A 114,835-nucleotide genomic window follows, 5' to 3' on the forward strand; every position below is an offset into this window, starting at 1 on the left:
CCCGACAGCCCCAATGCCACCAGATCAAAACAGGGAGGAAAACTTGATGAGGAAGAGTTCACTTGCCATCGCAGCTATGCTGCTGCTCGGCACCGCACATGCAGCGTTCAGCCAGGGAGGCGTATCCTGGTGGTATGAACAGGCCACGCCGGAGCAACAGAAACTTATCCAGGAGAACATCATAGCGCCCTTTAACGCCGCGCATCCGGACAGCGCTCTGGGCGTCGACTATCGCGGCAGTGAGCTCGACAAGCAGTTGCGCGTCGCCATGCTCTCCGGCAACGGTCCCGATGTCGTCTACACCGCAGGCCCGAGCTATGTCGCGCCCATGGCCCAGTCCGGCCAACTCATGGCACTCGACGACTATGCCGCCAAGTTCAAATGGCAAGACCGCATTCTCCCGGTCTTCCTGAAGATGGGCCAGTATAACGGCAAGATCTATGCGCTGCCGAAGACGTACGAAACAGTCGGCCTATTCTACAACAAGACTCTGTTCGAGAAAAACGGCTGGCAGGCACCCAAGACGCTCGATGAACTGGAGACGCTGGCCGACGCCATGCTCAAGGCAGGTGTAACGCCCTTTGCAGCCGGCAATGCCGACTGGCGCGGCGCCAACGAATGGTTCGTGACGCTTGCTCTCAATGCGGTCGCCGGCCCGGAGAACATGAACAAGGCGCTGCGCGGCGAGCTGCCCTGGACGTCCGAACCCTTCGTCAAGGCCATCGACCGGCTCGACGGCTGGTGGCAGAAGGGCTATTTCGGCAAGAACTACTTCTCGCTGACAAGCAGCGAGCAGGCGGCCGACATGATGGCGTCCGGTCGCGCCGGCATGATGCCGACCGGCACCTGGCAATTCCAGAATGTCGCGAGCTACGGCAAGAAGGCAGGAACGGAGGCCGGCTTCGTGGGCTTCCCGAGTGCCAGCGGCGATCCCGTCTTCCCCCTCGGCATCGGCTCCACTTTCTCCATCGCAACGCGGGCAAAAAACCCGGACGGCGCTGCAGCGGTGATCAACTACGTGTTTTCACCCGAGGTCTACGGGACCATGAACTCCGCCTGGCAGGGTGAATGGAACATTCCCTTGAAAGACATCTCCACCGTGAAGATGGCGAGCGAGGTCACCCCGCTCTTCACTGAAACGATGAAGACCCTGACTGCCGCCGTCAACGACGGTGACTACGGCTACACGACCTGGACCTTTCTGCCGCCAGCGACGGACAGCTACCTGATCAACGGCATCGAGGAGGTGTGGCTGAAGAAGAGCACGACGCGGGACTTCCTCACCAAGCTGGACGCGTCCTTCCAGAAGGAAAAGAAAGCCGGAAAGGTGCCCGCCGTCCCGGCACGCTGATCCTCGTCATCCCGAACCGCCGCACGCCGACCACGGTGCGCGCGAACCGGCTCCCCCATCACGCAGTGGGAGCCGGCGGACTGGTCGGTTTCGAAAGGTACAACCTCATGCACCGTCTCTATGTCTTGCCGACGTTGATCATCAATATCGTCATCATCGCCATACCCGCGCTGATGACGGTCTTGCTCGCCTTTTTCGAGTGGGACGGCATCAGCGATCCGATCTTCGTCGGCCTCGACAATTTCCGCACACTCTGGGACGATAGCGTCTTCTGGACCGCGCTGACCAACAACGTGGTCTGGACGATCATATTTCTCGTTGTTCCCATCACGATGGGGCTCCTCGCCGCAACCATGATGCTCGTTGCGAGGCGGACCGCAAATTTCTTTCAGGTCATATATTTTCTCCCCGTCATTATCGCGACGGCGATCACGGGCCGCGTGTGGCAAGGCATGATCTACTCCCCCGTCACGGGCATTACGGGCCTCCTCCAACGCTACGGCATGGATGTCGTGAACCCACTGACGGAAACCTCCAGCGCGCTTTACGGCATCGCCGTTGTCGATCTATGGCATTGGTGGGGGTTTCTATGCGTCATCTTTTTTGCGGCGCTCCGGCAAGTCCCCTCCGAACAGATCGAGGCCGCACGGGTTGAAGGCGCCACATTTTTCCAGACGATCCGTTACGTGCTTCTGCCCGGCATCATGCCGACGATCACCCTGATGATGATCATGACCGTGATCTGGTCCTTCCTCGTGTTCGACTTCGTCTACATCCTGACGCAGGGAGGTCCCGCCTATTCCTCCGAAGTGCTGTCCACCTTCGCCTACCGGTCAGCGTTTTACGACCTCGCCGTCGGCAAGGCTGCTGCAATTTCCGTCGTCATCAGCCTGTTCGGCCTTGCAGCCACTGTCGTCTATATCCGCGTCCAGGCCAGGGAGTTCGATCAATGAACATGACCGAAAGCCGACTTACGCAGTGGATGGTCCACATCACGCTGGCTGTGTTGCTGATCATCACGCTCTTCCCAATAGCCCTGATGGTGCTCAACGCCGTCAAACCTTCGGCGGAGATCGTCCAGAACCCGCTAGCCTGGCCTACGCACCTGCGATGGGACAATTTCACGCGAGCCTGGAGCGACGCGAATTTCGGTCGCACACTCTTCAATTCGGCCGTTCTCACGGCCATGACCATCGTCCTTGTCTGTGCGACCGGTTCGCTGACGGCATACGTTCTTGCCCGACGCAAGATCAAGACGTGGAAGATCCTGACCTTCTACCTGCTGGCCAGTACGACGGCGCCGATCCAGCTGTTCTTGTTCCCGCTCTATTTCGGCTTTGCCCGCTTCGGCCTGATCAACAATCCCATTGCCGTCGCCTTCATCTACACGGCGGTCTACTCCCCCTTCGCGATCATGCTGTTGCGAACCTATTTCCTCGCGGTGCCGAAGGAGCTGGAGGAAGCCGCGCTGATCGATGGCGCAACCCACTGGCAGGTCTTTACCAGGGTCTTTCTGCCAATCGTCTCGCCCGGCATCCTTACCGTCGCGCTCATCATCGGCCTCTATTCGTGGAACGAGTTTCTGATCGCGACCACCTTCCTGCAGGGACAGGATCAGCTGACGGCTGTCGTCTCGTTCTTTCTTCTCTCCGGCCAGTACGCGTCCGACTGGGGCGTCATCATGGCCGCCGCCCTCATTATCGTCCTTCCCATTGTCGTCCTCTTCGTCCTGCTGCAGCGCCGTTTCATCGACGGCATGGCTGGCGGCTCGGTGAAAGGCTAACAGGAGCATAACATGTCCATTCCCACCGACTACACCAACCGCGTATACGCGGGCGTCCTCGGCAAGCTCATCGGCGTCTATCTCGGCCGTCCCTTCGAGAACTGGCGCTACAAGGACATCCTCGAGAAGCTCGGCCCGATCACCTATTACGTCCACGAGCGGCTCGGCGACCCACTGGTGGTGACCGACGACGATATCGCCGGCACGTTCACCTTCCCCAGAGCGCTCGACGACTATGGCATCTCGCCGGATCTCTCCGCGGAAGATATCGGCAAGGCCTGGTTGAATTACATCATCGAGGAGCGCTCGATCCTCTGGTGGGGCGGCGCTGGAAATTCGACCGAACACACGGCCTGGCTCAATTTGGCGCGCGGCATACCCGCACCGGCCTCAGGCTCGATCGAGACCAACGGCGCCACTGTGGCAGAACAGATCGGTGCGCAGATTTTCATTGACGGCTGGGCACTGGTCTCGCCGGGAAACCCGGCCCAGGCCGCGAAACTGGCTCGTGCCGCCGGCTCGGTCAGCCATGACGGAGAATCTGTCAATGCGGCCGTCCTCTGGGCAGCCATGGAGGCGGAGGCCTTTCTCAGCAAGGATGTCGATCATCTCCTCGATACGGGTCTGTCCTACATTCCAAAGGACAGCCTGATCGCCAAGCTTGTCGCCGACATCCGCGCCTGGACATCGGGCAACGAGGACTGGGAAGCCACGCGACAGAAGATCGAGGATACGTACGGCTACGACAAATACCCGGGCAACTGCCATGTGGTGCCGAACCATGCATTGATGATCATGGCGCTGCTCCACGCGCCGCACGACTTCCAGCGCGGGCAGATGATCGTCAACACATCCGGCTGGGACACAGACTGCAACGCTGGCAACCTTGGTTGCCTTCACGGCATCATGCTTGGACTTGAAGGGCTCGAGGCCGGTCCCGACTGGCGGGGACCCGTTGCCGACCGCCTGTATATCTCCTCGGCAGATGGCGGCCGTTCGATCACTGATGCGGTCGATATCTCGCTCTGGCTTGCCAATCTCGGCCGCAAACTTGCAGGCATCCCGGCCCAACCGGCACCCAAGGACGGCGCGAAGTTTCATTTCTCGCTTCCCGGTTCCGTTCAGGGTTTCCGTCCGCAGCCGAGCCAGATTGCGGTGGACGATCTGAGGGTGAGCGGTAACGATACGGCGCTTGCGATCGACTTCAAGGCGCTCGCTCCGGGCCGCGAGGCAGCAACCACGACGCCGGTCTTCATACCCCACGACGTCCTCAAGATGCGAACCTACGACCTTATGGCGAGCCCGCGCCTTCACGCCGGGCAGATACTTCGCGCCCATGTCCACGCCGATAAGGCGAACAGAGGGACGGTCGAAGCGAAGCTTCGTATCCGGCACTACACGAGCGACGACACTCTGGCGGACATTGACATGCCGATGGGCAAGCTACTGTCGGCGGGAGAAACGGTTACGCTCGAATGGGTCGTGCCGGAAACGGGCTACCAGCCGATCGCCGAGGTTGGCGTGGTGCTTGTCTCGCGCGATGGACGCGCCGACGGGCGTATTCTTCTCTCCGCACTGACCTGGGACGGATGCCCGGATGTCACATTCCGCCGGCCGCAGGGTGCGGGCGATTTCTGGCGGCGGGCTTGGGTTTCCAACGTCCATTTCTTCTCGAAGCACTTTCCGCAGGATATCCGGATCAGCCAGAACCGTGGTTCCGGCATCATCCTGCAGGGAACACGCGACTGGACGGACTATGCCGTCGAGGCGGACCTGATGCTGCACCTGGGCGACTACGGTGGCCTTGTCCTGCGGGCGGAAGGACAACGGCGCTATTACGCGGCACGTGTCACGCGCCAGGGCGAGCTTCAAGTCGTCCGACGTCGCGATGCCGACGAGACCATCCTTGCGTCCGTGCCGCTTGAAACGGCCTTCGAGACAGCGTTCACCATGGTTGCTACAGCCAAGGGCGATCGCCTGAGCGTTACCGTCGGCGAAGTCACGCTCGAGGCGCAGGATGACGCCTTTGCCGGCGGCGCAGCCGGCATGGAGATCTACGAGGGCGCCTTGTCGTCGACCCGTATCCGTATCCGGGCAGCCTAGGAGAACGCATCATGGGGAACGTCACGATCAGCAAGGTCGTCAAGACCTACGGCAGCCTGGAAGTGGTTCACGGGATCGACGCGGAGATCGCCGACGGCGAATTCGTGGTCCTGGTGGGGCCGTCGGGCTGTGGCAAGTCCACGCTCCTGCGCATGATCGCAGGCCTAGAAGACATCTCCGGCGGTACGATCTCGATCGGCAACCGGGTCGTCAACGACCTGCCGCCAAAGAGCCGCGACATCTCGATGGTCTTTCAGAACTACGCCCTCTATCCCCATATGACGGTGGAAGAGAACATGGCCTTCTCCATGACCCTTGCCGGTGCCAGCAAGGAAGAGAAGTCGAGGCGGGTACGGGAGGCGGCCGAAATCCTCGGCCTCGTACCTCTTTTGGAACGCAAGCCGAAGGCCCTCTCGGGTGGCCAGCGGCAACGCGTCGCCATGGGCCGCTCGATCGTGCGCGATCCACAGGTCTTCCTGTTTGACGAGCCCTTGTCCAACCTGGATGCCAAGCTACGGGTGCATATGAGGGGCGAGATCAAGTCGCTTCATCGTCGGCTTCGCACGACAATGGTCTACGTCACCCACGATCAGATCGAGGCCATGACCATGGCCGACAGGATCGTGGTGATGCAGAGCGGGCGGATCGAACAGGTCGGCACCCCGCTTGAACTTTACGATCGGCCCGCCAATGCTTTCGTCGCGCAGTTTATCGGTTCGCCGGCCATGAACCTGTTCCCGGCTGTCGTCGCCGATGGCGGCCTCGTCCTTGCAGGCCGCCGCCCTACGGGCATCCGAGCCCCGGCAGACGCCCGGCCCGGTCAGAAGATCCTCGTCGGCAAGCGCCCGGAGGAAATCGATATCGGCGCCGAGACCGGTCTGGAAGCCACGGTGACAAACATCGAGCCGACCGGATCTGAGACATTCCTGGAGATGCTGATGGACGGAGATTCAATCTCCGTCGTTCTTCGCAACCGGCCTCAATTCGACGTCGGCAGCCGTCAGAAGCTGTCCCTCTCACGGGGCGCAATCCATCTCTTTGATGAGGAATCAGGAAGGCGTATTGGTTAGGACGAGTTGATGGTCAACAGCTCTCGCCTTACAATGACCGTGTGCGGCTTTAAGATGCATCTGGAACTTTCATGCGCTGACGTCATGACCGCGGCACGGGTATCTCAGGCCATGGAAATGATCACGGTCGCCCTGCCTGATCTCGCCATCCTCGACTTCAACCTTGGGCAGGAAACGTCTGAAGCCGTTGCAGACGAACTCATCCGGCGGGGCATCCCGTTTAAGTTCGCAACGGGCTATAGCGACGGCGCCGACGTTCCTCTGCGGTTTTCAGATGTGCCGGTCGTCAACAAGCCGATGTCGATTGATAGCTTGTCCCACGCTCTGTCATTGACGCTCGGGGTCAAAGAGCCTGCCTGAAGTCGACATCGGGTGCGTTGGACTAGATTATGTTCGTGAAAGCCGTGAACACATCGTCCATGCGGTACGGCTTCATCAGGAAGCGCCCATTAACGTTGCCCGATCCGTAGATGTCGGCTGTAGATTGCATTGTCGGATGGCCGAATGTCGGTATTTGGTCGTGCCTCGTGGAATAGGGCGATGGAAAACAGTTACGACGCGTCTGACTCGGTCGACGTTCACAAGACGAATGGAACAATACGGCGGTAAGAGGCTTTCGTCTCAGGCCCCCAGGTCTCGGAGCCGATGACTCGTCGCGAAGCTGCGATCATATTCAACGTTACGTACCACAATCCAAGGAAAACCATGTCCATTCAATGGAGCAAGGCCGTTTCGGTTCGAATCGGAACGGGTATTTCTGATGCCATTAGAGGCCCTGGGAAGGATTCGAAGCTCTCAACAATCGTTGGCCAGCCGAGCATGGCCCGCGTTACGACGAAGCAAAACGACTATGCAGTATGGCGGTTGGCGGCAAACTATCCGCCGGATTGCCAGAGACGCATTTATCGGTGCTGCGCTGGAAGCGTTCGTTTTGGCATAGGTTTTAGCAGTATCCTCGGCCGCCGCCCTCAATTGGGTAAGAGAACACAGCGATGGTTGCGGTGGCCCACTATCGACGGCATCTATCGCAGCGAGTGAGCCATCTGGTCATCGAAGGTTTCATAGACACGAGCCGTGACATGGTTTTCACATCACAAGTAGGACACCACTTCACGTCACCGAAATACTTGAAAAGGCGCAGTGCGTCCGTGAAAATGTCGGCGACCGAGAGGGACGGCCATGTTTTTAACCAGCTAGCCGGAGACGCATCGCCGTAAGCTCAGCAGAGAGGGCTGGGTCCACTGTAAGATCGGATTTTATCAACCCGTGGCTCCACCGGTCTCGTGAGCGCGGGGCGTGCCACGGTGGAAGGTCAACGATCGGGTACCACCAAATGCCAACGACTTCGACACCTCGAAAGCGAGCAATCTCAACCTGATCGACAACATGTTGCAGCCAACTGCCTTTATTGAACCCCGGGTGTCGAGAATGGTGGTCGGGGTGAAAATCGTGCCAACTGGTCTCCGATACCATGATTGGCTTACCGTACCGACGCCATGTCTTCATCAACACTTTTGACAAGACCGTCCGCGCCGTGTGCGGATAATAGTTTATGCCGACGACGTCTACATCGACGGCAGACACGATCCCGTCGGTCGATTGGAACTGGCGTTCGCCAACCCCAGCGATGGGATCATTGGTCAAAATTCCGACGTTAGGATGATAGTCGCGCGCGACACGAGTCATCTCAACCGCCATCTCCACAGCCTCGTGGCGGGGCATCCCAGTAAGCGCTGGATAAAGCGAAGGTTCGTTGACTGGACATAGCCACAGGTGCGTGTCCGGCGACAGCGACAAGGCAGCTTCCGCGACCAACGTCGCCCATGAAGCTGGATCAGGGTTTCGATGATAGTGAGACAGGTCCCAAATGCTCTCAGTCTCAGCCGCCTGGGCTGCCCGTAGACGCTCGACAATGCGATGGCCTGGCACAAGACCGTCGCGGATCGTCGCCATCCCATGCTCTCGCACTATCCGATAATGCTGCCGCATAGATTTTGATGGCGTGTGCCGCGTTGTCATAAGCAAATCGTGTCGACCGCAGTTGACCAGTCCGCACTCAAAACCCGCGATCATTTGACTTTTGAAAAGAGGCTTAGGAGCAAGAAGACTAAGTTGCGATTGCAGCATGCACCCTTTTTTGCCAGTATCATCCTGGCGTTGTGTAGGAATAAGTGTAACGCAGAACTCCCATCCAGAAGTTAGTAGATTTCCAGAATTGAGAACATGAGGTGGTACCATCGGTGCCCGTCATGTCATTGCCCACCTCTGGACCCCAATTGTGACGCTTTCGGGAGTGGAGCCGAGCAGCAATCCAACTCCGAATAGGGAGAACCGTCCAGGCGCTTATGAATGTGTCGAAGTAAACCGCGCAACGGCTGAAAGCGGCAGAAACTTTGATCATGCAATGACGTCTCTAGTCATGACGTCTAGCACGAGAACTGCGGCATCAGTATGCCTTTGAAAGAGACCCAGTCTCAGGCTAACGGCTACGCTCTTCTTCGACGACTTGAAAGGACTTGAACAGCCGTTCGCCTAGATAATGACTTTGGTGGTGTTCATTGGAGTGGTAGCGAATTATTTCTGCAATGACAGTGAGTACCGAGTATGCCGACGTTCACCCGTACGGGTCAGTGCACCGATCTCCACGAGTTGCTGAAGGTCGCGTGTTGCTGTAGCGCGGGATGTATCTGTGATCGAGATATAGTTTTCGGCACTTAGACCTCCCTTGAAGCCAGCCGTGCCTTCCTTGAAGATGCGCGCGACTACCTTTTCTTGCCGCTCGTTCAGCTTGTCCCGAAAACGATCATAGAACTTTGCTTTCTGGATGAAGAAATCTACGCGCTCAAGCGTCGCCTGTTGAGCATCCAGGATAGTTTCTGAAAAGAAAATGACCCAGTCGGTGATATCAAGCGTGCGCTGGTGCCGCTCAAGCTCTGAGTAATAGGCCTTCCGGCGCTTCTCGATTGTGAAGGCGAGTGAAATGAGGCTTGGCTGCCCTATGTTTTGCGCTAGGGATTTCTCGGCGAGCGCGCGTCCAATTCGGCCGTTGCCATCCTCAAATGGATGTATGCTTTCAAAGTAAAGGTGTCCTACTGCGGCGCGCGTCAAAGCTTGAAGCGACGTTTGACCATCTGGCCCGGATTGATTGAACCATGTGCTGAAGGTCTCCATCTCAGCGGCAACCTGGCGAGATGGGGGAGCCTCGAAGTGGATAGTGGGTTTGTCCAATCGACCCGATACAATCTGCATGGCGTCTTCATGCGTGCGGTAAGCACCAACCGTTTCAATATATCGGTTTCCGGCCATCAGCATTGAATGCCAGTGGAACAGTCCCTCATGACACAGCGGCCTATGCCAACTTCGATAGACATCCGCCATCATCTCGGCGATCCCCCGCTCTTGGGGGCGGATCTGTCTATCATCAGTGTTTAGCCCGAACTGCCGGCGGAGTGATGACTGGACACTCACGCGGTCCAGAAATTCCCCCTCAATCTCTGAGGTCTTGACCGCTTCGTCGCTCAGCAACTCAATACGAAGTTGGTTGCTGTCGTCATCGTTGAAATGTCGAACAGCACCGATAACCTCGCCGGCGGACTGCAAGAATTTCTGCTCCAACGATATCAGGCTTGCGGTGTCGTATCTGAAGTTTGGCCAGTCAGTGTTTTGCCAGTTCCATTTCATGAGTTATAGAATCCCTCTCTATAGCTCATAATTATCGCTGGAAATGAGCTATTGCAAGCCCGTCTATTGCTCAGCACCACAATCTGCATCTCTCCATTCAAGAAGCAGCGATCGACAGCTAACCTCTTGCCCTAAACATATTTTGTTAATGGGCGCCCCCTATTTCCGCTCGCCCTCGGCACTGGTGCCGAGCGAAAAGGAATGAGCATGACCAAACACGACCTTTCATCACGACATTTTCAGCGAAAAATTTCGGAATTCTGCGAGCTTCGTATCGCTCCAGTCGCATCCAGGCGGGTGTTCGAAAATATACGGCCCTATCTGGCCAGTTTGATCATCTACCGCAAATCGCCCCCGCTTCTGAATGGCCATATCGACTGGAAGATGATCGGTCAGGCCTGTGGGATCGAAGCCGAGTTAACGGCAGAACTCAAAAAGCAGGTCCGGCCAGGCTTGGATGCAATCATCCGCTGGCTCGGCGCACCACCAGCTACCGAAGAACGACGACCACCAAAGCCGACAGTTAGCACGGGTAGAATGACGCCCGCCAAGACGGCAGCTTCCGCACGCTCAGCCCGACAGCCACAACGCGCGGCGATCGCTGGCACCTTTGTCCGGTCTGCGTCAACATCGCCCGGCCCAGCACCAAAACCGATAAGCCCTTTCCCAGAAGCACTATTTTAAGCGACAGAAGATCCCGCGAGCTTTCAGGACGCATTAGTCTACCATATGCGTCGGTTCGGCGACACCTATTGGCAGCTTTACCGCGCCGTTGTTCATCTGAATGAGACTTTCAACAACAAGACGCTGCTATCCTGGATCCACGGAGAGCGCGTGCCCCGATCTCTTGCCAGTTTCAACATCCTCCGCCGCATCGAGCGACGCTATCGACTTTCAGAGGGATATTTCAAAGAGAAACTGCCGCATCAGGCACGCTCGCTGTATGGTCACGATCTCGGTGACATCAGCCCAGCTGAGCGTCGACGGATTTCACTGCACCTGCCCGAAGACTTCAACAGCCTGCCCTTTACCAAGCGCGAGGAGATCCTCGATTGGGTGCGCCGGGTGATCATTTCCGGCTCTACGGAATATCGCCGCTATCAGGCGGCGGCCAGCAAGCAGCGATATGCCATCCGATTTCCCGGCGTCACCTATGGCAGCAGTTTTCTTTCCTCTCGGTCATTGGCATCGGCGGCCGGCACCAATCAAAACGTTGCCGCAGAACTTGATGACCCTGATCTGCTCTCCGGCATTGTCGACGCACCGCCGAGACTTGCCACGGAAATGGATGATCGCATCCGCTTCAAGACTTCGACGCTGACGGCGATTGGGTTCCAACGGAACGGCGTCTGGGGTGAAGAAACGGCCTCCCAGAAGATTGAGCACCTCGGCTTGATGTTTGGTGCGCTTGCTGCCTCGCCAAACGGTGTCGTGAAGGGTTTCGGTGTGCCAGTCAGCCAGTTAAGCTTCGGCCTTCTCGTCTTCCCTGGCGTTTGGGACTGGTATCTGCAGTGGCGGGAACAGAGACGTGGCTTCTACACCAAGTGGGAAGAAGACATGCTGATGGTCGCCCAAGCCCTATCTCGCGCGGAAGTCGGTTGGATCCGGCAGCATCCGGAGCTGCTTCGGAATGTCAGGCCCATTGCGGGCTTGATTGAGCAGGAAGAAATCGATTTCGCGGCTCGCGATTGGCATGGCGCCTGTGATGCGTTTCACCGACATGCCGCTAACCGTTCCAAGGAGATCCAGTGAGTGATGCGCGTGCATCGCGATCCATTTGAACCGATCATGTGTGTACTTGAAGCGGACAGCCCGCTGGCGGAATATCGTAAGACCACGGACGAGATCGTGAGACACATGCCGGATGAGAAGAGATATCCACGACCGGCCGCCGAAGCCGTTAGATCATTCCTATTGCTTCGGCTGGGCCTACACCTTGGGCTCAGACTGACCTGAGACCCTAAACTTCCACCAGATTTTGGTAGAGTCCGTCACAACGAGGAGACGGACGAATGAAGCGTTCACGGTTCACGGAAGAACAGATCATCGGGATATTGAAGGAGCAGGAGGCGGGTGCGAAGACAGTTGACGTCTGCCGCAAGCACGGCATCTCGGACGCAACCTTCTACAAATACAAGGCGAAGTATGGCGGCATGGACGTGTCCGATGCCCGCAAGCTGAAGGCGCTCGAGGACGAGAACGCCAAGCTGAAGAAGCTCTTGGCCGAGGCCATGCTGGACAATGCGATCCTGAAGGATGTCGCGTCAAAAAATGTATGGTCCGCCCCGTCCGTGCAAGGGTTCGCGACATCGCAAATGACGATTCCAGTTGCATAAATGTATCCGGCCTCTCGCGAGTGGGCTGCGGTTGCAGCCAGGCCATGATGAGATCCGCACACGCCGTTCCCAATAAATGGTTCGGGCACGAAGCCCGCTTTTTTGCACAGGACTTACGGCATGTTGATCCACTGTTTCGTCATCACTATTCCCGAGCCTTGCAATCGAGCTTGGAGCTTCAGGTGAAGGCAGGGTCTCTGCGTTCGTAGAGTGCTCCAGGCTTGGTCAGGACGACCCAGACAATCCGGGCCATTTTTGCGGCAAGTGCGACGACAGCTTTGTTTGGGTGCATCCGGGCTTGAAGGCCATCCAGCCAGTTCCCCAGTCGATCCCGTGTTCGGTCGAGATGCCGAAAGCATGATCGTGCGCCATGCACGAGAAGTTTGCGAACATAGCGGTTTCCTCGCTTGCTGATGCCGAGAAGCTTTTGCTTTCCGCCGGTCGAGTATTCTCGCGGCACGAGGCCAAGCCACGCAGCCAGATCGCGGGCTTTTTGGAATTGCCGACCGTTGCCAATCGCAGCAAGAAGTGCAGTCGCCCCCAATGCTCCGATGCCGGGGATCGTCATGAGCCGTCGAGCCACATCCTCTCGACTGGCTATGGCTTCGATCTCGCGTGTGACGTCACCGATACGTTGTTCCAATTGGCGTAGATCGGCAAACAGATCTGCGAGCAGCTTACGCATCGCCGACGAAAGGTCGTTCGATTTGTCTTCGAGAACCTGTGGCAGGTCGAGCTTGAACAGACCTGCGCCCTGACGCAGCGCGATCCCGTATTCGAGGCAAAAGGCTCGCATCTGATTGATCAGCCGGGTGCGCGTTCCGATCATCTGGTCTCGTACCCTGTGCAAAGCCTGAAGATCGGCTTGTTCCTCGCTCTTGAGTGCTGCAAACCGCATCGTTGGTCGCGTAGCTGCCTCAGCGATCGCCTCCGCATCGATGATGTCGGTCTTGTTCGATTTTACGTAGGGCTTCACAAATTGCGCCGGGATCAAGCGCACCTTATGTCCCAGAGCCTTTATCTTCCTGGCAATCCATTGAGAGCCAGCGCAAGATTCCATTCCCACGATCGCCGGCGCTGCGCGCTCGAAGAACTGTAGCAGCGTATCGCGTCGGAAACGAACCTTCTGAACTGGCACGCCATCGCTTCCGAGACCGACGACGTGGAAGATGTTCTTACCGATATCAATTCCGTAGACAGCCGCTGAACGCGGCACATTGAGTTGTGGCATTGCAACCTCCTTCGGTTTGACAGCCTCATAATGCTACGGGAGGACGAGGCGGACCATCCCATTAATGGTGACGCCCGATGTGAAGCGGGATGTGGTGGCTCATGTCTGTGCGCAGCATGGGGTGAGCCAGCGTCGGGCGTGCGAGGTTCTGTCGTGAGATCGGTCGAGCATGCGATACCGCAGCGTGCGGCCTGACGATGCGACTATTCGGGAGGCAATGAAGAAAGTGGCGTCGGAGCGCCGACGCTTCGGTTATCGCCGCATCCACGTGATGCTCGACCGTCAGGGGATCGTCATGAACCTGAAGAAGCTTCGACGTCTCTATCGGGAGGAGAAGCTGACGGTGCGCAAGCGCGGCGGCCGAAAGCGGGCCTTGGGGACAAGACGCCCCCTGGCTCTGCCGTCACGCCCCAACGAGCGCTGGAGTTTGGACTTCATCAGCGATGCCTTCACCGACGGTCGCCGCTTCCGGGTGCTGGCGGTTGTCGACGATTTCACCCGCGAATGCCTGTGCCTGGTCGCCGACACATCTCTGTCGGGCGCTCGGCTTGCCCCCGAGTTGGACACCCTTATCGTCAGACGGGGGAAGCCGAAGACGATTGTCTCGGACAACGGCACGGAGATGACCAGCATGGCCATCCTCAAATGGTGCCAGGAGACAAAGGTCGAATGGCACTACATCGCCCCCGGCAAGCCGATGCAAAACGGCTTCGTCGAAAGCTTGAGTGCCTCAACGAGACCCTGTTCTCGTCACTCACCCAGGCCCGCGCCGCCATCACCGCATGGAAGGAGGATTACAACAGGAACAGACCCCACTCGTCGCTGGGCAACATCACACCCAGAGAGTTCGCAATGAAAATGGCTATGGAAAAACAGGCCGCATGAGGCCAGATCGAAAACCAAGACTCTCTCGAAAACTGGAGGGGAGTTGGGTCTCAGGTCAGGTGGTCATCGCGCCATCGTCGGGTGGCAAGACGGCGGAACTGACCATTCACGGTCGCCTCGCCGCGATTCTGGCCGCCCAGGAAGCCTGGCGTGAGGTCTCCTGTGACCTGCGGCACCAACAATCTTCGGAGTTCGCCCGCATACGTTCTGCTGGAGAGTTCAAGTCACTTGCCGACAAGACAAAATTCCTGCACCGCTGCGAAGCCTTGCTCGCCGAGCGTGAGGGGGAATGGTCGAATTTACACGTTTTGTTGGTTGCGGGGGCAGGCAACCACCGATACCGACATTCTTTGCAGGTTGCCGTGTGACCCGCATCGTCGAATTGTGTCGTTACACGCCTACATATATCCGCATTGGAGATGGTGTCGATCTACAAGACATCCGGGACGCGCTCGGGGGGCGCTTGCTCTCTCCCGAACAGAGAATCAGACATTAACCGAAGGTCGCCCACTTCCAAAGAGCGGCTGCGGATGCTCGACATTCGTGTTTCATTAGAGCGCTTATGCTGACGCCCCAACGAAATGTCTGTGGTTCAGGAGGAACATACACCTCGTGGCAACGCGAACCATGGCGGAGGAGGAGCGGCAGCAAGCCAGCATTTAGTGTGCTGCGTAGTGGCAATCTCGATGAGATTCCCTCCCTTCCAACCGAATTGCCTTGCCGCGATGGCCGCTGCCTTCGCGGCCACAGGCTGACGCCTGCCGCGGATGTGGCGGTTACCGGCGCCGAAGAGGAGAGCGTGCGGCGCGCGGCACAGGCCGCCGACGTGGTTGCCCTGACCTGGGAACAGGTTCCAACATGGATGCCGGTGACGCACTCCACGCCTGCGTGTTCGAGGCACGCCGCCCCGTCATCGTTATGCCTGCAGGTTGGCGACGTGGAAAGCGAACGCGATTTTCTCATATCGCCATCGGTCTCAGCGACAGTGAGCAGGCGCGTCATGCGATAGAGGGCGCATCTCCCGGGCTCGGATGGCGGACCGCGTAACCGCAATCCAGATTGGCGAGAATGACGATGTCGCCCTAGGTTTTGCCCGATTACTGGCTGAATCCGGCCCCGAACCGGATATGCGCTCCCTGTCGCGGAAGGACGGCATCGACCTCGGTACGCGGATCGTCGAAGAAGCAAATGCTGCTAGTGAGCGGCGCCTTCCGTCATTCCGAGTTCATTGAGTGGCTCCTCGGCAGCACCACCAGGCAGATGTTGCATGCCGCGAATCTGCCAATCCTGCTGGCGCACTAAGAGGGTAGCCTTGCCACTGCCCGAGCGAACTCATGTCGCAATTGCCTCCAGCCTGTTGGTTTGCACGCGGAACTGAGCCGGTTCGGTTCCGCGTGCGAACCAGCGCAGTCACCTTCGGTAGAGATCCGGATCGAAGCCGACAGCTGTATATCGAATACAACGCCATCGGTTCGAGATCCGGCTATGTCGCGCCCAATGTCATGCTGCAGTTCGGAGCCGTTCCACGGGAGAGCTAGCCAGCCTTCGAGAGATCGGTTGTGACAGGCCTCGTTGATCAGTTCGAGTTTCCCACAGCGACCCCGAGAGTGATCCATGCGAAGCGGACCTTCTGGGAAAAGGCAAGCGCAATCCACGTCTTGCGCCTCCAGGAACGGCTTCGCTGTGGGTTTTCGCGTCATTAGCTTGACATCGTACACCTCGACGATATTGGCCTGGCGAGATCACCAGAAAAAACTCTACGCCAAGGCCAACTGATACAGGCTTCGCCTGCGATGAATAAAGCGATCGGATGAAAGACGGCAGGGCACACCTATCTGATTCTATCGGATATGTTTCCTCGCGGCGAAAGCCGCGAGGAATACGTCAGTTGCCTTCTCGACTGCGGACAGGCGAGCCGCTCGATCCGGTACGCCGTCCAGACCCCATAGCTGACGCTCGACAAGACCTGCTTCGCAGAGAGCCTTGAAGTACAGGCTTGTGTCGCGGAGATCGGATCGTTTCAACTCGCCAGAATCCATCAAGCCGGCGATCGTCTCACTGATCGCGATCAGTACCTTTCGTGGACCGTTCTTATAGAAGATCCGGCTGAGCTGAGGCTGGCGGCCGGCTTCCCCCATGATCAGGCGATTGGCTTCGACCACGTCCGGGCGCGTCACCAAATCGAGATAAGCCATCCCAAGCTGGCGAAGGATCTGGACAGTATCCTGACCACCTTTTGCCGCCTCGATCTCCTCAATCCCGCCCACGCCGGCCTCATTGACGAACGCTTCGAAGAGAGCCTCCTTGCTGGGAAAATATCCATAGAGCGTGGCTTTGGATGCTGAAGCTTCGGCGGCCACAGCCTCCATCGTGACGGCGCCGAACCCCTTTTCGATAAACAATTTTCCGGCGGCTTTCACAAAGCCCAACCGCCGATCCTCGGTCTTCCGTCGCATCCTTGACCTTCTCATTAGCGCGACCGTGCCACTCGGCGGCCCTATAACTAAACGATATCGTACAGGAATATTGACAAAGGGCAAGGCGCGGCTCTATATCTAAACGGTATCGTTCAAGTATGAGATATTTCAATGGATGTCGGGTATCGACCGGTTGGAGATTTTGAATGTGCTGGCAACGTCGGCGGCACACCCTCATACGCGACAACTCGACCGACGATTTCTCCTCCAAACGCACCGGTGCATCGCCCCCTCACGTTCGCCATCCGCACGACGGTGGCTGCGCTTCTGGCGCTCACCTCCGCTCACCTTCTCGGCATCCACCATCCCTGGTGGGCAGCTATGACCGTCTGGCTCGTCGCGCAGCCGACACGCGGCCTTCTCATCGAGCGAAGCCTCGCGCGCCTGACTGGTACGATCTGGGGTGCCGTCGCCGGGGCGCTGATCCTGATATCATGGGCGCACGACCTGCCAATTGCCCTGACAGTCCTGGCATTCTGGCTTGCACTTTGCGCCGGGCTTGGAACCATCTTCCGGCACTTCCGCAATTATGGGTTTGTCCTGGCCGGCTATACGGCAGGGATCGTCGTCCTGTTCGGCCTCAGTGACGGGCATGCCGATGCTGTGTTGGCGCAGGACCGCGTCCTGTGCACGCTGATCGGCATTGCCTGCTCAACGCTCCTGTCTTTCCGGGCCCTGCCTTTGAAACATACGAACGCCGGGACGCACGCCAGAAGCCTTCTGGACCGTGTGCTGCGATTGGTTGAGAGCGAGCCTGCCGAGCAACGACTGAACACGGATCCCACACTCGTGGCCGAAATCGGCACATTCGATCGCGCTATCGATGACTACGCGGCCGGATCACTCCGTCGTCGGTTCGACGCGCTTCGCCTGCGCCATATCTCCGGTGTGTTGCTGGAACTTGTTGCGCTGGCCCGATCAGGCCAGGGCGGGGTCACCGCAGCCGACGAAAAACAGGACGATCCGCTTCAACGCGTGCGGTCGCTGGCTGGAAACGCCGTCCTGGGTGACCGGCCGGCATTGGCGAACGCCCTCGGAGATCTAGTACAGGCATTGGAGCCTGACCGGCAAACGGCATGGAGCCATTTCCGTTTTGACTTCAATCCCGTGGAGGCGGTTAGAGCTGCCGGGCGGCCTGTTCTCGCACTGGCGCTTGCCGCCATCATCTGGCTGGCGTCCGGCTGGCAGGCCGGTGCGATGATGGCAATGACGGCCGTGTTGTTCACCTCGCTTTTCTCCAGTCACGACCACGGCAATCACATGGTGATCCAGGTCATGATCGGCACGCTTGCCGGCGCGGCGGCCGGATTGCTGACACGACTGTTCCTGCTGCCGCAGGCCGATGGCCTTCTGCTACCGATGCTCGTCTGCATTACGCCTTTCCTGCTGGTCTCCGCCTGGCTGATGCGTCAGTCGGCGACCGGTAAGATGGCCATCGACATGGCCATGACGTTCCTGCTGACAGCCCAGCCGGGTTCAGCGCCCGTGACGGCCGAGATTGCGTTGCCGGAGGCGGTGGCAATCGTGTCAGGTGTCTTCATCGCCGTGACGATGTTCTGGCTGGTCCTTCCGTCGACGCCGGCGGTGCGCTGCGGGCTGATGGCTCGCCGGATCGTCCACCTGACGGCTCTTATCGCCCGTAGCCCCGACCGGGCCTCCTCTCGGTCCCGTCACGAAGCGCTGCGCAGCACATTTGTGCGGCTTCTCGATGCCGCCGCCCCGGACGGCCCGTTGTTCACCGCGGCGCAGGCGTGTCTGGCATCGGCGGCCGATGCCAGAAGCCTCAATTCCCATTCCGCACGAGTGGCAGCTCTGGAAGCCAGCGTCGCGCTCGATGCCCTCATTACTTCGAACACAAGGAGGAAGTGCAATGCCTGATACCCAGAACCCGAGCCAGTTCGCAGGCCAGTATATCGCCGGCCAATGGCGATCTGGAAGCGCGCGAACGGCGCTTGCCGATACTAACCCGTACGACGGCCAGGTCTTGACCGAGATCGCCTGCGCCAATCGCTGCGATCTCGACGAGGCATTTCTTGCGGCGGAGGAGGCTCAACTTGATTGGGCGCGGCTCCTCCCGGGAGAACGGGCAACGGTCATGTATCGCGCCGTCGATGTCATCGACCGCCGTCATGCGGAGATCGTCAACTGGCTGATCGCCGAATCCGGTAGCACCCGGATCAAGGCCGAGATGGAATGGGCGGCAGTTCGTGCCTGCACACTCGCAGCTGCGACCATGCCTGCGCGCGTGGCGGGACGCATCCTGCCGATCGACATCCCCGGCAAGGAAAGCCGGGTCTATCGCCAGCCGCTGGGCGTCGTCGGCGTCATCAGCCCCTGGAACTTCCCGTTGCATCTGTCAAACCGCTCGATTGCGCCAGCGCTTGCCGTTGGCAACGGCGTCGTGGTCAAGCCTGCCGAGGACACGCCGGTCACCGGCGGTCTGCTGCTCGCCAGCATTTACGAGGAGGCCGGGTTGCCGCCGGGTCTGCTGAATGTCGTCATCGGCGATGTGAAGGAGATCGGCGATCCCTTCACCCTGCATCCTGTTCCAAAGTTCATTTCCTTCACCGGCTCCACCCGCGTCGGCAAGCGCATCGGCGAGCTGGCGATGACGGGACCGACCCTGAAGCGTGTCGGTCTTGAACTTGGCGGTAATGCCCCCTGCGTCGTGCTCGGCGATGCCGATCTCGACCAGGCCGTCTCGGGTGCCATTGTCGGCCGCTTCCTGCATCAGGGCCAGATCTGCATGAGCACCAATCGCATCATCATAGAAGCGGGTCTTTACAATCGTTTTGTCGAAGCCTTTGTCGAACGCGCGCGCGCCCTCAAGGTCGGCGATCCGAATGAGCGGGATACGGTCATCGGACCGCTGATCAACGAAAAACAGTTCAATGCCGCGCTCAACCATGTGGAAAAGGCCCGCGCCGCTGGCATCCGTCAGGTTCTGGGTGAGGAGCCATCGGGACAGGTTCTGCCGCCACAGGTCTTTGTCGATGTCGCCAACGAATCCGAGCTGGCACAGACGGAGCTGTTCAGTCCCATCGCTCCGCTGATCCGCGCGGCTGACGAGGCCGAGGCTCTGCGCATGGCCAACGCTGTCGAATTCGGTCTTTCCAGCGCCGTGTTCACACAGGACGCGGCACGCGGGCTGCGCTTCGCCAAGGGCGTCGAGGGGGGCATGACCCACATCAACGACATCTCTCCCAATGACGACCCGAACATGATGTTCGGTGGCGAGAAGAACAGCGGTCTCGGCCGCTTCAACAGCGACTGGATCATCCGAGAACTGACCACCGACCACTGGATCAGCGTGCAGGAAGAACCGCGCGCCTATCCGTTCTGATCCTCACCTCACCCCGCAACCGGATAAAGCAGAAGGAAAACACATCATGAGCATGACCTTCCCGGAAATTCCCGAGTTTACCGGCCTCTACAAGCCGAGCCGCGTCGAGACGCAGATCTTTGATCTTGAGATCGAGGGCACCATCCCGCCCGAGATCGCAGGCACGTTCTTCCAGGTATCGCCGGATTCCTATTATCCGCCAATGCTCGGCAAGGACATCTTCTTCAACGGCGATGGCCTCGTCTCCGCCTTTAAATTCGAGAACGGTCATGTCAGCCTGCGTCGCCGCTATGTCCATACGGATCGCCTGGAAGCGCAATGGCGCGAGCGACGGTCCCTGAACGGCGTCTATCGCAACGTCTATACCAACGACCCGCTTGCTGCCAAGAATAACACTACGGCGAACACGACCGTGCTCTACCACGGCGGTGTGCTGCTGGCGATGAAAGAGGACGCGCTTCCCTACGCCCTCGATCCCGAAACGCTGGAAACACTGGGCGTCTGGGACTTCGACGGCCAGATCAAGTCGGCAACCTTCACCGCCCATCCTAAAGTCGATCCCGACAATGGCGACCTTCTTTGCTTTGCCTATGAGGCGAAGGGCGATGGCACGCCGGACATTGCGTATTTCGAGATCGATGCTTCCGGCAAGCTTAAGAAGGAAATCTGGTTCCAGGGACCCTACGCGGCGATGATCCATGATTTTGCAATCACGGCCCGTCACGTCGTGTTCCCGCTTATCCCGCTCACCGTTGATGTCGAGCGTATGAAGGCCGGCGGGCAGCACTTCCAGTGGCAACCCGATCTTCCCCAACTGTTCGGCGTCCTGCCACGCGACGGCAGTGCCGAGGATGTCATGTGGTTCGAGGGACCGAAAGACGGTTTCCAGGGACACACCCTCAACTCCTATGAAGAAGACGGTTTCCTGCAAGTCGACATGCCGGTCACCACGGGCAACGTCTTCTACTTCTTCCCGCAGGCGGACGGCTCCGTACCGCTCCCTGAAACGCTGAGTTCGCAGCTCATGCGCTGGTCGTTCAATCTCAACGGGCCGGGGGATACAGGCGTTGGCGAAAATACGCTTCAGCCGCGCCCCATCACGTCGTTCCCCTGTGAGTTCCCACGTTGTGACGAGCGTTTTACCGGCAAGCCCTATGAGCACGGTTTTGTTCTTGCCTTCGATCCGACGCTGCCTTTCGACGAAAGCCTCGGTGAACGACCGTTCCAGTTCTTCAATCAACTCGCCCATGTCAACGTGAAGACTGGTGAAACCGACGCATGGTTTCCTGGCAGCGCTCAGTGCTTCCAGGAACCGATCTTCGTGCCGCGTTCGGAAGATGCACCGGAAGGCGACGGTTATGTCATCGCGCTGTTGAACCATCTCAACGGAGACAACACCGAACTTGTCGTTCTGGACTCGCTGAAGATGGCAGCCGGGCCTGTCGCTCGTATCAAGATCCCGTTCCGGCTGCGTATGTCGCTTCATGGCAACTGGACGCCTGCCGAGGCGCTCGAACAGGGTCGCGCATAAGCCCCGACCCACACGCTTCATACTCATGCGTCGGGATGCCCCCCGGCGCATGACATCAGATGCGACAAGAGAGGACCGGACGATTCCGGATACAGAAAATCACAAGGTCGTTGTCGTCGGGGCGGGTTTCGCCGGTCTGCAATGCGTTCACAGGCTGAAGCATCACGCCGTCTCGATCACACTCATCGACCGGCGCAATCACCATCTCTTCCAACCGCTGCTTTACCAGGTTGCGACAACGGTCTTGGCGACCTCCGAAATCGCTTGACCAATCCGGCACCTGTTCCGCGACAGGTCCGAAGTGGAGACCCTGCTTGGGGAGGTCGTCGACGTCGATCGTGACGCGCGCCACGTGGTTTTGGAAGACGACACGCTGGTTCTGGCGACAGGCTCCCGGCATGCCTATTTCGGCAAGGACCGGTGGGAGCCCTTTGCACCGGGCCTCAAGACCCTTGAGGATGCGACCACCATCCGCCGCCGGATGTTGCTTGCCTTCGAACGCGCAGAGCGGGAACCTGATCCGGAAGTGCGGAGGCGCTTCTGACATTCGCGATCGTCGGGGCCGGACCAACCGGCGTCGAACTGGCCGGAACCATAGCGGAACTCGCCCACCACACCCTGCCGCGGGAATTCCGTCACATCGACACCCGCGAGTCGAGCGTCCTGCTGGTGGAGGCCGGATCGCGTGTTCTCCCGGCCTTCAGCGAGGATTTGTCCGCCTACGCCCAAACCGTCCTCGAACGTCTCGGCGTCGAGGTACTTCTAGGCCAGCCGGTGAAGGGATGTGCCGCTGAAACGATCCGGATCGGCGAAATTGATACAGCTTGCCGCACCATTATCTGGGCCGCAGGCGTGCAGGCATCCCCTGCCGCGGAATGGCTGGGTGTCGATGCGGATCGCGTTGGGCGGGTCGCGGTCCGATCCGACCTTTCCTTGCCCGGCAACGAAGCCATCTTTGTCATCGGCGATACCTGACGCCCACTGTCACGGTTGAAGTTGTAGAACCGGCTGACTTTACGCTGACGTCTCGACTGCCGGGTCGAATTAAGGCGTCGACCGTAGCAGAGGTAAGGCCGCAGGTTGCGGGCATCATTCGCGAACGCCTGTTCCAGGAAGGGGCCCGGGTCAAGCAGGGCAGCCCCTTTACAAGATCGAAGACGAAACCTATGCGGCGACCCTGCGATCGGCGAGCGCCGCTGTAGCGGAAGCGCAGGCTAGCTACCACGTGGCAGTCATACAAGCGCGGCGGGCGGAAGAGTTGTTCGCTCGAAACTCCGGCTTGGCTTCCGATCGCGACGACAAGGTTGCTGAACGTAGCCGGTCCGATGCAGCCCTTCAGAAGGCAAAAGCTGATCTGGCGACCGCCCAGATCGATTTGGACAGAACGACAATCAGTGCTCCGATCAGCGGATTGATCGGCTTTTCCCAGACCACCACCGGGGCTCTGGTGGCTGCACAGCAGACTACGGCGCTGACCACCATCCGGACACTTGATCCGATTTACGTTGATGTCACACAATCCGCAACCGATCTTCTGCGGTGGAACGCGTCCGGCGGCGCATCCGCATTCGACGGTTCTGTAACGGCGTCCATGATACTTCCTGACGGCACAGTCTACGACCATAGGGGGCAACTGAACGCCGCAGAATCACAGGTGGAAGCAACGACCGGCACGGTTACGCTGCGCCTGACGTTTGCCAACCCGGATATGAAGCTCCTTCCCGGCCTTTACGTAGAGGTCGAATTGCCTCAGGTCACCGCGAAGGACGCCTTCCTTGTTTCAAGAAGCGCAGTCATGCGCAACACAAAGGGGGGCCTTCGTCTGGATAGTAGAGGACGGTAAGGTTGCCGTCCGACCGCTGACTATTGTGACCGATTCCAACAACAAGTGGGTGGTGACCGCGGGTCTGAAGACCGGTGATGCAGTCATCACATCCGGTTTTCAGAAAATATCACCTGGTACCGTCGTTGAAATAGCAACAGAGCCTGCAGATCAGCAGGCCTCGGCCACCGGAGGCAACTGAACGATGTCACGGTTTTTCATCGATAGACCCATATTTGCGTGGGTTATCGCCATCGTCATCATGGGCCTCGGCATCCTTTCGATCCTGAGGCTGCCAATCTCACAATATCCATCGATTGCCGGCCCATCTGTCGTCATCGGCGCCACCTACCCTGGCGCTTCCGCTGAAACCGTTGCCGACACGGTGGTTCAGATTATCGAAAAGGAAATGACCGGGCTTGATGGACTGCTCTACATCGACAGCTCTACGACTTCGACCGGTCGTGCAACCATCACCTTGACCTTCAATTTGGGCACGAACCCTGATATCGCCCAGGTGCAGGTGCAAAACAAACTCAGCCAGGCTGAGTCCAACGTCCCCGAAGAGGTTACACGGCAAGGGGTCACTGTGGAAAAGTCAACCACCGGTTTTCTGATGGTGATTGGCCTGATTTCGGACGACAGCACTCGAACCGCGATCGACCTCGCCGATTACCTCAATTCCTACATGGTTGATCCGGTTTCTCGCCTGGAAGGCGTTGGCAAAGTCGAAGTATTCGGATCCGAGTATGCAATGCGGATAAGGCTCGATCCGCAGAAGCTGAAATACTACGATCTTTCGCCTTCTACGGTTGTCGATGCAATTAGCGCACAAAATGCCCAGATTTCGGCGGGATCCTTTGGCGCCATGCCGGCTCCTACAGGACAGGAGCTGAACGCAACCGTCACGGCGCAGTCCCTCCTACGAACACCGGAAGACTTTGAACGTATCGTTCTGCGGACAGACACGGACGGCGGCATGGTCTTGCTCCGCGATGTGGCGCGCGCAGAGCTTGGCACGGAAAACTACGAGATCACAGGCTTCTACAATGGAAGCCATCGTCGGGGATGGCAATCGTCGACACGGGAAAGCACCGCTTCAGGCGTGGAGACAGTGTCTTGGCGGTCAACGCCAATCGGGGGCGCGGCTGCTTCGGCGGTGAGGTGAAGGCCGCGATGGAAGTGAGGTGAAGGCCGCGATGGAAGCCCGTGCCGAACGTCTCGTCGAGGAGGGACTGGCAAGCCACGACGACGAGGGCGTCACCTTCCGGCGCAACCTTCTCGTGACCTTGCGCCGGAGAGAGCTTGCGCGCGTTGCCGCAGACCTGTCGGCGGACACGGGCCTGTCATGGCAGAGACCAGAAGCGGGCGAGCACGTCTCGGGCATCTACCGGCAACGCGTGATGTCGAGGCCAAATGGCTGAAACGCCATTTGCCGAACCTGATCGTACTAGACTGCTCGGTCGAACGCATGGCCCGGGTCAATGGCCGCACCGGCTTTTTGCCCGGAGATGCGGTCTTTGCCCGAGGCCATATTCCCGGCGCCCGCTTTGCCGATCTTTTCGCCCGGTTTTCGGATCCCGCCGCGCCTTACGCCTTCACCTGCCCGACCAAGGCCGGCCTCGAAGCCGCAGCCCAAGACGTCGGCATCGACAATGACAGCATGGTCGTCACCTATGACCCGATGGGCGGTGCCTATGCCGCCCGCGTCTGGACCGTGCTGCGGGCCTTCGGCCACAGCAATATACGCGTGCTGAATGGCGGACTGGCAGCCTGGAAAAATGCCGGGGGCGCTATCGACATCGGTCCCGCATCCTGCTTCGAGCGGGGAAATTTCAAGGCGGCACACGGCCAACGAACATTTGTCGGCGCGGACGAGGTGCTCGACCTGATCGGGGGCGGAGTCTCCACCGAAACGCCCTTGATCTGCGGGCTGCGCGCCGAGCAGTTTACCGGTGCCGACAGCACGGATCCACGTCGGGGCCATATCCCGACCAGCGTCAACCTCCCATTTCCGGATCTTCTGGGACCGGATGATCGTCTTGAGGTTGCGCGCGTGTCGAATGCCCTGACCGCCCTGAGTCTCACCAAGGGCATAGCACCGGTGCTCTATTGCGGCGGCGGCATCAATGCCGCGGGTCTGGCGCTGGCTCTCGCGCTGGCAGGGGTCGACGATGTGAAGATCTACGACGACTCGATGAATGGCTGGCGCGACAACCCGGAACTGCCGGTCGAAGACGGAGACGGAAAGGCAGGACAGCATGACTGACATCAATCTCCTGTCCGCCGCCGAAATGACCGAAGGCTTCCGCTCCGGCAGCTTCACGCCGATCGAGGTTGCAGAGGCGGCCCTCGCCGCTGTCCGTGGACCTCTTGCAGATCTCAACGGCGTCGCGAGCGTCGATGCGGACATGACGCTTTCAGCCGCGGCCGAAAGCGCACACCGCTGGCGTGAAGCGCGTCCGCTCGGTCCGCTCGATGGCGTACCGATCAGCTTTAAGGACAGTTTCCACGTTGCCAGCATGCCGCGTTGGCACGGCACAGCCTGCCATCCGGGCACGCGCTCGCCGAAAGATGCCCTGCCGGTCACGAGGGCGCGCGCCGCCGGCATGGTGCCGACCTGCAAGACCTCGATGCCGGATTTCGCCATGGTCATGTCGGGCCTCAGTTCCCAGAACGGCATCATCCGCAATGCCTGGAACCCCGAGACCAGCCCCGGCGGCTCATCCTCCGGCGCCGGCCCTTCCGTCGTCGTCGGTGCGGCGACAGTGGCACTCGGCACCGACATGGTCGGCTCCGTCCGCCTGCCCGCCGCCCTCTCGGGCCTCGCCTCGATCAAGCCGACCCAGGGCCGCATCGCCTATGATCCGCCCGGCAGCTATCGCAGCGCTGGCCCGATGGCGCGCAGCGTCGACGAGGTTGAGTGGACGCTTGCCGCCCTCGGCCGCTTTTCCGACCGCGACTTTTTCTCGCTGGAAGGAGGCTTTGCGCCGACAACGCCTGCCTTCGAGCGGCTGGATGGCAAGGTGATCGCCGTCTGGCGTCAGGCCGGCGGGGGCGACAGGACCGATCCGGCCACGCTTCAGGCCGTCGAATTGCAGATCGCCCGCCTTGCCGATCTCGGCGCTGAGATCGTCGAGATCGATGACCTCGACGTCACGCCCGACGACTATCTCGCCATTCACTGGAACATGCTCTATGTCGGCGCGCCGGATTATTTCGGCCTTTCGGCCGACGAGCGTGGAAAGATCCATCCCGTCATCGGCGCCATGTATGAGGATCTGCTCGACCAGTCCGCGATCTTCGCAGCGGGCGTCGCAAGGCGCATCGGCGCAGCCGCAATCCATGTGGCAGCACAACTCGACCGTTTCGACTATATCCTGTCGCCCGCCCTGCCGGTAGGGTCCTTCCCCGCCGATCTCCCCTGCCCCGATCCAACGCTCGGCGCCATGAGCCATCAGGCCTTTGCCTGCTGGTTCAACCAGACCGGCTGGCCGGCGGCGACCGTGCCGGTCTTCGATCCGGGCGATGGCGTCTGCCCGGTCTCGGTACAGATCGCCGGCAAGCGCTTCGACGATGGCGGTGTGCTGCAGGTTGCCCGCCTGCTCGAAGCCCGGCGCGACTTTGCGCTCGCTCGGCCCGCCATCGCCAGTCAGGGAAGAACAGCATGAAGACGCTGGTGATCTTCGATGTCGACGGCACGCTGCTCGATTCCGCCGGTCTTCATCACGACCTGATCACTGCCGCACTGGCGCGCGATGGCCTCGACGTCACCTTCCAGCCGTGGAATGCCTATCGCCACTATACCGATCTCGGTGTTCTCTCCGAACTGTTCCGCCACGCCTATGGCCGCGCTATCGCAGCCGACGAACTGGCCCACTACGACCGGGCCTATGAGGCAGCACTCGTCGATCATCTTTCGACATCAAAGCTGGATGAGATTGCGGGAGCCAAATCGCTACTTGCCGCGCTTTCTGCGCGCGATGATGTGGCGATCGCCTTTGCAACCGGATCGTTGCGGCGGATGGCGAACGTCAAGCTCCGCCTGCTCGGCATAGAAGCAGATCGTGTGGCACTTGCCACCGGCGGCGAACAGCTGACTCGCGACGATATGGTGCGCGATGCAGCCTCGCTTGCCGGCGCGCGCGCGCGGGAACCGATCGACACCATCATCCTCGGCGACGGTCTCTGGGACCAGCGCGCCGCGGAGGCCCTCGGCATCCCTTTCATCGCCCTGCAGACCGGCGCCTACCTGTTCGGCGAATGGCCGGCGCTGACAATACCCGATTTCCGCAACATACAGGCCGACGATCTTTTGAAACTCGCCGGTCCCGTCGTCTTCTGAGACGCGGGCCGCAACGTGGAAACCAAGTAGTGCATGACCAGGACATCCATATCCACCGGCAGCAGATACGAGGAACTGATGGGCTATTCGCGCGCCATCATCGCCGATGGCGTCGCCTACGTGTCGGGCTGCTCCGGATTGCCGGCCGATATGGACGTGGTCGGCCCCGCCGACGCCGCAAGCCAGTTCGCCCATGCCGTGGCCAAGGTTTCGCGCATTCTCGAACAGGCCGGAAGCTCGCTGGAAAACGTGACGCGAACCCGCATCTATCTTACTGATGCCGACGACTGGGAGCCGTTGATCGAAGCGCATGGCCGCGCTTTTTCCGCCATCCGACCAGCCTGCACAATGGTTCAGGTCGCCCGCCTCATCGACCCGCGCATGCGCGTCGAACTGGAGGTGACCGCCATCGTTTAAGCAGGCCCGATCGTCAGGAACAGAAGCGCTAATCCAACAACAATAAAGGGTGAACAGCATGAAAGACATGTCGTGGAATGATGCAGCCGTCCGCAACGAACTTGCGCGGCTGAAAGAGATGAAACCGTTCTGCTATGGATTGACCAATTATGTCGCCGCCAACCTTTCGGCCAATGTCCTGCTTGCGGTCGGTGCAGGAACTGCGATCGGCACGGCGATGGACTGGCCGAGCGTCTTTGGCGGCCATGCGCATGCCGTTTGGATCAATGCTGCCAGCCTGATGAGCTGCGGCCCCGAGGAAATCAGGCTTGCTGCAAAATCTGCCCATGAGGGAGGCGTACCTTGGGTGCTCGATCCGGTTGCCGTCGGCGCGGGCGCGGCAGACTATGATGCCGTCGTTAAAAGCCTGCTCGAATTCAAGCCGACGGCGATCCGCGGCGACGCTTCCGAACTGATCGCGCTTGCCGGCGGCCATGGTGGCGGACAGGGTGTGGAAACGACGATGACCTCCGACCAGGCCGTGCCCTTCCTCGAAAAGGTAGCCGCCGAGATCGGCACGATCGCAGCCGTCAGCGGCGCGACCGATTATATCACCGATGGCAAGACGACCTATAGCGTCGGCGGCGGAGACATTCGCCTGACCCAGGTGACCGGTGCCGGTTGCTCGCTCGGTGCATTGATCGCAGCCATGCTCGCCAATGCAGAAGACAGGACCACCGCCGTCGTCGCCGCTCATGCAGTCTACGCCGAGGCGGCCAAGCGCGCTTCCGGCGCCCGCGGTACCGGCAGCTTCGCCACCGCCTTTCTCGACGAGCTTTCACTGATCGAACCCGCAGGCTGACTGCGAGAATTCTTTCACCGGGACATTTGACCTTGGCGGGACCTACCCGCCGGGCAGATCCAAACGCGCTCATTCTCCGGGCCCCCGGAGGGCGCGCAGGCCAGCGACGAGCGATGCGCTGCCGCCGCATCAATCCTTGTTGCTTTTCCGGCAACACGGCCCACCCCACTCTGGTCTACGGACCACAAATTAAACCTGATAATTTTTCGGCCAACAAAGATAAAGACAACTGGGAAGAGCGCATGAGCAGACTGATCATCGAAAACGGCATGATCCTCACCCTGGATGAGGTCGGCACCTATCACGAGCAGGGAACCGTGATTGTCGAGAATGACCGTATCCAGGCCATCGTGCCGAAAGGCGAAACCGTTGCGAGCCAGACGGGCGACACGCTAATCGATGCCTCCGACAAGATCATCATGCCGGGCCTGATCGACCTGCATTACCATACGGCGATCGGCAAGGGTTTCAACGATCACATGCCGCTCTGGGAATATCTCGACGAGTGCTGGTATCCGCTGATCCGCGCGCTCGATCCGGAAGCAGCCTATTGGGCGGCGCTGGCAAGCTACATGGAATCGATCAAGTCGGGCGCGACAACTGTCAACGACATGTATCGACAGCTGAATGCGCTGGCGAAGGCAGCCGAAGATATCGGCATCCGCGCCGTGCTCTCCAATGACGTCGCGTCTCCCGAACACGATCTGGACAGCCTGCAGGACAATTACGATGCCTACAAGGCCAATCACGGCAAGGCGAACGGCCGTATCCAGGTGCGCGTCGGCATCGAATGGCTGCCGCTTGCCGATCGCGGCCTGCTGCGCGACGCACGGGCCATGGCCGATGATCTCGGCTGCGGTGTGCATGTGCATCTCAACGAATCGAAGACCGAGGTCGACTTCTGCCTCGACAAATACGGCCGCCGGCCGACCGAGGTCGCCTATGAAACCGGCCTTCTCGGTAAAGACACGATCGCGGCCCACTGCGTACACCTGTCCGATGCCGAAATCGCAATGATCGCGGAGACCGGGACCCACGTCTCGCACAACCCGAATTCCAACGCCAAGCTCGGCAATGGTGTCGCCCGCATTCCCGAAATGCTAGCGGCCGGCATCAATATAGGCCTCGGCCACGACGCGGTGGAATGCAACAATTCCGCCGACATGTTCGAGGTGATGAAATGGGCGTCGCTCGTCCATCGCGCCCATCGCGCCGATGCAAGCCTGATGCAGGCGGGTGACGTGCTGCGCATGGCGACCAACAATGGCGCCAAGGCACTCGGTCACGAAACCGGCCAGCTTTCGGTCGGGCGCAAGGCCGACATCATTCTCGTCGAGACCAACAATGCGATCTTCACCCCGCTTCTGCGCGACACCGCTGTGCATATGACGAGCCATCTCGTCTTTGCCTGCAACCAGAGCGTCGTCGATACCACGATCGTCGATGGCGAAGTCGTCATGCTGGGCCGCAGGCTGACCAAAGTCGACGAGGACGAGATCGTCCGCGAGGCCAACGCGGCCTTCCGCCGCATCAAGGACAAGATGGTCGTCGTCAAGCGTGACAAGGCCTGAGACCGGCATGGCGCCGCAATCGGTAGCGGCGCCCTTCCCCCATCCGTTTCAACCTTTACCAGACAGAGATATTTCATGCAGATCGACTTCGAGTACGGCCTGTTCGGCAAGCTGCGCGCGACCTCCGGCCAGACCTGGACCAACTACGTCAGACACCCATTCGTCCGCAAGCTTGCCGCCGGCACCCTGCCGGAAGTCTGCTTCAAGCGCTTCCTGACGCAGGACTACCTCTTCCTCATCCATTATGCCCGCGCCTACGGCCTTCTCGCCTCCAAGGGCCGCACACTTTCCGAGATCCGGGCAGCTGCCTCCTCGCTCGGCGCCATCCTCGGCGAGCTTCCCGTCCATGTTGGCTATTGCAAGTCCTGGGGCCTGACCGAAGCGGACATGGAAAGCGCGCCGGAAGCCTCCGAGACGATGACCTATACCCGCTACGTTCTCGATATCGGCCAGTCGGGCGACATCCTGGAATTGACCGCAGCCCTGATGCCCTGTGTGGCAGGCTATGGCGAGATCGGCCAGATCATCCTGCAGGACGCGGCGACAGTAATGGAGGGTAATCCCTACGAGGCCTGGATCCGCAATTACGAGAGCGAGGAATATCTCGAAAGCGTCGATAAGGCGATCAAGTCCTTCGACGAGATCGGCAAGGCGCGCGGTGCCGAGGCGCGCATGGACGAGCTCGTATCGATCTTCAACACCGCGACCCGGCTGGAAGCCGACTTCTGGCAGATGGGCCTCAATGCCGCGAAGTCGCAAACACCGATGGCCGCAGAATGATGGCAATCCTTCGACATCATGAGGGGCACCGCAGATGAATGCCACTCCCCGCAATCTCTCGCACTCCGCCGCCACCGGTGCCAAGCAGGCACCTCCCGGCATCCGCATCGACGGACTGACTCTGCGCTACGGCGACCGGACCATTTTCGAGAATCTGACATTCGAGATCAAAAGCGGTGAATTCATCGCGCTTCTCGGATCGAGCGGCGTCGGCAAGAGCAGCCTCTTGAAGATCATCGCCGGCCTTGCCAGACCGACAAGCGGCACTGTCAAGGGCTCCGACGGTCAGCCGATCACCGGCCGCCTCGCCTATATGGGCCAGCAGGATCTGCTCTATCCCTGGCTCAATGTCATTGAGAATGTCACGCTTGGCGCCCGTCTTCGGCGGGAAAAGGTCGATCGCGACTATGCCGATCATCTGCTCGAACGCGTCGGCCTTGCCGGTCGGCAGAAGGCTCTGCCGATGGCGCTTTCCGGCGGCATGCGCCAGCGCGCCGCGATCGCCAGAACCCTCTATGAACGCCGCCCGATCGTGCTGATGGACGAGCCGTTTTCGGCGCTTGATGCCATCACCCGCGCAAGCGTGCAGGAACTGGCGGCAGAGCTTCTCGACGGTTGCACGGCACTGCTCATCACCCATGACCCGATGGAGGCTGCCCGTCTCGGCCATCACCTGATGGTGCTCTCCGGACACCCGGCGCGGCTTGGCGAGACGATCACCGTTGCCGGCCAGCCGCCGCGCGCACCGGACGATCCCAACCTGCAAAAGAGCCAGGGCGAACTGCTGCGCATGTTAATGGAGATCGAACGATGACCGGAAAAATCAACGCGCATCTTCTGGCCGGGGGTCGCGGGCTGACGGTCTTCCTTGGCCTTGTGCTGATCTGGTGGGCGATCGCCGTGATCTTCAAGCTGCCCTCCTTCATCCTGCCGACACCGCCGGTCGTCGTCGTCGCGCTGTGGAACGGTCGCGCCTATCTCTTCTTCCACACGCTGATCACGCTCTCGGAAATCTTCCTCGGCCTGTTTTTTGGTCTTCTGTTCGGTGCGCTTCTGGCGCTTGCGATGGTTTTTTCGAAAACGCTGCAGCGCTGGCTAATGCCCGTGCTGGTGGTCAGCCAGTCGATCCCGATCTTCGCACTGGCGCCGCTGCTCGTGGTCTGGCTCGGCTTCGGTCTGTCGTCCAAGGTCGTTGCCGCTGTGCTGGTGATCTTCTTCCCCGTCGCTGCCTCCTTCTATGATGGTCTTCGGCGCACCGATCTAGGCTATCTCGACCTCGCCAAGACGATGGGCGCCTCACCCTATGCTCAGCTGCGCCATGTCAGGCTGGTAGCGGCACTTCCGGCCTTCGGCTCGGGCCTTCGGGTTGCCGCAGCCGTCGCCCCGATCGGCGCAGTCATCGGCGAATGGGTCGGCTCTGCCGGGGGGCTTGGCTACGTCATGCTGAATGCCAATGCCCGCATGCAGACACCCGTCTGCTTTGCCGCGCTTTTCATTCTGTCGATCATCGCGGTCGCGCTCTGGCAGATCATCGATCTGCTGATCAAGCGCGTCCTCTACTGGGTGCCCGACAGTGAGCAGTCCACCTAACAAATCAGACGCATAAGACATCACAATCAAAAGAGAGGAACAGAATAATGCTGAAGAAACTGATCGCCGGCGCAGCGCTTGCCGTGCTGATGTCCGCCCAGGCCCATGCCGCCGACAAGCTGACGGTGCTTCTGGACTGGTACCTGAACCCCGACCATGCACCGCTGATCGTCGCCGAACAGATCGGCGCCTTCAAGGATGAAGGGTTGGAGGTGGAACTGGTGCCGCCGGCTGATCCCAGCATGCCGCCGCGCCTCGTCGCCAGCGGCCAGGCCGATATCGCCGTCAGCTACCAGCCGCAGCTCTATCTCTATGCCGACCAGGGCCTGCCCCTGATGCGGATCGGCACGCTGGTCAACACACCGCTCAACACCGTCCTGTCGCTGACGAAGAGCGGCATCAAGTCAATGGCCGACTTCAAGGGCAAGAAGATCGGCTATTCGGTAAGCGGCGTCGAAGAGGCAACGCTCACCAGCATGCTGGCAACCGGCGGCCTGAAGCTTGCCGATATCAACATGGTCAATGTCAACTTCCAGCTGGTCAGCGCGCTGATGGCCGGGCAGGTCGATGGCGTCATCGGCGGCTATCGCAATGTCGAGGCCAATGAACTGATCGAACACGGCGCCGAGCCGATGGTGATGAAGGTCGAGGATTACGGCGTGCCCGCCTATGACGAGCTGATCTACCTCGTCAACAAGGATCATGTCGCCGATCCCCGTTTCAAGAAGTTCCTCGCCGCCGTGAAGAAGGCCACCGACTATCTTGTCGCCCATCCGGACGACACCTGGACCGCCTTTGCCAAGAGCCATGCCGATCTCGACAACCCGCTCAACAAGACCATCTGGGCACAGACCATCTCGATGTTCGCCAAGGAGCCCGGTGCGCTGGATAAGGCCCGCTATCAGGCCTACGGCAAATTCCTCGCCGACAACAAGCTGATCACCAAGGAACTTCCGGTCGAGGATTACGCGACCGAGCTCAAGTAAAACGCGGCGGACCGCGGGGTGGTCGCTCCAGCGCCACCCCGCGCCTGCCTCATCCGCATTTTTGGAAAATCATATCTATGGATATTTCATCGCTTCTGGACCAGATCGACAGCCGCGAGGCCGAGCTGGTGGACCTTCTGTGCAAGTTGATCTCGTTCGAAACCCCTGCCCCGCCAGCGCGCAACACCGCCGAGGCACAGGCCTTTGTCGGTGACTATCTCTCAAAGCTCGGGTTCTCGATCGACACCTGGGACGTTTATCCCGGCGATCCAAATGTCGTCGGTCTGCGCAAGGGTAGCGGTTCTGAAGCTCACAAGAGCCTGATCCTCAACGGCCACATGGATGTCGCCGAAGTAGAGGAAGGCGAGGCCTGGGAAACCGGTCCGTTCCAGCCGATCGTCCGCGACGGCCTCGTCATCGGCCGCGGTGCAGCAGACATGAAAGGCGGCATTTCCGGTGTCCTCTTCGCGTTGAAGCTACTGATCGAAAACGGCATCGAACTGCCCGGCGATATCACCTTCCAGTCGGTCATCGGCGAAGAGGTTGGTGAGGCCGGCACGCTGCAATGCTGCGAACATGGCTATACCGCCGATCTCGCCGTCGTCGTCGATACGACCGACCTGCAATTGCAAGGCCAGGGCGGTGTCATCACCGGCTGGATCACGGTCAAGAGCCCGCAGACCTTTCACGACGGCACAAGGCGTCAGATGATCCATGCCGGCGGCGGCCTGATCGGCGCCAGCGCCATCGAGAAGATGATGAAGGTGATCGCCGGCCTGCAAGACCTGGAACGCCATTGGGCGGTGACGAAAACCTATCCGGGCTGCCCGCTAGGCTCCACCACGATCAATCCGGCCGTCATCGAAGGTGGACGACATGCGGCCTTCATCGCCGATGAATGCCGGCTCTGGGTCACGGTTCATTATTATCCGAACGAACACCACGACACGATCACGAGGGAGATCGAGGAGCATATCCTCGCCGTAGCCAAGGCGGATCCGTGGCTGCGCGACAACCCGCCGACATTCAAATGGGGCGGCACCTCGATGATCGTCGATCGCGGCGAGATCTTTCCGGCACTCGAAGTCGATCCTGACCACCCCGGCGTCAGGATGCTGATCGAAAACCACGGGGTAACGACCGGCGACAGGCTCGAACCACGCGTCTCGCCAAGCGTCAGCGATGGCGGCTGGTTCGGCGATGCCGGCATCCCCGCCTTCATTTACGGGCCCGGGCAACTGCGCCATGCCCATAGCGTCAACGAACAGGTATCGATCGAGCAGCTCAAGACCTTCACCAAGGTGATGCTGCGTTTCATCCATCAATGGTCGAGTACGGCGCGCTAACTCGAATGTGGAAGACGCAGCGGGCCGAAAGCGCCGCTGCGTCTTCACTCTTGGCTCAGACGAGGACGAGCTTGCGGCCTTCGACCGGATGATGCGGGTCGCTCGGCGCGAGTGTCGATGTTTTCCCCGGTGAGACGAGTTGATCGACGAAAGCCTCATCGGCTTCCGTATAGCTGTAGTCGAGCGCGTCGAGATAATCCTGCCACTGTTCCATCGTGCGCGGACCGACAATGGTCGAGGACACGAGGCTGTTGCGCATAACCCATTGCTGGGCGATATGGGCTGACTTCACGCCTTTGGCCTCCGCATGCCGGACGAGCCGCTCGGCGACGGCGAGCGATTCCGGTCGCCATTCGGCTTCCATCATGCGCACGTCGCCGCGGGCGGCACGGCTTCCCTGCTCCGGCGCTGCATCGGGCTTGTATTTGCCGGTCAGGATGCCGCGGGCAAGCGGGCTGTAGGTGACGACGCCGAGACCGTAGAATTGCGCTGCCGGCAGATGTTCCACCTCGGCTTCTCGATTGACGAGATTATAGAGCGGCTGGGTGGCGACGGGGCCTTGAATGCCCGCTTCCTTGGCCAGTGCCACGGTTTCCGCCATGCGCCAGGCCTTGAAATTGGAAATGCCGAAATAGTGGATCTTGCCCATCCGCACGAGATCGGCAAAGGCATGCACCATTTCCGACATCGGCGCCTCGAAATCGGCCTTATGGATATAGAGGAGGTCGATATAGTCCGTGCCGAGACGCTTCAGGCTCGCATCGACCGCTTGGATGATCCACTTGCGCGACATGCCCTTTTCGTTCGGACCAGAGCCCATCGGATTGCCGACCTTGGTGGCGAGCACCCAATGGTCGCGATCGGAGGCAATCGCGCGACCGACGACCCGCTCGGATTCACCGCCATTATACATGTCGGCCGTGTCGATGAAGTTGACGCCGGCATCTCGCGCCGAGGCGATGATGTTCGTCGATGCCTTTTCGTCGGCCGCGCCACCAAACATCATCGCGCCGAGGCAGAGCTCGGAGACCTTCACGCCGCTTCGGCCGAGATAGTTGTGTTTCATCGATCGCTCCTTTACTCGGGGCCACCTTTCAGGGCGGCCGCATCTCGTGTGCACCGGCTCTAACAACCCTGCCCGAGATCGCAAACCGTCGAATGCCGCTCGTCCGGATATTGTGCGCGTTTGTCCAAACGCATGCCGCCGGCAGCCACTACGATGCTTCCATCGGCGACATTGCATCGCCGCGGTCATCAAGGCAGAACAAGGATTTTTCGATGAACACTCCCATCCACCCGAAGGACTGGATCGTCGGTAGGACGGCAAACGGCACCAACCATCTCAACTGGGGCGTTAAGGCCGGCAACCACATCTATGTCGCCGGCATGCTGTCCACCGATCCCTATGATGGCAGCACGGTTGGCGAAGGCGACATCATCGCCCAGACCCGCCGCGTCCTCGACAGCGTCAAGGAAGTTATCGAGACCGCCGGCGGCAAGATGACCGACGTCACCTTCAACCAGATCTTCCTGAAGGACCTCGCCGATTACCACGCGATGAACTCGGTCTATGTCGAGTATTTCAAGGAAAACCTGCCGGCCCGCGCCTGCCTCAAGGCCGACATGGTCAAGGCGGAATATCTGGTCGAGATCATCACGACCGCAGTCGTCTCCGGCTGATGCCTGGTCCCGATATAAGAGGTGGCCTCCTTGGCCACCTCTTCTTCGCTCACCGCCGGCTCGACGCCATGATCAGCCCGCCCGAGACGAAGATCACGATTGCGCCGACGATCGTATGCAGGGCCGGAATTTCTCCGAACGAGAGAACGCCGACGACGAGTGCCCAGCAGAGCTGCGTATAGGTAAGCGGCGCCAAGGTGCTCGCCGGTGCATGCCTATGGGCGATGACCAGAAAGAAGTGGCCGAGCCCGCCGATCGCGCCGACCAACCCCATCGCAATCCAGCCGCCCGCCGCATCCGGCCAGTGCCATATGGGAACGACCGCAATCGTCAGCGCCACGGCCGGCAGGACGACGGCAACGATATTGAGGCTGAGCATCGTCTCGCTCGCCAGGAGACGCTTCGACAGCAGAACATATGAGGCATAGCTCAGCACATTGCCGACGGCAAAAAGCGCCGAAATCTTGAAGACGTCGCCACCCGGCTGAATGACGATCATCGCGCCCGTGAGGCCAAGAATCAGCCCTAAACCGACAAGCAGCCTCAGCCGCTCGCGAAAGATGACGATCGAGAGGCCGGAGATGACGATCGGCCCGAGCATGACGATGGCCTGGCTTTCGACGAGCCCCAAGGTCTTGAGCGCGAGAAAATTGAAGGCTGTCGAGCCGAACAGGCAGGCCGCGCGCAACGTCTGCAGCCAGGGGCGGCGAATGCCCCATTGGCGCGGATCGAGCCCCGGTCGAAACAGGATGAAGGCCGTCAGGCTGCCGAAGGCGTAACGCGCCCAGATGACCTGCAGCACCGGCAGATGGCGCCCCGCATATTTTGCCACCGGATCGATCAACGCAATGCACATTGCGGCAAGCAGCATCAGCAGAATGCCGCTACTGACCTTGACAGAGGCCGCCGTTGGATGGGCGGGACGATTGACGGAAATGTTCGACATGAATGTCCGGGGGAAAGGCCGCGCACGCGACCGGAGGAAGAAGGAAGGCAGATTTCTCGTGGCCTGTCAGCGGGCAATCCGCAAGCTCGATTTGCGGGCGATCCGCAACCCGCTTTGCGTTTGCGAACACGCCGCCTCGCGCCAGCCTCCGTGCCCGCGATGCTGCGACGGCGACATGCCGTAACGCTCCTTGAAGGCGCGGCTGAAATAGGCGGAATCGTTGAAACCCCAGCGATAGCTGATCTCGGCAATCGACAGGCCGGAATAGAGCGGATCAGCGAGATCCTGATAGGACCGCTCGAGCCGGCGCCGGCGGATATAGGTATTGGCATTCTCGCCGGTATCCTCGAACAGTTTCTGCAGATAGCGCAGCGAGATGCCGAGATAGTCCGCAAGGCCGCTCGGCGAAAGGTCGGGATCGGAGAGTTTCAGCTCGATCGCCTGGGTGGCACGCAGCGCAATCGCATTTTTCGACCGCGATCCATCTATGAGATTGGCGGCCGCCCCGGTGGTGGCGATCGCCGCCATCAGGAACTCGACCAAGGTGATCTCCAGTGGACGAAGCTCATCGCTGGAAATGCTACCGATCCGCGCCGTCGCCAGTGCCAGCAGATCGGAAAGGAAGGTCGTCGCGCCATGATCGGCACCGAGCGAGAGACCGACGGCCGGCGTCGCCAAGGATGAAAGGCGCGAACCATTGTGGAATTCGGTGAACTGCACGGTATCGATCGCCGTCTCGGCACTCGCCGTCAGCCGCATTTCGCGCGGCATCTTGCCGACGATGACGTCGCCGGCGCAGAAGGCCAGACTGCCGCGTTCGGTCCGCAGCGTTCCTGCACCCTTGAGGATACGCGCCAGCCAGATACCACCCGTGGCAGACCTCGTATCGAGTGAGATATGCTGCGGGGAGAGTTCCAGCCGCAGCATCGCGAAGCCCCAGGGCGCCTTGAGGCCGTTGACGGACGCCCTGAAATTGCGCGGCGATGCATCGCAGACCGATTTCGCTCCGAAACCGCCAAGAGCCTCGGCCCAGGCGGACAGGCGCTGGTGTTCATCAATCGGCCCGCTGTCGAAACAGAAGAGTTTCAGCATCGATTACCCCTCCCCGTTTCCGGTCACTTCTGACCACGGAGGAAGGGAACGCCGATCTCGCTCGGGCCTGCCTTACTTTTGCCGACCAGTACCCAAGCGAGGAGCGCCAGCACGAAGGGCGACATCAACAGCAGCGGCGGCGAGATGGAAAGCCCTATCGCCTGCCCCTGATATTGCAGCGCATCGGCCGCCCCGAACAGGATCGAGGCGAGCATCACCCAGATCGGATGCCAGCGGCCGAAGATGACGACAGCAACGGCGAGATAACCGCGCCCGCCGGTAATGTTGTCGACGAACACGCCGCCGGAGGAGACCAGCGTCAGATAGGCGCCGGCAATGCCCGTCATGGTGCCGGTGACGAGCATCGCCGAAAAGCGGATCTTCGTCACGGAAATTCCGGCGGCGTCTGCGGCGGACGCGCCCTCTCCCACAGCACGGAAAATCAAGCCGAGGCGGGTATAGCGGAAGAAGATCCAGAACAGGATGGCGACGATGACGGCACCATAGAGGATCGGGCTCTGCGAGAAGACGGCGCGGCCGACGATCGGCAGTTCGGAGAGATAGGGAACGCGATAGTTGGAAACACTACGCAGCGACGGCGCCTGAAACGCCGGCGACAGCGCCATGTCGCGCAGCAGAGAGGTGGCGCCGAGCGCCAGAATGTTGAAGCCGATGCCAACGACGATCTGATCGGCCCGAAGCGATGCAACGGCAAAGGCCAGCACGCCGGCGGCCAGCACGCCCCAGAGTGCGCCGAACGCGACGGCGGCATAGGGCATGCCCGTCAGTTGCAGGCCGAAAACGGCGCCAAAGGTGCCGAACAGCATGATGCCTTCGAGCCCGATATTCAGCACACCCGTCCGTTCGGAGACCAACTCGCCGAGCGAAGCAAGCAGGATCGGTGCGCCGAGACGGATCGCGGCAGCCAGAAGCAGGCTGATCGTTATCGGGTCGAAGACCATAGCGGCCGTCCTTTCAGGAACCTGTATCCGTGGATGCATGCCAGGAGGATGATCGGCAGGCCGGTCATGATCAGCGCCAGTGCCGCGGGAATGCTGAGCGTGCTCTGCAGCGCGACGGTGCCGCTGCTGATCGCGCCGAAATAGATGGCGACGATCACCGCGCCGAGCGGTTCAAGGCTGCCGAGCAGCGCGATCGCTAGCCCGTCAAAACCGAGCGAGGAGGAAAAACCGTCGATCAGGCGATATTGGACACCGAGCACCTCGACTGCACCGGCTATGCCCGCAACACCGCCCGAGATCAGCATCGAGCTGATGATCAGACGCGACAATGGCATGCCCTGCAGGCGAGCGGTCTTCGGGCTAAGGCCGGCGGCGCGCAAGCGGATGCCGAATGTGCTGTGATAGAGCAGCGCCCAAAGAGCCACGGCGACGACAAGGGCAAGCAGCACGCCGGCATGCAGCCGCGTTCCATCGACCAGCACCGGCAGGATTGCGCCATCGGCGATCTTCGCCGACATGTTGAAATCCGACCCTTCCGGCTGCAGCGGCCCCTGCACCAGATATTTGACCAGATAGAAGCCGATGAAGTTCATCATCAGCGTGACGATGATCTCGTTGGCACCACGCCACAACTTTAAAAGAACTGGGATCACGCCCCAGAAGGCACCGAACAATGCACCGCTGACGATCGAGATCGGCACAAGCAGGATCCCGAGTTGCGGTGGCAGCAGGGTCGCCGGCAGGACCGCGCCGATCGCGCCGAGCTGCAACTGACCCTCGGCACCGAGATTGTAGAAGCCGCAGCGGATGGCGATCAGGGCGGCCAGTGCCGCCAGCAGCCGCGGCGTCATGAACACCAGCGTATCGCCGATCGCCATTTTCGAGCCGAAAGCACCTTTGACCATGACGCCCAAAGCCTCGACCGGTTCGACGCCAAGGCTGGCCAGGATGAAGAGGCCGATGACGAGACTGACGGCAAATGACATCAGCACCAGAAAGGCATTCGACCCGGTAAGACGCATCATGATGTCGCTCATGCGGCGCGCGGCTATGGTGGTCGAATTGTCGGATTGTCCCTGGCTGATCGGCGTCACGCGTGGACACTCCCCTGTTTGCCGCCGCCGGTCATCAGATCACCGATGACCTCGCGTGGCGTTTCGCTCGTCACCTCACCGACAGTCTGCCCCGCATAAAGGACGACGATACGGTCGCTGACGCGCAGGATTTCATCGAGATTGCTAGAAATAATCAGCACCGCCTTGCCGCCATTGGCCGCTTCGCGCAGCCGCTTCAGCACCTCTTCGCTGGCTGCGACGTCGAGCCCGCGGGTCGGCTGGTAGACGATGACGGTCGGCGCATCCTCGTTCAGCGCCCGCGCCAGAACGATCTTCTGCTGGTTGCCGCCAGACAGCGTTCGCGGCGTGACAGAGACCGAACGCGCCCTGACATCGGAAGCGGCGCGCATCTCTTCCGCCTTTTTGGTGATTTCGCCATGCATCAGCCGGCCGTGGCGGGAATAGGGTTGCTCGCCGATCTTGTTGAGCAGGAGATTGGCAGAAACCGGCAGATCCAGAACGAGCCCTTCGTGGTGTCTGTCTTCCGGCACAAGGCCGGCAATGGCGCGTCCGTCCAGATGACGGTTTTTCGCTTCGACAGTTCCGCTTTCGGGCTGGCGCAGGCCGGCCAGAAGCTCGAACAGCTCCCGCTGACCATTGCCTTCGACACCGGCAACGCCGACCACCTCGCCGGCATGCAGCGTCAGCGAGGCTTTGTTCAGGCCGGACGACGACTGGGTCGGCGCCACGCTCACCCCTTTCAGGGCGATCTCGACCGCGCCACTTCCGGCATGGTCGGATTTGAGCGGCGTATCGAGATCGACGGACTTGCCAACCATTTCGCGGACGAAATCGGCGCGATTGCGGCCTGCGACGGGTCCCGAGCTGATCAGCTTGCCACGGCGGATGACGGAGGCGTGCTGAGCATGGGCAAGCACTTCCTCAAGGTGATGGGTGACGACGACGACGGCGCGGCCATCATCGGCGATCTGCCCCAGGACACGGTAGAAGGCCTCAATCTCCGACGGATTGAGAATGGTCGTCGGTTCATCGAACAGGATGAGCTCGGCCTGGTTGATCAACGCTTTCAGGATCTCGACGCGCTGCTGCAGCGACAGCGGCAGGTCGCCGACGATGGCCTTGGGATCGACCGACAGGCCGTAATCTTTCGCGATTCTCTCGATATCGGCATTGCGCGCCAGGCGCTTGCGGGCCGAAGCCGAGGCCGCGAGCCTCAGATTCTCGGCAACGGTAAAACTCGGTACCAGCTTAAAATGCTGGTGGACCATGCCGATGCGATTGGCGATCGCATCGGCAGGCGATGTGTGGATGACCTGACGGCCCTCCAGAAGAATGCCGCCCGTATCCGGCTGATGCATGCCGAAGAGGATGTTGAGCAATGTGCTCTTTCCAGCTCCGTTCTCGCCGAGGATTGCATGGATCTCGCCGCGCCGGAAGGCGAGCGAAACGTCCTCGAGGACCAGGTGGCCGGGCACGAAACTCTTTGAGACACCGGTCAGTTCGACATACGGGCGGTTCTGCATGGGACCTCTTACTTCTCGACGTCGATCTCGCCCTTGGCGATCTTCGCCATCGTGGCAAATACTTCCGTCTCGACCTTGGCGTCGACATGCTTGAACGGCTTCTGCAGCGTCCAGCCGTCGTTCGACAGATCCATCGTGTGGACCTTGCCGTCCAGCTTGCCTTCGGTCATCAGCTGGCCCATCTCGTCATAGGCCTTGTTGAAATTGAGCACGGTGCTGGTGATGACCGCATTCGGATAGGCGGGGCTTTGGTCCATATAGGCGCCGATCGTATGGGCTTCCTCTTCGTCAGCCGCCTGCTGGGTGCCGACATCGGCAAGGTCGGCGGAGGGCAGAAGCACGTCGGCGCCACGGGCGATCACGCCGGTTGCGATTTCCTTCGCCTTGGCGACATCCGAGAACGAGCCGGTATAAACCGTATCGACCTGGATATCGGGAACCAGTGATTTCGCCCCCTTGATGGTGAACTCCTGCGCCCGCTTGGCCGATGGAATTTCCTCACCCGAGATGATGGCAATATGCTTGTTCTTGCTTGATGCCGCAGCAACGGCGCCCGTGACATAACCATACTGATCCCAGTCGACCGACCAAGCCGTGTAGTTCTTCAGGCCGCCGGTGGAGGACGCATAGCTGTAGAGAACGAACTGGGTATCCGGAAATTCCTTGGCAACCTCCTGGATCGCCGCCGAATAGCCCGAGCTGTGGCAGATGATCATCTTAACGCCGCGCGAGGCAAGCTGGCGCAGAATGGCCGGCGCCTTCTCATAGGTGGCGTTTTCGATATAGGTCGGCTTGAAACTGTATTTCTTGGCCATCTTGTCGAAGGCCGCATAACCCGGCACATCCCAGTTTCCCTGGGTGACGGAGCCGGTGAACAGGGCCGCGACTTCCAACGGATCGGCAGCGTAAGCGGCATGCGGCGTGGCCAGCGGGCCGGCCGAAAGAATGGCCGTACCCATGGCAAGAGCCAGGATATGGCGTCTGGTTGTCGAGAGAATCATGCGCAGGGTTCCCCTTATTGGTGTTGGCGAATGATACGGATATGGCCTTGTCAGAGATCCGTCGGGTCGGCCGAGACCATGACGACGACGTCGATTTCCAACATGAGGCGCGGATCGGCGAGACCCGCGACATGGATAAAGGTGCTGGCGGGAAGTTCCACGCCGTCGAAGAATTTTAACCTTCCCCGATGGATGGCGGGCGCAAACCCGGGATCGGTCACATAGGTCACCGTCTTGACGATATCGTCCGGCGTCGCCTTGAGGGCCGCCAGAAGGTGGCCGATATTGGCGTAGGTCCGGGCAACCTGGGCATCGATATCACCAGCCCCAACCACCTCGCCATTCTCGTCCCAGGATACTTGGCCGGTCGCATGGACCGGCACGCCCGGACGGATCTTGACGTGGTTGTAATAGCTCTGCTGTTTCAGGCCCTTCGGATTGATAACGGTCATGTCACCCACCCGTGCTGATGTGTGTAGGAGGTCGTCGATACGCCACGCTCTTTCAGCCCGGCGACCACGTCGACACCGATGGTCTTCAGGTCGTCGATGAAGTCGGGCACGATGACGGTGATGCCGTCGAGCTTTGCATTGATGACGATATCGGCAAGCCGGTCGGCGATCGTGTCGGCCGAGCCGACAATGGCTGCCGGCGACATCGAGTTGCGCGACTGTCCCTGGGCGATGAAGCGGTTCGCCATGGTGTTCTGCTTCAGGCTAGGATCGGAGGAATATTCCCGCGTCTGGCTGTCGAGAGCTTCGACATCGACACCGGAATTGTAATAGTCGACCCGTTCTTGCGCTTCCTTATCTGTCGCGCCTGGAACGATGGTGAACAGGCCGTAGGTCTTGAAATCGTTCCGCCCGACCTCGGCTGCAAGCTCCTTGGCCCGCAGGCCCGTCTTGACGAAATCATCCCGGTTGCTGCCAAGCAGGAAGCTGCCGGTGCAGTTCTTGATGGTGAAGCGGAAGCCGCTATCGGATGCGCCGGCGCAGATGATCGGCGGCTGCTTCCCGGGCTTCGGGTTCGACATGCAGTCGGTAAGCTTGTAGAACGTGCCTTCGTGATCGACGCGGTCTTCGCTCCAAAGTCGTTTGGCGACGGTGATCCATTCTTCGGCCAGCTCGTAGCGACCGCCATGGTCGAGTTCGCGCCACAGGCCCATCTGGCCCTGGTCGGCGGGATTGGAGCCTGCCACGAGATTGAGGCCGAAGCGCCCGTTGGAAATCTGGTCGAGAACCGCCACCATCTTGGCCACGACGGCGGGATGGAAAATCATCGTGTGGATCGTGCCCCAGACGCCAATACGGCTGGTCGCTTCGGCAAGACCGGACATCGTCGTCAGCGATTCCAGCGTGATGTCCCAGTGCTGGCTGGGGCCGCCGTAACCGCGCCACTTGGCCATGCTGAGGGCAAAATCGAAACCGAGATCTTCCGCCAGAAGCGTGACCTGCTTGTTGTATTCATAGGTGGCCGGCAGCTGAGGGCTCGTCGTGGAGGTGATCCAGCCGCCGTTTCCCACCGGCAGAAATACGCCAAGTTCGACGGAAGTCTGTTCGGAAGTCATGAGGTCTGCCTTTCAATTCTGCGGGCCCGGCCCGTCTTCATGGTGGGTACGCTAACAGCAATTTTTTGAGAGACGTAATCGAATGTGATCCATGTCATGTTGCCACTTTGGCAACACGGCTTGCTTGCTACCGCAGGTGGCTGGATGACTCCGTTGCTGTCTTGAAGGCCTTGACGAGGCGCTTCAGGAACTCGTTCGCGGCATAGGACAATTGCCGGTCGCGATGGATGCAGACCGCCGATGTCGCCTCGGCAAAATCGGGGGAATCGATCGGGATGGCGCGCAACCGTCCGTCGCGCAACTCCTTGCGCGCCGCCATGACCGGCGCGATCGCCAGCGTGCGACCGGTGATCGCCAGGTTCTTAGTGAGTTCCAGATTGTTGGTGGAGACGACGATGTCCGGCGCGAAGCGATTGCGGGCAATCGCCTGGTCGAACAATTGCCTGAGACCGAAGCTCGTCACTGGAAGGGCGATCTGCTGGCTGCAGATCTCGGCGAGCGATAATTTTTCGCGATTTGCGAAGTCATGATGGGGCGAGACGAGACACATGACGGGCTCGGAATATTGCGCCATGATCTCGATGCCCGGTCCGCCCTTGGGGTTGTAGACAATGCCGATATCGGCCTCGTCACGGGTCAGTGCCTCGGCGATGCGGTCGGACGATTCCGAATAGACGGAGAACTTGATCGCCGGGAACTGATCGTTGAAATCGGCAATCGTGCGGGGGAGGAAATCCATGATCAAGCCTTCGATCACCCAGATCTTCACCTCCCCTAACCGAAGCCCCTTCAGGCTGCGTATACTTTCCTGCACCCGCTCCATGTCGCGGAACATGTGACGGGTGAACCGTTCGAGAACGACGCCCGCCGGCGTCAGCTGGATGCCGGTATTCGTCCGTTCCAGAAGCATCGTGCCTAAGGATTGCTCAAGGATGGCAATCTGGCGACTGATCGCCGACGGCGCCACATGCAGCCTGTCAGCCGCCCTCCGGATCGAGCGCGTCTCGGCGACTTCGTTGAAATACTTGTAGGTGTTGAGATTCACGTGGCATTCCTCCGGCTTCAGGCAGCGGAATAAACGCAAGCTTCGTGCCAGGGCGATCTTTTCGGCGTTCTAAAACAGGCAACAGGCCGAGAACCACATTGAACTACGGCAGGCCACACTGGAGTTGCTATGCCTCGTCACTGTCACATTGACCCTGGGCGACAAAAGTCGGCCGGAAGCGTGATGCGGCGAGCAATATAGAATTCGAGGCGGCCCGACTTCGCCTCAGTTTCCCTTGAGGGACCAGGAGAGACAATGCCTTTCGCGACAATCGGCAGCGACGAATGCTATTACGAGATTACCGGGCAAGGGCCGCCGCTCCTGCTCGTCACCGGTCTTGCCGGTGTCGCATCCTATTGGGATGTCAATGTCGAAGCCTTGTCGCGGCATTGTACCGTCATTCGCTACGATCATCGTGGTACCGGCCGCAGCACGCGCTCTGAACAGGCCTATAGCGTCGAGCTGCTCACGGATGACCTGATCGGCCTGATGGACGCACTCGGTATCGAGAAGGCAAGCCTGCTCGGTCACTCGACCGGCGGCGCGATTGGCCAGGTTTTTGGCGCCCGTTACCCTGAGCGGCTTGACAGGATGGTGCTCTATGCGTCCTGGGCAACCCTCTGCCCGCAGATGATGCTCTGCTTTGACCTGCGCCGCCTGGTTCTGCAAGGCCATGGCAAAGAGGGTTATCACCGCGCTTCGCCCATCTTTCTCTATCCGCCCCGCTTCGTCTCGGACGAATGGCCGAAACTGGAAAAGGACATGGCCGCGGCGATTGCCGGATCGACGACCGAGACCATCCTCGACGCCCGCATCGAGGCCGTCATCAGCTTCAACGGTCTGAGTTATCTACCGAAAATTTCCGCGCCGACCCTCGTATTGGTGGCGAAGGACGATATACTGACCCCACCGCTCTGCTCGGAAGAACTTGCCCGCAACATCCCTGGTGCAACCCTTCAGGTTCTCTCCTATGGCGGTCACGCTGTCTCGGTTTGCGAACCGGAAACCTTCAACCAGGCAGTGCTGTCATTCCTGCTCAGCGGCCACGCCCTGCCTGTCAGCTCCACGAAAGTAGCATCATGACCGATCAGATTGCACGGACACCGCTCGGCGAGCAGGAACTCGCCCTGCTGTTTACAGAGGCGCGCACGCAAAACGGCTGGCTCGACGGCGCGATTTCCGACGACACGCTCGGGGCGCTCTACGACCTCCTCAAATTCGGACCGACCTCGGCGAACTGCTCGCCGGCACGCTTCGTATTCGTCCGCAGCCGGGAAGCCAAGGAAAAGCTGAAACCTGCCCTCTCGTCGGGCAATATTGCCAAAACGATGTCGGCACCGATGACAGTAATAACGGCTTATGACACCAGTTTCTATGACAAGCTGCCGGACCTTTTCCCGCATGGTGATGCAAAATCCTGGTTTACCAGCAGCCCGCAACTTGCCGAAGAAACCGCCTTCCGCAACGGTACGCTGCAGGCAGGTTATCTCATCCTGGCGGCACGTGCGCTCGGCTTCGATGCGGGTCCGCTGTCCGGCTTCGACCGGGTGAAAGTGGATGCCGAATTCCTCGACGGCACGACGTGGAAGTCAAACTTCCTGATCAATCTCGGCCAGGGTGATCCATCCAAACTGTTCGAGCGTCTGCCGCGCCTCGATTTTGTCGATGCCTGTAAAATTGTATGAGACCAGGAGCCGGGAGATGACGATGCCAGCCGCACAACAGTCCTTGTCGGAGCAAACCGATGCGACCTTGAAGACAGGTTTCCGTAACGCGATGTCGCGCCTCGGTGCCGCAGTCAACATCGTTACGACCGACGGACCGGGCGGTCGCACCGGTTTTGCCGCAACGGCCGTCTGCAGTGTCAGCGATACACCGCCAAGCCTCGTCATATGCATCAACCGGAATTCGTCGGCCTATCGACCGGTGATCGACAACGGCGTGTTATGCGTGAACGTCACCGCCGATACACACCAGCCCATCTGTCAGAGATTCGGTGGAAAGACGCCTGCGGGAGAACGTTTCGCGCTCGGCACCTGGACCCACATGGAGACTGGCGCCCCTGTGCTCGACGACGCCCTTGAAGCATTCGATTGCCGAATTGCCGAAATTCATTCGAGCGGAAGCCACGATCTTCTCATCTGTGAGGTGATTGCCTTCAAGGCCAGAAGCGAAGGCCGGGGACTCGTCTACTTTGACCGTGCCTACCATACAATCTGACATCAATACGCCGGCCCGCAGAACTTAAAGTTTTGGGCCGGTGGTCCAACTTCTAGTTCCGGTTACCATCACCTATTATTGTCGCATATTTAAGAAGCGTGCAGCAACAACGAGTTTCTGCATAACGATCAACCAGTGTTCAGAGTTCCTAGGGGGTGTGGACGGATTGCCGCAGGCTTAGTTTCTGCGATTCCCGAATCAGCTTTTCAATGATTCATGAGTTGCCGGTTTCATAGGAGATCGGCGATGCTGAAGCAGATGACAGAAACGGACTGGGCGGTCGCGCTTGATGTTTTCCGCGCCTCGCTCCCGCGGCGGGGCGACAAGGGTCGAGATGACCGGCTGTTTCTGGAGGCCCTGCATTATTTCTCCGTTATCAATATCACCTGGCGCGGCCTGCCGGAGCGCTATGGACATTGGAATAGTGTCTGGAAGCGCTTTTCCCGATTGAGCAAGTCAGGCGTATTTGAAATTTTCTTCGAGCACCTTGCCAGTCTGAGCACGTCGGCCGATCTGGTTCAGATGTTCGATAGCACCGTAGTGCGCGCGCATGTTTCGGCAGCAGGCGCAAAAGGGGGCAATATGGCCAAGCGCTTGGCCGCTCGCGAGGAGGCTTCTCGACCAAAATCCACCTGAAGACCGATTTCGACGGACATCCCATCGCCTTCGATCTGACCGGCGGCGAGAAAGGCGACGCACCGCACTTTCCAATCCTGCTCGGCCTTGGCCCTGATGTCGACCCCCGCGCCGCCATGGGCGACAAGGGCTATGACAGCAAGGCTAATAGGCAGGCCGCGAGAAGGCGGGGTGCGGTTCCCGTCATCCCTTATCGTTCAACGGCAAAATCAAAGCCGACCTTCCTCCCAAAAGCGCTCTACAAAGGTCGTGCCCGCATCGAGCAGGCAGTCGGAAAACTCAAACGCTTCAAGCGCGTCGCGCTACGATGCGAGAAGACCAAGCAAAACTTCGCATCCATCGTCGCAATCGCCGCAGGCTTCATTTTAATCAAATCCGTCCACACTGCCTAAGAGCTTCGGAATCTGCTAAAATAACGAAAGTTACGCATGAAGTTTCGCATTGCCCGCCGTCTGATGCTCCGATACGGCCGGCTCGCTCAGCAGCGGACAGTCATTGCGTAACAGCAAGGCCCCTGTTCTTCGAAATGGTTCCGAGTTCATCGAGAATACCTTCCCCACGCTGTGTGGCGAGAACTTTAACCCCTCGGTTGTAATATCAGTTTGCTCAGAAAGCCATGAGAGTCCGTCAAGGGCGACGAATGGCCTACTGTACTTGGGAGGATGCATGAAGGAGCTGTTCGCTCGGGCAAATCAGGTTGGCGTTGCTTCATTTCGTGATGTCCACGTCATTCTGGACGCCTTGCCGGTGGCCTTATCGTGGGCCACCCTGCCTGGTGGTGAGATCAGGTATGTAAACCGCACCTTTACGCGGCTTTTCGGTTACGACGAGAAACACTTCTCGACTGTCGATCAATGGATATCCGAAGTCTATGGAACCCAGCTTGAGCAGGAGACGGCCCGGGAACGCTGGGCGGCACTGTGGCATGGCAGACAGTCCGGGGTCAGGGAAATCGAGCCCCTTGAACTAGAGGTACGCTGCGCTGACGGCTCCTTTCGCACAACGCAGCATAGGGGCATGCTTCTCTGGGACATCGGGATCGGAGTCGCGACCTTTGAGGATATTTCTCCGCGAAAGGCGGCAGAAGACGCCATGCGGCGGATAGCCTTAGAGGACCCTTTGACGGAGCTTGCCAATCGCCGCGCTCTTCAAGGCAGGTGGCAAATCGAGATTTCCTCAGGGTGTAGGAGCGGGCCGTTGGCAATGGCGGTCCTGATGATCGACCTTGACGGTTTTAAATCCGTCAACGATCAACTCGGGCACGAGGAAGGCGACCAGGTCCTCAAGATGGTCGCAGCGAGGCTGCGATCCTGTGTACGCGAATCCGACCTTGTAGGCCGCATCGGCGGCGATGAGTTCTTGGTGCTGCTCTTCCGTCTCGGGAACGTTAGCGAGGCGGAAGATATCTGTCGGCGGATCCACGCTCAACTGGCTGCTCCCTTCGACCACGAAGGCTCGGTCATCAGAATTGGTGCGAGTGTAGGATTGAGCCTTTACCCTCAGGACGGCCAGAACCTGCAGGCGCTCATGCAACATGCTGATCAGGCCTTGTACCGCAGGAAAAGATCAGGTGCTGGCGGGTGGGAATGGTTTTCCACGCCCCCGGCGTGAGCTTCGCTCAATGGAGGGTGCCGTTGATCACCATCTTAGACAGGAACGTCTTCATCAGCTCCGGATCGAAGTGACCTTTCGAGCGCAGCATTGTGTCGATGGCTTCCGCTTGGGACCACGCACGCTTATAAGGCCGCACGGTCGTCAGCGCATCGTAAACGTCGCAGAGAGCAGCGATGCGAGCGACCTGGGGTATGTGAGATCCGGCCTTTCTGAAGGGATAGCCTGAACCGTCGAATTTCTCGTGATGATAAAGACAGATGTCGAGAACCGCCTTTGGCATGCCGTCAATCTGTTTCACCAGTTCATATCCCAGCTCCGGATGGGTCTGGATAACGGCGATATCCTCGGCGGTGAGTTTCCCCGGTTTGCGTAGTAACTCTGTTGGCAGCAGCATTTTTCCAAGATCATGCACCAGGCCACCTAGGCCGAGCAGTCGTATCCCCTGCACATCCAATCCCAGCGCTCGGCCGAAGGTAATCATGAGCGCGCTGACAGACAAGGAGTGTAAGAAGGTTCCTTCGTCCTTCTCCTTGAGCTTTGCAACAGCGATCATTGCGCTGGCATTCGTCAGTGGCTCGGACATGATCCGATCCACCGCCCTTCTCGCCGCATCGAATTCAAAGATACCGCTTCCATGCGCCGCGGCCAGAACACCGCGCACATAGGGTTTTGTCTCCTGGATCGCCTTGCGGGCCAGAGTAAGATGCTCGGCGCTGTAGTTCATCTTGAGTGCCGCGTCGAATTCGACCGGATCGAACGTGCCCCCTCCAGAAGAGGCCCCATTGACGTCGAGACCTTTGCGAGTGTCGATCACGACGCTGATGGCATGACTGTTTATCATGCGATCGATGTCAGCAGGGGACGCAATCGGTCCGATGAAGTGAGAGGGCAAGGGTTCTGTTCCTTCAAGCTCCTCCACATACATGCCTAAACGCACCTGGTGCAGGCGGATCCTCTTCCTCATTCTTCGGTTCCTGTGTTTGAGGGGAGAATTGAGGGGCACTATGACGCAAATACATTACCAAGATGCTATGTATGATACCGGCGATTTTTAGGGATTTAATTGTTTCTAAATCATAAATCTCTTAAGTTCGGCTTCTGACGGTGTAATCGAAGGTGCCATGACGGCAGGCCTTATCTGTCATGTTCGTCTAACCCGAGCGCGTCGCACCACGATGCCTCGCTGATAGTAGGCTGAGGCGGGTAACAAAACGTCGCCTCGAAATCGACTATTCCTCCCCTGTGGTCAGGCCTCAGTCTGAAACAGCCCAGAACGACCGATTGCCGACAGCGCCAGCGCAGGTCATTCGCCACGATCGCCTCTCATGAACTACTTGCGAGGACTGATGTCGTTTCTGAAGAATGCTAAAATACGCACGAAAATTTTGTCTCTTATCATCCCGATGTGTGTGGTCGGCGTTGCATCCAGCCTGATCCTGGCCGACAATTTCAAGAGTTCCGATACCGCCTATTCGGATTTCATCACCCACGATAACGGCGCGGCCCTGGAAATGGCGCGCGCGACCCGCAACATCGTCTCGACGGCCTATGGCGCATACCAGATCCTGACCTACAGAAAAGGCACGCCTGAGATCGCGGCGGCTGAAGCCTTCTATAAGGATAATACGGCGAAGGTCGTCCTCCGGCTGGAGAACACAAAAGGGTTGCTGCCGGCCCGTGCCGCCGAGATCGATGCCTTTATCGCACGATCGCGAGAGGTGATCGGGCTGACTGACAAGGCCGTTCAGGCTGGCATGCAAGACAAGAACGACGAGGCAGCTGCGCTGCTTGGACAGGCTGATAAGCTTATTCTTCCCCTCAACGAAGATGCACGGACTTGGCTCGACAACGTCGCCAAGCAGGTTTCAATAACCAGCAGCGAGATGAGCGAGCAGACCAACAACACGATCCTGTATTCGCTACTCGCCATCGGTATCGCGTTCTCTCTCGGAATTGCCGCCGCCCTGTTCGTCTCGGGCAGAGGCATCACGACACCGATCGCGCGGCTTCGCGAGCGCATGACCTCGCTTGCAGCGGGTGACACGGATGGGGCAGTGGGTGGTCAGGACCGTCGCGACGAAGTCGGCCAAATGGCTCAGGCAGTCTCGGTGTTTCGAGACAATGCCATCGAACGTATGCGCCTGGAACGTGAGACGGAGGCTGGCCGAAGCCTTTCCGAGCGGGAGCGCCTCGAACGCGAAGCACAGAAGGCGAAGGAAGCTGCCGATACGCTGTTCGCGGTCGAAGGCCTTGCCAGTGGCCTGCAGGAACTGTCGGAAGGCAATGTCGCCTATCGTATCGCAACGCCGTTCGTCGACCAACTCGACGGCCTTCGCAACGACTTCAACAACTCGATGGAGAAACTTCAGGAGACCCTGATCCACGTCGGTGACAACGCCAGAGGCATCGACTCTGGCGCCAGGGAGATCCAGTCTGCCGCCGACGATCTGGCCAAACGCACCGAACAGCAGGCGGCCTCGGTCGAGGAGACTGCCGCTGCGCTGGAGCAGATCACTACGGCGGTCAAGGACTCCACTAGGCGGGCCGAAGAAGCTGGCGCACTCGTGGCCCGAACGCGGCAGGGCGCGGAAAAGTCCGGTGACGTCGTTCGCAACGCGGTCGCGGCCATGCAGGGCATCGAGAAATCTTCTGGTGAGATCAGTAACATCATCGGCGTGATCGATGAGATCGCTTTCCAGACCAATCTGCTGGCGCTGAATGCCGGCGTCGAAGCCGCGCGGGCCGGGGAAGCTGGTAAGGGATTTGCCGTCGTCGCCCAGGAAGTGCGCGAGCTCGCCCAGCGTTCCGCGACAGCGGCCAAGGAGATCAAAACGCTCATCGTTGCCTCAAGCGAACAGGTGCGGTCTGGTGTGGCTCTAGTCGGCGAGACGGGCACGTCGCTGCAGACGATCGTCGGCGAGGTCCAGGAGATCAATCGCCACGTCGGGGCGATCGTCGAAGCTGCCCGCGAGCAGTCTATCGGACTTCAGGAGATCAACACGGCCGTCAACACCATGGATCAAGGCACCCAGCAGAACGCCGCCATGGTCGAAGAGCAGACCGCCGCAAGCCATAGCCTGGCGAAGGAAGCTGCGTCTCTGAACCAACTGCTGTCGCAGTTTAAAGTGGGGCAGGGCCAGAACTCCGGACGTGCCGCACAAACTGCTCGCGCCGTGTCAGAAGCGGCGCGCCCTGTAGCGTCGCCGGCGCGCGCCTTAAGCCGCAAGATCGCCAGTGCTTTTGGTGGCGGTGCATCGGCTGCCGCGCCCGCACAGTCTTGGGAAGAATTCTGAACGCACCAATAGCGGGGCCAATCGGCCCCGCTTCACTCATGTGCAAAGCTTAATCGCCTTTCCCAAGTTCCTGTATCGTAAGCGCTCATTTCGATGCGCGTTGACGCGTCCCGTTTGACCGGAGTGGCTGTCACCCATTCGTCTGGGATCAGGCAGTGGCGGCTTTGGCGAAGTGGAATGGCAGCAGGTCGGTGATGTCGGCTCCCGATGCGCGCTGCGGCAATTCGCTGAGGATGTGGCGCAAGTAGGCCAAGGGCTCGATACCGCAGGCGCGGCAGGTCAGCATGAGGCTGTAGACGACGGCACTGGCCTTGGCTCCGTCCACAGTATCGCTGAACAGCCAACTCTTTCTACCAGTGGCAAAAATCCTGATATCGCGCTCCAGCAAATTGTTGTCGATCGGCATCCTGCCGTCTTCGGTATAGCGCGTCAGGTATTCCCACTGGTTGAGGGTGTAGGATACGGCGTCGCCGATCTTGCTGTCGGGCAGGACCTTCGGCGCGATGTCATCGAGCCATGCCTTGAGAGCGTTCAGGATGGGGACGCTGTGCTGCTGGCGGAAACGGCAAATGCAGTCGGCTTGCGTTTCTCCAGCTTGCGCCGTTTCTCCTCTGGCTTGGCTTTCGATCCGGTAGAGCTGCTCGAAGAACTGCAGCGCCTGCTCCGGCGGTCCGCCGCCTTTCTTTCTTGCCTTCAGCGCATCGACGAAGCGACGCCTGGAATGGGCCATGCACCCCAGATGGGTAGCCCCTGCCGGCGTACGCCATGCGGTATAGCCATCGCTCATCAATATGCCGTGGTAGTCACCGAGGAAGGCCTGCGGATAAATCTGGCCGCGGCCGGGTTGGTAGTCGAGAAGCACGATCGGCTCATTGCTGTCCTCGCCGCTCCGATACGCCCACATATACGATGTGCTGGTGGCCTCCCTGTCCTTTTCCTTCAGGACCTGGACCGTCGTCTCGTCGCCATGGATGAGCGGCTGCGCCCTCAGCCGCAGCTTCAGCGGGTCATAGATGCGGGAGAGATGCCTCTCACTTGATGCGACCACCCAATGCCCGAGAGCGCCGCGGCTGACAGGGACGCCGGCGCGCTCGAAGGCCTGGGCCAGGCGGTAGAGCGGTGTGCCATCGACGTATTTGTGGACGAGCGCGAAGGCCAGTGTCGAGGCCGTGGCGATACTGCCGGGCAGAGGCTGCGCGGGCATTGACGCGAGAACGACAGGCGTGTTGATGCCGGTCCGGTCGCAATAGCGGCAGGCATTTGAACCGCACATTCTGCAGGACCTTGGCCTTCACCTCGATGTGAAGCTGCTCCGAGACGGCCTCACCCATGCGATGCATCTGATGCTGGCAGCAAGGACACGCCTTCTGATCCTCGGGCAGGTCATATTCGACGCGCTCGCGCGGCAGATGTTCCGGCAGGGGTTTGCGGCCGCGCTTCTTGCCCTGCGGTTTCTCGCTCGACGCAAAGCCGGTGTCCGGCAGGTCGACGAGATCGCCGTCGTCGCCAGCGTCATCCTTATCGGCAACCTGTTCGGCTTCATCAAAGAGCCGGTCGACGTGCTTTTCGCTCTTCGGCGCAAAACGATGCAGCCGTGCGAGCACCAACTCTTCCTCGAGCTTGACCACGCGTTCCGTGAGCTGACGGTTTTCGGCCTGCAGCGCTGCAATGCGCGCCATCAACTCCTCAACAGTGGGTTCGCCGGGCCGGATCATCAGATTCTTGAATCTGAACCGTTTCGCTCCGTCAACCGAAGACGTTCAGAGCCGTCAGCCGGCGATCTGGTATTGCCGAACCGGATGGCGCATCATCGCATCAATATCGATGCCGTCGAGAATCCAGTGTAATTGCTCAGTCGAAAGCGACACCACCGCCGTTTCCCGGCGCGGCCACCGGAACCTGTCCTCGGTCAATCGCTTCAGGACCATCACAAAACCGGACCGATCGAAGAACAGCAACTTCATCCGGTCGCGGCGGCGATTGCAAAAGGCAAAGACTGCAGGCGCAAACGGGTCGAGCTCCATCGTCTCCTGCACCAGGACAGCAAGGCTGTTGATGCCGGCGCGAAAGTCGATGGGCTCGCGATGCAGGTAGACCTTGAGATCAGCGCCCAGTCTGAACATGGCAAAGCGCTCCGATGATTGCCGTCAACGCATCCACATCCCCACATTCCAGCGAAAGCTTCACGCCGTTCGGCAGCAACGCCCTGATCTTGGAAGAACACAACAGTCCCGGCGTCCTCTCCAGTGGTACCGTTTGGCCTTCACCTCGTGCGACCTCAATATCCAGCGAGTGGATCCCATTAGGCCGGCTAAATTCCGCTGCCACGACCGGGATAAACGCCGATCGTGAAGAGTGAGCCGGAGACCAGATTCCTTGGCATCCTTGACCCACTTGCGCAGAACGTTGGCATTGATCCCATGGGCGAGCGCCAGGCCTGATATAGAAACGCCAGGCTCAAGGCAGGCCGCAACAAGCCGCGCCTTTGACTCTGGATCATAGCGGCGTCGGCCGTCACGCCCCACAAGCCGCACACGCAGTTTCTGCTCTTCGTCACTCATATTTGGTGTCCACCTATTTTAAGTGGACACTTCATGCGGCAGAGGCGTCGATGGAAAAAGGTGCGCCGAAATTAGCGCTTACCCTGTATCCGTGCCGTCAGCACTTCCATCGCGAATGGCTTGGTGATCATTGCCATGCCGGGCTCGAGAAAACCTGCAGCATTTGCCGCGTTCTCGGCATAACCGGTCATAAACAGAACCTTCAGATCCGGCCTCGCCACGCGGGCGGCATCCGCGATTTGCCGACCGTTCAACCCCGGCAATCCGATATCTGTAATCAACATATCCAGATGCCGGCGGCTCTGTAGTGCCTCCAGTCCTGACGGTCCATCTTCCGCTTCGAGGGTTTCGTACCCAAGCTCCGACAGGACTTCGACGATCAGGGCGCGGACGACCGGTTCATCTTCGACAACCAGAATGGTCCCCGCCCCTTGCGCCAGATCGGTCGGCGCTCTGGCGTCCACCTCCGCCTCACTCACCTCGCCAAGGAGACGCGGCAGGTAAAGGTGAAAAGTCGATCCCTTCCCTATCTCACTTTCGATTTTCACGTATCCTTCCGATTGCCGCGCAAAACCATAGATCATCGAAAGGCCAAGCCCGGTCCCCTGTCCGATCGGCTTGGTCGTGAAAAAAGGCTCGAACACCCGCGAAATGGTATCGGCGCTCATACCCGTCCCCGTGTCCGCGACCGAGATACACACTTGGTCGAAGAGCTGTATCTGACGCCGCAACGCCTGTCGGCTGAATGGATCGTTCAGGAGGTACGCCGGCGCGCTTACAAACTCGGGCTGCCACCACCTTCTGCCAGCACAATACGCAGACGCCTCGCCGCCTTGCCTCTTGCCGAGCGCAGTCGGCGGGGCGATGTCGTCGTCCCTGATGTGGTCGAGGGATCGACGCCACCGGCGCGATTTCCGCTCGATCGGGTCCAGATGGATCATACGCCTGTCGATGTCATTCTGGTGGACCCATTCGAGCGCCGGCCGATCGGTCGGCCATGGATCACAGTCGCCGTGGATATCTATAGTCGCTGCATCGCTGGGTTTCATGTGAGCCTGGAGGCCCCATCTTCGACCAGCGTCGGGCTTTGCCTGACCCATATGGCTGCCGACAAACATGCCTGGCTACAGGGGATCGGCGTCGAGGCGGACTGGCCGATCGCCGGCAAACCTCTGTTGATCAGTGTCGACAACGCAAAAGAGTTCCATTCCGATGCTTTCGAGCGCGGCTGCGCACAGCACGATATCGCCATCGATTGGCGTCCAGTAGGGCAGCCGAAGTTCGGCGGTGTCGTGGAACGATTAATCGGCACGCTTATGGAGCTGGTCCACAGCCTTCCGGGCACGACGTTTTCCAACGTCATGCAGCGCGGCAAGTACGATAGCGATAAGGCCGCCTGTCTGACACTTGGCGAACTGGAACGGTGGCTCACGGTCGCGATCGCCAAATTCTACCACGTCCGGCCGCATGGTGGCCTCGATGACGATATTCCACTACGCCGCTATAGCGCCGGCGTCACGGCATTGGCCGCGTCAGGAAAGACGATCCCGACGCCACGCAACCCTCGCACCTATCTGATTGACTTCCTGCCGGTGGTCTGGCGGACCCTTAGGCGCGAAGGTGTCGTCATCGACCACATCCATTATTTCTGCGACGCGTTGAAGCCGTGGATCGAACGCAGCGCGATACCGGAGCGCCTGCTGATCCGCCGCGATCCTCGCGACCTCAGCCGCATTTACATCCTCGATGATCGGGATGGCGGCTATCTTGAAGTGCCTTACCGTGAGCTGTCGCGCCCACCTGTCTCCTTGTGGGAGCACCGCCTTGCCCGCGCCCGACTGCGTCAGCGCCGGCAGACCGAATGGGACGAACGGGTCCTGTTCGCCGCCATCGAGGAGATGCGAGAGATCGAAAGTCACGCTGCCCGGACCACCCGCAGTATGCGGAGAAACCAGGCGAGACGGTTATCGTTGCGCGTCGTCGAGGGTACGGGAAGGCCATCTCAACCCGCATCGCCGCCATGGCAAGCCAAGATTGTTGAGGATGGTGATCCGCTCGAACCTTTCGATATAGAGGAATGGTAGATGAGCGGAGATGCAGATCACCTGTCTCCGGCAGCCCGCGCAATCGCCGAATTGCCGCCCATGGAGAGACTGCCCCATCTACGCGAGCAATGGTGGATCAACCATCCTCGGACCCAGGCGGCTCTCGATAAGCTGGAAGCTACCCTAACCTTTGGACCCGGCCGCATCCGTCCGCCCAATCTCCTGATCGTCGGTCCCACGAACAATGGGAAAACCATGGTGGCGGAGAAATTTCGGCGGCTGCATCCGCCTGAAGCGAGCCGCCTCGGCGATCACGAGATCATTCCAGTCCTCGTCATGCAGATGCCGACTGAGCCCAGTGTCCGGCGCTTTTATGCTTCGGCTCTCGATGCCCTGAATGCACCGATTTCCCGCAACAATTCCACGCACCGCATCGAACGGCAGACGCTGGAGTTGCTGCGCGTGGTCGAGACAAGAATGGTGATCATCGACGAGCTGCATAATCTGCTGTCCGGTCCGCATAGTCGCCGCGCCGAGTTTCTAAACATGCTTCGGTTTCTTGGAAACGAACTGCGCATTCCGATTGTCGGGCTCGGGACAAAGCATGCCCAGATCGCCGTCCGAAGCGATGATCAGCTTGAGAACCGATTCGAGCCAGTACCTTTGCCGATGTGGGAGGACAATCTCGAATTCGCGAGGCTCCTGTCGAGCTTCGAACGAGCTCTGCCGCTCAGGGAGCCATCGACCCTTGCCGCATCCGGCGAACTGCGCAGCATGATCTTGCGGCGTTCCTGCGGACTGATCGGGGAAGTTTGCGCCATGTTGACATCGGCAGCAGCCCTGGCGCTCATGCAAGGCCATGAACACATCGATCGGATGATCCTTGATCGCTGTGACTATAGCGGTCCCGATGAGCGGCGCGCTCTCTTCGAGGCATCGTTCCCCCGTGTTCGATGACATCGAGGTGATGGCTCCCCTTCCGCTGCGACGATGGCCCCTCCACCCGACGCCCTATCCCTTCGAACGGGTCGATAGCTACATTCGCCGGTTGGCGGAATGTTATCAAACTTCGGTTCAGACCTTTTGCCGGAGCGCACTTGGCGGCGACATTGATCTCGACGCCTTTGTTATCAATCCGGATCAAGCCGTGCTCAAGCGGCTGTCGGCGGGAACCGGGGTACCTCTGTTTCAACTTAGAAACATGAGCCGATCCCGGTCCGAGCGCCGCTTCGCAATCGCATTGCGTAATTTTTGCCATGACTACCCGGAAACAGTCCAGAAATGGTCTTCCTGAGTTCCGGGACGCATGCTATTTATGGACATATTTTAGAGACGGATGGGCATGGTAGTTGATGCCGTCTTCTGATCAGTCCATAAACCGAGCGTTTTAGAGAACGAAAGAATCAACGACCATGCCTGACGTTCTCGGCTATGCCCGTGTCTCTACCAAGGATCAGGATCTCGAAGTGCAGCGACGCCGTCTGAGAGAAGAGGCCGGCGCGATCCAGGTGTTTGAAGACGTGATCTCTGGCAAAACCTTCGAGCGACCAGGATTGTCGGAGCTTCTCAAGTTTTCCCGCAAGGGCGACATCATCTGTGTCGTCCGTCTCGATCGCCTTGGCCGGTCGCTGAAGGAACTGCTTGAAACGGTCGACGATCTCAAGGCACGTGGGCTGGCGTTCCGCTCTCTGGAAGAGCGGCTCGATACGTCGTCGGCCGCCGGCGAGCTGGTGTTCCATGTCTTCGGCGCCATCGCCCATTTCGAGCGCCGGCTGATCGTCGAGCGAACCCGCGACGGCATTGCGGCGGCTAGAGCACGCGGCAAGAAACTCGGTCGGCCAACGCTTGATGAGGACAAACTGGCCTCTGCCCTGAAGCTGATTGACGCTGGCGTTCGCCCCGCCCAGGCCGCCGAGCAGCTCGGGCTCGGCCGGTCCACCATGTACCGTGAGCTCGCGTTGCTTCGAATTGCAGCACAGAATACGCCAGCCCTGGAATTAGAATGAACTTCGACAGCCTCAAACACCTTTACGAGACGGAACGCCTCACGCTACGGCCATTCATTGCCGACGATGAGATGCCGTTCGGAGCATATCATTCTCGGCCGGAGGTCTATCGGTATTTATACGCCGCTCCCTCCGATGGCTCTGCGTTAAAGCAGAAGTTTGCGAGAGCTCTGGCGACCACGTTCCAGAATGATGGTGATGTCTATCGACTGGCTGTTGTCCGAAAAACTGACGCAGCGCTCATCGGCGAGGTTCTCCTCAAGCTGGAGAGCAAGCAGGCTCGCCAAGGCGAAGTTGGATACATTTTCAACCCGGATTTTGGTGGCAAGGGCTATGCGACCGAAGCTGTGAAAGCCATTATTGGTGTCGGCTTCAATGACATTGGTTTTCATCGGATATTCGCTCGCCTCGACTCGGAGAATTTGAGGTCTGTCCGCATTGTTGAGCGCATAGGCTTTCGGCGTGAAGCTCACCTCGTTGAGAACGACTGCTTTGATGGCAGATGGGGCAGCGAATATATTTATGCGATGCTGAAATCGGAGTGGGCACACTCATGATCGGCAAAGGTCTGAGCCGACTAGTCCGCGAAAGCGCCATTTACGGCCATTGGCGCATATGTTCTTTTCACAAAAACAAGAAATTCAAATGGTGGGGCGAGCGCGGATGGAAAATTTTCGTCGGACACTCATCTTTGGCAACGGTGGGACCGGCAAGACTTGGATGGCCCGCGAGCTAGGTGCTATCCTAAACCGCCAAGTAATCCACCTTGATGACGTTCGTTGGATGCCCGGGCATTATGGTGTCGCCCGGGATAATCAGCTTGTTTTCAATGAAGTCGCTGAAGCTGGACAGGCTGACACATGGGTTATGGAAGGCGTGTATGGGTGGCTTGCCAAAGCCGTCCTTCCTCGAATCACGAGCCTGATATGGATCGATTTGCCTGTGGATGAGTGCATTGCAAACGTCAGAGCTAGGGGCATCCAAGGAGGAGGTAGTGAGGCAAGTTTCCAAGAGTTGATCAACTGGATACGGGAATATCGCGGACGTGAGAACTCGTCCACGAGTTACGAAAGCCATTATAAGCTATTTGATGCGCATGCCGGAACGAAGGTCTTGTTGAAAAGCCGTTCTGAGGTGATTTCCCATGTCGAGGCTGTCCGAGCCGCAGCGGCTTAGCGCCAGCAAGCGGTTTTCGAAGGCTGCAAGTCTAAGGCTCCTCCGATGTCCTGATGACGGGTCTGCGCTGAAGGCCCTCATCAGCATCGCTCCAAAAGCGATCGTGGTTCGCAAGCAAGCCAGGGAATGACGCGGCTTTGAAAGATCGGTGACGCCGACTTTGAAAACTGACACGCGGATCAACCTATATGAGACGTCAAAGGCGTCTCATATCAATGTCTCTGTAGGGTATACCCGAAAACCACACAGCGCATCTCGCCTGTTCGTCATGTGCACGCGACCGGGACATTGCCCGGCTAATATAAGTTGACGCAAAGGATGATGCGACCATGCTTTCCCTTACAGTGTCACTACGCCCTCTCCCGGGCCTGAGCCCTTCCTTACTAGTCTGCGGCCTTCGCAAGGTGCCACATAGCGCTGACAATCATTGCCATTTACCGATCAAGGTCATAATTTTCCAGGGGTGCCGAATCTAGCAACTGGCGCTGCGTCGTCTTTTCCGCTCTCCACCGCGTAATTCCCTAACAAAGAGACTCGGGATCAACGAGTAAGAATTCTTGATTTTGCACATCCGGTTCGGCTGCATGCTGGAACTTTTGGAAAATGCCAGTGTTTGTATGCGAAAGGCAGAGGTATGCAATATCGGAAATCACTCCGTCGCATCATAACGTTGCTGATGTATGTGTTGATGCTCGGTACACCGATGGCATTGATGGCTACGCCTGCCTTGTCGGCCGAGCAATGTGCTTCGGCATTCATGTCCCACCCCGAGGATCAACCAAGCCATCATCAGATGCCCCTAAATGCCCAGCATTGCTGCATGGGCATGGCATGCTGCCCGCTAATACCAGAGGTTATAAGCCTCCTGCGAGTCCTGCTCGTCGGGCAGGTCATCTCACCGCAGCCGGTGGTCGACACTTCATTTCTCCTCATCCGCGCTCTCTACCCGCCTCCACGATGGACGCTCAGCTGACCAGAACGACTTATTAACATCGAAGGAGAAACGAAGATGAAACTTACACTGACAACTCTTGGCGTCGTCACGCTTGCCACTCTTGCTACCCCGGCGGCGGCGCAGATGGCCTATCCTGACAAATGCAAAGGTGCCGCCACCACTATGGCCACGGGTCACGACATGCCGATGGAGGGTATGACGGATTATCAGAAGGCCAGCATGGATGGAATGAAATCGATGAACATGAACATGATGCAAGGCATGATGAAGACGGATGCCGACGTCTCGTTCGTCTGCGGCATGATTGCGCACCACCTTGGCGCCATCAGCATGTCCCAGGTCGAGCTGAAGTACGGCGATAATGCCGAAGCCAAGGCAAAGGCACAGAAGATCATCGATGACCAGACCCGGGAGGTCAAGGAACTGACCGAGTGGGTCGATAAGGAAGCCAAATAGGGAGAGGCATCATGCAAAATCTAGCACCTGAGATGAAGGCCTGCATCGATAACTGCCTGGCCTGCTATAGCGAATGCCTGTCGATGGCGATGGGGCATTGTTTGGAGATGGGCGGGAAGCATACCGACCCGGCTCACTTCAAGCTTATGATGGCCTGTGCCGAAATCTGCCGGACTTCTGCGCATTTCATGCTGATTGGTTCCGAGCATCACCGGCATGTCTGCCGGGAGTGCGCTGAAATCTGCAACCAGTGCGCGGACGATTGCGAACGGGTTGGCGACATGGAGGTATGTGTCGCCGCCTGCCGCAAGTGCGCGGACAGCTGCTCGCAAATGGCGGCATGAAAACCGGGAGAGGGTTAGCTGCCCTCTCCCGGTGCAAATCGCAGAATTCCCGACATTTGCTCGATTTTTATAGCTGACTTTTGCAGCGTCCGAAATTCAGAATTTATGCGACAGATCGGCTGCTAGGCGAACTAGATTACCGCTCTGGTAGATCATGATCTTCCTATGGATCGGGTAATCATGAGCTCGCCGAAGGCGACCATGCTGCCACCTACAGCGGTGTCGAACCATCTGCCAGCCTGACCGGCCACCCGCCGCCCCTTTGCCTACAGCTCGGATGGTGCGATCTTCCTCGGCAAGCCGTTCACTGCAGAGGTAGTGCATACTCGGCTTCGCGAGATCCTTCCCGACGGACAGAAGCCTGAACCGTTGAAAAGTAGGACGTAACCCGCATTATGTGCGGTCTTACATTTCCCTTGCGGCGTAGTATAGGTGGAGGGATCACAAGGGCTCTCCATAGAGACGGGGGCGCCGTATGGAGCTGACGGAGAGGGCTCGTTCATGGCTTTAGTGATGCGGCCCTAATTCTTTGCAGAGCTACTTGTTCTAACCCCAGAACGCGCTATTTTTGGCGCATCACGGCAGCTGTCAAGTTTTTGTACCGCGTTCCACGAACGAGCACCGTCCATGCTCCTCGGTTATAGGAACGCCCCTTCATGAGCCGCTTAGACGTGCGCTGCAAACTTTGCAAAGATGCTGGTACCATTTGCGAAACGCATCCCACCAGGCCCTACCGGGGCTGGCGCGCGTGTGGCTGCGGCGCAAACGGCCTGCCCTGCCCTGCTTGCAGCGATGATGGGTGGGATAGTCCGCCTAAAGGCACGCCTGGTTACCGCTGGGCGCCTGCGTGAACCCTGAGGGGAGGATCTGATGTGCGGTCGCTTTACCAACAAGATGACCTGGAGCGAGACCCATGCGCTTTATAGCATCCATAACTCGGCCGCCGCTGTGTCTAACATGCCGCCGCAATACAATATCGCGCCGACACAGAACGTCTATTTCGCGCGACAGGGTAGAGCTGGTGCTATCGAGTTGGACTACGGTCGCTGGTGGCTCGACCCGTTCTTCGCCAAGGAATTACCAAAGGCCGTGATGTTCAACGCTCGGATTGAAACCGTCGATACATCAGGCGCATTCCGCGAACCTTTCAAATCGAAGCGCTGCCTTATCCCGGCCGACGGCTACTTTGAATGGACCAAGAGCGTCAAGGACGGGAGAAGCGATCCCTGGCTGCTGCAGATGCCGACGGGGAAAGGTTTCTCGTTCGCCGGCCTTTGGTCCAACAACGACAAGCTTGGCTTGACGAGTTGCACGATCATCACCGTCCCAGCCACCAACCATATCGCCCACATCCACAGTAGAATGCCGGTCATCCTGGATCAAGGAAGCTACAGCGCCTGCTCGATACCGACATCAAGGGCAGGGACGCCAAGGCACTGCTGCTCGATCACCAAATTGATGATCAGCTGGTTTTTCATCGCGTGGGCCGCGAGGTGAATTCGTACCGTTACGATGGAACCGACACGAAGAAACCACTCGTGAACTCACTGTAAGATCATCGGCGGGTTGCCGTGACAGATGTCCTGCCTGTGTCGGAAACGATGGACATAGGAGGTATCATGGCTTTGGCCGATCGGATTGCGAAAGCGGAAGCCATCACAAACTCACTTCTTCCGTTCAAGTTCGTGTTCAACCTTCGCACGGCTATTGCCGACGTCCCTGACGGTGTCTTTCACCATCTCCTTTGAGACGTTCTCTTTGTCCGCTTCGTAGCGGACTTCGTGAGCCTGACCACCGGCAACTCGTGCGCGGTCCTGTTCGCGACCTTTTCCAGAATCTGACATAACAATTCCTCTACCTGTTTAGCAGGAGAACTGGCGGAGGTGACAAAGTGTTCCATTTCGCGTGTGTCCGCGAGCACGGTCGTAAGCACCGTAAACCGCTTCCTCGCCTCTTTCAGAATGTCAGAGCTGGCAAGGGCCAGACCGATGACATCTTTCAGGACGTCGACCACTTCATCAGCCGCGGACATCAGTTGCGGATCGATAGTCTCGATCGATATTTCGTTTGCCAAGGCGTACATGCGTCGATAGCTACAGGCATCACCAGCAGCTCCAAGCCAATCATCATGTTTGCTCATGGCACAGCACATATCCGCGCAACGCGATATGTCACTGTTCCATGCGTTTCATAGTCAATCTCGCATTAATAAATTAGAAGCCATGGATAAGGCATGACCGGATGGGCCGTGACCTTCTGGAACGTTGCACAGAGGGGCTCGGTTCAATGTTGTTGGCGACGCTCGCGTCGCCTCGCACCGCTTGCTTCGCATTTCGCTTATCGGGCTCGCGGTGGGGCGGTCGCGCCAGCTGAACATCCACAGTAGCCCATAGACTGGCAAGGCAAGCAGCGCGACATAAGCCGTGCCTTCGGCATGATTATAAATATTCACGACGACGATGCCGTCGAGCTGCTAAGCTGTCGCAAAATTACCGATTTAACGGTTCGGAACAATGGTTCCCTGATGGAAAAACATCCTCCATTGCCCATCGACTCGCTTCCAGATTGAACTCCGGAAAGTTGTTTTTGCTGGTCCCCCGTCATCTGGCCGCCTTACACTGCGGTATAAAACCAATACCGCATCAGGTGCGATCATTTTGGCGGTGAAGTCGTGAACTTCCGGTACAGCGGTACTATCTGCGGGCACTTCATTCGCCAAGGCATTGATGACAACGACTTTGTCGTAGACCCCGCCGGAGCTGCCAAACTCCAGAAAATCGTCTGCCAGCCGCGCGGAGACGGCCTCCTTTGAACAGCGAATATCCGGCCTGTGCAATTCCTGTTCGAGTTTCCGGAACCCCTCAATATCAATTTTTTCCGACATCTTGGCCTCGCATAATTCCCAATTAAGGCGAGACTTGTTTTCCCGACTTTTGCGACGTCGCAGAATAGGGCAGACCGTGTCAAAAGTCCCCATGGTGCAGTTACCAATGCAAACCGGTCTGCCTTTGATTTCAGATTGCCGAAGTGGCAAGCATCAGCAGGGTTGCGATTGGACTTGTCATGCCAAGCAGTGCAAATGAGAGTGCGCAGGCTACAGCATAGGCAATCCAAAAAACGGGAAAACGCCCCGTTTTGAAGCCGAAACCACAGACGACGAGGTTTAGGACAAAGACCGCGATGGCAAAACCGAGATGCTGGAAATTTGCTATTAGTCGCGCAGCCTGCGGCATCAGGCCAAGCAGAAAGATGAGCAGCAGCATTTGTAATGCTCGCTCGGTGGCTACCGTTCTCCTAAACTCTCCGAGCATGCATTGTCCTCGTCCCTTGAGAAGCATTGTTGCCATTTGACTATGGAGCAAATTGAAAAACAACCTGTAAGCACTTGAAGATTCCTTCTCCTGATCGCCTGTGATAAAATTCGCCATGGCACATTTATCAGGAACAGACCGGTCGCAAATGCTGCTTCTCCCTGAAGTGGTGGACGATTACGTTGGCCCGGACAACCCGGTTCGGTTCATCGAAGCCTTCATCGATGGATTGGATTTGCAGGCCTCCGGATTTATTCGCGTGGAGCCAAAGGCAATGGGTCGTCCGGGTTACGATCCGGCCGATCTTCTAAAGCTCTACCTCTATGGGTATTTGAACCGGGTCCGCTCGAGCCGTCGGCTGGAAGCTGAGACGCACCGTAATATCGAAGTGATCTGGCTGCTGCGGCAGTTGAAGCCGGATCACAAGACCATCGCCAACTTTCGCCGGGTCAACCATGCCGCTTTTCGGCAGGTGTTCCGGGAGTTCGTCATCCTGTGCCGCCAGCTTGATCTGTTCGGCCGGGAGCTGTTGGCGGTTGATGGCACGCGCATCAAGGCGGTCAACAACAAGGATCGGAACTTCACACGGGCGGCGCTGACAAAGTTCATCCGCGAAGCCGACGAACGACTGACGGAGTACATGAAGCGGCTCGATGACGGCGATGCACAGGAAGAGAATACCGCCGGCGGCGGACCGAGAGCCAAAAACCTTGCCGAGAAGATCGCCGCGATCAAGGGAAAGCGTGACCGCCACAAGGCGCTGCTCGATGAAATGGATCGCACCGGCGAAGACCAGATATCGCTGACCGATCCCGACAGCCGCGCCATGGCGCGCATGACCAAGGTTGGAGTCGGTTACAACATCCAGCTTGCCGTCGATGTGAAGCACAAGCTGATCGCCGAACAGGAGGTCAGCAGCCAGGTCGTTGACATGGGCTTGCTGACACAGACGACGCAGGCGGCGATGGACAATCTCGGCGTCGAGCAGATCGAAGTGGTCGCCGATCGCGGCTACTTCAAGGTCGAGGATATCGAGGCCTGCGAGAAGGCGGGCATCACCGCCTATGTCCCCAAACCATTACGTCACGCGGCTGTCCGCGAAGGGTTCTTTTCCAAGGACGAGTTCCGCTATGATGCCGAGAAGGATGTCTACGTCTGCCCCGCCGGACAGCACCTCTCGCCACGATATGAGAAGAAGACGCGCGACCTGAAGCTTGTCGAATATTGCAACCGGGAAGCCTGTCGGTCTTGCGCTCTGAAGGCGCATTGCACCCATGGATACCGAAGGGTCGGCCGGGTCGAGAACGAGGCGGTTCTTGACCGGATGGCAGCGCGCCTTGCAGCCAGACCCGAAGTGCTCGACCAGCGCCGCGAAAGCGTTGAGCATCCGTTCGGCACGATCAAACAATGGATGTACCAGGGTGCCTTCCTGATGCGCAGGCTACACAATGTCCGAGGTGAGTTCAGTTTGACGGCGCTCGCCTACAACAACGTGTCGATCAGGCCTGGCGAGAAGCTGACGCCGCGCGCTTGCCGCTCGGCGAGACCCTGGCCAACGAGATGTTCGGCGCGCCTATCCATCGCCTGGCGCACCTCGGCGCCGAAGCCACCGCCGCCGAGCGCCACCGGCTCGCGGGCGATTGCCTGCCGGTCGAGCCAGGTTGCGCCCGTCGCGGTGATCTGTCGTTCGACGTTGAGATCGGATCGCACCGCAAGGGCGACGCGCCGGCGGCCTTGGGTATCGTCGAACTTGCGCAGCTCGACGATCGAGCCCGGCGCGCTGTCGCCAGCTGCATCGAGGTCGGGCAGCTTGATGTGATGGGTGCGCCCGTCGGTGCCATCGACCACCGCGTAGGCCGTGCCCTTCAGCTCATCATCGAGACCACGATCGACCAGCCGCCCAACGACAGGAAGTCGAGGCTTTCGCCGGCGAGCACATAGTTGGCCGCGCCGCGCTCGATGCCGCGGTCGGTCAGGCCGCGATGGATGCGCTTGATGATGTCCCCGCGTTCGCCCAGCTCGCGCAAAGTTGCCTCGGCATTGTCCCCCATCACCCACTGACCGGGACCGACCTGATCGGCGAGGCCGAGCGTCTCCAGCTTCCGCAGCCGGCCGACTTTCATCTTGTGGAATTCGTCCGGCTGGCGATCTGGGTGCGGGGCGAGATCAACGACGCCGGTGCGATAGCTGTCTCGGGCAAGCTGGCGATCGAGATTGGTCCAGCGCTCCGCCTCGATCTGCCGTTCGAGGTTGCGGCGAATCTCGTGATCAGTACGAGGCCCTAGTTCCTGGGTGACGAGGTCTTGGGCGCGGGCGCGCATGCCTTCCTTAATGTAGTCGCGGGAGATGACGAGGTCCTGCCCGTCGTCGGTACGGCCGCGCAGGATGATATGGACGTGCGGGTTATCCGTGTTCCAGTGATCGACGCCGACCCAGTCGAGGCGGGTAGCCAGGTCCTTCTCCACCTGCCCCATGAGCTCGCGGGCGTAAGTCTTGAGGTCGGACATCTCGGCCGCGTCCTCGGGCGAGACGATGAAGCGGAAGTGATGCCGGTCGTCCTGGGTCCGCTCTGCAAAGGCCTTGGGATCGGCATTCTCGGTCTCGGGACCAAACAGCCGCGCCTTCTCCCCATCCCGGGTGACGCCCTCGCGCCGGAGATAGCTGAGGTGGGCGGAGAGTGGCGCGGCCCGAGCGCTGTGACGGACGACTCGCGTCTTGATGACTGTGTTGCGTGATCGGCTGGTAAGCAGCCGGTTAGCCCGCACGGTCGCACCCTGGCCGCGCCCGAAACGCGAGCGGCTGCCCGAGCTGATCTTGCCGGATCGGGAGACCGTGCCGCCGGCGCGCTGAGCGGCCGCCAGTGCCTGGGCGATGAAGGGCCGCGCCTGCTGAGCGCGGTTGGAGCGGATGCGGCCTGGCCGGATGCCGAAATCGTCCTCGCCGCTCATTGCTGAGGCCCCGCACATCGCTCAAAGCTGAGGAAATCCTTGCAAAAATGGCGAATGCGTAGGCTGCGCCGATCAGGCGTACCTCGCGCAAATGCGCCATAAGCCCCTGAAAACACACGACCGAACGCAGGCACACATCGCCTGCTTTTATCTCGCCTTCCCTCGGTCGTGTCTCCCGATGCCCCTTCCCACTCTGCAATTCCTACGATCCAGCCCGATGCAGCAACAGAGACTACGACAATCATCGCAATGCCTCCTGTTCGACGTTGCGACGCACAAACAGGCCATCGGACGGCGGTGCGAGCGCCGACAGATCGACAATCGCATGTTCGTCAAAAGGCCGGCCGGAGGGGGGATTGGCGGTCTTGTTATCATCACTATCTCCGGTCAGAGAACGCGCGACGAACAGCGGCGCAATCGACCATGAAGAGCGCGACGGCTGAACGACCGTGCGCTTGCCGAGTGCTGTATCCCCGTCGATCAGCGACATGACTTTCGCGATGTAATTGACGGTCTCGGCCGGCAGTGGATCGCCGGTGACAAGGTGCTTTTCGTAGCGGCCGGGGCCGGCATTGTAGGCGGCGAGGAAACCCGGCGAGCCATAGAGATCATGCAGTTCTGCGAGATAGGCAGCGCCAGCGAGAATGTTGTCACGTGGCTGATAAGGATCGGCGCCAAGGTGATACCGGGTGCGTAGTTCCATCCATGTCTCCGGCATGATCTGCATCAGGCCCATCGCGCCTTTCGGCGAGACGGCAAGCGGATCATGATCGCTTTCAGCCTGCATGACGGCGCGTATCCATCGTTCGGAAATGGCAAATCGCCTGGCAGCTTCAGTGATGTGCTTTGCCCATGGATCGGACGGCGGGGCGACCGCGACAGCGCGATCCGACACAGCATTGGTTTTCAGAGGATCAGCCAACGCTATGCATGGCTGCGTGACGATCATGATGACCGCGACGAACATCGCCGTGATCGCTGAGACAGCAGCGTGAGCACTGCCGTCCCCAAACGCCATCAGCCTGCCATCGTGCTCGCTTCGGTCAAGGGCAAGGCTTCGCCGTCGACCAACAGTTTCCGGACGGTCGACGCCTGATGACGTGTCCACTTCCCGGAAAACAGGCCGCCGCCCCTGACCTCCGTTGCGCGCAACGGCTTGCTCGTAGGCGATCGGGTCGAGGGGATTGATCGCCGCTCGATCGATCAAGAGGATTACGCCTGAAGGTTCGCGGGAAGGACGGCAGCGCATGACGGTCACGCCTGTTCGTCGCGCCGCGCCTTGCGCGTCCAGTGAAGATTCCAGACATCTTTCCCGGTGTCTGACTCGAACATACGGGCGCGGATCGGCTCGACGAAGGACGGATCATCTATGGTCACGGACAGATACGCCCCTGCCCTATCCCCGGTGCGGTCCCATGCCGCGCCAACCTCAAGGCCATCGCCGAAGATGCGATGGTTTGGCGCATTTTCAGCGTCGGTCTCATCGGCTGGCAAAATGGTCACCTCGGCATTGAGAGTGAGCGTGCGGATGCGGCCGAAGAAGCCGTCACTGTTGCGGGTGAAGGTACCAATCTGGGTCATGGGAATTCCTTGCGTTGGTGGTGGAGCGAGCCATCACGGCTCGTCGGGTACTGGCTAGCGAGAGCTGTCTGCGGCCGGATGCGGATCGTCGGTCGTCCAGAGCGGGATCGCCCGGCCGACGACGGTTGTGAGGGGAAGCGGCCCGAAATAACGGCTGTCGAAACTGTCGGGTGCATCCCAGTTCATGAAGAAGGCTTCGCTCTCGGCGATCTGCCGGCATCCCTGCCAGACGGGCAACGAGCGGCCTTGGCTGTCGCGCCCGCGGGCCTGCCCGTAACTCATGCCGTAAGCGGTGATGTCAGTGCCGGAGCGGCAAACTTCGGTGCCACCGAGCGCCAGCACGCGCTTGAGAAGCGGCAAGCCCTTCGGCAGATAGCGGCGCTCGTCAAGGAAGTTTGCCAGTTCGTCGGGCGGCATAACCACAGCCAGATCGGTGACGTCGATTCGATCGACCGGAACGACTCGATAAAGCCCGACCGGCGCGCTGGCACTGGCGTTCCAGATCAGCTTCTTCGGTGGATCGACGAACGCCGCGACGCCGGTGGCGAGTGCGGAAAAGTATGTCACCGTCACCCATGCGAAGCGCGTCATGGGGTGTCTCCAGTGCGATCGTTGCCTGTGGTTTTGCCGGTCGCCACGAGAATGGTCCGCCGTTTGAGCCAGGCACGATGCTGCTCACGGCTGTAGGTCCGAAACGGCTCGTTGACGCTAAGGCGATTGTGGACATGCCGCCAGTGCTCCGGCGCGACGTCGGCCGGAGCGATGCCAAGTGCTTCGATCGCGTCGATGGTGTTCAGGATCGTTTCAACCTTCGGCCAACCGTGGATGCGCAACAGGATGTCGCCACCTGGACGCACGAATGGAAGCGTCTGGAACGCTTCGCCTGGCGCCACCGTGCGCAGGATATCGATACGGGAAACAACCGTGCCGTAATCGTTCGCGGCCCATCGGACGAAGGCGAACACGCTACCGGGAGCAAAGCCGATGATGCGGCGGTGACGATCGATGCGCTGTTCTTCAGCTATCTGGCCGAAGCGGATCCAGTGTTCGATCCGCTTCTCACGCCATGTCAGTTCGACCACCGTTCGACTGGGCGGAATGCTGTCAATGTGCATACCCGTTTTCATCGTCCCGCTCCCCAGGTGGAAGGCGAGAGGGGTGCAATGAGGGTGCAGGCGTATGACGCTGGATGCGATCCACACGCGGCCGGTGCAGGCTGGTCCGTTAGAAAGATTCCGAAGGAATCTAGGTTAGGAACGTTAGGAGAGCGAATAACCGAAGAAATACGGATGGTTAAGTCCGATTTCGGTCCCTGATAGCACGGGTATCCAGTCCCCGATAGCACGGGCCTGGCGGTCCTCGATAGCACGGGTCTGTCCACAGCTTGCTCACAGTCTGATCGTCCGGCGGCGCGGCGCGCGGAACGTTGCGATGCCAGACGGATCGGTTGAGGTTGGTTGGAAGGTCAAGCGGACGCGGTCGTCCGGATCGGTCACAAGTGCCAGGCGATAGCCAGGCAGCGGCTGGCGCTGGACGATGCCGCGCAAGTCGTAGACAAAGTGCTTGAGGGGCGAGAGGCTGCCGGACTTCAGGTGCAGGTGCTTGAGATCGAAGCTCCAGCCCCACGTCTGGCGGCCGCCGTGCTTGCGCACGAGCCGGTAGAGCCAACGCTCAAAGCCGCCTCTGAGATCGAAATAATCCCGGTCGATGGTGAGGATCAGCGCATCGTCGATGACGCCGGCATAGAACCAGTCCGGCAGGATGAGTTCGATGCCGAGCGGTCGTCCTTGCGCATCAAGCCTCTCCTTCCATTCAGCGATCCATGAAAAGCGATGCCTGCGCCGTCCGGATGGCTGGCGGATTGTGGTGGCGATCGTGGTGGATTGCAGTCGGTCGAGGGCTGCCTTCAGCCGTTCATAGCTGCGGGCGGAATCGTCCCGGCGGATGAAGGTTAGGATTTCATAAGGGGTGGCCGACATAAGGCGTGATGTCCGCAAGCCGTTGTCGCGGGCTTCGACGATCTGCGATGCAGCCCAGATCAGAATGTCCGCGTCCCAGATCGTCGCCATGCCGTGTTCGGCGGTCGCCTCCACACGGATCGACACATCGCCCATGCGGAAATCGATCGGTGTCACACGGCGGGATTTGGCCAGCGAAAAGAACGGCCAGGACATGAGGTCCTGTGCATCGCGGGCGGCGATATTGCCGCCGCTCGGCTGAAACAGCTCGAGCTGTTGTCCCTGATATGTCCTGTGCGCGGGCATTGGTGGGCGATCAGCGCGTCATGACAATGGCACGAGCTGCCATCGACACGTGAGGCATCCGCGCGCTCGAAGCGGCCTCGGAGGTCGACTGGCGTGCAGATGCGTCAATCCACGCGTGAAGATCAGTGACGGCATACACGACGCGACCGCCGAGCTTGTGATAGATCGGCCCGGTTCCGTCGCAACGATGCTTTTCGAGGGTGCGGGGCGAAAGATCGAGAAGGCGGGCCGCTTCGGGGGTACGCACGAAGCGCGGCCAAGTGTTGTCGGTTTTTTCCTGCATCGTCTGCCTCCATCGCGGACACCGTCAAAGCGGCGGGTCGGCTGCGACAATGGCGAAAAAACTGCGGTCCGGCGGAGTGACAAAAATCCTGATTCTATGGACATGTCCCCTTCAAGCCACGGCGAAAAGCGCCGCCGAGTAACGTAAAAGGCAACGATGAGAGGGATGAGTATCGGATGGAGTGGGAGATGGCCGTGCGAAGCTATGGCTGGAGCAGGCGCAAATAGCCGCCCTCAATCAACTCCCGGGAGCTTTTGAGCAGGCGGATGACACGCCGACGCTCGGGTGCGTTCTTCCAGTCGATAGAGCGTAGCGCCTTTACATCCCGGTTGAGCAGAATGCTGGCAATTTCCTGCCGTGAGGCACCGCCAGTCATGCCGTCCCAAGCCCGCAGCATCAGGCTGAACCTGTAAATCTGGTAGCGCGAAAACCGCTGCCAGCGGGGTAAAGGTCCGGATGGCTTGCCGGTCAGCCAGCGCTGGAAACGTTGAATGCTCTGGACCCGCTCGGAAAAATGTATGTCGACGGGGATAACAACGGCTGCATTCATGGTCTCAGTGCCTTGCGGCAACCAGAGCCGATGATCGCCCTGCTCGTCCCTCACAACGGCGTGGAACCCATCATCGGCCATTTCCCCCTCAATCGACGGGGCGAGCGGATCTAGCAATGATGTGGTGTCGAAGCCGTCTGCCGCGTGTTCAACGATAATCGTAGCGGGAAAGAGCTGCGGTCGCCAGATCGGGCGGGACTTCGGGGCCGACCGAAATGGATCGGCCGGGAAAGGTGACACCCCACAGTCGGGACAATTCCGCTGTAGCGTCGCGCTTTTTCACCTTACCGGATGAAATCCCATCCACTGTGTCCACATAGTCCGTCTGGAAGTCCTTGTTGCGGCGAAGAAACTCGAACGCAACGCCACTCCGATCGAGACGGCTCAATTGTTCTTCGAACTGCGGCGAACGCCAATCTGGCAACGGCTCCATACTCTGGTCTCCCCAATCGAAATCACGAGAGGAGATGTCAAGTTTTCAGGTCATCGCTTGTGGAACAATGCAGAAAATCGGAATATGCAACCCATCGGAGCACGATAAGCAAACGGACCCCAATCACTGGATGTCATCCGTGTCCGAGGATCTTCGCGCTATTGAATGCCCCGTTCGAGCAGATGGCGGTAACCGGCCTCGGTCATCCAGCGGGCGCGGGCAAGATGCGTGTCGTGAATGCGCTTGGCTCGCTCGGGATCGGCAGCGACATCCAGGCCGAAAATTACGCTGGTCGCTTCACGCCAGTCCGCACCCTCCTCTGCCGCGTCGAGCAGGCGCAGATAGGTGGCAAAATGGGCCTCGTCATAAGCGCTTACCCGTTCGGTCAGCGGTGGACCGTCATCCAGGAGAGGCTTGCTCATCGATATGTCCCCAGTCTTTGGTCCTCGTGGAAAGCAACCCGTACACGATAACAAGGTTGTTGCGATCATGGATTGGCAGCATGCCGGAACCACGTCAACGAATGGTGTCGGATCATCTTTGATGGCGCGTCAGATTTCGTCGCGTAGCAACTCGACTGGATCGACGCCGAAACCAGCTGCAAGTTTGTCGAGCATGTCGATCGACGCGGCATATTCCTCGCGCTCCAGCATGCCGACATAGTTGCGATTGACATGGGCACGATGGGCCAGCTCCTCCTGCGACATGGATTGCTCCTGCCTTAAACGACGCAGATTTCTGGCGACTCTCTCCCGTAAGCTCATGTAGGGAGAGTCGCCGCATGCCTAATATACTAACCACCCAATATACTAGGTATTCGTCTGTCGGGATAGATACTTATCAAAAAATCTGTGCGTGATCTTGCGAGCCGGGCGCAGCCTGGCGAGCGCGGTCGCGGCGTCAGGGCATCGCTCGGGGCTTCACGGCGCAGCGGGAATCTGGCATGCTTCAGGAATCGGAACACCCTGCGGCGGACCGAAGGGATCGGGCGCGGCGGAATTGCTTCCGCCGCGCCCGGCCTCATTTATCCGGCCCGTTCCAGTAAGACCTTCGCCTTTGCCTCCAGTTCAAGACGGCTGTCCTGATGCGCCTTCGTGCGAGCATGGGCGGTCATGCCCTGCACAAAGTCAAAGATGCTTTCAGGCGGTCGGCCTTCTTCCTGCAACACGGTTTCGATGATCTTGCCGGTTTCGGCCTTGGAGGAGCCACGCCTGCGCAGGAAACTTTCCCGGTCCTCGTCCGTGCGGGCAACGATCCTCTCCCGCGCCGCCTTGATCCCGGCCACGAACGGGGCGGGTGAGGAATTGGCGAAGCTCGACAATGCAGGGGCTGCCTCGTGGGCAAAACGCTGCGCGGCGAACTTGCTGTGCCGGATAGTGATTTCCTCGAAATTTTCGACGCCCCACAGGTTGCGGTTCATGCAGACCGCGCGAAGATAAAATGACGCGATGCCAAGTGTCTTGCTGCCAACTTCACTATTCCAGCAATAGAAACCCCGGAAGTACAGGTCCGGCTCTCCGTTCGGTAGGCGTCCGGCTTCAATGGGGCGGGTGTCGTCCACGAGGAAAACGAAAACATCGCGGTCACTGGCGTAAAGTGTGGTGGTGTCCTTGGTGATGTCGACGAAAGGGTTATGCGTCATCGTCGCCCAATCCAGAACGCCGGGGACTTTCCACATGGTATCGCCCACGCCGTTCCCCGCGATCTTCATGACGGCTGCGATAAGCTCATGGTCAAAAATCCTGCCGTAGTCCGATCCCGTTACCGCCCGGAGCTCAATGCGGCCTTCATCTGCTTCATAAGTTTTCACAAGTTCGGCCCGGTGCGAAAGTAAGCCGTGTTGTAGATTGATGCCCGCCAGAGGCGCAGGAAGCTGGCGCATATAGGTCGCCGGTGCGCCGACTAGGCTGCAAAGCTGGCCGAAACTCCGATGCGTCGGCGAAATGGGTTCATCCTGTCCGGGAACGACAAGCTCCAACCGTTCCGCATTGTCGCGGCTGGCCTCAATGCGCACGGCGCGGGTTTCTACGGTGCGGGCGGTAGCGCGATCTGCCCGCCCCTTCACCGCGTCGTAAAGTTCGGTGAGCGACAAATACCGCTCGTCATCAGGGCGCGAAAACCATTCCGAAGAAACCCTGCCGTTATGCTCACCACGGGTCACATCCACGCGGAAACCCTTGTTGACCTGATGACCGTTCTGGCTGCTGGCGATGAAATTCATGTCCTTGCTCCTTTTCTTTCCCGTAAATGCCGAAGGCATGTCCCTCGACATGCTTTCCGGGGGCGCGTGAGCGCGCGGGGATGGAGGGGGCAAATGCCGGCGAGCATGGCCGGCCTGCCAGCGTGAGCGGGACGGAGTAATCATGATTGGAGGAGTGATTGCCTGGCCGTTCTGCGAACCGGCGGGCCTGACATGCGCAGGCGTCGTTTGCGGGGAGCAAGGGGAAAAGTTTCCCTTGGCTCCCCCTTTTCGAGTTCGCAATCAGGAAATCGTTAGTTCTTTGAGGCGGTTGTTATGACTCAGAGGCGATTTTATTTGGTGGTCAGATCATTTCAGCCCTGGCAGATATGATAATCGAGCGCGCATCTGTTTGGGAAGCCGCGCTGCTCCTGCCAGAAGCGGTTGACGATTATGGGGGGCCGGACAACCCGGTCGCTTCATCGTGGTCTTCCTCGACGCCCTCGATCTCAAGGCCGCCGGCTTCGTGCGGTAGCGGCGAAGGACACAGGCTCGCCGGGCTTCGGTCCTACTGATTTGCTCAACTTGTACACTTATGGCTATTGATCAAGCGCGCCTTCAAGTTCTCCGGTCATTCCCTTCGCGCCGGCCTTGCCTCCTCTGCCGAGGTCGACGAACGCTACTCCAGAAACGGCTTTGGCCAGGCTTCCGCGGAGATGACGCACAGATATCAGCAGCGGCGGGGCCGCTCCGCGTAATCTCACTAACGCTTCGGGGCTTTAATTGACCTCTCCCCTCTATCGTCCGAGCACGCTCTTGTAGAGACAGGCCTGCCTATTTGACGGAAGAAGCTGCCAATCAAGGCACCACGGCCTGTAGCATTGCTATGATCTCTGGGTATCGTTCGATGCATCAGTCCCCGATCTATTAGACTAACCTTCCAGACGCCTGAAGCGCTCAAGCCGGAAGGGTGCCGGGTCGACACAAGGCGTGGCCCCGGTGATAAGGTCGGCCATCAATGCGCCTGCACCAGGGCCAATCCCAAATCCGTGACCGGAGAAACCGACCGCCAAATGGAAACCGGGGATAGAGGCGACCGGGGCAATGACCGGTACCGCATCCGGCGTCACGTCCATAAGGCCGCCCCATGTACGGGTGATCCTGGCATCGCGGAAGGCTGGGAAGGCCGCACGCAGGCGGCCGACACCGCCGTCGAGCAATCCCTGTGAGGGGACGGGGTCGAGAATGCGGATATTTTCGAACGGCGTCACCTCGTCGCTCTTCCAGCGCTTCGCCATCGCCATTTCGCGCAGGAATTCGCCGCCGAGCCTCAGCCGCAGGGCCCGCCAGTTCTTGACCAGCGTCGGCGTGTAGTCAGCGAACAGCTTGAAACTGTCCGGCGTGATCGAGGCGATATCGGCATTGCGCTGCGCAACGGTGAAGCCGCCATCGAGACGACGGCGGAAAGAGAAACGACCAGCACCAACCGGCATATCGGTCATGCCGTCGATGGGCGATAGCCGCGCGACACTGCCAAGGATTTTCAGGATTGGCAGATCGATTCCTATATTGCCTGCAAATAGCCGCGACCATGCTCCGCCGGCCAGCACGACTTGCGAGCAGCGGATCTCACCATGTTCGGTGACGACGCCGCTCACCCGCCCCGCTGAGCGCTCGATTGACCGGACCGCGCAGTTGGTAAGTATATGCGCCCCTTTGGCCGCAGCACCGCGTGCGATGGCAGGGACGGCGATAAATGGTTCTGCCTTACAGTCGCTGGGAGTATGAAGCACTGCCTTGAATGGCCTGCCCATGCCCGGAACAAGTTGGGCAGCGGCCTCGCCGCGCAACATGTGGGAATCGAGACCAAGCGCTGCGGCGTGTGTCAGCCATTCCTCATAAGTCACCATCTCGGCATCGGTTTCGCAAAGATAGGCAATGCCCGACTGACGCAGGCCAGTCTCTCCGCCCACCCTTTCGTTCATGCCTCGCCAGAGCCGCAGGCTTTCCATTGCCAGCGGCAATTCTGCCGGGTCACGGCCCATTTGACGCACCCAGCCCCAATTACGCGACGATTGCTCGCCGGCAATCAGCCCCTTTTCGCAGACTGCCACGCTGATGCCCCGCTCGACCAACGAAAGCGCTGTCGAGATACCGATGATGCCACCGCCAATGACCACGACATCCACCTGCTCCGGCAGGGCCTGCGCGGACGTGACCACGTCGGGTATGATTCTGGACATTTCTGGCTCCTGAAAGGCTGCGGTTACACTTGCTTTTCCGCGGGAGATTTGTTGGCACGGAACTGAGCGATCAACCGTTCCGTCCGCACCGGGTCGGCAAAGGCCGCAACATCCTCGAACAGCCGGTCGGCATCCTCCTCCACCATCAGACCGGCGGCCACCGAGGCGTCACGGATCGACAGACCGTGTTTTGCCGCATGTTTGGCGACGGCGGAGGCGGCGGGGTAACCGTATATCGCCGCCAGCGCCGTGGACAGCGCCAGCGAACCGGATGCGTCGGCAAGGCAACGCTCGACATTGACCTCGATGCCGGCAATGCAGCCGGACACAAAGAGCGGAATGGCGCGCCGCATCAACCGGATGCTCTCGCTGATCGCCTCAAGGATGATCGATTCCCAGACGTTGAGATCGAGCTCGCCTTCTGCAGCGCGTGTGACAGTGACGTCGTTGCCGATCACCCGGAAGGCGATCTGCATCATCATTTCCGGCATCACCGGATTGACCTTACCGGGCATGATCGACGAACCCGGTTGAACCGACGGCAGAGTGATCTCGCCGAGGCCGGCACGCGGGCCGGACGACATGATCCGCAGGTCGGCAGACAGTTTCGACAGAGTTACGGCGATGGCCTTCAGCGTTGCCGAGACATGCAGCCAGTGGTCAGCATTCTGCAGAGCATCGAACAGGTTTGCTTCCGCATGCCATGCCTTGCCCGTCAGCGCCTGCAATTCCTGGATAACGAAGCTGCGATACTCCGTGGAGGCCCCGAAGGCGGTTCCAACGGCGGTAGCGCCGAGCGGCAGGCCGAGGCAGAGGGTTTCGAGCCTCACAATATCCGCCGACTGGCGTTGGAATGCCGCACGGTAACCGGAAAACTGCTGACTGAGCGTCACCGGCAGCGCATCCTGAAGGCAGGTCCGGGCGAGCTTCACGACATCCGCGAATGCATGTTCCTTTTCCGCCAGGGCATCGACCAGAATCGTCACGGCATCGCGCAGAGCCGAAAGCTCGCCGCCGACCGCCATTTTCATCGCGGACGGTATGACATCGTTGGTCGATTGGCTCATGTTGACATGGGTATTGGCGTGGACGGGATTTTGGCCTTTTCGTCCGCTCAGAATCTCGCTTGCCCGGTTGGCCAGCACCTCGTTGACATTCATGTTGGCCGCAGTGCCGCCGCCGCCATGATAAATGTCGACCGGAAAATCCTCGCGCCGGACATCCGCCAGATATTCGATCGCGGCTTCTTCTATCGCCTCGGCGATCTGTGGTTCCATGTACCCTGCCCGGCAATTAGCGCGCGCCGCAGCCTGCTTGATGACGATGATCGACGGCACGAAACCCTCGATATCAGCGATGGTACGGCCCGAGACCGAGAAATTATCGACGGCACGCGCGGTCTGGATGCCGTAAGCGATCTCGTCCGGCATCAGCCGCGTGCCCAGCGCATCCTCTTCGAGACGCATGCCTGCTTCAAGGCAATCCATATCTCAGCGTCCCGGCCGGTCGAGGAAATCACGCAGCCTGTACCAGCCGGTAAAGGCCGGCAGGAACCAGGGTTTTCCCGAATAGAAGGGAACCGCGGTGAATTTTTCCCTGTCGAAAGCGGAGGGGGCATTTTGCTCGCCGAGGATCTTCCGGGCCGTCTGGTAACCGAGATAGGTCATCAGCGCGACGCCGTTGCCGTTGCAGCCAACCGCGAAATCGGCGCCGTCACGTTCGCCTATATGGGCGAGCTTGTCGACGGTCATGGCGACACTGCCAACCCAGGAATGTGTGATCCTGACGCCGGCAAGCTGCGGCCAGAGCGCCAGCATGCGCGCGTAGATACGCTTTGCCGCCTGCCTCTCCGACATCTCGAAAATGCCCGGTCGTGAGCCGAACAGCAGCCGCGTGCCATCCGGCGACGGGCGGCCATAGATAAGGTCGCGGCGGGTGTCGGACAGCATCCTCGCCTGCGGGATAAGCTCGGCCAGAAGATCAGCCGGTAGCGGCTCGGTAGCGATCTGATAGCTTTTGACTGGCACAAGGCGGCGGGCGAGTTCCGGGCTCGCATCGGCTTCGGTATAACCATTGGTCGCAATGATGACGTTGCTGGCGCGTATCGAGCCGCGCGCCGTCGGCACGATCCTCTCGCCGTTCGGCCCGTCCGTGACAAGACCGGCGCGGGCATGAGAGCGAAGCATGACGCCAGTGGCCCTGGCCCGTTCGCGCAACGCCTTATGATAAAGGCCGGGATGCAGCCCGCCGTAATCGTCAATCACCATGCCGCCATGATAATAATCCGAACCGATGGCAGCCCGCTGCCGGTCACGGTCGAGGAAACTTACGGTCACACCGGTCTTTTCAGCCAGCAGCGCGCCATGACGTCTCAGTGTTTCGTAATCGTCGGCAGTGTGGGCGCCGAAGAAGCGTCCGGTGATTTTCAGTCCGGCATCGAGCTTTTCGCTCTCGATCAACATTTTCAGGTATTCGAAGCTTTCATTGCTCTCGCCAATCAGCCGGTTGATCAGCGCCGGGTCGATGCCCTTGATCGCGCCGCCGACGACCAGCTTCTGGGCGCTGGAAATCATTCCGCCGGAGCGTGTCGAACAGCCCGAACCGATCCGGTCACTATCCAGAACGACGACAGACCTGCCGGCCCGCGCCAGATGGGTCGCGGCGTTGATACCGGCATAACCGGAGCCGACCACCACAACGTCTGCACGTTCCGGTAAGGGATCGAGATTGGTTTCGGGTTCTGCCGCCTCCCACCAATAGGGCGCTTCCTTGAAGTCGGCGGAATAAATGTCATCAAAACGGGGCATACTGCATCGAGCGTCACGGCTCGCCTTTCAGTGAATTTCGAAAGATCAGAGAACCTTGCCGAGGAATTCGCGTGTTCGCGGATCCTTCGGATCGTCGAAGAATTCTGCTGGAGGCGCGCTTTCGACGATCATGCCGCGGTCGGTAAAGCAGACGCGGTGGGAGACATCGCGAGCAAACTTCATCTCATGGGTGACGAGCATGCAGGTCAACCCCTCCTCCACCAGTTCGCGGATGGTGAACAGCACTTCCTTGACCGTTTCCGGATCCAGTGCCGCAGTCACCTCATCGAACAGAATGACGTCGGGCTGCATGGCAAGCGCCCGAGCGATCGCAACGCGCTGCTGCTGGCCACCGGATAGCTGGCCCGGATAGCTGTCGGCCTTTTCCGACAGACGCACCTTCTTCAGGAGCTTGCGGGCACGCTCTTCCACTTCGGCCTTGTCGTGACCGAGCACCTGGATCGGCGCCATCATGATGTTCTGCAGCGCTGTGCGGTGGGGGAAAAGATTGTACTGCTGAAAGACCATCGCCACCTGATGCCGCAGCGGGCGCATCGCCTTCTCACTGCGCATCTCGTGGACCTTGTGGTTACCGACGCGAATGAAACCCTCGTTGATCGGGATCAGCCCGTTGATGCAGCGCAGGATGGTCGACTTGCCGGAGCCGGACGGGCCGATGATGCAGACGGCCTCGCCCTTGCCGACATTCAAGGAAATGCCCTTCAGAACTTCGAAAATGCCGAAGGATTTGCGGATGCCGTCGATCTCGATCAGAGCGTCGGAGCGTGTCATAGATTGTCTCCTTTAACGGCATTCTCCAGCCGTCGCGCGAGGATCGCGATCGGGTAGCAATATCCGAAGAATAGAAAGAGGATGGTGAGGTAAAAGTAGACGATGACGCGGTCACTCTCCATCGCAAGCGACGTGTTGAGAATGGTCAGAACGTCTTGGATGCCGGTAACGGTGGCGAGTGCGGTTGCGATCATCAGCAGCGCGTAAAGGTTCATCCAGCCCGGTATCATCCGGCGAAAAGCCTGCGGCAGGATCACGTGGCGGTAAATTTGCAATTGCGTATAACCGAGCGACCGCGAGGCTTCCCACTGGCCGCTATGGATCGATTGCACAGCGCCGCGGATGACCTCCGAGAAATTCGCCGCCGTGGGCAGCGCCAGACCGATCACCGCCTTCACGAAGGGCGGGAACGGGATCATCACGCCAAATATCCGCATCTCAAAGGGAAGGATATAGAGCATTGCGAACAGGAGAACGAGCCACGGCGAGTTGCGCAGGAAGTTCATCACGAAGAAAGACGGCAGCCGCACAAAGGGAGACTTGGCAAGCGTCGCCAGCCCCATAACCGTGCCAAGCGCGGTCGCAACCGCCATTGCGGCGATCGACAGCAGGATATTGAGTACGAAACCGCCCGTGACCGGCCAGCCGGAGCCCGAGCCCGTCAGTATCAACGGCAACCGAAGCCAGACGCGGCTCCAATATTGCGCGCCACCGGCCACCGCGTCGATGGCGATCCACAGCGCCACGGCCATCGCGATGACGGCCAGAACGGCGCGCTTCTTGTTTTCGTAGGTCAAAAGGGTGATCATGATCAGTGCCCCTTTCCGTAACCGGGAAAGGCCATCCATCGCTCCAGCCTCGCCATTCCGAAAGTCACGACGGAGACGAGCGAGACGTAGATGAGGAGGACGAGGATCATCACCTCGAGTGTCCGGAAGGTGTCGTTGTAGATCTGGCCGGCGTAATACATAAGTTCCGGCACCGTGATGACCGAGGCCTGCGAGGTTGTCTTGAACAGGTTGGTGAGCACATTGGTCAATGCTGGCAGGCAGATGCGAAGCGCAATCGGCGCCTCGACCTTCCAGAACCGCGACCAGCGGCTATATCCCAGCGACCGTGCCGCCTCGATGATCGATTTCGGCATGGTTTCGATGCCGGATCGGAAGGCCTCTATGGCGAGCGCCCCACCGAACAGGCTGAGCGAGATCGAAGCGCAGGCGAAGGCACTGAGCAACGGCATCGCGAGCCCGGTCGAGGGATCGATGACTTTTAGACCGAGCGTCGAGAGCGTGAAATATGCAAACAGCATCTGCAAGAGCGGAGGCGTGTTGCGGAATACTTCCACGAACAGCTCAACGATGGCGTCAAGCCAGAATATCCGCAGCGTCAGCGCCAGCGCGCCCAGCAGGCCGATGATGACCGCGGCGCTCGAAGAGAGCACCGCGAGTTTGAGCGTATTGAGGACCCCGGTAAGCAGCCACTGCTGGTATGCCGGATCCGAAAGCCAGGAATAATCGAGACCGAACAATCGCTGCCCCAGTTCTTATTAGTTCAGTTTCGCTTTGGCAGCTTTGGCGCGCTCGGCAATGTAGTCGGCAGGCGGGATATTGAATTCAGTTTCCCAACCGATCATCTTGCCCTCGGCTTCCGCTTTGGTAATGGCCTTGTCGACCGCTTCCTGGAACGACTTGTCGCCTTCGCGGATGCCACCGGCCATCGGCAGATATTCATAGGTTGGCACGGCGACTTTGTAGCCGGACCAGTCTGCTTCCTGGACTTTGAGGTCCAGTGTCATCTGGTCGAAAACGAAGCCGACGCAGCGGTTGTCGCGCAGCGCGCGCATGGCTTCCGGCTGGGTCTTGAAAGCCACCAGTTCAATGCCAAATTCCTCGGTCATCTTCCTGTTGTAGTAAGAACCCTGGATGCCGCAGACCGGCTTGCCCTTGAGTTCTTCCCACTTGGTTGTGGTGGCAGCCTTGGCCATCATCACCGCCGGGCCGGGCGAAGACACATAGGCCGTCGTGAAGTCGATGACCTTGTCGCGGTCAGGCGTGACGCCGAGGGTCGCGAAAATGACGTCGATGCGTCCGGCGGTCAGGAATTCGATGCGGTTGGCGGCAACCACCGGAACGAACTCAATCTTGTCGGCGGAGCCCAGCAGTTCCTTGGCGACATATTTGGCAAGCTCGACTTCGAAGCCGATGATTTCGCCTTTGTCGTTCAAATAGCCATAGGGTGCGTAGTCGTTCTTGACGCCGACGATCAGCTTGTCGCGCGACTTTACGTCGGCCAGCGTGTCTGCCGTCGCGGCACCCGCCATGAAGAGGCCAATCGCCATCAAGGCCGTGGATGCGAATATCTTTGCTCTTTTCATTTTCGTCAGTTCCCCTGTTTCTTGTAGCGGGTGCCTTAAAGATGCGATGAACCCCGCAAGCCGTCGCAAATTAAACTGCCTACAAATTACTCACCTCTGTAAGTCGATTACTTTTTATCATTGAATACCGAGATTTCTCATTATACAAGTTATCAAGACCTTATTTTTCATAATGTGAGATTTCATGCTTGAAAGCCGACAGTCGTCAACCAGCGGAGCCCAGCTTTTGGACCGAGCGGTCATTTTGCTCGATCTTGTTGCAGATGGCGGCGTGCAGGGGGTTACGCTCAAGGACCTTACGGCCCGTTCCCAGCTCAACACCGCCACCTGTCACCGCATCCTCAATACGCTCGTCGGCCATAAGCTGCTGGCGCGTGACGACAAAAAACGCTGTTACCGTCTCGGTGCGCGGATGGCGATCTACGGCGCCCGCGCCGCCCGTGGGCCCGGCATCATCAGCCGCTGCGAAGTGGCGCTGACCCGCATCCGCCGCCGCACCGGCGATACGATCCACCTGATGGCGCGGCTCAATCACGATTCCGTCTGTCTCGACCGGCGCGACGGCGAATGTGTCGTGCCAACGCTGACAGGTTCGATTGGTGGCTCGGTGCCACTCGGCGTTGGCCCAGGCTCCATCGCCATGCTCGCCTATCTCGATGCGGACGAGCAGGAATTCATCATCCGCGCCAATGTCGAGCGTTACGCCGCCTATCGCGACCTGACTGCCGACAAGGTTCGCCGGTTGATCGCAGAGACGCGCGACCGTGGCTACGCGGTGGATGTCGGCGAGCTCATTCCCGGCATTGCAGGAGTTTCCGTGCCCATCTTTTCCGACGGTGTGACGCCCAACGCCTCGCTGGGCTTCACGCTCTTAAGTGCCAAGCTCGTGCCCGGCACGCTGGAACAGTATGCGCTTCTCCTGAAGGAGGAGATTACCGCAATCGTTGATCAGTAGCTGTCGTCGAGCAGGCAATTGATCCAGAGCTCCGAAACGCTTGCCCGGTTCGGAAGCGTAACGACGTGTAGGATTGAACTGGCGATGTCTTCCGGTTGGGTCAACGTGTCCGTAGGGGTGGCACCGGCAAGCGGCATCCCCATGTCGGTTGCCACGAAACCAGGGCAGATGGCGGTTGCCCGCACGCCCTTGTCGAAGCGCGCATGGCGAATCGCATGCGAAAGGCCGAGCGCTGCGAACTTGGACACGGAATAAGAACCCGAGACGGCCGACTTCACCCGTTTCCCGGACAGCGAGGCAACGATAACGACACGTCCAGAACCGCTTTCCACGAGTTGGTCCCAGCATGCCTTCACCAGTCGACGCGGACCGTTGACATTGACATCCATCAGCGAACTAAACTCCTCGTCGGTCGCCTCGATTGCGGTCTTGCGCACCATGATACCGGCATTCGCGACAACCGCATCGATACGGCCGAATTTTGCCATAGCAGCTGCAGCCCAGTCGATCGGCGATTGGGCATCGACGGCATCATACGCATGCACTTGTACGCTATCCGGATCGGCCCAATCCGGCAGCACCAGCGTGCGCATGCCAAGCGATACGTTCCAGCCAGCCTCCATGAAGGCTTTACCCGATGCGGCGCCGATGCCGCGATTGCCGCCGGAAATGAGAACGGTTTTCTTTTCGGTCATCTCGGTCAATTCCTCATCAAGCGTGCGGCACGAGGGCGACGCCCTCCTTGCGGGTTGCGCGGTTCTCCTGCATGCGGAAATAGCGAAGACGCAAGCCCGGGGCGAAAGACATCAGCATCGGCGCCTTGTGTAGCGGCTCCATCTTCAGCGACAGGTCCTTGTCCGGCACGCCCAGCGCCCATTCCGACAGGATGCCGCCGAGCATCGAACCGGTTGGCACACCGCGGCCGGATAGACCGGTGCAGGCAATCACGCCAGGTGCAAGATCGTACAGACGCGGGATGGTCTTCATCTGCATGTCCAGTTCGCCGAACCAGAAATACTCCCAGCGGATGTCTTCCTTGATCTGCGGATGCAGGAATTTAAGGCGGTCGGTCATCACTTGCCGGGTGTATACCGGGTCGGCGCCGCGCTGGCCCATAGGGAACATCGATGCGACGATGCGGCCTTCGCGATTGTACTTGTAGACATAGATATCACCACGACCGTCATGCATCGTGGTGTTGTGCGGCAGCACCTTTTTACGGGTTTCGGGATCAAGCGGCTGGGTGGCGGCGAGGAATACTTTCTTGATGCGGAAGCTCTTGTCGAGATTCTTCCAGCCTCCGACGGTATACGCGCCCGTGGCGAAAATCACCTTGTCGGTCAGCACACTGCCGTCTGGCGTCCGGACCGACCACTTGCCAGCCTCGGGCTCGACGTCCTCCACTGGGGAACTCGTGAATATCTGGCCGCCTTCCTGAATAACGGCGCGAGCGAGGCCGCGGGCATAGGAGAGCGGGTTCACATGGCCACCTTCCTCGTGGTACCAGCCGCCATGGAAACGCGGGCTACCGGTCATGGCCTCGACCTCGTCCTTGCCAATCACCCGGCAGCGGGCACCAGCGCCAGCATAGGCGTCCGATTTCTCCTGCATGATCGACATGGCGCCCGGACGAAGCGCGCCCATGACATAACCATTCTGAACCCACTCGCAATCGAGCTGGTAGGACGTGATCATCTCCACCACACGGTCGTTGGCCCGGGTCTGGCGATGGATGAGGCGTTCGGCGAAAGGTTCACCCAGCATCTTTCTGAGGGACGGCAGGCTGTAATAGCTGAAAGTCGGCGTGCAATGTCCCGCATTACGGCCGGAGCCCCCAAAGCCTGCCTCCTGCGCCTCGACAAGCACGACCTTGACGCCCTTGCGGGCCAGTTCAAGCGCTGTTGTCAGGCCGGTATAGCCAGCACCGACAACGCAGACATCCGCAGTAGTTCGTCCCTCAAGTTTTTTGGTCGACGGAGCAGGAACTGCTGTTGCAAACCATAGCGTTGCATCAAAAGGCGAAAACTTTCCCAAGAAATGTCTCCTTCGAGAGTAGCCACAATCGCGTAACCTTGAAAGCCTTGCGTTGACGATCTGCATAAAATGAATTTCGGCGTCTTTGCCGATTTTATATGCGTGACAGAAATTGAGGCATCTCGTCAATCACGTTCTCACAATACGAATGCTCTCGCGGAAATTTCTCATATTGTGGACTAAAACAGAAAATCTATTCGAACGAGTACGTATACCGGCAGCGCGCACTGAACGTAGGTGCCAAATCTTGGGGTCATGCGACATTTCGAATAACTGCATTCGCTTCGCCACAGATTCGGGCGGGCGAACTCCCGCACCCGGTTTTTGATAGTAACTCGTCATCTCTTGGCCTACGCGCAGCTCAAGGAGTCGTGGGACTGGCAGCGCGAAGCGTACGGTTATCAGCGCTTCGATCGAAGCGTATCTTTGACGTTCCAACGTGACCATCCGGCTGTGGGATACCCACGGCGGTGGGCATAAGCACGGCGAAGCCCCGCTTTCGCGGGGCCGGGCCTTGGGCCTGTTCAGTTACCGGCTCGGCGGCGGGACCAGATGAGCGCCAGTTCGTCGCCTTCCACTTCGACCAGGCTCGCATAGATCGGAGCGGGGAAGCTCGGATCGTCCAGCTTGACCGAGAGGTAGGGGTTGCCCTTGTCGGACTGCTTCTTCCATGCGGCTCCGAATTCTGTGGCCGCCGCAAACACGCGGAAGTCCGGTCCGTTTTCGTTTTCGCCCTCGGATGGGACGAATTTCACCGACTTGACGTTGAGGGTGAGGGTCTTGACCGAGCCTGTGAAGGAGTTTTAGGTCATTCGTCAACTGTCATTTTGATCAGAAGCGACTGATATCGCTTTATCATTCGCTGAAGGACACTTCCTGGTGTCCTCTTGCCGGACGCGGCGCTCCGGGGTGGGCGCCGCGTCCGGTGATTGGCCGCCTCAGCGCGACCAGATGAGGGCGTAAGCGTCCTCGTTCTCGACGAGGCTGGCGTAGATCGGAGCGGGGAAGCTCGGATCGTCGAGCTTGATCGAGTGGTACTCCCGGCCGGTCTCCTTGGCAGTTTTCTTCCAGCCGGCGCCGATCTCGATGGTGCTCGCGAGGGCGCGCAGGTCAGGCGACTTGTCGCTTTCCTTCTCTGCCACGACCAGGCGGGCCTTGATGTTGAGGTTGAGGGTCTTGATTACTCCGGCGAAAGAGCCGTCTTCGTTGCGGGTGAAAGTGCCGATCTGAGCCATTTGTCTTCTCCGTTGCTGTATCAGGTCGCGACCACCGCGGCCTTGATGGCGATCGGAGAACACCGGGCGACTGGCCCGCACCCGAAGGGCCGAAATGCAATGGAGGGCAGCCCAGGGCCGAGGTTCTTGTCTCGCGAGGAAGCCGCGCGCAGGTGTCAGCCGAGCACGGCGGGGAAGAAGATCGGCAATGCGCTGTTGCGGGATCAAGGTCGGGCAGCGCAGCAGCCGAACCCGGTGTGAGATACGCCACCAAGAAAGGCCGCAGTGGACGCACCTCAGGCAGCTTTTGGAGGAGAAGGCACCGGGCTCAGTACGCCAGAGCTCGCTCTGTGACGGCCTTCCGGAGATCGCACCCCATCCTCACCATGTCCGAACGACCGGTGACGATGAAAAGGAAAGTGAGCCTCGCTGGCTTCGTGTTCTGCCAAATCATCAGTCAGCGCCGCGATGGGTCGCACGAGAACGGCTGGGCGACATCACTGTATCACTGTCGGCGCTACACCGTATCACTCGTCCGGCCGCAGCAATGTAGGACGGCGCAGGATGTCGATCTCCCTCGTCAACAGTGCGCTGCGGCGTTCGGCCCTGTCGGCGCGACGCTCTGCTTCGACGGCGCGCCGCATGAGTCCGGCATTCTCGGTCGCGAGTTGTCGGATCTGGCCCTGCATCTCTTCGATCAGACCGCGCTGTTCGAAAATCTTGTCTTCGACGCGGTGGCCCAGGTCGGGCAGGCTGTGCCGCTGGCGGGCTTTAGCGAGATCATCGAGAATGTCGCGGTGGTTGCTATAGATGGCATTCCGGCCGACGCCGGCTTCGCGCGCCAGTGCCGCAACCCTCAGGCGCGAGGCTGGGACGTTAGAGTGCTGTCCGTCTTCCTGGATGAGGCGATCGAGCGCGGCGCGCAGTTTCCCCGCAGTCGCTTCCATACGCTTGTCATGTGCGTTCGCCATGCGATCTCTCTGCTCCGGAAAGTTCGGATAAGATGCGCTCGCACTCGGCGACTCTTGTTCTGGCGAGTGCGAGACTGGCCTGATCGAGGCGCTGGTCGCCGATCAGCGCGAGATTGCGTTCAAAGCGGGTCTGCCAGACGGGTTGGTGGCGATCCGTGACGGCGAAATTTGCGCAGCTCGCGCAGGTGCTTTCGGTGCGCCATAACGGGTTCGGGCCGCGTTCATCGCCCATGCAGGCTGCGGTCTCAGCCCGATAAACGCAGTAGCCCCAGTCGCAGACACCGAGCCGCATGCCGCTGTCCTCGATCAGGAAATCGACGTAGGCGGCGAGGTCACCATCACGGGTGCGCCCCCGGAAACGTGATCGTGACGACATCAGCCGCCCGGCCTTGCCGCCAAGGCGGGCGGAGGTCAGCAGCTCTTCCAGGGCGTTACGCGTCTCCTCCAGCGTCTGCGCATCGACGAGTTCACCAAGGTCGAAGTCCGTGCCGACATAGGCGCTGTCCGTCATGATGCGGGTCACATGCCCGAAATGATGCTGGAGGGCGTGAAGGCCGGTGCGGTCCCGCTTACCGACGAAACGGGCGAAGGTCTTGCGGCCCTGATGTGTGGTCAAGTGCCAGACGGAGCCGTCCTCATTGCGAGGCAAATCGACGAAAGGCGCAAACCGCTCATTCAACCGGATAAGGAGGGAAGCGGCGGTGATGACGTCCGGGGTTCGAGCGTCAATAATGCCGCGGCCAGCGAGGGAGAGCCAGAGTTCCGATCGACCCGTCTCGACGCGATATGGCTCGGAAAGACGATGCAGCACCTCGACCGCGCGCTGGACAGGTGGCGGCGCCGGCCACAGATGCTGCGTTCCGGCCTCACCAACTGCGGTTTTGAATATCCAGCCGCGGAGATAGGCGAAGGCTTCGCTGCCGTCCGCCGAGCGATGCTCCTCGATGCAACCCGCCTCCAGCGTCAGGATCTCGGAGACCCGTGCGCCGACCAGATAGGCAATGACGATGAAGCATGCCTCCTGAATCCGGTTGATCAGCAACCGCAGTTCCTTCAACCCGGAGAGTGGCGCGTGCCACGAAGCTTCCTCATCGTCGAGCGTGGAAAAGCTGAAGGAGGACACAAGCGTTCGGACTGTCGCCCGGTGGATGAAAAGCGATTGCCCCTGAGCATCCACGCGGGCAGGAACAACCTGGTTCCGCAGCGCAATCACGTCGTCAGCCGGCTGGCCGATCAGCCGGATCGCCGCCGATATGAGGGGAATTGCGATGGCGTCCGGTGTGAAGGGCAAGCGGCGGACGGTATGACGATGGAAGCCGGAGAACCGGCTGGCCCGTTCATCGCCGAAGGGATTCTCCGGAGGTGGAGAGGCGAGCTTGGCCTTTTGCTGATAAAGGGCGATCAGAAGGTTGGCATAGGACTGCCTGGTGCTTGGTCTAATCGACACGCCAGACTGGGTTTGTCGTTCCGCCACGTGCTGCATGAACTGCTCGGCCACATCGCGATCCAGTTCATCGAAACCGCGCATGCTGTGCTCCGTCATCCATCGGATCAGAAGACGAAGCTTGAGCGCTGTCGTGACCAATGTTCGCGGCCGCGCCTGCCGTCGGCCTGACGGCGGATCGATTTGAAGCGACCACATGAATGCGCGCGCATCTTCCAGCCACGATCGCCACCGTTCATCGGTGAAGCGGCTACCGTCCGGCAGTTCAAAGGCCCAGTCGATGAGAAGCTGATAAGATCGCAGATCGGCACGTGCCTTGTCGAAATGCCATTGAGGATCGCTCCAGAGCGACCGCGACGATATACGCCGGAGGGCGTCTGGACGGGAAATCTGCTGGGCGCGTGCCGACATGATCACTCCAGTTCCGGTAGGGGTGGCATGTTGGCGGCGCGTTCGCGTGCGGCCTCATGCATCTCTGATGGGAAATCAGGAAGGATGTCCTGGGTGATGATCTTCCACGATGGCGCATAGAGCAGGTTCCAGCGCCGTGGATCGAGCCGGATACGGGCCTGCTCGAGGCGGTCTCTGGCTGCGAGAATACGCGCCAGATGCTCGGGGTCGATCGGAATGACGAGGCCGGGGCAGGCAAGGCATCCGCCAAACTGCGGACACAGGCGCTCGCCGCCATCCCCGCCGGAAACGACAGGGGCGAGACAATCGTGGCCGAAAAGAGCCGTGGCACGGGTCTCGCCGGAGGTTGGCGCCGGCTTGCTTCCAATTGACCCGCGCACCCAGGCGATTATCGTCTCTTGCAGGCGAGCGATCGTCTGGCGCTGGAACCGTGTCGTTTCCTCGCCCTTGAGATAGGTCTCGGTTGTTGCGACACTGGCATGGTTCAGAAGCGATTGTGCGACAAGAACATCCCCGCCTGAAGCTCGATAATGCTCAGTGGCGACCGTTCCTCGAAACAGCGCCGGCGCAAAGTTGGCGATCGCCTCGCGAGGTTTATCTGGATGTGCGGCATTCCATTCTTCGATCCGGCAGTTCGCGCGTTTTATGAATCGGAGGATTGCCCGCCGGAGGACAGAATGCTCGATGATCCCGGTGCGGCTGCGAAGGGAGCGACGAACGTGCTCCCTGAAAATGCTGCGCGTCAGGAAGAGACGATCCTGCTCGGCGGGCGGCGCCGTGGCGACGATCGGTCCGGTCAGCGCCAGCATCATCTCGATCAGGTTCGGCGCAGCGTAGCGGCGACGCCGATCGAAGGAGCGCCGCTGCGCCTTTTGGAGGTGGGTGCCAGTCCGGGCTTTGGTCCAGTCGATAATGACACGATGCTCATCGAGGGGATGAGGAACGAGGCAATCGCGGTGAATGTGACGCAGCGCCTCCGGGTTAGCGGCAGTCTGGATGGCAATTGCCAGAAAGAACGGGACGAGCGTATCGGTGGTGATGTGGAAATACTGCGTCATGGTGCGGGAGCCACCCCAGAACCTGACCAGTGTGCTGGACTTGATGCCATGCTCCTCCAAAGCAGCAGTGTCCGGCATCAGGCCACCTTCTATCCTGGAAATGCGCCATATCCATCGGTCGAGCCCCTGACCGCGCAGCGTCTTCGACGGCAGCTCGGGACGGCGGATGACATCCTGACCATGCTGAAACCGCGCCCATGCCTCATCGATCTCCTCGTAGCAGGCGCGAAGAATCGCCTTGATCTGGTCAGCGGAGAGCCTGCGTCGTGGTTGTTGACTGGTACGGCGGCCCGGAAACGCATTCCACGGGATGTCCAGATTGGCGGGAAGCACATCTGGTCGATTACGGCGACACCATAACAGCAAGGGACGCAGGAGATCGAAGGCAATGGCATGGGCGCCATGCACCGCTCGCGATGCACCCTCCTTGCGGAGCCAGAGCACGTACCGCCCAATCGCTGCGGTATCGACATCACCGGCTCCCCTGATCATGCCATCGGCCGCCACGAAGCGGGCGAAACGGCGGACGGCTCCCCAGGCCGTGCGACGCGTTGCGAGCCTCTGACCGGCACAATGCTCGCGAAAGGCGTCGGTCAGAAGCTCTCGGAGATCGACCGGCAAGCCAATAAGTTGATCGACGTCGAAGCGTTGCTCGGGCTTGCCCCACGCATCGACGAAAATGAGCGTGTTCGTCGATAGCCGGGAAATCGTAAGCTCCGATTGGACGTCGGGAACCGAGAAGCGACGATCGATCGGGCTTCCTCTACGGACGGCCATCGGGCACCAACTCACCGTAGAGGTAGGCAAGGCTCTCAGCGAGTGCATCGGCGTTGAGCTCCACGCAACGCAGGTAGATGGCTGTCGACTGGATCGACGCATGGCCAAGCAGAACCTGCACAATCTTCAGCGGATTGAGGTCCGGTGTCGTTACAGCTTGCTTTTGCAAGCGCACCAGCATGGTCATCGCAAAGGTATGGCGCAGCCAATGGCCAGACCCTGTCAGCCCTGCCGCCTGAAAGGCCGCGCGGAATGCGGCTGAAAACCTCGCTCTCGAAACGGGCTCACCCTTGCTGTTGAGAAAAAGAGCCGTTGGCACCTGGTAACCGGGTTGCGCTCTGCGCCGCCGCGTCACCAGCGCCGCGCGTTGCTCTCCCGCATACCAGTGGGTCCGGTCGATCAATCGCAGCGGCAGATAGACGGTCCGCGGCCGGTCACCCTTGGTGATCGTCAGCGGCATCCCAACGAGCGGGTTCTCGTCAATGTCAAGATGAGCGACATTTGGCACCTGCTCAAGCTGCAAGCCGCATAGCTCCTTGCGGCGCATACCGGTGGCCAAAGCCCATTCTGCGATCAGGTCGTATGGTGGGCCAAGATGCCGGAACAAGGATTGGAGCTGATCGACGCGGAGCGGTCGCGGCAGCCGCTCAACCTCCGAGACCGTCAGAATGTTTGCCATCACGGTTGGCGGCCGGTGATCCAGATGTGCCAGCATGCCCTGCCGGCGTCCCGACCGGAGCGACACCTCGACATAATCTGAAGGCACGGCCTCAATCAGACCACGCCGATGCGCCCATGAATAGAACCGACAAGTCGTCCGGACACGATCATTCACCGTGGAGCGGGCATAGGGTCGCCCGGTATGAGGGCTGGGTGCCGACAGCATCCGATTGCGGTAGGCGGCGATGGCTTCTTCGTCCGCGAAGCGCCACTCCAGCCCGCTCTGCTCCAGGCTGTCGAACCAATCATGCAGGTGCTCGCTATACGTCCGCAGCGTCTCAAACGCGTGAGAACGGCCGGGGATAGTGGCGAGTTCGAGCAAATAACTGAAGGCCGGTTCGACAATCGACATCTGCGCGTCGAGCAAAATCGGAAATCCGGCCGGAATCCCGTCAACACCAGGCACCGCCCGTACAATCGAAACCATCCCGCTCTCCGGAAGCAAGGCACCCGGAGGCGCAAAAGGACATCGACGTCGTCCAAGACCATATGCCTTCGACGAAACGGACAGATGACAACGCTGAAGAAAGAATAAGCGGAGCGCCTACGGCGCGAGTCTTCCTTTGGACACGAGGGGTTCCCCTCGCGCTCTCCCGTTCGCCACGTGGCAGGGGTGCAGGACAATGCCTGCACCCGATGGACAGCTTGAGGTGTCGCCGCCGCCTCAAGCGTTGTCCTCGCTACGCTGCGGGAACGCTTGACCCGGACGTCTGCGTGCCACGACCAGAAGCAATGGCGCTAAAGGACACTTCTGACGACATGACCTAAGCCGTTGTCGGTGCGGGAGAAAGTGCCAATCGTAGCCATCACGTGATTTCCTTTTGCTGATCGGGTCGCGCCCATCGCGATCTCGATGATGGTCGATGGACCGGGGACGATCGGTCCGCACCCAAAGGGCCGGAATGCAATGGAGGGCGGCCGACGACAGCTTTTTTGCTTCGCGATGCAAAGCCGTAGGCGGCGGAAAGAAGCTGACGGCGGACGTTGCGGGATCAAGATAGAGGCGGCGCCCGCATTGCCGGTCTTCGGTCAGACCAGATCAATCGAGTTCGCGGTGGGCGTGATTTGTTCAGTCGGGAAAAGGAATTTATGTGATGGCTGTTATTGATCAGCGCTTTTCCCCTGAGCACTAACATCGGCTTTGCTGGCTCCCTTGAGAAGAGGACGCTCAACCTCAATCCAAGTCGGTGAAACTACCCGCTTGCCATTCGGGAAAACAAAAACGGACGTGACTTTCGCCTTCGCATTTGCCCAGAGAAACGAGTTCGCCGCGCGTGGGTGCATGGTTCTGTCACAGCAGGGCCATCGCCTGTCTCTCGGTCAAGCTGGACTGTCGGGCCTTTCACTCGGATCATCGCGACGCAGGCATGGTCGAGGTGGTTGCCGAGAATTGATGCAGCCTCATCCGACGCCGGACCATCACTCAACAGGCCACGGTCTGGTTTCGTGAACGTGGCTGGCTTCCTCGCGAGATTCCCACCGCCGCCATTCCTTGCGTCAGCGATCGTTACCGAAGGCAAAGACCCGCAAGGGGCTTTGTGAGTTGCCACAGGCAGCGAGTAGAGCGCGGCCCGATGGGGACGCGATATTCACCCTCTCGGCATACATCACTACCTTCCGAGCAAGGTAGAAATTGCCGTTACTCGATGGTCTCCACGATCTCGTAGCGCTTGATAAAGGCACCAACGCCATCATTGAGAAATGCGAGCAGCGTATCTTTCGACACGGGGAGCGTCTCGATCTTCTCGATATGCATGCGGGGCCACTCTCCATCCGGATCGTCGATGATATCATTTCGAAGCTCCAGGACGGCTGCTCGCGCTGAATGAACGTCACAAAAAAAGTTATCCGGAATGCCTGTGTAGGCCCACCGTTGTTCCTCTGGCTCTGTGGCTGCTGAATAGGTGTAAAAAGTAAAAGACGGATCCTGAGACACGATTTTCTCCAATACCACGCCCGGTTTCGCGGATTTCATGAACGACGACGCCAACATAACCGATGAGTTCCGGCTCTAAAACTGTAGGATTCTACAGGGCCATTATCGCCCCATGCGCGCTGGTTGCGCTTCCGGAACATATCATCGTTCACGGAGGTGTGTTGGATTTGCCAGCTTCGCAAGTGCAGACAAGCCGACCGATATGCCGCCAACACCACAGATGATTTGCCGCCAGATTTCGGAAGGAATGGCTTCGCGGGTGATGCCGTGCAAGAGTGCATAGCCCGCGATGGCGGCGGGGGTCGCGAACATCAGGGCGATCGCAAGGCGCAGGCTGGATGAGCGTAGCGTGGCAAAGAGATAAGCCAGAAATCCGTAAGCCGCCACGCCTGCGAACAGTCCGACGATGCCTGCGCCGACATATCCGGCGCCCGTCGCGAAGGCAAGGCGCGTCATGGTGACAGCGAACAGGAACGGCACAGCGTAAGTCGCCAGTGTACAGGCAAGCGCGCACATTGCGCCGATCAGTACAACGGACAACATTGTCAGCGGAACCATCTCTCGACTCCTTCGATTTCTCTACATGGTCGGCCCGACGCGTCATGACCACAAACACGCCAGATTGTGTGCTCGGACGACGATCGTTCCGGTATGGCTGGTAATCGGGTGGATGCTCAGCCGAGGCTCAATGATGCGGCCCGCATCGTCCGCTGCTCTGTATAGGTTCTCATTGTCGTGGTTCCTGTGATCCGGTCGAGGTTTCCGGCCGCGCCCGTTCGGCGCGGCCGGAATTTTCCTCGGGGCGGTCGGGAACAGGCCGGAACCGCTCGCGCGGCTCCGGCCAAGGCGGTTCACTCGGCGGCAATCTGGAAGGCTGCACCATCCACATCCACGCGGCTTTCTTCGACACTATAGTCTGCCGTGTCGATGGCCGGTGCTTCCGGTTCAAGCTCGATAGCTTCCGGGGTTTCGGCAACTTCACCCGCTTCCGCCTGCGATGCGGTGCGTTCGGTCCGCAGCAGTGGCGGCAACCATCCGGTCCCGACCAGCAACTGCTCTGCGGCTTCCGCCATAGGCTGCTTCTTCATAGCTGCAATGCGATCCGCTGCCTCGTCGCCCACGGCTTCCCGCACGGCTGCGAGAATATGCGCCTTGGTCACGCGCCCGAAGTAGGTGCGCACCGTTGGCGTCCACTGCTGGTTCATATCCAGCACAAGCGCCGTCGCCAGCTCATCAGCAGTCCGCTGCGCACGAGGCCGCTGTTCCCACGGCAGCTTGAGGGCATTAACGGTCAGCGATGCGCAATGGGCGAACAACGCCATGATGCTCACGTGATACAGCCCCGCGATGAAGTCCCAGAGTTCGCCTACGTCCTGCGGCATATCTGCCGCCCATCCGGAATGACGATCCGCCAACGTCTTCGCCGCCGCCGTGTCCTCGATACCGTCAGCATGTCCGCCAAGGTGCGGACTGGTAGGCCGGATTTCGAGGGCGTTGGCATCTACGCTACGATAGAACGTCTGTGCAGCAAGGGCGTGAGTGACAGCAATCAGGGCGATATCCGGCTGCTCACCAAGCGCGAGGCGAAGGCCAAGCGTCCGGTGCGCCGTCAGGTCGCGGGTGAGAAGATCGGTGAGCGGCTGGCCCGCATCGCCCGCATCCTCTTCCTGCGGCGCAAGGCTGGATATGTGGTCGCCCTCCCCGTCACGCTGATGGTTCTCGATAACTTCCCCGTCGGCATTGACGCGGACACCATCGATGATGCCTGCGGCATCCAGCTGTTCCGGTTCCGGTTTTTCGTCCTCGGGGCGGATGAAGCCGCGCTCGATGCGGGCCGTTCCGTCATGGTTCAGCGTCACGAAGACGCCGCCACGGCTGATATCGTCGGGATCATGACCTTCGCGCATCGCGTCGATCCGCTCGATCTCGGCTTCAAGCTCCGCGAAACGCTCGTCCACATCAGGCGGCAGGTCGTCGTCTGTGTTCTCCCACTCCGCCGTCAGATCATCGAACTCACGCTTCGCGGCGGCATAGGTGACTTCGTCTGCCTCGGAAAGCTCCACCGTTTGAGGATAGATACGCCGCATGCCGTGGGCGTGCGGGAAATCGATGAAGGCCTCGACCCATTTCCAACCCTCTGCTTCTCTGAGATCGACGGCGATCCCTTCCAGCTTGGCGATGACAAGCTGGTCCAGAAGTGCGGGATCGTCATAATATCCGCCGCGATCCTCGGTAAACAGGTCGCGGATAATGGTCCCGCCCGTTTCCGTATAGACTTCCGGGCCGACAAATATTGCCTTGCGGTCGTTCGCCTGCACATGCGTCCGTGTCAGGTCGCGGCGGATCGTCCACGGTTCACGGTTATAGCCAAGCCCGGCATAAACCTGTTCCTGCCGTGCATGGTCGTCGGTGACGGCAAAGGCCATCAACTGATCCAGCGTCAGATCGCCGTCGCGGTAGACCTGCATCAGTTTCGGGTTGACTGCGCCAAGACGCATCCGCTGCTTCACAACATGCGCCGTCACACCGAAGCGGGCAGCGATTTCCTCGGCTCCCCATCCACGATGTTCGGCAAGCTCTCGAAACGCCTCGAACTGGTCTGCCGGATGCATCGCCTCGCGGGTGACGTTTTCGTCAAGGCTGATTTCCTGAGGATCGTTTGCGGTATCAAGAACGCACCGGACGTGTTCCGACTTCCTGATCTGCTTACGCTTGACGCGCAACAGATGCGCCAGCCTGCGGCCTTCGCCGACTGTCACGAGATAGAAGCCGGTCGGTCCGCCCGCCTCGTCGGTCTCCGGTTCGACCACAAGGTTCTGCAGCATGCCCTTTGCGGCGATGCTGGCCGCAAGCGCCTCGATATGTGCCTCGCTGTGCGGGGTCTTCCTCGCATTGCGCGGCGACTTCTTGAGCTTGTCGAGGGGAATGAAGAGCTCTGCGCCGCTTATGGCTTTCGGTGCTGGCAGCGCAGCAACCACCTCTGCCACCGCTTCCCCGACGCTGCGGGTTTCCGCATTCGCTGCCGTTGCCTCTACCGCTTCCACCGTCGCAACTGTGACGGCCTTCTTCTGTGTCCTTGCCATTGTTCCAATCCTTTCCCGTTAATGCCGGAGGCATGTCCCCGACATGCCTCCCGGGGGCGCGTGAGCGCGCGGGGATGGAGGGGGCAAATGCCAGCGAGCATGGCCGGGCTGCGCGGCGAGCGGGACGGATCAGATTTGTTAGACAGTGCAAACCTATGCCCCGGCCTGCGAGCGGGCGGTCCTGCCATGCGCAGGTGGCGTTTGCAGGGGAGAAAGGGGTAAGACCCCTTGGCGTCCCCCACGATCGGCAAGGCATTGGCCGCAGCCGATCAGGGAAAAGCGAGCGCAGCTCTCGTTATGTCCATTGGCGAGTGCAGGATCTACGAGCACGCAATGACGCGGGCGGTCAACTAGACGAAGAACGCAAAATAATTTCACTTGAAGGGGGATTCGCCCGCCGCTAAATTCAAGTATTCTTACGCCAATGCCCTGTGTTTCCGCCGCATGGTCTACGATCGACTGCGTGGCGGTGCGACAAGGGACGGTGCGCTACACTGGAGGTCGCTGTCATGCCCGCGATTTCGCATTCAAATACGCCGGTCGCCGGCCCAGTCTTTGCCCGGAGCGGAATGGTGCGTTCGTGGGCGAGGATGGTCTTGTGGCAAAGCGGAAAGGGACAGCGGCAAACAGCGTGCGGGTCGTGCTCGATATGCCGGTCTACGACACGTCAAAGCCCGATCCTCGCCTCCGGGAACTTGTCCGCTTGCTTGCGCGACAGGCTGCCCGTAAATTCGTCGAAGCCGAGCAGGAGCGTGCCACCCGCGAACGCCTCCTCAAATAGGGAGGCCATCTCATGAAGGTTGCGCTCTACGCACGCTATTCATCTGACAATCAGCGCGATGCCTCCATTGAAGACCAGCTTCGTATTTGCCGCACGCGTGCCGAGCGTGAAGGCTGGACAATCGTCGACAGTTATACCGATCGCGCCATTTCCGGTGCCTCTCTGATCCGCCCGGGTATTCAGGAACTGATCGCCGACGGACTGAAGCGGCGCTTCGACGTCATCCTGACAGAGTCGCTCGACCGCCTTTCCCGCGACCAGGAAGATATCGCCGGGCTCTACAAGCGTATGCGCTTTGCCGGCGTCAGCATCGTTACGCTATCCGAGGGTGAAGTCAGCGAACTCCATATCGGTCTCAAGGGCACGATGGGCGCGCTCTACCTGAAAAACCTTGCCGACAAGACACGCCGCGGTCTGCGCGGCCGAGTAGAGGAAGGCAAATCCGGGGGCGGGCTCTGCTACGGCTACGACGTCGTGCGGCACGTCGAACTATCAGGTGAAACGAATCGCGGCGAGCGCACCATCAACGAGCCGGAAGCCAATATCGTCCGGCGGATTTTTACGGAATATCTGGCTGGCAAGTCATCGCGTACGATCGCCATGGTGCTGAACAGCGAAGGGGTGCCAGGACCGAAAGGCAGCGAATGGGGGCCATCGACCATCCATGGCAATCCGAAGCGTGGGACGGGCATTCTCAACAACGAACTGTATGTCGGGAAACTGGTCTGGAACCGCCTGCGATACCTGAAGGACCCAGATACAGGCAAGCGCGTTTCCCGTCCCAATCCGGAAACGGACTGGGTCGTTAATGAAGTGCCGGATCTGCGCATCGTCGATCAGAACCTCTGGGCTGCGGTGAGAAAGCGGCAGGAGCAACTGGCGCTGGAACCCGGAACCCTGCCTGGCGACAACCGTATCCTGAACGAACGTCGCCGGCCAAAACACCTGTTCACCGGGCTCGTCAAATGCGGTTGCTGCGGTGGCGGTTACTCGATGATTTCGAAGGACATGCTCGGTTGCACCAACGCCCGGACCAAGGGGACTTGCGACAACCGGCTGAACATCCGCCGCGACACGCTCGAACGATCCGTTCTGAACGGGCTCGACAAGCATCTGATGGAACCGGAACTCTACAAGGAGTTTTGCGACGAGTTCACGCGTGAAGTGAACAAGGCGCGGATGGAGGCCCGCGCCTCACTTGATTCATCCGCGGCTGAGATCAAACGGATCGATCGCGAACTTGACACGCTTCTCGACCTTATTCTGAAGGGTGGTGCTGCCAACAGGATCAACGCGAAGATGGTGGCGCTCGAAGCGCGCAAGAAAGAGCTGGTCGGCTTCCTCAACGATGCGGAGGAGCCACCTCCCCTGCTGCATCCCAATCTTGCAAAATATTATCATGAGGAGATCGCTGCTCTCCACTACCAGTTGGGCAATGAGGAAACGCGAGCACTGGCCGCCGACAAGCTCCGTACGCTGGTCAGCCGCATCGAACTCCTGCCCGATGGGGCGGAACTGGTCATCGTGCTGCGGGGCGATCTTGCGGCAATCCTCACCTTTGCATCTGGCAAGAGGAAGCCCGAGTTTCTCAACGAGAGGGCAATTCTCAAGGAACTCATGGGCCGAGCCGGTATGATTGAAGGACAAAAACGCAAAAAGCCCCACGAGGGGGCTTTATTGGGATCACAGGGATCGTTGGTTGCGGGGGCAGGATTTCATCTTAACTTGCGATCCTCGCTGCCCACTAATGCCATACAAAGCATTCTTCGAATCAACAGGCGTAAAGGTCTTTTTTGCACCGCGGCTTAGCTCGGCTTTGTACATTATGCGGCGAAGCAAAGCGCCTGCGTCATGCGCTTGTGGCGTTCTGTTTGGATTTTGGGAATGTCGGGGTCTGGCGGATAGTGTCGATAAATCTCCTGATCCCACAAAGTGCCGCGAACGGCGCCGATGGCATCGGAGAATGTGAAGTCGGTTTTCTTGTACCATGCGGCGGCGTAGGGACGAGCACCTTGCCCGAGCAGATCGCAGGCCCAGAGTGTGACGAGACTGTAGAGTCCCAGTAGCGACGGTGTCGTGCGCATGATGGCTTTGTCGTTCCACTGCCGTTGGGTCTCGACGCCAAGATGTGCACGCGTTTCTGCGAAGGTGACCTCGATTTGCCAGCGCCGCACGAAATAGGAAATGATCTGAGCGGGTTCAAGATTGACGTTGGTGCTCATGAATGCCTGGGGTTCACGGCGGCCTGATGGATCTTTAACGGTAACCCAGCGAATGGGCCGCGGCGGTGTTCCACGTCGATACCAGAGGCCCGTTCCTGATGTGACATCAAGGGCTTTGCCGGTCTGCCTGCCGTACTAGGAGGATACAACAATCCTTTGCCACTCGGTCTTCGGGTCCTTGAGAAGCGTTTTCAGTTTCGGCAGAGGCCTGCCTTTTTGGGCCGGCCGCCCGAGCGTATGTTCATGCCGTTGATCCGGTGGAGCAAAAAGACTGGCATCCAGGCGCAGCCGCGTGATGAGAGTGGCCGTGGCGGGAAGAGCTGCCGCCAGCGTATGGACGGCAAAGCTGCTGTCTCCGACAAATATGATCTCGCGCTTCGGCAGCCAGCGGCAAAGCTGTAAGATGCCTTGCCCAATCTGTCAGCAGCTTGTGTCTGCGGCCCTTCTTCTGATCATGACGCTCGGAGGGGCACAGGATCGTCAACACCGGCAGGGCTTTTATGCATCTGGCCCATGGGATTGGTGACAGAACCATGAAGCTCAACCATCTCAAACCGCTGGCCTTGACGAAGTGACCATGGCTGGAGCGCACGGGGTCACGATAAATTCCACGTGCGGCGATGCGTTGGCCCCAGCGTCGTTCGATTATCGTCCATGCCGATCAGGACGGGGCCGTCGGGCACGAGCCGTTCAACGATGACGGACAGCAGCCGTGCCGACAACAAGCGGGGGTTCCAGCGGGCGCGGTTGAGGAGTTGATGATAGGCGGCAAAATTGCTGGCCTCTGCTCGACCGGTGATCCGCAAACAGGCCGTCACGGTTCGCTTGCCGGGAGAAAGGATAGCACCCATCACGAGGACCAGAAGATGGTCCCAACTCGGCGTGGTAAACCAGACACGAAATGGCGAAAGCCATTGGCGAAGGATGTGAGGAACCGGGTCGCCCAGGTTATTTCTGCGATCAGGAGATTTGCTCATCCATCGGTTGGAATCCGATAGAACCGCTGGAGCAAGAGACGCAAACTGCTGCAATTTGATTCACCCAAGCCGCTCAGCAGAGCCCGAAATCAAAGCCGATTTTGTACAAAGTCGAGCTTAGAGCCTGTCCGAAAATTGGATTGAATGATCGCGTCGATGATAACTACAAGACGGCGTTCAAAGCCAGAATGGAAGCGCCATGCGGAACCATGGCTGCGGCATAATCACAACAAATCAATATAATTATTTATAAATATAAAATATAATAATAAACATTTAACCATCAATCCAAATTTATTCTGTATGCTGTGCCTTTATCTCCAGAATCTGGCTTACTGAACTGCGCCTCCAGTCATTAGACATATTTTATACTGTGACCATCGCCCCGCGGGTGGAGTTGAAAAGGCGGATTACCTGCGAGCCCCGGAAAAGTAATCCTGCACAATGTGGCCAATGCGCCCGCCTTTAGAGGCCGCCGTTCATTTTGGCTCGGCCTCTTTAAGGCTATACTGATGTAGCATCACGGGGCAATATACAGCTTCCGGGCCGATTACGTTCAACACAGACGCATTCGCAACCTAAGAAGTCGTCCTATCGGGCTTAGCATCTTTCCAGGCAGCAAAATCTTTGAACCCATGCCCTGTAACAACGCACACCACCGAATCTGTCACTCCTATCTTTCGCTCAACGAAAAGCTGACGACAGGCAGCAAGTGACGCAGCCCCGGTGGGTTCGCTAAATAGTCCTGCTTTACGAGAGAGAACAGCCATCGCATCCATGATGTCATCGTCCAAGACCGCAACTGCCTCACCATCACTTTTGCGGATGAGAGATAAAGTGTGACTGCCCTCTTCAGGATATCCGAACAACGGATCGGAAATCCCGGATGCGATAGTCTTTGGCGACTCCCACGGCTCCACTGTGTCCTTCCCTTCGGCGAAGGCACGCGCGATCGGAGCGCATCCCACGGATTGCGCTGCTACTAGTCTTGGCATCGGAACGGCTGCATCTACGAAGCCTTGATAGACGCCCTTTACCAGTGGCCCTGAACTGGTTGGGATAGCGATCCAGTCAGGAGAAACGCCACCAAGCGCCTCCACAATTTCCTGCCCGACCAGCCGCAATGCATCAACCCCGTAAGGATTGACATAAGTCGTTGTAAGGTTGACATAACCGCGCTCGTCACAGAGCTCCATCGCGCGCTTGAAAGAGTTCCCATAATGGCCCGGTACCCGTTCCAAGGTCGCACCATATGCCATGATCTGGGCAAGTTTACCATGCGGGGTCGCCTCAGGGCAGCAGATGATTGCGGGTATTCTGGCATTTGCCGCATAGCAGGCTGCGGCAGCGCCCGCATTTCCGCTAGATGCGCTGACGATGCCCCGCGCACCGAATTCGATGGCACGTGAAAGTGCCGCGGCCACCAATCTGTCCTTGAACGAACCGGATGGATTTCGCGTTTCATCCTTGACCAGAAGCGTGCCGCGAAAATTGGGATGCAGCAAGGAGGGCGATATTTGCCGAAGCGGTGTAGCGCCCTCCCCCAGCTCTACATCTCTCGAAACGAAATCACTTGTATGCCACCTACCGGCTGGCTTGGCGCGTTCCACGTCCAGAATACCGGCGCATGCAGTACAGCGGTAGAGAAGTTTGGGTGGGTAGAAGGCGTTACAGGCAATGCACCGCAATCCCGTGATGGATCCCGGTGTCGATCCCAGTTCGATTTCGGCAAGGCTCATTGCATCATACCTCTCGCGGCAACAGGAAAGACGCAATCGACGCGTTGGCCGCGCATTCCGACATACCAGTCGTAACGATCGACACTCGGGTCACAATGTCCGGGCACCAGACGCAGCATCTCGCCAACCGTCAGCGTCTCACCGCGCAAAGCAAGTGTGCCGTGTTCATCGGATGCACCGGCATAGTCGATATCCTCGCGGCCATGAACCAGCGGCAAGCCGCTATCAATCGCGATACCCTTATGGCCGCAATCGAGGACAGCGACGCCGTCACGTGCAGCGCTCATGACCGTGCTCAACACGAAGAGTGACTGCTGGAACTCTGGCCTGGGCTTGTTGCGGGCATAATCGGCATCCATGAAAATATACGAGCCGGCCTGCATTTCGTTGTATACGCCACTGGCTGCCTCATGGTGAAAAGTGCCGGTACCGGCGCCACCAACGATGTCGCAGGTAAGACCCACCATCCGGATTGCCTCTATGGTCTCCACCGTCTTGCCGATTGCGCTGTCGATTGCCTGCTCGCGCTCATCCTCGCTGCGCAGATGCTGTGCCCCGCCATGGTAGGACTGTAGTCCACCGAAGATGAGATGCGGGCTCGCTGCGATCCGCTTCGCCATCACAGCCGCTTCCATACCCGGCAAGACACCGCAACGCGTACCCGTCAGGTCGATCTCGACCAGTACGGTAATACGCTGTCCGGCCGCTTCCGCCACCTGCCCGATCAGATCGACGGTGTGCGGATCGTCTGCGCAGACCGAAACCTTCGCCATCGATTGCAAGGCGGCAAGCCGCCTCAGCTTGCGTTCCGCAACCACTTCGTTGGAGACGAGAATATCGCGGACACCGGACCAGGAGAGGATTTCCGCCTCCGCCAACTTCTGGACGCATTGCCCGACAGCCCCGCGAGCGGCCTGCCAGCCGGCAATGACCGGCGACTTGTGTGTCTTGGCATGCGGCCGCAGCCCGACCTTGGCTTTGCGGCAGAACGCAGCCATACGGTCCATGTTTGCTTCCATGGCATCGAGATCAATCACCAGTGCCGGTGTATCGATCTCGCTTTCATGCATTCCCGGCTCCGCCGGTGGGCGCTGCATCACGATATCACCTCAGGCCGCGATCGATGCGCGCGTCGCCGTGGACAGCGTTTCGAAGTTGTCGCGAATATAGGCGCTGGCCCGCAACGCCAGCGCCGAAATGGTCGGCGTAGGATTGACCACGCCACCGGTGGTCAGAACGCTGCCATCGACGATGAACAGGTTCGGAACTTCCCAGGTCTGGTGCCACTTGTTGACGACCGAGGTTTTCGGATCGCTTCCCATGCGGCAGGTGCCGATCATGTGCCATGCCGGTGTGCGGTAGACACCGTCCTTGTCGCGATAGTCATGCAGTTTGTATTCGAAGGCACCGCAGGCCTTGGCGAGGTCTTCCAGTCGATCGAGCATATAGTTCATCATCCGCTTGTCGTTTTCGCCCGGAGCATATTGTGTCTTTGCTGCCGGAACACCGTCTGAGTCTTTCAGGACGGGATCGAGCGTAACCCGGTTTTCAGGATTGGGAAGATCGTCGCCAATGGCGAACACGCCGATCGAGTGGCCGAAATGCCGCTGGAACCAATTGTGGTGATCTTTGCCCCAGGGGGCACGTGCCGAAGTGAACCAGCCTGCAGCCAGTTCTCCGGCGGAGGCCGTCGAGGTGATGCAATTGAAGTTGAAACCGTTGACGAAACCGCGCGAGACATCGGTCTCGGCAAACTGGCGCGACAGAAGCGAGGCGACATAGCCGATCTGGCCGTCGACAGGTTCATCAACCCACATCTCGCAGGCGACCAGAGTGTGGTGCAGCAGGTAACGCCCGACCTGATCGTTGCTGTTGGCGAGATTATCCGACGCAAGCAGCAAACGCGGCGTTCCGATGCCGTTTGCCGCAACGATGACGATCTTTGCCTTCTGGAAATGCTTCTGCCCGGTATTGCGGTCGATATAAAGTGCGCCGCTGGCTCGACCGTCGGCATCCTTTTCGATCTTCAGCACACGCGCATTGATCCTCAGCTCGCAGCCCGCCTCCAATGCCTTCGGCCAGATGGACTTCGAATATTTGCTCATCGAGCCGCGCGGGCAGCCGTTGCAGGTGCCGCAATTGTTGCAGGCGGGGCGACCGTCGTAATCCTCGGTAACCGCACCGGCTTCTGCGGGCCACCAGTGCCAGCCGAGTTCGTCGAACCCGGCGGCAAGGCGCTTCGCCACCTTCGAAACCGGCATCGGCCTTGTCGGACATTTTTCGCGCGTCGGCATAGCCGGATCGCCGGCCAGTCCGGAGACCCCGACCAATCGGTCGGCTTCCTCATAATATGGGGCGATGTCCTCATAGGTGATCGGCCAGTCGGGCTGCATGCTGTGTTCTGTGCCCTTGCGGAAATCGGAAGGGCGATAGCGTGGCCAGATGGCGCCATAGACGTTGGTGGACCCGCCCACAGCGTTCCACATCAGGATTTGCGATGAGTCGGAATTGACCGGGAAATCGTCGGGATGGCTACGCTTGTTGACGTCCGGGCTCCAGTTGGTACGCCGCTGCCATGTCCAGTCCGCATGGAGATGCGGATGGTCCTTCGCCTCGACCCAGGAACCCTGCTCGAGACAGACAACGTCGAGGCCGGCTTCTGCCAGCACAAGGGCGGCGAGTGAACCGGTGGCACCAGCGCCGACGATCAGGATGTCACAGGTACGGTCGTTGTTCATCGATGAACCCCCCAACGGTGCGTTTTGTTCGTGTCGAGATGAAGTCCTGACGTATCGACAGGTCGCATCTCCTCAGTTGTCAGGTAATGACCGCGTCCATGTTTCGGCGTGTCCCGCGTATAATCGAACGGTGACATCTGATAGCCAGAGACATGGGGGCGGATCGAATAGGGGCGGCCGGTCATGGCGATCGCCTCGACGATGAAGGGCGTCTCGTAGTAGGCGAGTACCACCGCCGCATAGACCTTGTCGAACAGGTCCGGATCGGCGGCCTCGAAAGCCTGCACGGCTTCGATACGTGCATCTGGATCGTCGCTGCCGAGTCCGCCCATAGGCCATCCCAGTCCCTCGGCGATCTTCTCGAACATGCCGGGGGCGCCATCGACAAAAAGGCGCAGGGCGATGATGCCATGTACACCAGCCTCGGAAGCGGAAGGCCAGCCGTCTGCGCCCGGTATCAGTTCGTCGACGAGGCATAGAAGAAGTCGTGTCTTTTCCACCGGCGTCAGGCGGACATTGCTGTCTGCCTGCGCCGCAACAGAAGCCATACTCATGAGTCAGCTCCCTTCCGATCGATGGTGATGGTAATCATCTTGAGTTCCGTCATTGCTTCCATGGTGTGGACGCCGCCGAGACGGCCGATGCCGCTCTTGGTGTTAGAACCACCGCCGAATGGCAGATGGATTTCCCACCATGTACTGCCGGCATTGATGTTGACGATGCCGGCCGGAATGGCCTTGGCGATTTCAACGCCGCGGGTCACGTCGGCAGTAAAGACGCCGACCGAGAGGCCGTATTCGCTGTCCAGCGCCAGATCCAGGGCTTCTGCTTCGTTCTGAAAGGCGAGAACCGGTACGACCGGACCGAAGGTCTCTTCACGGTTGATCTTCATATCGCGCGTCACGTCACGGATCACGGTCGGTTCGAAGTAGAGTTCGCTACCGAGGTCCGGCCGCGGCTTGCCGCCGATCAGCACCCTGGCACCTTTGCTAAGAGCGTCATCCACATGCTCCTTCACTTTGGCAGCGACCTTGGGGTTGTTGAGTGGCCCCATGGTCGCCCCCTGTTGGAAGGGATCGCCGAGGACATGCTTTGCCGCGTGTGCTGTTAGCTTCTCGCACAGGCTGTTGACGATCGAATGATGAGCAAGCACGCGGCCAGTCGCAGCGCAGACCTGGCCCGCATTGAAGAAGGCACCGCCTGCTGCGGCTGCGGCCGCCGCATCCAGGTCGGCATCCTCGAAGACGATGACCGGGCCGTTGCCGCCAAGCTCCAGAAGCAGAGGCTTACCGGCGCCACGCTCGGCGATCCGCTTACCGGTCGCAGCACTTCCGGTGAAGCCGATGGCAGCGACATCCGGATGAACGACAACCGCATCGCCCGCCGTCGCGCCCTCGCCGATGACCAGGTTCAACACGCCAGCGGGCAGGCCCGCCTTTTCTATCGCCTGCATCAGCGCGCAGGCGACCAGCGAGGTCGAAGGCGCCGGCACCCAGACGATCGCGTTGCCTGTGGCGATACCCGGCGCGAGATACTCAACCGGGATATTGACCGGGAAGTTCCACGGCGTGATCACGCCGTAGACGCCGCGGGGCTGACGAATGGTCATCACGAGCTTGGTCGCATCTTCTGCAGGAAGCGTCTGGCCCCCCATCTGCTTGATGAGCTCGGACGCGAGACGGAAGCCATCCGCGGCCTTGCCGACCTCGCCGAAGGCTTCGGCATAGACCTTGCCCTGTTCGATGGACAATATCCGGGCAATGGATTCACGTTCGGCATCGATGGCAGTACCGATCGCCACGCAGATTTCAGCGCGCTTGAACACCGGCGTTGCGGCCCATGCTCTGGCGGCCAGTTTCGCGGCTGACACCGCCGTCGCGACGGTTTCGCGGCTCGATTTCGGCAATTGGGCGATCACGGCCCCCGTCGCCGGATTGACGGCGGGCATGGTCTCCGATTCCAAGGCCCAGCTTCCGCCGATGAAATTACCGATTTTGGTGGTGGGAGTATATCCGGTATCCATGATCTTCCTCCTTATTCCGCTGCGGCGGCAACGGGTTGTGTGCTCGTGCCGACGTCGCGGCCACCAATGACCAGGCCCGCGGCAAAGAGGCGCTGAGGCGCCATCACGATCTCGCCGCGTACATCTTCGAGTGCAAACGAGCCGTTGCGGAGTTCGAGCACGCTTGCATCGCCTTCGGCGCCGATCTTGAAAGTGCCCAGTTCCGGCCGCTGCAGGGCGTTTGCCGCATTGATGGTGGATGCGGCGATCACCTCGCTCATCGGCATGCCGAGTGCGAGGAACTTCGATAAAGTTGTCACCTGGTCGTAGGCCGGACCTTCGATGCAAAGTGCATGTACATCGGATGAAATCGTATCCGGTGGAAAACCCTGGTCCAGCATGGCGCGCGCCGTCTTCCAGGAAAACGAGCCCATTCCATGACCGATGTCGAACAGGACGCCGCGCTCGCGCGCCTCGAGAATTTCAGGCTTGATCTTGCCCTTGCCATCGACAGGGGAATTGGGGAACGGGCGATAACAATGTGTCAGCACGTCGCCTTTGCGAAGACGCGAGACGACGGCTTCATAGGAAGGCGGCGGCTCGTCGATATGGCACATAACAGGAAGATTGGTCTCGTCGCCCACCTGCAATGCGATGTCGAGCGGCTGGATCCCGGATGGCCCTGAGGCGTGCTTGCCGATACGAACCTTGACGCCGATAATCACATCACGATTGGCATTGATAATTTCGACCGCCTCGCGTGCGGCCATCAGGCGCAGATCATGGCTTTCGCCCAGCATGATATTCTTGGCAAAGCCATAGATACCTGCAAACGACACGTGCAGATAAACAAGAACGCGTGCCGTGCTCTGCTCGATGACGTGCTTGCGGAAGCCGGGAAAGTTACCCGGTCCGGCGCTTCCGGTATCCACACAGGTGGAAACCGCGCTCTGGCGCGCGAACGCATCCGGATCGACGCCGAGCGAAGTGCCACCCCAATAGACATGCGTATGAAGATCGATAAGGCCCGGCGTGACGATCAGGCCAGATACGTCGCGTTCCTGCAGGCCGGTAAGATTTTCGCCGAGAGCTGCCACCTTCCCGGCGGAAAAGGCCACGTCGGCGACACGGTCAATACTTTGGGACGGATCGATGATGTGGCCATTTTTCAGTACGAGATCATATGCCATGACTGCGACTTTCGGTTATTGGCGTTATCTGGAGTGACTTACGCGGGCTCCGGTGTCAGCGTTGAAGTAGCGGAGAGCCTCGGGGCTCGCTCCAACGGTGATCGTTTCGCCCGGCGAAAGCCCGGCAATGTCGGTACAGGTGGCGCGCACGATATGCCCGCCGATCGCGATATCGAGGAACTGGAACGGACCAGCAGGTTCGACCAGCACTAGTTCGCCGCTGAGCGTGAAAGGATTGGCGATGCCGTTTCCGAGCTTCAGGTCATGGGGGCGGACGCCCACCACATGATCGGCCGCGCCGCCACAGAGATCGCCTGGTAGAAAATTCATCTGCGGGCTTCCGATGAAACCGGCAACGAAGCGATTGGCCGGACGGCTATAGACGTCCATCGGGGCGGCGAACTGCTGCAGCACGCCATTATTCATTACCGCGATCCGGTCGGATAGAACCATTGCCTCCTCCTGGTCGTGGGTGACAAAGATGACGGTGATGCCGAGTTCCTTCTGCAACCGACGGATTTCCGTGCGCATATGGACACGCAGCGATGCGTCGAGATTCGACAGAGGCTCATCCATCAGCAGGACGGAAGGATTGCGCACGATGGCGCGACCAACGGCGACACGCTGACGCTGGCCACCTGAAAGTGCTGCCGGAAGCCGGTCCAGCAGAGCCTGAATACCGAGAACGTCGGCGGCCCACGCAACCTGCTTGGCGATGGTTGCCGCATCGATCTTCTGCTGTCGCAACGGAAACGTGATATTGTCGCGAACGGTCATATGTGGATAGAGCGCGTAATCCTGGAAGACGAGTGCGATGTTGCGCTCGCGCGGCCCCAGATCCGAGATTTCACGTCCGTCAAAGCGGATCGAACCATCGGAAATCTCTTCGAGACCGGCAATGCAAAACAGAAGTGTCGACTTGCCGCAGCCCGACGGGCCAAGGAAGGAGATGAATTCTCCATCCTTGATCGAGAGGTCGAGACCTTTCAGTACATGCGTCTGGCCGTAACGTTTGTTGAGGCCGGCAATATTGATGGATGACATAGATAGCTTCCCTTCATCCGTTTTGAGTCAGCCCTTCACCGCGCCGGAAAGGGCGCCCTGAACGAGGTAGCGTTGAAAGAAGAATGCAATTGCAATTGGGGGTAGAATCGCCAGCACGCTTGCCGCGAACATCGGGCCATATTCGTAAAATCGTGCCTGGTTCAGGAAGCCCGCGATGATCACTGGGATCGTCTGGGTCTTCATGGTCGTCGTCAAGATCATGGCGAAGAGGAACTCGTTCCACGAGACGAGGAAGCAGAATATCACTGCCGCGATGATGCCTGGCCGCACGATCGGCACGAGAACCTTGATGAACATGGTCCAGCGGCTGCAACCGTCGATCTGAGCTGCCCGCTCGAGGCTCGCCGGCAAGTTCTCGAAACTCGCTTTCATCATCCACGCGGCCAGTGGCATGAGGATGGTCGAATAGGCGATGATGACGCCGAGATAGGTGTCGATCAGCCCCATGGAACGGAATAGGATGAAGAAAGGCAGGACGAGGGTGAGCGCCGGCACCATGCGCGTCAGAAGCAGGGCCCAGAGGCTGACGGCGAAGAACCGCCTGTTCGCGTAGCGCGCAAAACCGTAGCCGGCGAAGGTGCCGAGCGCGACGTTGATCAGAGAGACGATTGCACCGATGACGAAACTGTTGAACAAGGCGACCGGAACACGCTGGGCCTGCACGCTCGTAGTCCCCTCCGCCATCAGTACCATGCGGTAGTTCTCAAGCGTCAACGAAGACGGAAAAACTGAGGGCGGCGTGCGGATGAGGTCGGTCGGGGGCGACAGGCTGATCATGATGAGAATGGCAACCGGCAGAAAGGACCATACGAAGATTGCCAGAACGCCCATGCCAAAAAACACCCGCGTTAGGTTGCGTTGCGTCGTCGGATGGATAAGCGGGCGCATGTTCCATGGTGGTATGACAACCATTGCGGGGCGAACTCTGGGGATTGTTGCGACAGGCTTTCCTGGAATCTCCGACGCAGGCTTTGGCTTCTTTGGGCTTAGAACGAAGAAATACAGAACGGCGAGAGCCAGGCTCAACATGGTCAGAAGGTAGAGCGTTGCGGCTCCTTCGCCGAAGCGTAGGAACTGGAAGGACTGGACGTAACCGAGCCATGACAGTGTCGTGGTCGCCGCTCCCGGTCCGCCGCGTGTCATGATCCAGATGATGTCGAACGTCATCAGCGCATTGATGGTGGAGACGATGGTAGAGAAGAGCAGCGACGATTTCAGCCATGGCAGCGTAATCGAGAAGAAGCGCCTGACTGGACCGGCACCATCGAGTATCGCAGCGCGATGCAGGTTGCCTGGCATCGACTGCAACGCCGACAGCATCATCAGGGCTGTGAGCGGCGCCTGATTCCATATCTGAGTAATTGCTACGAGATTCAGCGCTCGAAAGCCGTCACCGAACCATGCCGTGGCAAGTGAACCTAGTCCGAGATCATGAAGCAGGCCGTTGAGGAGACCGAAATTTCCGGCATAGATGAATGACCAGAGCACGCCAATGGACACAGGCGCCATAGCCCACGGAATGAGGACGACGCTGCGCAACAGGCCGCGCCCCAAAAATCTCTGGTTCAGCACCAGTGCGAAAATGATGCCAAGCACGGTGGTACCAACAACTGCCAGTACCGAGAAATAAGCCGTTCGCCTGAGCGCCGCCCAGAAGTCAGCGTTTTGGAACACGCGGCTATAATTGGCGAAGCCGACAAATATCCATTTCTTGGTAATTGGATTGGTGCTGTTGAAGGAAAGATACAAGCTGTAGAGCAATGGGATGCCGACAATCAGCACCATAAGCACAAGGACCGGTGCCACGGTGAGGTAGGCAAAGGCGGGCGCGGTGCCGACACGGCGGCGGCGCGGCGCGACAATGTCTATTTTGGGCGCGTCTGCGGTAAGCGTCATGATATCCCTCGCATGCCATCGCAGGTAGACGCCGCATCGGCGCGCCTTACGATCATTTTGGGGGCTGAACTCCGGAATGCGGCCGCCATCGCCGACGTAAGACGGTCGCATTCTCCAACTTTGCGGATATCCGGTTTCTACTGGTACTGAGACTTGAGCTCGGTTGCCTT

The 114,835-nt window shown here is 59.5% G+C and carries 101 protein-coding genes and 14 pseudogenes (2 of these 115 only partly in view); 52 read left to right on the top strand and 63 right to left on the bottom strand.

Features of this window, described 5'->3' with window-relative positions; genetic code table 11:
- The 8 genes and pseudogenes from ACQY1L_RS20815 to ACQY1L_RS20850 all read left to right on the top strand — a co-directional run.
- Nucleotides 1–47: the 3' end of a LacI family DNA-binding transcriptional regulator gene (locus ACQY1L_RS20815; RefSeq protein ID WP_092662610.1), read on the top strand. It extends 1,009 nt beyond the left edge of the window; the window shows 47 of its 1,056 coding nt (coding positions 1,010–1,056); the start codon falls outside the window, past its left edge; it ends in the stop codon at nucleotides 45–47.
- A complete protein-coding gene (locus tag ACQY1L_RS20820) occupies nucleotides 47–1,351 on the top strand; it encodes an ABC transporter substrate-binding protein (RefSeq protein ID WP_430244161.1) in 1,305 nt (434 codons plus the stop codon). The genes ACQY1L_RS20815 and ACQY1L_RS20820 overlap by 1 nt, the downstream gene beginning before the upstream one ends.
- A gap of 107 nt (nucleotides 1,352–1,458) precedes the next feature.
- The gene (locus ACQY1L_RS20825; protein WP_430244162.1) at nucleotides 1,459–2,304 is read left to right on the top strand and encodes a carbohydrate ABC transporter permease; all 846 of its coding nucleotides are present in this window, start codon (nucleotides 1,459–1,461) and stop codon (nucleotides 2,302–2,304) included.
- Complete coding sequence (locus tag ACQY1L_RS20830) at nucleotides 2,301–3,134, top strand: carbohydrate ABC transporter permease (RefSeq protein WP_062460175.1); 834 nt, start codon at nucleotides 2,301–2,303, stop codon at nucleotides 3,132–3,134. The genes ACQY1L_RS20825 and ACQY1L_RS20830 overlap by 4 nt, the downstream gene beginning before the upstream one ends.
- Before the next feature lie 12 nt (nucleotides 3,135–3,146).
- Nucleotides 3,147–5,237 (top strand): ADP-ribosylglycohydrolase family protein, encoded by a 2,091-nt coding sequence (locus ACQY1L_RS20835; protein WP_062460177.1) that lies wholly within the window; start codon nucleotides 3,147–3,149, stop codon nucleotides 5,235–5,237.
- 11 nt (nucleotides 5,238–5,248) lie between these two features.
- The gene (locus ACQY1L_RS20840) at nucleotides 5,249–6,307 is read left to right on the top strand and encodes an ABC transporter ATP-binding protein (protein WP_430244164.1); all 1,059 of its coding nucleotides are present in this window, start codon (nucleotides 5,249–5,251) and stop codon (nucleotides 6,305–6,307) included.
- Between the two features lie 111 nt (nucleotides 6,308–6,418).
- Nucleotides 6,419–6,667, top strand: coding sequence for a hypothetical protein (locus ACQY1L_RS20845; RefSeq protein WP_430244166.1), 249 nt, complete (start codon nucleotides 6,419–6,421; stop codon nucleotides 6,665–6,667).
- Between the two features lie 425 nt (nucleotides 6,668–7,092).
- A pseudogene (locus tag ACQY1L_RS20850) lies at nucleotides 7,093–7,254 on the top strand (DUF982 domain-containing protein); the annotation flags it as partial.
- A 238-nt stretch (nucleotides 7,255–7,492) separates the two neighbouring features.
- Here ACQY1L_RS20850 and ACQY1L_RS20855 read toward each other — a convergent pair.
- Nucleotides 7,493–8,260, bottom strand: coding sequence for a glycosyl hydrolase 53 family protein (locus ACQY1L_RS20855; RefSeq protein WP_430244168.1), 768 nt, complete (start codon nucleotides 8,258–8,260; stop codon nucleotides 7,493–7,495).
- 621 nt (nucleotides 8,261–8,881) lie between these two features.
- Nucleotides 8,882–9,988 (bottom strand): Fic family protein, encoded by a 1,107-nt coding sequence (locus ACQY1L_RS20860; protein WP_092662592.1) that lies wholly within the window; start codon nucleotides 9,986–9,988, stop codon nucleotides 8,882–8,884.
- Between the two features lie 201 nt (nucleotides 9,989–10,189).
- Here ACQY1L_RS20860 and ACQY1L_RS20865 point away from each other — a divergent pair.
- A pseudogene (locus ACQY1L_RS20865) lies at nucleotides 10,190–11,935 on the top strand (hypothetical protein); the annotation flags it as partial.
- Between the two features lie 65 nt (nucleotides 11,936–12,000).
- A pseudogene (locus ACQY1L_RS20870) lies at nucleotides 12,001–12,264 on the top strand (transposase); the annotation flags it as partial.
- Nucleotides 12,265–12,502: 238 nt separating this feature from the next.
- Here the strand turns inward: ACQY1L_RS20870 and ACQY1L_RS20875 are convergent.
- The gene (locus tag ACQY1L_RS20875; protein WP_113490001.1) at nucleotides 12,503–13,555 is read right to left on the bottom strand and encodes an IS110 family transposase; all 1,053 of its coding nucleotides are present in this window, start codon (nucleotides 13,553–13,555) and stop codon (nucleotides 12,503–12,505) included.
- 64 nt (nucleotides 13,556–13,619) lie between these two features.
- Here ACQY1L_RS20875 and ACQY1L_RS20880 point away from each other — a divergent pair.
- Both ACQY1L_RS20880 and ACQY1L_RS20885 read left to right on the top strand, forming a co-directional pair.
- Nucleotides 13,620–14,440 (top strand): annotated as a pseudogene (locus ACQY1L_RS20880) (IS3 family transposase); the annotation flags it as partial.
- Nucleotides 14,437–14,808, top strand: a complete 372-nt coding sequence (locus ACQY1L_RS20885; protein WP_430244170.1) for a hypothetical protein — start codon at nucleotides 14,437–14,439, stop codon at nucleotides 14,806–14,808. The pseudogene ACQY1L_RS20880 and the gene ACQY1L_RS20885, both read left to right, overlap by 4 nt.
- 1,473 nt (nucleotides 14,809–16,281) lie before the next feature.
- Here the strand turns inward: ACQY1L_RS20885 and ACQY1L_RS20890 are convergent.
- Entirely contained in the window at nucleotides 16,282–16,860 is a 579-nt protein-coding gene (locus ACQY1L_RS20890; RefSeq protein ID WP_430246006.1) for a TetR/AcrR family transcriptional regulator, read from the bottom strand.
- A gap of 276 nt (nucleotides 16,861–17,136) precedes the next feature.
- Between ACQY1L_RS20890 and ACQY1L_RS20895 the strand changes: the two genes are divergently transcribed.
- The 18 genes and pseudogenes from ACQY1L_RS20895 (at nucleotide 17,137) to ACQY1L_RS20980 (ending at nucleotide 35,489) form a co-directional block, all read left to right on the top strand.
- Nucleotides 17,137–18,795 (top strand): FUSC family protein, encoded by a 1,659-nt coding sequence (locus ACQY1L_RS20895; RefSeq protein WP_430244172.1) that lies wholly within the window; start codon nucleotides 17,137–17,139, stop codon nucleotides 18,793–18,795.
- Complete coding sequence (locus tag ACQY1L_RS20900) at nucleotides 18,788–20,260, top strand: aldehyde dehydrogenase family protein (RefSeq protein WP_156586779.1); 1,473 nt, start codon at nucleotides 18,788–18,790, stop codon at nucleotides 20,258–20,260. Before ACQY1L_RS20895 ends, ACQY1L_RS20900 begins: the two co-directional genes overlap by 8 nt.
- Before the next feature lie 46 nt (nucleotides 20,261–20,306).
- Entirely contained in the window at nucleotides 20,307–21,791 is a 1,485-nt protein-coding gene (locus ACQY1L_RS20905) for a carotenoid oxygenase family protein (RefSeq protein ID WP_156586781.1), read from the top strand.
- 49 nt (nucleotides 21,792–21,840) lie between these two features.
- Nucleotides 21,841–22,763, top strand: a pseudogene (locus tag ACQY1L_RS20910) (NAD(P)/FAD-dependent oxidoreductase); the annotation flags it as partial.
- 169 nt (nucleotides 22,764–22,932) lie between these two features.
- Nucleotides 22,933–23,634: pseudogene (locus ACQY1L_RS20915) on the top strand (efflux RND transporter periplasmic adaptor subunit); the annotation flags it as partial.
- A gap of 184 nt (nucleotides 23,635–23,818) precedes the next feature.
- A complete protein-coding gene (locus ACQY1L_RS20920; RefSeq protein WP_430262041.1) occupies nucleotides 23,819–24,781 on the top strand; it encodes an efflux RND transporter permease subunit in 963 nt (320 codons plus the stop codon).
- A 19-nt stretch (nucleotides 24,782–24,800) separates the two neighbouring features.
- Nucleotides 24,801–25,037, top strand: coding sequence for a DUF3363 domain-containing protein (locus ACQY1L_RS20925; protein WP_430244176.1), 237 nt, complete (start codon nucleotides 24,801–24,803; stop codon nucleotides 25,035–25,037).
- Nucleotides 24,962–25,882, top strand: a complete 921-nt coding sequence (locus ACQY1L_RS20930; RefSeq protein ID WP_430244177.1) for a sulfurtransferase — start codon at nucleotides 24,962–24,964, stop codon at nucleotides 25,880–25,882. Before ACQY1L_RS20925 ends, ACQY1L_RS20930 begins: the two co-directional genes overlap by 76 nt.
- On the top strand, nucleotides 25,875–27,284 hold the full coding sequence (locus tag ACQY1L_RS20935) for an amidase (protein WP_430244179.1): 1,410 nt from the start codon (nucleotides 25,875–25,877) through the stop codon (nucleotides 27,282–27,284). Before ACQY1L_RS20930 ends, ACQY1L_RS20935 begins: the two co-directional genes overlap by 8 nt.
- Nucleotides 27,281–27,958: an HAD family hydrolase gene (locus ACQY1L_RS20940; protein WP_430244181.1), complete on the top strand. Its 678-nt coding sequence runs from the start codon at nucleotides 27,281–27,283 to the stop codon at nucleotides 27,956–27,958. The genes ACQY1L_RS20935 and ACQY1L_RS20940 overlap by 4 nt, the downstream gene beginning before the upstream one ends.
- A gap of 33 nt (nucleotides 27,959–27,991) precedes the next feature.
- A complete protein-coding gene (locus ACQY1L_RS20945; RefSeq protein WP_430244182.1) occupies nucleotides 27,992–28,375 on the top strand; it encodes a RidA family protein in 384 nt (127 codons plus the stop codon).
- A 58-nt stretch (nucleotides 28,376–28,433) separates the two neighbouring features.
- Nucleotides 28,434–29,216 (top strand): hydroxyethylthiazole kinase, encoded by a 783-nt coding sequence (locus tag ACQY1L_RS20950; protein WP_430244183.1) that lies wholly within the window; start codon nucleotides 28,434–28,436, stop codon nucleotides 29,214–29,216.
- 242 nt (nucleotides 29,217–29,458) lie between these two features.
- On the top strand, nucleotides 29,459–30,787 hold the full coding sequence (locus ACQY1L_RS20955; protein ID WP_430244185.1) for an amidohydrolase family protein: 1,329 nt from the start codon (nucleotides 29,459–29,461) through the stop codon (nucleotides 30,785–30,787).
- A 75-nt stretch (nucleotides 30,788–30,862) separates the two neighbouring features.
- Nucleotides 30,863–31,567, top strand: a complete 705-nt coding sequence (gene tenA, locus ACQY1L_RS20960; RefSeq protein WP_430244187.1) for a thiaminase II — start codon at nucleotides 30,863–30,865, stop codon at nucleotides 31,565–31,567.
- Between the two features lie 34 nt (nucleotides 31,568–31,601).
- On the top strand, nucleotides 31,602–32,381 hold the full coding sequence (locus ACQY1L_RS20965) for an ABC transporter ATP-binding protein (protein ID WP_430244189.1): 780 nt from the start codon (nucleotides 31,602–31,604) through the stop codon (nucleotides 32,379–32,381).
- Nucleotides 32,378–33,157, top strand: coding sequence for an ABC transporter permease (locus ACQY1L_RS20970; RefSeq protein WP_430244191.1), 780 nt, complete (start codon nucleotides 32,378–32,380; stop codon nucleotides 33,155–33,157). Before ACQY1L_RS20965 ends, ACQY1L_RS20970 begins: the two co-directional genes overlap by 4 nt.
- A 47-nt stretch (nucleotides 33,158–33,204) precedes the next feature.
- A complete protein-coding gene (locus ACQY1L_RS20975; protein WP_430244194.1) occupies nucleotides 33,205–34,143 on the top strand; it encodes an ABC transporter substrate-binding protein in 939 nt (312 codons plus the stop codon).
- Nucleotides 34,144–34,220: 77 nt separating this feature from the next.
- Entirely contained in the window at nucleotides 34,221–35,489 is a 1,269-nt protein-coding gene (locus ACQY1L_RS20980) for an acetylornithine deacetylase (protein ID WP_430244196.1), read from the top strand.
- 55 nt (nucleotides 35,490–35,544) lie between these two features.
- On the opposite strand, the gene ACQY1L_RS20985 is transcribed toward ACQY1L_RS20980, so the two are convergent.
- Entirely contained in the window at nucleotides 35,545–36,555 is a 1,011-nt protein-coding gene (locus tag ACQY1L_RS20985) for an aldo/keto reductase (protein WP_430244198.1), read from the bottom strand.
- Nucleotides 36,556–36,767: 212 nt separating this feature from the next.
- Between ACQY1L_RS20985 and ACQY1L_RS20990 the strand changes: the two genes are divergently transcribed.
- Entirely contained in the window at nucleotides 36,768–37,169 is a 402-nt protein-coding gene (locus ACQY1L_RS20990) for a Rid family hydrolase (protein ID WP_430244200.1), read from the top strand.
- Between the two features lie 49 nt (nucleotides 37,170–37,218).
- Here the strand turns inward: ACQY1L_RS20990 and ACQY1L_RS20995 are convergent, their stop codons facing one another.
- From ACQY1L_RS20995 to ACQY1L_RS21035, 9 genes are all read right to left on the bottom strand, one after another.
- On the bottom strand, nucleotides 37,219–38,115 hold the full coding sequence (locus tag ACQY1L_RS20995; protein WP_430244202.1) for a DMT family transporter: 897 nt from the start codon (nucleotides 38,113–38,115) through the stop codon (nucleotides 37,219–37,221).
- A gap of 66 nt (nucleotides 38,116–38,181) precedes the next feature.
- Entirely contained in the window at nucleotides 38,182–39,207 is a 1,026-nt protein-coding gene (locus ACQY1L_RS21000) for a helix-turn-helix domain-containing protein (protein WP_430244203.1), read from the bottom strand.
- A gap of 23 nt (nucleotides 39,208–39,230) precedes the next feature.
- On the bottom strand, nucleotides 39,231–40,169 hold the full coding sequence (locus tag ACQY1L_RS21005; RefSeq protein ID WP_430244205.1) for an ABC transporter permease: 939 nt from the start codon (nucleotides 40,167–40,169) through the stop codon (nucleotides 39,231–39,233).
- Complete coding sequence (locus tag ACQY1L_RS21010; RefSeq protein ID WP_430244207.1) at nucleotides 40,151–41,263, bottom strand: ABC transporter permease; 1,113 nt, start codon at nucleotides 41,261–41,263, stop codon at nucleotides 40,151–40,153. Before ACQY1L_RS21010 ends, ACQY1L_RS21005 begins: the two co-directional genes overlap by 19 nt.
- Nucleotides 41,260–42,768 (bottom strand): ABC transporter ATP-binding protein, encoded by a 1,509-nt coding sequence (locus ACQY1L_RS21015; RefSeq protein WP_430244209.1) that lies wholly within the window; start codon nucleotides 42,766–42,768, stop codon nucleotides 41,260–41,262. Before ACQY1L_RS21015 ends, ACQY1L_RS21010 begins: the two co-directional genes overlap by 4 nt.
- 8 nt (nucleotides 42,769–42,776) lie before the next feature.
- Nucleotides 42,777–43,769 carry a BMP family protein gene (locus ACQY1L_RS21020; protein ID WP_430244210.1) on the bottom strand — a complete coding sequence of 331 codons (993 nt, stop codon included), beginning with the start codon at nucleotides 43,767–43,769 and terminating at the stop codon, nucleotides 42,777–42,779.
- 50 nt (nucleotides 43,770–43,819) lie between these two features.
- The gene (locus ACQY1L_RS21025; protein WP_430244212.1) at nucleotides 43,820–44,221 is read right to left on the bottom strand and encodes a RidA family protein; all 402 of its coding nucleotides are present in this window, start codon (nucleotides 44,219–44,221) and stop codon (nucleotides 43,820–43,822) included.
- Nucleotides 44,218–45,336, bottom strand: a complete 1,119-nt coding sequence (locus ACQY1L_RS21030) for an LLM class flavin-dependent oxidoreductase (protein ID WP_430244214.1) — start codon at nucleotides 45,334–45,336, stop codon at nucleotides 44,218–44,220. Before ACQY1L_RS21030 ends, ACQY1L_RS21025 begins: the two co-directional genes overlap by 4 nt.
- A 127-nt stretch (nucleotides 45,337–45,463) precedes the next feature.
- The gene (locus ACQY1L_RS21035; RefSeq protein ID WP_430244216.1) at nucleotides 45,464–46,381 is read right to left on the bottom strand and encodes a LysR family transcriptional regulator; all 918 of its coding nucleotides are present in this window, start codon (nucleotides 46,379–46,381) and stop codon (nucleotides 45,464–45,466) included.
- A gap of 255 nt (nucleotides 46,382–46,636) precedes the next feature.
- On the opposite strand from ACQY1L_RS21035, the gene ACQY1L_RS21040 reads away from it, so the two are divergent.
- From ACQY1L_RS21040 to ACQY1L_RS21065, 6 genes and pseudogenes are all read left to right on the top strand, one after another.
- Entirely contained in the window at nucleotides 46,637–47,464 is an 828-nt protein-coding gene (locus tag ACQY1L_RS21040; protein WP_430244218.1) for an alpha/beta fold hydrolase, read from the top strand.
- On the top strand, nucleotides 47,461–48,066 hold the full coding sequence (locus ACQY1L_RS21045) for a malonic semialdehyde reductase (RefSeq protein WP_430262043.1): 606 nt from the start codon (nucleotides 47,461–47,463) through the stop codon (nucleotides 48,064–48,066). Before ACQY1L_RS21040 ends, ACQY1L_RS21045 begins: the two co-directional genes overlap by 4 nt.
- 22 nt (nucleotides 48,067–48,088) lie before the next feature.
- Nucleotides 48,089–48,601: a flavin reductase gene (locus ACQY1L_RS21050; protein WP_430246010.1), complete on the top strand. Its 513-nt coding sequence runs from the start codon at nucleotides 48,089–48,091 to the stop codon at nucleotides 48,599–48,601.
- A 258-nt stretch (nucleotides 48,602–48,859) separates the two neighbouring features.
- On the top strand, nucleotides 48,860–49,237 hold the full coding sequence (locus tag ACQY1L_RS21055; protein WP_430246012.1) for a transposase: 378 nt from the start codon (nucleotides 48,860–48,862) through the stop codon (nucleotides 49,235–49,237).
- Nucleotides 49,219–49,629 (top strand): annotated as a pseudogene (locus tag ACQY1L_RS21060) (transposase); the annotation flags it as partial. The gene ACQY1L_RS21055 and the pseudogene ACQY1L_RS21060, both read left to right, overlap by 19 nt.
- Before the next feature lie 274 nt (nucleotides 49,630–49,903).
- On the top strand, nucleotides 49,904–50,848 hold the full coding sequence (locus ACQY1L_RS21065) for a diguanylate cyclase domain-containing protein (RefSeq protein WP_430244222.1): 945 nt from the start codon (nucleotides 49,904–49,906) through the stop codon (nucleotides 50,846–50,848).
- Nucleotides 50,849–50,855: 7 nt separating this feature from the next.
- On the opposite strand, the gene ACQY1L_RS21070 is transcribed toward ACQY1L_RS21065, so the two are convergent.
- Nucleotides 50,856–51,815, bottom strand: a complete 960-nt coding sequence (locus tag ACQY1L_RS21070) for an HD-GYP domain-containing protein (RefSeq protein WP_430244224.1) — start codon at nucleotides 51,813–51,815, stop codon at nucleotides 50,856–50,858.
- 382 nt (nucleotides 51,816–52,197) lie between these two features.
- Between ACQY1L_RS21070 and ACQY1L_RS21075 the strand changes: the two genes are divergently transcribed.
- The gene (locus tag ACQY1L_RS21075; protein WP_430246014.1) at nucleotides 52,198–54,144 is read left to right on the top strand and encodes a methyl-accepting chemotaxis protein; all 1,947 of its coding nucleotides are present in this window, start codon (nucleotides 52,198–52,200) and stop codon (nucleotides 54,142–54,144) included.
- Nucleotides 54,145–54,292: 148 nt separating this feature from the next.
- Here ACQY1L_RS21075 and tnpC read toward each other — a convergent pair.
- The 4 genes and pseudogenes from tnpC to ACQY1L_RS21095 all read right to left on the bottom strand — a co-directional run.
- Nucleotides 54,293–55,859 (bottom strand): annotated as a pseudogene (tnpC, locus tag ACQY1L_RS21080) (IS66 family transposase).
- 54 nt (nucleotides 55,860–55,913) lie between these two features.
- Nucleotides 55,914–56,267, bottom strand: coding sequence for an IS66 family insertion sequence element accessory protein TnpB (gene tnpB, locus ACQY1L_RS21085; RefSeq protein WP_430244226.1), 354 nt, complete (start codon nucleotides 56,265–56,267; stop codon nucleotides 55,914–55,916).
- A pseudogene (gene tnpA / locus ACQY1L_RS21090) lies at nucleotides 56,248–56,705 on the bottom strand (IS66-like element accessory protein TnpA). The gene tnpB and the pseudogene tnpA overlap by 20 nt, the downstream one beginning before the upstream one ends.
- Before the next feature lie 71 nt (nucleotides 56,706–56,776).
- Nucleotides 56,777–57,409, bottom strand: a pseudogene (locus tag ACQY1L_RS21095) (response regulator); the annotation flags it as partial.
- A 657-nt stretch (nucleotides 57,410–58,066) separates the two neighbouring features.
- Here ACQY1L_RS21095 and ACQY1L_RS21100 point away from each other — a divergent pair.
- The 9 genes from ACQY1L_RS21100 (at nucleotide 58,067) to ACQY1L_RS21140 (ending at nucleotide 65,184) form a co-directional block, all read left to right on the top strand.
- Complete coding sequence (locus ACQY1L_RS21100; RefSeq protein ID WP_430246016.1) at nucleotides 58,067–58,789, top strand: Mu transposase C-terminal domain-containing protein; 723 nt, start codon at nucleotides 58,067–58,069, stop codon at nucleotides 58,787–58,789.
- On the top strand, nucleotides 58,790–59,707 hold the full coding sequence (locus ACQY1L_RS21105) for a TniB family NTP-binding protein (RefSeq protein ID WP_430244228.1): 918 nt from the start codon (nucleotides 58,790–58,792) through the stop codon (nucleotides 59,705–59,707).
- Nucleotides 59,697–60,044 (top strand): TniQ family protein, encoded by a 348-nt coding sequence (locus ACQY1L_RS21110; RefSeq protein ID WP_430244230.1) that lies wholly within the window; start codon nucleotides 59,697–59,699, stop codon nucleotides 60,042–60,044. The genes ACQY1L_RS21105 and ACQY1L_RS21110 overlap by 11 nt, the downstream gene beginning before the upstream one ends.
- 118 nt (nucleotides 60,045–60,162) lie before the next feature.
- A complete protein-coding gene (locus ACQY1L_RS21115) occupies nucleotides 60,163–60,756 on the top strand; it encodes a recombinase family protein (RefSeq protein ID WP_430244232.1) in 594 nt (197 codons plus the stop codon).
- Nucleotides 60,753–61,313 carry a GNAT family N-acetyltransferase gene (locus ACQY1L_RS21120; RefSeq protein ID WP_430244233.1) on the top strand — a complete coding sequence of 187 codons (561 nt, stop codon included), beginning with the start codon at nucleotides 60,753–60,755 and terminating at the stop codon, nucleotides 61,311–61,313. Before ACQY1L_RS21115 ends, ACQY1L_RS21120 begins: the two co-directional genes overlap by 4 nt.
- A 58-nt stretch (nucleotides 61,314–61,371) precedes the next feature.
- A complete protein-coding gene (locus tag ACQY1L_RS21125) occupies nucleotides 61,372–61,932 on the top strand; it encodes an AAA family ATPase (protein WP_430244235.1) in 561 nt (186 codons plus the stop codon).
- 1,009 nt (nucleotides 61,933–62,941) lie between these two features.
- Entirely contained in the window at nucleotides 62,942–63,343 is a 402-nt protein-coding gene (locus ACQY1L_RS21130; RefSeq protein WP_430244237.1) for a DUF305 domain-containing protein, read from the top strand.
- 11 nt (nucleotides 63,344–63,354) lie between these two features.
- Nucleotides 63,355–63,687, top strand: coding sequence for a four-helix bundle copper-binding protein (locus tag ACQY1L_RS21135; protein WP_430244238.1), 333 nt, complete (start codon nucleotides 63,355–63,357; stop codon nucleotides 63,685–63,687).
- A gap of 870 nt (nucleotides 63,688–64,557) precedes the next feature.
- The gene (locus ACQY1L_RS21140; RefSeq protein ID WP_430244240.1) at nucleotides 64,558–65,184 is read left to right on the top strand and encodes an SOS response-associated peptidase; all 627 of its coding nucleotides are present in this window, start codon (nucleotides 64,558–64,560) and stop codon (nucleotides 65,182–65,184) included.
- Nucleotides 65,185–65,351: 167 nt separating this feature from the next.
- Here the strand turns inward: ACQY1L_RS21140 and ACQY1L_RS21145 are convergent, their stop codons facing one another.
- From ACQY1L_RS21145 to ACQY1L_RS21155, 3 genes are all read right to left on the bottom strand, one after another.
- Entirely contained in the window at nucleotides 65,352–65,531 is a 180-nt protein-coding gene (locus tag ACQY1L_RS21145) for a DUF3606 domain-containing protein (RefSeq protein WP_430244242.1), read from the bottom strand.
- 653 nt (nucleotides 65,532–66,184) lie between these two features.
- Nucleotides 66,185–66,571 (bottom strand): DUF4440 domain-containing protein, encoded by a 387-nt coding sequence (locus tag ACQY1L_RS21150; protein WP_430244244.1) that lies wholly within the window; start codon nucleotides 66,569–66,571, stop codon nucleotides 66,185–66,187.
- Between the two features lie 130 nt (nucleotides 66,572–66,701).
- Complete coding sequence (locus tag ACQY1L_RS21155; RefSeq protein ID WP_430244246.1) at nucleotides 66,702–67,115, bottom strand: hypothetical protein; 414 nt, start codon at nucleotides 67,113–67,115, stop codon at nucleotides 66,702–66,704.
- A gap of 31 nt (nucleotides 67,116–67,146) precedes the next feature.
- Here ACQY1L_RS21155 and ACQY1L_RS21160 point away from each other — a divergent pair.
- Nucleotides 67,147–68,427: pseudogene (locus ACQY1L_RS21160) on the top strand (IS1182 family transposase); the annotation flags it as partial.
- Between the two features lie 59 nt (nucleotides 68,428–68,486).
- Here ACQY1L_RS21160 and ACQY1L_RS21165 read toward each other — a convergent pair.
- The 12 genes and pseudogenes from ACQY1L_RS21165 to ACQY1L_RS21220 all read right to left on the bottom strand — a co-directional run.
- Nucleotides 68,487–69,946 (bottom strand): annotated as a pseudogene (locus tag ACQY1L_RS21165) (relaxase/mobilization nuclease domain-containing protein); the annotation flags it as partial.
- A gap of 241 nt (nucleotides 69,947–70,187) precedes the next feature.
- The gene (locus ACQY1L_RS21170) at nucleotides 70,188–71,153 is read right to left on the bottom strand and encodes a lytic transglycosylase domain-containing protein (protein WP_430244248.1); all 966 of its coding nucleotides are present in this window, start codon (nucleotides 71,151–71,153) and stop codon (nucleotides 70,188–70,190) included.
- A gap of 47 nt (nucleotides 71,154–71,200) precedes the next feature.
- Nucleotides 71,201–71,527, bottom strand: coding sequence for a DUF736 domain-containing protein (locus tag ACQY1L_RS21175; RefSeq protein WP_430244250.1), 327 nt, complete (start codon nucleotides 71,525–71,527; stop codon nucleotides 71,201–71,203).
- Nucleotides 71,528–71,581: 54 nt separating this feature from the next.
- Entirely contained in the window at nucleotides 71,582–72,118 is a 537-nt protein-coding gene (locus tag ACQY1L_RS21180; RefSeq protein WP_430244252.1) for a S26 family signal peptidase, read from the bottom strand.
- Nucleotides 72,115–72,654 (bottom strand): DUF2840 domain-containing protein, encoded by a 540-nt coding sequence (locus ACQY1L_RS21185; protein ID WP_430244254.1) that lies wholly within the window; start codon nucleotides 72,652–72,654, stop codon nucleotides 72,115–72,117. The genes ACQY1L_RS21180 and ACQY1L_RS21185 overlap by 4 nt, the downstream gene beginning before the upstream one ends.
- A 261-nt stretch (nucleotides 72,655–72,915) precedes the next feature.
- The gene (locus ACQY1L_RS21190) at nucleotides 72,916–73,791 is read right to left on the bottom strand and encodes a replication initiator protein A (RefSeq protein ID WP_430244256.1); all 876 of its coding nucleotides are present in this window, start codon (nucleotides 73,789–73,791) and stop codon (nucleotides 72,916–72,918) included.
- A gap of 10 nt (nucleotides 73,792–73,801) precedes the next feature.
- Nucleotides 73,802–74,074 (bottom strand): helix-turn-helix transcriptional regulator, encoded by a 273-nt coding sequence (locus ACQY1L_RS21195; protein WP_430244258.1) that lies wholly within the window; start codon nucleotides 74,072–74,074, stop codon nucleotides 73,802–73,804.
- A gap of 202 nt (nucleotides 74,075–74,276) precedes the next feature.
- Nucleotides 74,277–74,864, bottom strand: a complete 588-nt coding sequence (locus ACQY1L_RS21200) for a DUF2285 domain-containing protein (protein ID WP_430244260.1) — start codon at nucleotides 74,862–74,864, stop codon at nucleotides 74,277–74,279.
- Nucleotides 74,773–75,057, bottom strand: coding sequence for a transcriptional regulator domain-containing protein (locus ACQY1L_RS21205; RefSeq protein ID WP_430244263.1), 285 nt, complete (start codon nucleotides 75,055–75,057; stop codon nucleotides 74,773–74,775). The genes ACQY1L_RS21200 and ACQY1L_RS21205 overlap by 92 nt, the downstream gene beginning before the upstream one ends.
- Nucleotides 75,058–75,215: 158 nt before the next feature.
- Complete coding sequence (locus ACQY1L_RS21210; RefSeq protein WP_430244265.1) at nucleotides 75,216–75,479, bottom strand: DNA -binding domain-containing protein; 264 nt, start codon at nucleotides 75,477–75,479, stop codon at nucleotides 75,216–75,218.
- Nucleotides 75,480–75,608: 129 nt separating this feature from the next.
- Nucleotides 75,609–75,821: a helix-turn-helix domain-containing protein gene (locus ACQY1L_RS21215; RefSeq protein ID WP_168329337.1), complete on the bottom strand. Its 213-nt coding sequence runs from the start codon at nucleotides 75,819–75,821 to the stop codon at nucleotides 75,609–75,611.
- 260 nt (nucleotides 75,822–76,081) lie between these two features.
- Nucleotides 76,082–77,278, bottom strand: a complete 1,197-nt coding sequence (locus ACQY1L_RS21220) for a DUF932 domain-containing protein (protein WP_430244267.1) — start codon at nucleotides 77,276–77,278, stop codon at nucleotides 76,082–76,084.
- 563 nt (nucleotides 77,279–77,841) lie between these two features.
- Between ACQY1L_RS21220 and ACQY1L_RS21225 the strand changes: the two are divergent.
- Nucleotides 77,842–78,019, top strand: a pseudogene (locus ACQY1L_RS21225) (integrase); the annotation flags it as partial.
- Between the two features lie 149 nt (nucleotides 78,020–78,168).
- Here ACQY1L_RS21225 and ACQY1L_RS21230 read toward each other — a convergent pair.
- The 7 genes from ACQY1L_RS21230 to ACQY1L_RS21260 are packed head-to-tail and all read right to left on the bottom strand — an operon-like array spanning nucleotide 78,169 to nucleotide 85,452.
- Nucleotides 78,169–79,479 (bottom strand): NAD(P)/FAD-dependent oxidoreductase, encoded by a 1,311-nt coding sequence (locus ACQY1L_RS21230; RefSeq protein WP_430244269.1) that lies wholly within the window; start codon nucleotides 79,477–79,479, stop codon nucleotides 78,169–78,171.
- A 23-nt stretch (nucleotides 79,480–79,502) separates the two neighbouring features.
- Nucleotides 79,503–80,966: an aspartate ammonia-lyase gene (locus ACQY1L_RS21235; RefSeq protein WP_430244271.1), complete on the bottom strand. Its 1,464-nt coding sequence runs from the start codon at nucleotides 80,964–80,966 to the stop codon at nucleotides 79,503–79,505.
- A 3-nt stretch (nucleotides 80,967–80,969) separates the two neighbouring features.
- On the bottom strand, nucleotides 80,970–82,286 hold the full coding sequence (locus ACQY1L_RS21240; RefSeq protein WP_430244272.1) for an NAD(P)/FAD-dependent oxidoreductase: 1,317 nt from the start codon (nucleotides 82,284–82,286) through the stop codon (nucleotides 80,970–80,972).
- 45 nt (nucleotides 82,287–82,331) lie between these two features.
- Nucleotides 82,332–83,078, bottom strand: coding sequence for an amino acid ABC transporter ATP-binding protein (locus tag ACQY1L_RS21245; protein ID WP_430244274.1), 747 nt, complete (start codon nucleotides 83,076–83,078; stop codon nucleotides 82,332–82,334).
- Nucleotides 83,075–83,887: an amino acid ABC transporter permease gene (locus tag ACQY1L_RS21250; protein ID WP_430244276.1), complete on the bottom strand. Its 813-nt coding sequence runs from the start codon at nucleotides 83,885–83,887 to the stop codon at nucleotides 83,075–83,077. Before ACQY1L_RS21250 ends, ACQY1L_RS21245 begins: the two co-directional genes overlap by 4 nt.
- Nucleotides 83,888–83,889: 2 nt before the next feature.
- Entirely contained in the window at nucleotides 83,890–84,606 is a 717-nt protein-coding gene (locus tag ACQY1L_RS21255; protein ID WP_430244278.1) for an amino acid ABC transporter permease, read from the bottom strand.
- 18 nt (nucleotides 84,607–84,624) lie between these two features.
- On the bottom strand, nucleotides 84,625–85,452 hold the full coding sequence (locus tag ACQY1L_RS21260; RefSeq protein WP_430244280.1) for a transporter substrate-binding domain-containing protein: 828 nt from the start codon (nucleotides 85,450–85,452) through the stop codon (nucleotides 84,625–84,627).
- Nucleotides 85,453–85,636: 184 nt separating this feature from the next.
- On the opposite strand from ACQY1L_RS21260, the gene ACQY1L_RS21265 reads away from it, so the two are divergent.
- Nucleotides 85,637–86,407 carry an IclR family transcriptional regulator gene (locus tag ACQY1L_RS21265; RefSeq protein ID WP_430244283.1) on the top strand — a complete coding sequence of 257 codons (771 nt, stop codon included), beginning with the start codon at nucleotides 85,637–85,639 and terminating at the stop codon, nucleotides 86,405–86,407.
- Here the strand turns inward: ACQY1L_RS21265 and ACQY1L_RS21270 are convergent.
- The 11 genes and pseudogenes from ACQY1L_RS21270 to ACQY1L_RS21320 all read right to left on the bottom strand — a co-directional run bounded on the left by ACQY1L_RS21270 (nucleotide 86,401) and on the right by ACQY1L_RS21320 (nucleotide 100,055).
- Complete coding sequence (locus tag ACQY1L_RS21270) at nucleotides 86,401–87,102, bottom strand: SDR family NAD(P)-dependent oxidoreductase (RefSeq protein WP_430244285.1); 702 nt, start codon at nucleotides 87,100–87,102, stop codon at nucleotides 86,401–86,403. The two genes, ACQY1L_RS21265 and ACQY1L_RS21270, sit on opposite strands and share 7 nt — an antisense overlap.
- A 16-nt stretch (nucleotides 87,103–87,118) precedes the next feature.
- Nucleotides 87,119–88,441, bottom strand: coding sequence for an NAD(P)/FAD-dependent oxidoreductase (locus ACQY1L_RS21275; RefSeq protein ID WP_430244287.1), 1,323 nt, complete (start codon nucleotides 88,439–88,441; stop codon nucleotides 87,119–87,121).
- A 524-nt stretch (nucleotides 88,442–88,965) separates the two neighbouring features.
- Nucleotides 88,966–89,244: pseudogene (locus ACQY1L_RS21280) on the bottom strand (DUF736 domain-containing protein); the annotation flags it as partial.
- 135 nt (nucleotides 89,245–89,379) lie between these two features.
- A complete protein-coding gene (locus tag ACQY1L_RS21285) occupies nucleotides 89,380–89,676 on the bottom strand; it encodes a DUF736 domain-containing protein (protein WP_430244289.1) in 297 nt (98 codons plus the stop codon).
- 506 nt (nucleotides 89,677–90,182) lie between these two features.
- Nucleotides 90,183–90,626: a hypothetical protein gene (locus ACQY1L_RS21290; protein ID WP_430244291.1), complete on the bottom strand. Its 444-nt coding sequence runs from the start codon at nucleotides 90,624–90,626 to the stop codon at nucleotides 90,183–90,185.
- Nucleotides 90,610–92,481 carry an integrase gene (locus ACQY1L_RS21295; RefSeq protein WP_430244293.1) on the bottom strand — a complete coding sequence of 624 codons (1,872 nt, stop codon included), beginning with the start codon at nucleotides 92,479–92,481 and terminating at the stop codon, nucleotides 90,610–90,612. The genes ACQY1L_RS21290 and ACQY1L_RS21295 overlap by 17 nt, the downstream gene beginning before the upstream one ends.
- Nucleotides 92,482–92,483: 2 nt before the next feature.
- Nucleotides 92,484–94,316 carry a hypothetical protein gene (locus ACQY1L_RS21300; protein WP_430244295.1) on the bottom strand — a complete coding sequence of 611 codons (1,833 nt, stop codon included), beginning with the start codon at nucleotides 94,314–94,316 and terminating at the stop codon, nucleotides 92,484–92,486.
- Nucleotides 94,303–95,463 carry a tyrosine-type recombinase/integrase gene (locus ACQY1L_RS21305; protein ID WP_430244297.1) on the bottom strand — a complete coding sequence of 387 codons (1,161 nt, stop codon included), beginning with the start codon at nucleotides 95,461–95,463 and terminating at the stop codon, nucleotides 94,303–94,305. Before ACQY1L_RS21305 ends, ACQY1L_RS21300 begins: the two co-directional genes overlap by 14 nt.
- 1,212 nt (nucleotides 95,464–96,675) lie before the next feature.
- Nucleotides 96,676–97,011 (bottom strand): hypothetical protein, encoded by a 336-nt coding sequence (locus ACQY1L_RS21310; protein WP_430244300.1) that lies wholly within the window; start codon nucleotides 97,009–97,011, stop codon nucleotides 96,676–96,678.
- A gap of 102 nt (nucleotides 97,012–97,113) precedes the next feature.
- Nucleotides 97,114–97,530, bottom strand: a complete 417-nt coding sequence (locus tag ACQY1L_RS21315) for a hypothetical protein (protein WP_430244302.1) — start codon at nucleotides 97,528–97,530, stop codon at nucleotides 97,114–97,116.
- 293 nt (nucleotides 97,531–97,823) lie between these two features.
- Nucleotides 97,824–100,055 carry a ParB/RepB/Spo0J family partition protein gene (locus ACQY1L_RS21320; protein ID WP_430244304.1) on the bottom strand — a complete coding sequence of 744 codons (2,232 nt, stop codon included), beginning with the start codon at nucleotides 100,053–100,055 and terminating at the stop codon, nucleotides 97,824–97,826.
- Between the two features lie 598 nt (nucleotides 100,056–100,653).
- On the opposite strand from ACQY1L_RS21320, the gene ACQY1L_RS21325 reads away from it, so the two are divergent.
- Nucleotides 100,654–100,836 carry a hypothetical protein gene (locus tag ACQY1L_RS21325; RefSeq protein ID WP_430244306.1) on the top strand — a complete coding sequence of 61 codons (183 nt, stop codon included), beginning with the start codon at nucleotides 100,654–100,656 and terminating at the stop codon, nucleotides 100,834–100,836.
- A gap of 12 nt (nucleotides 100,837–100,848) precedes the next feature.
- The gene (locus ACQY1L_RS21330) at nucleotides 100,849–102,645 is read left to right on the top strand and encodes a recombinase family protein (RefSeq protein ID WP_430244308.1); all 1,797 of its coding nucleotides are present in this window, start codon (nucleotides 100,849–100,851) and stop codon (nucleotides 102,643–102,645) included.
- A 14-nt stretch (nucleotides 102,646–102,659) separates the two neighbouring features.
- On the opposite strand, the gene ACQY1L_RS21335 is transcribed toward ACQY1L_RS21330, so the two are convergent.
- The 11 genes from ACQY1L_RS21335 to ACQY1L_RS21385 all read right to left on the bottom strand — a co-directional run.
- Nucleotides 102,660–103,058, bottom strand: a complete 399-nt coding sequence (locus tag ACQY1L_RS21335) for a hypothetical protein (protein WP_430244309.1) — start codon at nucleotides 103,056–103,058, stop codon at nucleotides 102,660–102,662.
- 596 nt (nucleotides 103,059–103,654) lie between these two features.
- Nucleotides 103,655–104,089: a transposase gene (locus ACQY1L_RS21340; RefSeq protein ID WP_430244310.1), complete on the bottom strand. Its 435-nt coding sequence runs from the start codon at nucleotides 104,087–104,089 to the stop codon at nucleotides 103,655–103,657.
- A 524-nt stretch (nucleotides 104,090–104,613) separates the two neighbouring features.
- Nucleotides 104,614–105,774, bottom strand: coding sequence for a pyridoxal-phosphate dependent enzyme (locus ACQY1L_RS21345; protein ID WP_430244313.1), 1,161 nt, complete (start codon nucleotides 105,772–105,774; stop codon nucleotides 104,614–104,616).
- A complete protein-coding gene (locus ACQY1L_RS21350; RefSeq protein WP_430244315.1) occupies nucleotides 105,771–106,844 on the bottom strand; it encodes a DSD1 family PLP-dependent enzyme in 1,074 nt (357 codons plus the stop codon). Before ACQY1L_RS21350 ends, ACQY1L_RS21345 begins: the two co-directional genes overlap by 4 nt.
- 39 nt (nucleotides 106,845–106,883) lie before the next feature.
- On the bottom strand, nucleotides 106,884–108,512 hold the full coding sequence (locus ACQY1L_RS21355; RefSeq protein WP_430244317.1) for a GMC family oxidoreductase: 1,629 nt from the start codon (nucleotides 108,510–108,512) through the stop codon (nucleotides 106,884–106,886).
- Entirely contained in the window at nucleotides 108,509–109,066 is a 558-nt protein-coding gene (locus tag ACQY1L_RS21360; protein WP_430244319.1) for a hypothetical protein, read from the bottom strand. The genes ACQY1L_RS21355 and ACQY1L_RS21360 overlap by 4 nt, the downstream gene beginning before the upstream one ends.
- Nucleotides 109,063–110,535 (bottom strand): aldehyde dehydrogenase family protein, encoded by a 1,473-nt coding sequence (locus ACQY1L_RS21365; protein ID WP_430244321.1) that lies wholly within the window; start codon nucleotides 110,533–110,535, stop codon nucleotides 109,063–109,065. The genes ACQY1L_RS21360 and ACQY1L_RS21365 overlap by 4 nt, the downstream gene beginning before the upstream one ends.
- A gap of 11 nt (nucleotides 110,536–110,546) precedes the next feature.
- Nucleotides 110,547–111,704: an amidohydrolase/deacetylase family metallohydrolase gene (locus ACQY1L_RS21370; RefSeq protein WP_430244323.1), complete on the bottom strand. Its 1,158-nt coding sequence runs from the start codon at nucleotides 111,702–111,704 to the stop codon at nucleotides 110,547–110,549.
- A 24-nt stretch (nucleotides 111,705–111,728) separates the two neighbouring features.
- Entirely contained in the window at nucleotides 111,729–112,748 is a 1,020-nt protein-coding gene (locus ACQY1L_RS21375; protein WP_430244325.1) for an ABC transporter ATP-binding protein, read from the bottom strand.
- 27 nt (nucleotides 112,749–112,775) lie between these two features.
- The gene (locus ACQY1L_RS21380) at nucleotides 112,776–114,665 is read right to left on the bottom strand and encodes an ABC transporter permease subunit (RefSeq protein WP_430244327.1); all 1,890 of its coding nucleotides are present in this window, start codon (nucleotides 114,663–114,665) and stop codon (nucleotides 112,776–112,778) included.
- A gap of 137 nt (nucleotides 114,666–114,802) precedes the next feature.
- On the bottom strand, nucleotides 114,803–114,835 hold the end of the coding sequence (locus ACQY1L_RS21385) for an ABC transporter substrate-binding protein (protein WP_430244329.1). Its footprint extends 1,224 nt past the window's final position; 33 of the gene's 1,257 nt are visible here — the last part of the coding sequence; its start codon lies off the right edge, out of view; its stop codon occupies nucleotides 114,803–114,805.

The sequence above is a fragment of the Neorhizobium sp. DAR64862/K0K3 genome (genome assembly GCF_050500185.1).
GTDB lineage: Bacteria > Pseudomonadota > Alphaproteobacteria > Rhizobiales > Rhizobiaceae > Neorhizobium > Neorhizobium soli.

Bases quoted from the DNA above. Each gene is read 5' to 3' on its own strand.
- ACQY1L_RS21350 (WP_430244315.1), bottom strand. From the start codon at position 106,844: ATGCATGAAAGCGAGATCGATACACCGGCACTGGTGATTGATCTCGAT.
- ACQY1L_RS21055 (WP_430246012.1), top strand. From the start codon at position 48,860: ATGACAGAAACGGACTGGGCGGTCGCGCTTGATGTTTTCCGCGCCTCG.
- ACQY1L_RS21380 (WP_430244327.1), bottom strand. From the start codon at position 114,665: ATGACGCTTACCGCAGACGCGCCCAAAATAGACATTGTCGCGCCGCGC.
- ACQY1L_RS20835 (WP_062460177.1), top strand. From the start codon at position 3,147: ATGTCCATTCCCACCGACTACACCAACCGCGTATACGCGGGCGTCCTC.
- ACQY1L_RS21260 (WP_430244280.1), bottom strand. From the start codon at position 85,452: ATGAAAAGAGCAAAGATATTCGCATCCACGGCCTTGATGGCGATTGGC.
- ACQY1L_RS21375 (WP_430244325.1), bottom strand. From the start codon at position 112,748: ATGTCATCCATCAATATTGCCGGCCTCAACAAACGTTACGGCCAGACG.
- ACQY1L_RS20940 (WP_430244181.1), top strand. From the start codon at position 27,281: ATGAAGACGCTGGTGATCTTCGATGTCGACGGCACGCTGCTCGATTCC.
- ACQY1L_RS21235 (WP_430244271.1), bottom strand. From the start codon at position 80,966: ATGGATTGCCTTGAAGCAGGCATGCGTCTCGAAGAGGATGCGCTGGGC.
- ACQY1L_RS21025 (WP_430244212.1), bottom strand. From the start codon at position 44,221: ATGACCGTTATCAATCCGAAGGGCCTGAAACAGCAGAGCTATTACAAC.
- ACQY1L_RS20825 (WP_430244162.1), top strand. From the start codon at position 1,459: ATGCACCGTCTCTATGTCTTGCCGACGTTGATCATCAATATCGTCATC.
- ACQY1L_RS21220 (WP_430244267.1), bottom strand. From the start codon at position 77,278: ATGAATTTCATCGCCAGCAGCCAGAACGGTCATCAGGTCAACAAGGGT.
- ACQY1L_RS21270 (WP_430244285.1), bottom strand. From the start codon at position 87,102: ATGACCGAAAAGAAAACCGTTCTCATTTCCGGCGGCAATCGCGGCATC.
- ACQY1L_RS21145 (WP_430244242.1), bottom strand. From the start codon at position 65,531: ATGTCAGATTCTGGAAAAGGTCGCGAACAGGACCGCGCACGAGTTGCC.
- ACQY1L_RS21190 (WP_430244256.1), bottom strand. From the start codon at position 73,791: ATGCCCGCGCACAGGACATATCAGGGACAACAGCTCGAGCTGTTTCAG.
- ACQY1L_RS20995 (WP_430244202.1), bottom strand. From the start codon at position 38,115: ATGTCGAACATTTCCGTCAATCGTCCCGCCCATCCAACGGCGGCCTCT.
- ACQY1L_RS21075 (WP_430246014.1), top strand. From the start codon at position 52,198: ATGTCGTTTCTGAAGAATGCTAAAATACGCACGAAAATTTTGTCTCTT.
- ACQY1L_RS21250 (WP_430244276.1), bottom strand. From the start codon at position 83,887: ATGATCACCCTTTTGACCTACGAAAACAAGAAGCGCGCCGTTCTGGCC.
- ACQY1L_RS20930 (WP_430244177.1), top strand. From the start codon at position 24,962: ATGGCAGAGACCAGAAGCGGGCGAGCACGTCTCGGGCATCTACCGGCA.
- ACQY1L_RS20920 (WP_430262041.1), top strand. From the start codon at position 23,819: ATGTCACGGTTTTTCATCGATAGACCCATATTTGCGTGGGTTATCGCC.
- ACQY1L_RS21125 (WP_430244235.1), top strand. From the start codon at position 61,372: ATGTTCTTTTCACAAAAACAAGAAATTCAAATGGTGGGGCGAGCGCGG.
- ACQY1L_RS21290 (WP_430244291.1), bottom strand. From the start codon at position 90,626: ATGGCGAACGCACATGACAAGCGTATGGAAGCGACTGCGGGGAAACTG.
- ACQY1L_RS21320 (WP_430244304.1), bottom strand. From the start codon at position 100,055: ATGGCAAGGACACAGAAGAAGGCCGTCACAGTTGCGACGGTGGAAGCG.
- ACQY1L_RS21205 (WP_430244263.1), bottom strand. From the start codon at position 75,057: ATGGAGCCGTTGCCAGATTGGCGTTCGCCGCAGTTCGAAGAACAATTG.
- ACQY1L_RS21360 (WP_430244319.1), bottom strand. From the start codon at position 109,066: ATGAGTATGGCTTCTGTTGCGGCGCAGGCAGACAGCAATGTCCGCCTG.
- ACQY1L_RS21370 (WP_430244323.1), bottom strand. From the start codon at position 111,704: ATGGCATATGATCTCGTACTGAAAAATGGCCACATCATCGATCCGTCC.
- ACQY1L_RS21070 (WP_430244224.1), bottom strand. From the start codon at position 51,815: ATGAGGAAGAGGATCCGCCTGCACCAGGTGCGTTTAGGCATGTATGTG.
- ACQY1L_RS21045 (WP_430262043.1), top strand. From the start codon at position 47,461: ATGACCGATCAGATTGCACGGACACCGCTCGGCGAGCAGGAACTCGCC.
- ACQY1L_RS21185 (WP_430244254.1), bottom strand. From the start codon at position 72,654: ATGAAAACGGGTATGCACATTGACAGCATTCCGCCCAGTCGAACGGTG.
- tnpB (WP_430244226.1), bottom strand. From the start codon at position 56,267: ATGTTCAGACTGGGCGCTGATCTCAAGGTCTACCTGCATCGCGAGCCC.
- ACQY1L_RS20965 (WP_430244189.1), top strand. From the start codon at position 31,602: ATGAATGCCACTCCCCGCAATCTCTCGCACTCCGCCGCCACCGGTGCC.
- ACQY1L_RS21005 (WP_430244205.1), bottom strand. From the start codon at position 40,169: ATGGTCTTCGACCCGATAACGATCAGCCTGCTTCTGGCTGCCGCGATC.
- ACQY1L_RS21155 (WP_430244246.1), bottom strand. From the start codon at position 67,115: ATGGCGAATTTTATCACAGGCGATCAGGAGAAGGAATCTTCAAGTGCT.
- ACQY1L_RS21130 (WP_430244237.1), top strand. From the start codon at position 62,942: ATGAAACTTACACTGACAACTCTTGGCGTCGTCACGCTTGCCACTCTT.
- ACQY1L_RS20875 (WP_113490001.1), bottom strand. From the start codon at position 13,555: ATGCCACAACTCAATGTGCCGCGTTCAGCGGCTGTCTACGGAATTGAT.
- ACQY1L_RS21330 (WP_430244308.1), top strand. From the start codon at position 100,849: ATGAAGGTTGCGCTCTACGCACGCTATTCATCTGACAATCAGCGCGAT.
- ACQY1L_RS21365 (WP_430244321.1), bottom strand. From the start codon at position 110,535: ATGGATACCGGATATACTCCCACCACCAAAATCGGTAATTTCATCGGC.
- ACQY1L_RS21120 (WP_430244233.1), top strand. From the start codon at position 60,753: ATGAACTTCGACAGCCTCAAACACCTTTACGAGACGGAACGCCTCACG.
- ACQY1L_RS21175 (WP_430244250.1), bottom strand. From the start codon at position 71,527: ATGACCCAGATTGGTACCTTCACCCGCAACAGTGACGGCTTCTTCGGC.
- ACQY1L_RS20905 (WP_156586781.1), top strand. From the start codon at position 20,307: ATGAGCATGACCTTCCCGGAAATTCCCGAGTTTACCGGCCTCTACAAG.
- ACQY1L_RS21300 (WP_430244295.1), bottom strand. From the start codon at position 94,316: ATGGCCGTCCGTAGAGGAAGCCCGATCGATCGTCGCTTCTCGGTTCCC.
- ACQY1L_RS21140 (WP_430244240.1), top strand. From the start codon at position 64,558: ATGTGCGGTCGCTTTACCAACAAGATGACCTGGAGCGAGACCCATGCG.
- ACQY1L_RS21050 (WP_430246010.1), top strand. From the start codon at position 48,089: ATGCCAGCCGCACAACAGTCCTTGTCGGAGCAAACCGATGCGACCTTG.
- ACQY1L_RS21015 (WP_430244209.1), bottom strand. From the start codon at position 42,768: ATGCAGAACCGCCCGTATGTCGAACTGACCGGTGTCTCAAAGAGTTTC.
- ACQY1L_RS20900 (WP_156586779.1), top strand. From the start codon at position 18,788: ATGCCTGATACCCAGAACCCGAGCCAGTTCGCAGGCCAGTATATCGCC.
- ACQY1L_RS21315 (WP_430244302.1), bottom strand. From the start codon at position 97,530: ATGGTTCCGCTGACAATGTTGTCCGTTGTACTGATCGGCGCAATGTGC.
- ACQY1L_RS21195 (WP_430244258.1), bottom strand. From the start codon at position 74,074: ATGCAGGAAAAAACCGACAACACTTGGCCGCGCTTCGTGCGTACCCCC.
- ACQY1L_RS21065 (WP_430244222.1), top strand. From the start codon at position 49,904: ATGAAGGAGCTGTTCGCTCGGGCAAATCAGGTTGGCGTTGCTTCATTT.
- ACQY1L_RS21115 (WP_430244232.1), top strand. From the start codon at position 60,163: ATGCCTGACGTTCTCGGCTATGCCCGTGTCTCTACCAAGGATCAGGAT.
- ACQY1L_RS20980 (WP_430244196.1), top strand. From the start codon at position 34,221: ATGGATATTTCATCGCTTCTGGACCAGATCGACAGCCGCGAGGCCGAG.
- ACQY1L_RS20885 (WP_430244170.1), top strand. From the start codon at position 14,437: ATGAGGCCAGATCGAAAACCAAGACTCTCTCGAAAACTGGAGGGGAGT.
- ACQY1L_RS20950 (WP_430244183.1), top strand. From the start codon at position 28,434: ATGAAAGACATGTCGTGGAATGATGCAGCCGTCCGCAACGAACTTGCG.
- ACQY1L_RS21335 (WP_430244309.1), bottom strand. From the start codon at position 103,058: ATGAGCACCAACGTCAATCTTGAACCCGCTCAGATCATTTCCTATTTC.
- ACQY1L_RS20985 (WP_430244198.1), bottom strand. From the start codon at position 36,555: ATGAAACACAACTATCTCGGCCGAAGCGGCGTGAAGGTCTCCGAGCTC.
- ACQY1L_RS20830 (WP_062460175.1), top strand. From the start codon at position 2,301: ATGAACATGACCGAAAGCCGACTTACGCAGTGGATGGTCCACATCACG.
- ACQY1L_RS20820 (WP_430244161.1), top strand. From the start codon at position 47: ATGAGGAAGAGTTCACTTGCCATCGCAGCTATGCTGCTGCTCGGCACC.
- ACQY1L_RS21030 (WP_430244214.1), bottom strand. From the start codon at position 45,336: ATGACTTCCGAACAGACTTCCGTCGAACTTGGCGTATTTCTGCCGGTG.
- ACQY1L_RS21150 (WP_430244244.1), bottom strand. From the start codon at position 66,571: ATGTCGGAAAAAATTGATATTGAGGGGTTCCGGAAACTCGAACAGGAA.
- ACQY1L_RS21305 (WP_430244297.1), bottom strand. From the start codon at position 95,463: ATGGTTTCGATTGTACGGGCGGTGCCTGGTGTTGACGGGATTCCGGCC.
- ACQY1L_RS21040 (WP_430244218.1), top strand. From the start codon at position 46,637: ATGCCTTTCGCGACAATCGGCAGCGACGAATGCTATTACGAGATTACC.
- ACQY1L_RS21345 (WP_430244313.1), bottom strand. From the start codon at position 105,774: ATGAGCCTTGCCGAAATCGAACTGGGATCGACACCGGGATCCATCACG.
- ACQY1L_RS20990 (WP_430244200.1), top strand. From the start codon at position 36,768: ATGAACACTCCCATCCACCCGAAGGACTGGATCGTCGGTAGGACGGCA.
- ACQY1L_RS20975 (WP_430244194.1), top strand. From the start codon at position 33,205: ATGCTGAAGAAACTGATCGCCGGCGCAGCGCTTGCCGTGCTGATGTCC.
- ACQY1L_RS21295 (WP_430244293.1), bottom strand. From the start codon at position 92,481: ATGTCGGCACGCGCCCAGCAGATTTCCCGTCCAGACGCCCTCCGGCGT.
- ACQY1L_RS20840 (WP_430244164.1), top strand. From the start codon at position 5,249: ATGGGGAACGTCACGATCAGCAAGGTCGTCAAGACCTACGGCAGCCTG.
- ACQY1L_RS21215 (WP_168329337.1), bottom strand. From the start codon at position 75,821: ATGAGCTTACGGGAGAGAGTCGCCAGAAATCTGCGTCGTTTAAGGCAG.
- ACQY1L_RS20935 (WP_430244179.1), top strand. From the start codon at position 25,875: ATGACTGACATCAATCTCCTGTCCGCCGCCGAAATGACCGAAGGCTTC.
- ACQY1L_RS20945 (WP_430244182.1), top strand. From the start codon at position 27,992: ATGACCAGGACATCCATATCCACCGGCAGCAGATACGAGGAACTGATG.
- ACQY1L_RS21230 (WP_430244269.1), bottom strand. From the start codon at position 79,479: ATGTCCAGAATCATACCCGACGTGGTCACGTCCGCGCAGGCCCTGCCG.
- ACQY1L_RS20845 (WP_430244166.1), top strand. From the start codon at position 6,419: ATGGAAATGATCACGGTCGCCCTGCCTGATCTCGCCATCCTCGACTTC.
- ACQY1L_RS20970 (WP_430244191.1), top strand. From the start codon at position 32,378: ATGACCGGAAAAATCAACGCGCATCTTCTGGCCGGGGGTCGCGGGCTG.
- ACQY1L_RS21000 (WP_430244203.1), bottom strand. From the start codon at position 39,207: ATGCTGAAACTCTTCTGTTTCGACAGCGGGCCGATTGATGAACACCAG.
- ACQY1L_RS21240 (WP_430244272.1), bottom strand. From the start codon at position 82,286: ATGCCCCGTTTTGATGACATTTATTCCGCCGACTTCAAGGAAGCGCCC.
- ACQY1L_RS21135 (WP_430244238.1), top strand. From the start codon at position 63,355: ATGCAAAATCTAGCACCTGAGATGAAGGCCTGCATCGATAACTGCCTG.
- ACQY1L_RS21100 (WP_430246016.1), top strand. From the start codon at position 58,067: ATGCAGCGCGGCAAGTACGATAGCGATAAGGCCGCCTGTCTGACACTT.
- ACQY1L_RS21210 (WP_430244265.1), bottom strand. From the start codon at position 75,479: ATGAGCAAGCCTCTCCTGGATGACGGTCCACCGCTGACCGAACGGGTA.
- ACQY1L_RS21180 (WP_430244252.1), bottom strand. From the start codon at position 72,118: ATGACGCGCTTCGCATGGGTGACGGTGACATACTTTTCCGCACTCGCC.
- ACQY1L_RS21245 (WP_430244274.1), bottom strand. From the start codon at position 83,078: ATGACACGCTCCGACGCTCTGATCGAGATCGACGGCATCCGCAAATCC.
- ACQY1L_RS21285 (WP_430244289.1), bottom strand. From the start codon at position 89,676: ATGGCTCAGATCGGCACTTTCACCCGCAACGAAGACGGCTCTTTCGCC.
- ACQY1L_RS20860 (WP_092662592.1), bottom strand. From the start codon at position 9,988: ATGAAATGGAACTGGCAAAACACTGACTGGCCAAACTTCAGATACGAC.
- ACQY1L_RS21355 (WP_430244317.1), bottom strand. From the start codon at position 108,512: ATGAACAACGACCGTACCTGTGACATCCTGATCGTCGGCGCTGGTGCC.
- ACQY1L_RS21020 (WP_430244210.1), bottom strand. From the start codon at position 43,769: ATGATTCTCTCGACAACCAGACGCCATATCCTGGCTCTTGCCATGGGT.
- tenA (WP_430244187.1), top strand. From the start codon at position 30,863: ATGCAGATCGACTTCGAGTACGGCCTGTTCGGCAAGCTGCGCGCGACC.
- ACQY1L_RS21310 (WP_430244300.1), bottom strand. From the start codon at position 97,011: ATGAAATCCGCGAAACCGGGCGTGGTATTGGAGAAAATCGTGTCTCAG.
- ACQY1L_RS20855 (WP_430244168.1), bottom strand. From the start codon at position 8,260: ATGGCGACGATCCGCGACGGTCTTGTGCCAGGCCATCGCATTGTCGAG.
- ACQY1L_RS21265 (WP_430244283.1), top strand. From the start codon at position 85,637: ATGCTTGAAAGCCGACAGTCGTCAACCAGCGGAGCCCAGCTTTTGGAC.
- ACQY1L_RS20955 (WP_430244185.1), top strand. From the start codon at position 29,459: ATGAGCAGACTGATCATCGAAAACGGCATGATCCTCACCCTGGATGAG.
- ACQY1L_RS21105 (WP_430244228.1), top strand. From the start codon at position 58,790: ATGAGCGGAGATGCAGATCACCTGTCTCCGGCAGCCCGCGCAATCGCC.